Below are 88788 nucleotides of genomic sequence, written 5' to 3'. Positions count from 1 at the left end.
GTTTTTCAGCCGCTTCGTCGCGCACAAGGACCAGGGCCGGTTCTTTGCCCGGGTCCGCGAGCGTCTGAGCCGGATCACCTGGCAGCAGCGCGAACCGCTGGACATGGGGCCCTGGTGGCGGGAAACCGCGGTGGAGAACCCGAATGCCGAGCCGATTACCAACCGGCTGACGGGCGAGCTGTGGCCGCAGCTGTATCGGCTCAAGCGCGACAAGGCGCTTAGCGACGCGCGAGCGATTGCCGTCCCCACCGGCGATGAAGACGCCACCACGCGCTGGAAGCGCCTGAGCAGCTACCTGGACATCGGCTGGAACGTCTTCAACTTTGCCGCGATGCTGGTGCCGGGGCTGGGCGAAGCCATGCTGGCGCTGATGGTGGCGCAGATGGCCGCCGAGCTGCTGGAAGGCATCGAAGACTGGAGCAAGGGCGACCGCGACGAGGCGTCGGCACACATCAACGGGGTCATCATCAACTTTGCGCAACTGGCCCTGATGAGCGCCGGGCACGCCATCCCGCAGGCGGCGCGGATCCCGGTCACCTCCAGCACGCTGATCGACAACCTCAAACCGGTGGAACTGCCCACGGGCAAGACCCGCCTGTGGAAACCGGACCTGACGCCGTACGAGCACCCGCTGACGCTGCCGACCGAGGCCACACCCGATGACCTGGGGCTGTATCGACACAACGATCAGCAATGGCTGCGCCTGGAGCAAAAGCATTACCAGGTGCGCCAGGACCCGGCGACGGGCGAGCATCGCCTGCAACATCCGACCCGGCCCAACGCTTATCAACCTATGGTGGAGCATAACGGCGCCGGCGCCTGGAAAGCTGAAACCGAGCAACCGCTGGGCTGGGACACGACTCGCCTGATGCGTCGACTGGACGACTCTATGGAGGATTACTCGGCCGCCACCCTGGCCAAAATCCAGAAGGTGAGCGGCGTTGAAGAGGGCGTGTTGCGCCGGCTGCATGCCGAGCATGAAACACCGCCGGCGCTGCTGCGCGACACCCTCAAACGCTTCAATACCTATGCCGACGCGGAACGCTATCCCGAGCAAATCCTGGCGAATCAGGTGCCAGAGGAGATGTCCGGTTTTCTGCCGGCGACTCTGGTCGAGCTGCCACGCTGGCCGGAGTCCCGAGCCCTGGAGGTGTTCGAAGGCGATGATCGCACCGGGGCGTCCGTCAAACATGGCAACGCCATGGCCACTGGACCACAAAGCATCAAGATCAGCCGCTCGGAGGTGGTGGCCGGGAAACTGCCTGAGCGAGTGATTGAATCCCTGAACCCGACCGAACTGCGGGAAATGCTTGGCGCACAGGTCGCCAATGACACGCCCTCACGGATCGACGCGCTGCGCAGCCGATTGGCCATGCAGGCGCGCAAACAACACAAGCGCCTGTTCGACGCGCTATATAAGAGTCGAAATGTGTCCGACAGCGCGCAGGTGCGTTTGCTGGTGGACGATTCCCCGCAACTGCCCGCCAGCGTTGCGCAAGAATTACTCGATAGCGCCGAGCCCACCGACCTGCAACACCTGACCGAGAAACAGCGCCTGCCGCTGCGTTTGCGCCAGCAGACACGCCGGGCGCAGGAGCGCGTGCGCTTGAACCGGGCGTATGAAGGGCTCTACCTGGATGAACTGGAAAGTACCGACACTCGCCGGCTCGAACTGGCCACGCTGGCCAGCCTGCCCGGATGGTCGACGCAAGTCCGGATCGAAATTCGGCATTTGGGATTTTCCGGGGATCTGCTCGCAAGCGCAGGGGCGGCGGATGCGCCGATCCGCAAAGTGCTGGTGCTGGATGAGGATGGTCGTTATCAGGCGCGGGGCGCGGAGGATCAGCACCTGCACGGTACCGACGATCTTTACGCCTCGGTGTTGCATGCCCTGCCGGATACCGAACGCAACGCATTGGGTTATGACATTCACGAAAGTGCACGGCTCAAGGATGCGGTACGGCGTTCACCACTCAGCCACGAGCAATTCGAACCGATCCTGCTTGAGCAGCCGATTCGTAAACCGGTGTACGACTCGCAAGCCATGCGCTTGCCGGGCGGCATGTTGGGGTATTTGCGTGAGCTCGCTGGCGGGGGTGGGGAGCAAAGTTCGCAGGCGCGGATCAGAAAGCTCTACCCCGCTTTCACGGAGGAAGAATCCACTGCGTTGCTGGAGCGTTTCAACCAACAAGGGATTCCGGTCGACATGCAGCTCGAAGAGCTTGAACTTGAATTCGAACGGTTGAATACAACGCTGAAGCGGTGGGTGAATTCGCCGACCCGGGATTTTCGTTTGAGTCCCAGTGGCGTCGGGGAGTGGAATGCCAGGAATCAATTCGCCCGAAAAATCAGGCAGTGCTGGCAGCGTACCGGGCCAAAACAGTTTGACTCGTTCGGCAATGTGGTTGGGCAGAAGCTCGACCTGAGCAGCTTTCCGTTGAACCTGCATTTCAAAAAAATGCCGGCGCTGGAGGGCAATTTCGACCATGTCACGTACCTGAAACTATATAACGCCGGTATTACCGATGCGGAACAGTCCTTTCTAAAACCGTTTCGCAAGGTGCGTGCCCTGGACCTTGGTCGCAATAAACTGACCACTTTGCCGCGACACATCGCCGACATGCCGCACCTCAATTTCCTCGAACTCTCGGCGAACCGGATTGTATTGACGCCTGCCGATGTCGAAATGCTAAGCCGCTGCACGAAGCTGCAAACCCTGGGGCTGGCCGGCAATCCGTTGAGTCTGCTGCCGAACATCGGTCGCATGCCCGACCTGCACACACTGCTTCTGTACGACACCGCAGCGACCACCTGGCCACCAGGGCTGTTCGACCTTCCGCGCCCCCGGCATATCCATCTGGACCTGCAGCGCAACCTGCTCACACACATACCCGAAGTCACGCCAGGTTCGGCCGATGCGGAGTTGCTGGCACGTACGTTGCTCAGCCGCCAACCGCCCTTTATGTCACCGGAAAACCTGGAGCTGCTCAAGGATTACATCAGGTCAGCGGGGCTGGATCCTGAGCGCCCTTATCCTCCACGGGGCGTGCGTGACACCCTGAACTGGCAACAAGGTATTACCTTTGACGAGTGGGTAGAGAAACAAAAGCTCTGGGATGCGCTTGAAGACGAGTTCAACTCGGCCGGTTTCTTCGACGAGATCAGGCGACTGACCCAATCGGCGGACTTCACCGCTGGTGGCGCCTATCGAACCGATCTGACAGCCAAGATGTGGCGGATGATCGAGACCATGGCCAAGGACGCTGAACTGCGCACGAAGTTTTTCACCGAAGCCACGGCGCGCAGCCAATGCGTGGATGGCGCGACCCAGCTATTCAACGTTCTGGGGGTAGATGTGCTGGTCCAGGAAGCCCTTGAATTGGGCAACCCCAGTTTGACTGAAGCGCAGTTGATCGAGTTGGCCAGGGGTAAGAGCCGCCTGGATGAAGTCGAGCGAATCGCCCGTCGCCATATCATCGACCGCGAGGCCGCGGGTGAACGTTTTCGACGCGTCGACGCTGAAGGCAATGTCAGCGGGACCATTGACGAGGTCGAGGTTCACCTCGCGTTCATGACGGACCTGGCAGAACGGCTTGACCTGCCCTGGCAGGCGCGTGGAATGCAGTTTCGCCAGATCGCGGGCGTTACCGGCGAAATGATCGAAAACGCCTACCAGCGGATCTTGGGGCTGGAGGAGGGCGATCTGCTGCGTGATTCGATTGCCGAGCAGCCATTTTGGCGGACCTATGTGCAGCGTTCGAATCGCGCACGTTTCAGGGCGTTTGATCGCAAGACGGTAGCCACGACCGAGTTCAAGGTTGCTCTTGACGAACGAGCCTCCCGCACGGACCTGACCCTGGAAGAGCGAGAGAAGCTGAAGGAAGAAATAAGGATACTGGCCGCCGAACTCGGTAAACCTGAAAGTGCCTTTGCGCCGGGGCAAGTCGTGACCGATGAAGCGTTTGCCGCCGAGCTTGACCTGATCAAGGAGGCGCGTGAAACCCTTCTCAAACAACTGACCCAGCAAGCCATGGACCGGGCAAAACTGCAGCGGGTTGAACCTCCGCTCTTTACTGTGGACACCAATAGCTGACCTGGCTGAAACCCCGCTTCAAGGAACGGGTGATACAACAGAAGAACCCTGAGTGTGTGTTGACGCACTCAGGGTTTTTTCTTGTGCCTTGAACCTTCAGAACAGGAAATAGCGCTGCGCCATGGGCAGCACATCAGCCGGTTCACACCACAGCAGAACCCCGTCGGCCTTGACCTGATAAGTCTGCGGATCGACGTCGATGTTCGGCAGGTAATCGTTGTGGATCAGGTCGGTTTTCTGCACCTCGCGACAGCCTTTGACCACGGCGATTTTCTTCTTCAAACCCAGCGCTTCGGGCAATCCGGCGTCCTGTGCCGCCTGGCTGATGAAGGTCAGGCTGGTGGCATGCAAGGAGCCGCCGTAGCTGGCGAACATCGGGCGGTAGTGCACCGGTTGCGGTGTGGGGATCGACGCGTTCGCATCGCCCATCAGGCTGGCGGCGATGGCGCCACCCTTGAGGATCAGCGTCGGTTTGACGCCGAAAAATGCCGGACGCCAGAGCACCAGATCGGCCCATTTGCCCACTTCCACCGAGCCCACTTCATGGCTGATGCCGTGGGTGATTGCCGGGTTGATCGTGTACTTGGCGATGTAGCGTTTGGCGCGGAAGTTGTCGTTGCTTTCGCCATCACCGGGCAACGGGCCGCGCTGTTTTTTCATCTTGTCGGCGGTCTGCCAGGTGCGGGTGATCACTTCGCCAACGCGGCCCATGGCCTGGCTGTCGGAACTGATCATCGAGAACGCACCGAGGTCGTGGAGGATGTCTTCGGCGGCGATGGTTTCGCGACGGATGCGGCTTTCGGCGAAGGCCACGTCTTCGGCAATGCTTGGGTCCAGGTGATGGCAGACCATCAGCATGTCGAGGTGTTCGTCGATGGTGTTGCGGGTGAACGGCCGGGTCGGGTTGGTGGAACTCGGCAGCACGTTGGCAAAGCCGCAGGCCTTGATGATGTCCGGCGCATGACCGCCGCCCGCACCCTCGGTGTGATAGGTGTGGATGGTGCGGCCCTTGAACGCGGCGAGGGTGGTTTCGACGAAACCGGATTCGTTGAGGGTGTCGGTGTGAATCGCCACTTGTACATCGTACTGGTCAGCGACGGTCAGGCAGTTGTCGATGCTCGCCGGGGTGGTGCCCCAATCCTCGTGCAACTTCAGGCCGATGGCGCCGGCCTTGACCTGCTCGATCAACGGCTCCGGCAGGCTGGCGTTGCCCTTGCCGGTGAGACCGATGTTCATCGGGAACGCATCGGCGGCCTGGAGCATGCGCGCCAAGTGCCACGGTCCGGACGTGCAGGTGGTGGCGTTGGTGCCCGTGGCCGGGCCGGTGCCGCCGCCGATCATGGTGGTGACGCCGCTCATCAAGGCTTCTTCGATCTGCTGCGGGCAGATGAAGTGGATGTGCGTGTCGATGCCGCCCGCGGTGAGGATCATTCCTTCACCGGCGATGACTTCGGTGCTGGCACCGACTGCGATGGTCACGTTCGGCTGGATGTCCGGGTTGCCGGCCTTGCCGATGGCGGCGATGCGCCCGTCCTTGAGGCCGACATCGGCCTTGACGATGCCCCAGTGGTCGATGATCAGCGCGTTGGTGATCAGCGTGTCGACGACCTCTGCGGCGAGCAATTGGCTTTGACCCTGGCCGTCGCGGATGACTTTGCCGCCGCCGAACTTCACTTCTTCACCGTAGGTGGTGAAGTCTTTCTCGACTTCGATCCACAGCTCGGTATCGGCCAGACGGACCTTGTCGCCGACGGTGGGGCCGAACATGTCGGCGTAGGCCTGACGGGAAATCTTCATTGCAGTTCCTTCATTGATCGTTCCCACGCTCTGCGTGGGAATGCCGCCATGGACGCTCTGCGTCCGCCGTTATGTGACGCGGAGCGTCACGGGATGCATTCCCACGCGGAGCGTGGGAACGATCAGTCAGTCGAGATCACCCATGATCCTGCCGGCAAACCCGAACACCCGGCGATGCCCGGCCAGCTCTACCAACTCGACCTCCCGGCTCTGCCCCGGCTCGAAGCGCACGGCCGTGCCGGCGGGGATGTTCAGGCGCATGCCGCGGCTGGCGGCGCGGTCGAACGTCAGCGCATCGTTGGTTTCGAAAAAGTGGTAATGCGAGCCGACCTGGATCGGCCGGTCGCCGCTGTTGGCCACCTTCAGGCTGAGGGTGCGGCGGCCTACGTTGAGTTCGATGTCACCGGGCTGGATCTGGTACTCACCGGGAATCATCAATGGGCTCCTTGGAGAATCTTGTAGTAGAAGGCGGTCGGTTTATAGCGACCGCTCGGGTCGCAGGCATAGTCGGGGATTTCGCCGGCGCGGGTGTAACCCAGGGCTTTGTAGAAGTCTTCGGCAGGGGAGCCGGCCTCAGTGTCGAGGTAGAGCATGCCGCGCTTGTGCTGAAGGGCAGCTTGTTCCAAAGCACTCATCAACTGTTGGCCCAGACCGCGGCGACGCGCGTGTTCACGTACCAACAGTTTTTGCACTTCAGCGCGGTTCAGGCCGTTGGCTTTCTGGCACAGGGTCAGTTGCACACTGGCCTGTACTTGCTCGTCCTTGACCACCACCCACAGCAGCACGTTGCCCTTGTTCAGGTTCTCCTGGACCTCATCGAACCAGGCTCGGGCCTGGGTGGCGTCCAGATCGGCCATGAACCCGACGCTGGCGCCATAGCCGACGGCGTCGAGCAGCAGATCAATCAAACCCTGACGGTAGTGCGCAAAGCTTTCAACATTGACGCGGCGCAGTTGGGCGGCGTTCATGGCAAATTACTCCTTGTTGGCAGTCGGCGGCTCCGCGCCAGGATTGAGGGTCAGTTGCATAAAAGTCAGGTCCAGCCAGCGACCGAACTTGGTGCCCACCTGGGGCATCTGGCCGGTCGTCACGAAACCGGCTCGTTCATGCAGGCGAATAGAAGCGGCGTTACCGCTTTCGATGGCGGCGACCATCACATGTTTGTCGCAGCCTTTGGCGCGTTCGATCAACGCGGTCATCAATTGCGGGCCGAGACCATTGCCACGCTGGTCGTTGCGCACGTAAACCGAATGCTCGACGGTGTGGCGGAACCCGTCGAACGGCCGCCAGTCACCGAATGAAGCGTAGCCCAGCACCGTGTTATCGCCGTCGGCAATCACCAGAATCGGGTAGCCCTGGTCTTGGCGGGCGCTGAACCAGGCCTGACGGTTAGCCAAATCCACGGCCTGTTCGTTCCAGATGGCCGTGGTGTTGAGCACCGCGTCGTTGTAAATGTCGCGGATCGCCGGCAAGTCGGCGTGCGCTGCATCGCGGATGTGGTAAGTCATGGCGAGGCCTCAGGCGATCGGTTGGTGGACGGTGACCAGTTTGGTGCCGTCGGGAAAGGTCGCCTCGACCTGGATCTCCGGGATCATTTCCGGGATCCCTTCCATCACTTGTTCGCGGCTGAGCAGGGTGGTGCCGTAGTGCATCAGTTCGGCCACGGTCCGGCCGTCGCGCGCGCCTTCGAGCAGCGCAGCGGAAATGTAGGCCATGGCTTCCGGGTAGTTGAGTTTCACGCCGCGCGCCAAACGCCGCTCGGCCACGAGGCCGGCGGTGAAAATCAACAGCTTGTCTTTTTCGCGTGGGGTCAGGTCCATCGTTTGGAATCCATATCGGCAGATAAAAAAGGTATTCGGATCTGTAAACACAAAACCCCTGTGGGAGCGAGCCTGCTCGCGATGAGGTCGTCACATCCAGTGAAGATGTTGGCTTTGAGACCGCCATCGCGAGCAGGCTCGCTCCCACAGAAAAGCAATTCAGGTGCTCCATATTCTGGGGGGGACGGCTTCGCGGCCGAGCAATGCAGGCCTGAGCAATCGCCACAAATCGATCAGCCAACCCCTCGCCAACAACGCTTCACTGGCCAGGCAACGGGCGACTAAAAGCCCGGGCAACTGGGTCAGGTCTCCGCGCACGTCATGGGGCAGCGAGCGGCATTTCTCCAGCAAATCGCTATCGATGTCGCCAGTCACCAACAGGGTCGCAAACACCGGTTGTCCATCCAGGCCAATCGGCGAATCAAGCAAACCATCAGCCCCGACAATGCGCTGGCGTTCATGCCAGAGCAACTGACCGTCGCGGCGGATGTCCAGGTGCGCCTGAAAATGCCCGAGGTCGAAACGTTCGCCGCTGGCTGGCCGGCCCAGCGCCACGACGTCCCAGTAAAACAACCGCGCATCGCCTTCCAGATCAATCGAAGTGCTGAGTTCAGCCTGGGCGGCGCTGAAGATAATGGTTTCCTGGGGCAGCCACTCCAGTGTCGCGCCAGCGGCTACTTTCAAGTCGAGCTTCTGATAAGCGGGCCCCGCCGCGCGATACCACTTGGCCGCGCCGGGGCTGGTGATTTGCGCCCAGGCATCGCGGCCGACACTGGCCGAGATATCCAGCCGATCGCCGCCGGCAATCCCGCCCGGCGGGTGCACGATGATGTGCTGGCAAACCTCGGGCCCTTCGGCATACAGATGTTTCTGCACCCGCAGCGGGCCTTTGTGCCAGCGCTGAACCGGGCGCGTGCTGTCGCCGAATCGGGCGTAGCCGAGTTCCAGCTCAGCGTGCCAGCTGGGGGTGAACAGGGCAGTGGGGAGAGGTGAATTCATAGTTTCTATTTATCGTCAGGACGCTTCAGATTAGATCGTAACCAGGCCACGCACACCTTCGGCTTCCATGTTTTCGCCGCGACCTTGCTGCACGATCTCACCCCGGGACATCACCAGGTACTGATCGGCGAGTTCGGCGGCGAAATCGTAGAACTGTTCCACCAGCAAAATTGCCATGTCGCCACGGGCGGCGAGCTTCTTGATCACCGCGCCGATTTCCTTGATCACCGAGGGCTGGATGCCTTCGGTGGGCTCGTCGAGAATCAGTAGGCGAGGACGGCTGGCCAACGCTCGGCCGATCGCCAATTGCTGCTGCTGGCCACCGGACAAGTCACCGCCGCGACGCTGTTTCATCTGCAGCAGCACCGGAAACAGCTCGTAGATGAACGCCGGGACTTCCTTGGCTTCAGCACCGGGAAATCGCGACAGGCCCATCAACAGGTTTTCTTCCACGGTCAGCCGGCCGAATATTTCCCGGCCCTGCGGCACGTAAGCGATCCCGGCGTGAACCCGCTGGTGTGGCTTGAACGCGGTGATCGTTTTGCCTTCCCAGTTCACCGCGCCTTCTTTGGCCGGCAACAAACCCATCAGGCACTTGAGCAGGGTGGTCTTGCCCACACCGTTGCGTCCGAGCAGGCAAGTGACCTCACCGACTTTCACCTCAAACGTCAGACCCCGCAGGATGTGGCTACCGCCGTAAAACTGGTGCAGCTTGTCGACTTGCAGCATTTTCAAATTCCTCCCCCAGTGATCGTTCCCACGCTCTGCGTGGGAATGCATCCCGTGACGCTCCGCGTCACCCGTGCGCAGGACTTGAGCCCTGCATTGTCAGCGGGACGCGGAGCGTCCCCGGCGGCATTCCCACGCAGAGCGTGGGAACGATCATCTCCACAGCTCTCAGCGGCCGAGGTACACCTCGATCACGCGCTCGTTGTCCTGCACCTGCTCCAGCGACCCTTCGGCCAGCACGCTGCCCTGGTGCAACACGGTGACGTGGTCGGCGATGGAGCCGACGAAGCCCATGTCGTGTTCCACCACCATCAGCGAATGCTTGCCCGCCAGGCTCTTGAACAGTTCGGCGGTGAATTCGGTTTCGGCGTCGGTCATGCCCGCCACCGGTTCGTCGAGCAGCAGCAGTTGCGGGTCCTGCATCAGCAACATGCCGATTTCCAGAAACTGCTTCTGACCGTGGGACAACAAGCCCGCCGGGCGATTGACCGACGGGGTCAGGCGAATGGTGTCCAGCACTTCGCCGATGCGATCTTTCTGCTCGCCACTCAGGCGCGCCCGCAGGCTGGCCCACACCGATTTGTCGGTTTTCTGCGCCAGTTCCAGGTTTTCAAAAACGCTCAAGGCTTCGAACACCGTCGGTTTCTGGAACTTGCGACCGATGCCGGCCTGGGCGATTTGCACTTCGCTCATCTGCGTCAGGTCGAGGGTTTCGCCGAACCAGGCCTTGCCGTGACTGGGCCGGGTCTTGCCGGTGATCACGTCCATCAGCGTGGTCTTGCCCGCGCCGTTGGGGCCGATGATGCAGCGCAATTCGCCGACGCCGATGTACAGGTTCAGATTGTTCAGCGCCTTGAAGCCATCGAAGCTGACGCTGATGTCTTCCAGGGTCAGGATCGTGCCGTGGCGCGTGTTCAGGCCGGGGCCGGCGCGCTGGCCGAGGCCGATGGCGTCACGGCTGCTGCCGGCGTCCCGGTTGGGTTCCAGTGGTGGAAAAAACGCCGGCTCGAGCATGAATTCAGCCGTTGCAGTGACTCTCATTGTTCACCCCTTTTTTTCAGCAGACCGATCACGCCTTTAGGCAGGTACAAGGTCACGACGATGAACAATGCGCCAAGGAAGAACAGCCAGTATTCCGGGAACGCCACGGTGAACCAGCTCTTCATCCCGTTGACTACACCGGCGCCGAGCAGCGGGCCGATCAGCGTGCCGCGACCGCCCAGCGCCACCCACACGGCGGCCTCGATGGAGTTGGTCGGCGACATTTCACTCGGGTTGATGATCCCGACTTGCGGCACATACAGCGCGCCGGCCAGGCCGCACAGCACCGCGCTCAACACCCAGACAAACAACTTGAAACCGCGTGGATCGTAGCCGCAGAACATCAAGCGGTTTTCCGCATCGCGCAGGGCGGTCAACACCCGGCCGAACTTGCTCTGCGCCAGACGCCAGCCGATGAACAGGCTCGCCACCAGCAACACCACGGTGGCGAAAAACAGCACCGCGCGAGTCCCCGGTTCCGTGATGCCGAAGCCCAGAATGGTGCGGAAGTTGGTAAAGCCGTTGTTGCCGCCAAACCCGGTTTCGTTGCGGAAGAACAGGAGCATCCCGGCGAAGGTCAGGGCCTGGGTCATGATCGAGAAATACACGCCCTTGATCCGCGAACGGAAGGCGAAGAAACCGAACACCAGCGCCAGCAACCCCGGCGCCAGCACCACCAGGCACATCGACCAGAGGAAGCTGCTGGTGCCGGTCCAGTACCACGGCAATTCAGTCCACGACAGAAAGGTCATGAACGCTGGCAAGCCATCGCCCGAGGCCTGGCGCATCAGGTACATGCCCATCGCATAACCGCCGAGGGCAAAGAACAAACCGTGACCGAGGGACAACAGGCCGGCGTAACCCCAGACCAGGTCCAGCGCGAGGGCGACGATGGCGTAGCACAGAATCTTGCCCACCAGCGTCAGCGTGTAGGCCGAGACGTGAAACGTGCTGTCCGGCGACAACAACGACAGCAGCGGCAACGCCAGCAACAGAGCGAGGATCACCGCGCCAACGGCGATCGTGACTTTGGGGCCGGCTTTTTGTGTTGCGGTAACGAGCAGGGGCTGATTCATCAGTCGATCACCCGTCCTTTCAGTGCGAAGAGGCCTTGCGGACGTTTCTGTATGAACAGAATGATCAGCGCGAGGATCAGGATCTTGCCGAGTACGGCACCGATCTGCGGTTCGAGAATCTTGTTGGCGATGCCGAGGCCGAACGCCGCCAGCACGCTACCGGCCAATTGACCGACGCCACCGAGCACCACCACCAGGAACGAGTCGATGATGTAGCTCTGACCGAGGTCCGGGCCGACATTGCCGATCTGGCTGAGGGCTACGCCACCAAGGCCGGCGATGCCCGAACCGAGGCCGAAGGCGAGCATGTCCACGCGCCCGGTCGGCACGCCACAGCAGGCGGCCATGTTTCGGTTCTGGGTGACGGCGCGCACGTTCAAGCCCAGGCGCGTCTTGTTCAGCAGCAGCCAGGTCAGCACCACCACAAACAGCGCGAAGGCGATGATCACGATGCGGTTGTACGGCAGCACCAGATTCGGCAACACCTGAATCCCGCCTGACAACCAGGCCGGGTTCGCGACTTCAACGTTCTGCGCGCCGAACAGCAGTCGCACCAGCTGAATCAGCATCAGGCTGATGCCCCAGGTGGCCAGCAAAGTCTCCAATGGGCGGCCGTAGAGGTGACGAATCACCGTGCGCTCCAGCGCCATACCGATGGCGGCGGTGACGAAAAACGCCACCGGCAACGCGATCAACGGGTAGAACTCGATGGCTTGCGGGGCGAAGCGCTGGAACATCAACTGCACCACATACGTCGAGTACGCGCCGAGCATCAACATCTCGCCGTGGGCCATGTTGATCACGCCGAGCAGGCCGAAGGTGATTGCAAGACCTAACGCCGCCAGCAGCAGAATCGAACCCAGGGACATGCCACTGAAGGCCTGCCCAAGCATCTCGCCGATCAGCAGTTTGCGTTTGACCTGGGCCAGGCTGGTTTCGGCAGCGGTGCGCACATTGGCATCGGCTTCGACACCGGGCTGGAGCAAGCCTTCGAGGCGGGTGCGAGCCAGCGGATCGCCGGTTTCACCCAGCAGACGCACCGCGGCGAGGCGTACGGCCGGGTCGGTGTCCACCAGTTGCAGATTGGCCAGGGCCAGGCTCAACGCGGCGTGTACGGTTTCATCTTTTTCGCCAGCCAGTTGCTGGTCGAGGAATTTCAACTGCGCCGGTTTGGCGCTTTTCTGCAATTGCTGCGCGGCGGCCAGACGGATTTTGGCGTCGGCGGCGAGCAATTGATGGCTGGCCAGCGCGGTATCGATAAGACCCCGCAGGCGATTGTTCAGGCGCAGGGTTTTTGGTTGGCCATCGACCGTCAACTCGCCTTGTTGCAGGGCGTTGATCAGCTCGATACGGGCGGCATCGGGCTGCGCGGCCCAGGCTTCCAGAAGCCTGGCTTGCTGCATGGGATTGGCGACGACGAAGTCTTCGGCGTCGCCAGAATGCGCGGCCATCGGCAATAACAGCGCGATGGCGAGGATGAAACGGTAAAGGGCAGTGGGCATGTCATTGGCCTTGCGTATTGATCGTTCCCACGCTCCGCGTGGGAATGCCTCACCGGACGCTCCGCGTCCGCTTTTGGGACGCGGAGCGTCCCTGGCTGCATTCCCACGCAGAGCGTGGGAACGATCAGGCTGTGCGGGGTGGCTTAGTTGCTCTTCACCGCATAATCGGGCTTCTTGTCGTTACCCTGGATGAACGGGCTCCACGGTTGAGCACGGATCGGCCCTTCGGTTTGCCATACCACGTTGAACTGACCGTCGGCCTGAATCTCGCCGATCATCACCGGTTTGTGCAGGTGGTGGTTGGTCTTGTCCATGGTCAGCGTGTAACCCGACGGCGCGGCAAAGGTCTGGCCGGCGAGGGCTTCGCGGACTTTGTTGACGTCGGTGGACTTGGCTTTCTCGGCCGCTTGCGCCCACATGTGGATGCCCACGTACGTGGCTTCCATCGGGTCGTTGGTCACCGCTTTGTCGGCGCCCGGCAGGTTGTGTTTCTTGGCGTAGGCTTTCCAGTCGGCGACGAATTTCTTGTTCGTCGGGTTCTCGACCGACTCGAAGTAGTTCCAGGCCGCGAGGTTGCCCACCAGCGGTTTGGTGTCGATGCCGCGCAGTTCTTCTTCGCCGACCGAGAACGCTACAACCGGAACGTCAGTCGCTTTCAGGCCCTGGTTGGCCAACTCTTTATAGAACGGCACGTTGGAGTCGCCGTTGACGGTGGAGATGACCGCAGTCTTGCCACCGGCCGAGAATTTCTTGATGTTGGCCACGATGGTTTGATAGTCGCTGTGGCCGAACGGGGTGTAGACCTCTTCGATGTCCTTGTCGGCCACACCTTTGGAGTGCAGGAACGAGCGCAGGATTTTGTTGGTGGTGCGCGGGTAGACATAGTCGGTGCCCAACAGGAAGTAGCGCTTGGCGCTGCCGCCTTCTTCGCTCATCAGGTATTCCACCGCCGGGATCGCTTGCTGGTTCGGCGCGGCGCCGGTGTAGAACACGTTCGGCGACATCTCTTCACCTTCGTACTGCACCGGGTAGAACAGCAGGCCATTGAGCTCTTCGAACACCGGCAACACCGATTTGCGCGACACCGACGTCCAGCAGCCGAACACCACGGCGACTTTGTCCTGGGTCAGCAACTGCCGACCCTTCTCGGCGAACAGCGGCCAGTTCGATGCGGGGTCGACGACCACCGGTTCCAGCATCTTGCCGTTGACGCCGCCCTTGGCGTTGATTTCGTCGATGGTCATCAACGCCATGTCTTTGAGCGAGGTTTCGGAGATCGCCATGGTCCCGGACAACGAATGCAGAATACCGACCTTGATGGTCTCGGCAGCCTGGATGCTCCAGGTCATGCCCATCGCGGCAATGCTTGCCGAGAGTGTGAAAGCCTTGATCAAACTGCGACGCTTCATTGTGCGATCTCCATGAACTTATGAGTTTTCTTGGTTGGCAGATGCGGACTACTAAAGGGTCTTTAGCAAGGGCTGTGCCTAAGACCTGAAGTGCTTTTGCGCAAGGGCGAGAACGTTCGGTGCAGGTACTTGTTGCACCGTGAACGGGCATAAAAACGCTCGCGGGCACGGCGATGCGTCCAAGTGGTGCCGAGCGCACGAAGTAGTAACTATGTACCGCCTGGGCAATGCGTTGCGGTGCGAGAGTGGGGATCACCCTTGAATGACTCAATGGAGTTCCACTGCATGGACGAACAACCCCAACAACTCGCGCCGACCCAGTCGGCGGGATCGGCACTGAACATATTGGAAAGGGCGTTTCTTTCGGCGGACGATGCCGCTCGTTATGCCCATGAGCGAATCGGCCGCCACCGTAACCGCGGGTATTACGGCTATATCCTTCAGCGAAACGATCAGCGGTTTGTGCTCACCGACCTGACCGGGCACCCGGTCAGCATGACTTCCCATCACAAGGTGATCCCCGACAAGCATGTCTTGCACAGTCGTTTCTATTCGCATCCCGCGCTTTCGACGCTCGAAGTCGCCAAGGTTACGCAGCTGAAATGGACTGTCGAAGATGCCGCGACCAGCTTGTTGATGTTCAGCGTTGACGAACTGCGCAACAGCCTGCAGAGCGGTCTGCCGGCTTATCTTTCGGGGGCCGAAAACAGCCTGATCGGTTTCACTCCCGACAGGTCTCGTACAGCGAGCCTGGTGGCCAAACTGGGCACCGAGGCCGCCCCCGGGGTGTTTGCGCTGGGAATGAAGACGGGAGCCATCAAGCCGGAGCAATTCGTCGAGGAAGCCGCGGCGGCCGGCGATTTACAAGTCCTCGTCAGCAACGGTCGCTGGCGGCCCCAGGGACGAATAACCGGGCCTGTCGTCGCCGGTCCGTGGGAACGTAGCGTGCCGGAGCGGGTGTCGTTCGGCGCGGTTTCCCGGTCGGCCGATGAGGCGGCACTCGAGCGCTACGCCAAAGACACCGAGCTGCATGACGAAGAACGGACCTGGTTCGGATTCATCCTCAAACAACAAGGCAAGGAGGAGTACATCGCCACTGAGCTGGTCCCGGTCAGCGATGGGAGAGACAAACTTTACTCGTTGCGCAGCCTGTTTGGCATTTCCCGCAAGGCTGGGGACTATGACTATCCCGAGTCATTCAAGCTCCACGCTTTTTACTATTCGCGCCAACGGGTCAAGCATGCCCGCGACCCGGCCAGGCGCTGGCTGGCGCACCACTTCATTGTGCCCAGGGATCTGTTTGTGGTGGTTTATGACTCCAACAAACGTCCGGTGCTGGACCCGGACAGGGTCATTCCTCTCTACGTCTCGACTCAGGACGGAGCCCTGCTCAAATACGTCCCGCGCAAGGGCACCAAGCTGTTCGACAACGACACCCCCGGCATGGGGCTGGAAGAAATCCAGAAAAACCTGGCCAGTGGTGTGCTGACCCCGACGGGTTTTGTCCGAGTGGTCGCCAACAGCGGTGTGTTGCAGGTGATGCGCACCAATGTCTGCTGGGACAGTAAAGGGGTGGTCGACAAGCACTGGCAGTCGAGCATGAACCTGCAACGGCGAACCCTCGGCCCGGTATTTCTGACGGCTGACGATGCGGCTCTGCATGCGCGTTCGCAGATACCGAGCGGTAGCGCCAAGGCGTTTGGCGGTGTGATCCTGAAACGAGCCGATGGTTTTTTTGTGGCCACCGATCCGATCGCTATCCTGCGAGAAGACTTTGATATCCCGTGGGTCTTCCCGGACGAAGCCGTGACCCTTGGCCAGTTTCCGGCGGGGTGTTCGGTGGTGGCGCGCTATCGCTCCCGAGTGCCTCGCGAGTTGCCGGTGCTGCTGTCGAAAGTCGACAAGGAGGTGTATCTCAACATGCTCTCCGCCGATGTCGCGTACACCGCATTCACCCGCGAAGGGCAAACGTTCGATGAATACTTTCTGGCGCCGGACGGCGCGACCATTCGCTATCGGGCCGGGTTATGGGCACGATTCAAAGCCGACCTGGCCATTGCCCTGGGCACTTCGGGCAAGCCGGGGCGAGAGCTGGATGCCGCATCGATCAAGGAACAAATCTATCGGGGGCTGCTGTCACCGACAAACTGGGTAAAAAGCCTGGCAAAGTCCGGTTACCTGCAAGTGGTTTCAGGGAGCCCGCTATGGGGCCCGGCTCGTACCGTGACAGAATTCGAAGCCTATCCCCCGGCCGCAGCAGTAACTTCCGGCTATGCACGAGCGGTTGCCGAGCCGGCCTGTAGCCCGATGTACCTTCGAGAACAGGATGCGGCCTGTTTCGCTCATGAACGGGCACGCAATCGTTCAGCGACGGGGTTTGGATTCATTCTGAAAAATACCCGTACCGGCGTCTTCATTGCGACCCTGCCCATTGACGTGCAAGGCACATGGTTGGCGTATGAGCGAATCTTTCCCGGTGTACTCCCTTCTTCCCATGTCAGCAGCGCGATTCACCTGTGCGCGGGTCAAGCGCCGCAAAAGCTGTCGGACGATGATTACCGGCATTTCCTTTCCCCCGTGGACGTGAGTCTGGTCCGTGACGCTGCGCGAACGCCCCATGGCTTTAGGCCGATTTATTTCTCCTGCGCCGATGGTGCCTTGTTGCGATTGTTGCTCAGCCCCTTCGACCCGGACCTTTCGCGGGACAAATTCGGCCAGTACGAATTCAAGGACAATCCGTTTGCCGCGCTCGAGCACGCGCAACGTGACTGGAAGGACATCGGCGAGGGCAGGTTCAGGTTGAGCAGCTACATCCAGCGAATGGCCAAGTCCGGAGAACTGGAGGTCCTGGTGACCAGCGCCTATTGGTCTCAAAAAGGCAAAGTGAGCCAGAACTGGCGGCCCCGCATGCCTTCTGTTTCCGTCGATGAGCAGTGGGCAAACAGCCCTGCGCCAGCCTTGGGACCGATATTCCATCACCCTGACGACGCGGCCCTTTATGCGCAGTCGCGGCTGGGCAGTCACGAGAGTCAAACGACAGTGCACGCCAGCGGGATTTTGAGCAGCCCCGGCACTAATTCCTTTGTTGCGCTGGAGCCCATTGCAGACCCTGGGTATCCCAATGAAGCCATCAAGCGAATTTTCCGTATTGCGAGTGATCCCTTGACCTCACCGCGCAATAAAGCGCCACGTTTTCCCGACGGCTACACATTGGTGGCCGGCCATCAGCTTTTCCAGGCCGCAGGCTCGACACTGTCCGAACACTCCGATTCAACTGACGCAAACTTCGCCTCTCCGGCCCAGGTGCATGCGCACACCCATGCCTTGAAAGCCAAAGGGTTCGATATCAACGCCTACTACTATTCGACGCGTTATGGAGCATTGCTCAAATACACACCAACCTATTCGGCCTCGGAGCGAACATTGCTGCTGACCCAGCCAGTTCAGCTCGTCGAAGGAAAGTGGGCCACCGTGCTGTCGACCGATGTGTTTATTACCCGTCTGGCGGACATCGGCAATTTGCAGGTGCTCAAGCCTGCGTATTTCTGGAATCAGGCCAGGCGCCTGGGCTCCGACTGGAGCCTCAGACGCCAACAGATTCAGGATATCTTCCCCCACCCCACGCGGGATGAGCTGTAAGGGGGCGGGGTAGCGGTCACAGCCGTTGGCATCAGCGCCTGCGCATCAGACCGATGAAAAACAACCCGCCAATCGCCGCCGTGGCTATGCCGATCGGCAAATCCTCGGGGGCGATCAGGGTGCGGGCGGCGACGTCGACCCAGACCAGAAAGATGCTTCCCAACAACACGCACACCGGCAGCAACCGCCGATGCTCCGCCCCGACCAGACGCCGCGCAATGTGCGGCACCATCAGCCCGACAAACCCGATAGACCCGCTGATCGACACCAGCACCCCGGTCATCAACGACGCAATCAAAAACACCCGCAAGCGCACGGTGCGAGCATTCAGGCCGAGGGTGACCGCGGTCTGTTCGCCGGTCATCAACGCATTCAACGGTCGAGCCATGCCCAGCAGCAGCACCAGCCCCAGCAATACGCTGGCCGCCGGCACCGCGAGCAACTCCCAACGCGCCAACCCAAGCCCGCCGAGCATCCAGAACATCACCGCCGAACTCGCGCGATGGTCGCCAAGAAACAGCAGCAGATTGGCGATTGCCATCATCACGAAGGACACCGCCACGCCGCACAACAGCAGCCGGTCACTGTCGAGCCGTCCGTTGCGGTTGGCGATCATCAGCACGATCAACATGCTCAGCAATGCGCCGATAAACGCCGCGATCGGCAAGGTCAGCAAGCCAACGACTTCACCCACATGCAGCACCACGATCACCGCACCGAGGGTCGCGCCAGAGGTGACCCCGAGCAAGTGCGGGTCGGCCAGCGGATTGCGCGTCACCGCTTGCAGCACCGCACCGATCAGCGCGAGCCCGGCGCCCACCAACGCACCCAATAGCATGCGCGGCACGCGAATCAGCCAGACGATGTGTTGCTGCCCGGCGGCCCAGTCCGGCACGCCGACACCGAAAATCTTGTGCAACAGAATCCGCCACACCACGTCCACCGGCACCCGCGCCGGACCGAAGCCCAGCGACACCACACACGACACCAGCAACAACGCGCCAAGGGCCATCAGCAACAAGGCGTAGCGACGATTGATCATTCGCGGTGGAAACCCTTGGCCAGGGTTTCGACTGCCAGCACGTTGTCGATCCCCGGCGTGGCTTGCACATACGGAATCACGATGAAGCGTTGATGCTTGATCGCGTCCACCGATTGCAGCGCCTTGTTGTTGAGCAGGAACTGTTGCTTCTGCTCGGCAGTGATTTCGCCGTAATCAACGATCACGATCACCTGCGGATTGCGCTCGACCACGTTTTCCCAATTGACCCGGGTCCAGCTCGCTTCGACGTCATCGAGAATATTGCGCCCGCCAGCGGCGTCGATCAGCGCTTGCGGCATGCCGAGGCGACCGGACGTCATGGCGCGGTCTTCACCGCTGTCATAGAGGAAGACGCGAGGTTTGTCCGTCGGCAGATCCTTGCGCACCTCGGCGACTTGCGATTGCATCCGGGCGACCAAGGCGTTGGCGCGATCCTGCACGTCGAAGATTTTGCCGAGGTTGCGCAGGTCGTTGTAGGTGTCTTCCAGGCTGGCCGGTGGACGCTTCATCACGAACGCGCAGGACTCCGTCAGCTCGTAGACATCGATGCCCAACGGCTGCAACGTTTGCGGTGTGAGATCACCGCCGACGCGCATGCCGTAATCCCAACCGGCAAAGAAGAAATCAACGTTGGCGTTGAGCAGGGTTTCCACCGACGGGTACTTGGCCGCCAACTCCGGCAAGCCATCGAGGATGGTTTGCATCTGCGGTGTGACCGACTTCCAGCCGGTCACACCGCTATACCCGGCCATGCTGGGTTTCAGACCGAGGGCCAGCATCATCTGGGTCATGTTGATGTCGTGGCTGACCGCGTGTTTCGGCGCTTGCTTGAAGGTCACTTCGCGATTGCAGCTCTGCACGGTCAACGGGTAGTGAGTGGCCTCGGCAAATGCTTGGGCATTGCCCAGCAACAGAGCGGCGCAAAGCAGGGAACGCAAAGTCATGGTTGGGTGATCCAGGTAATTCGTGGGTAGCCGTGCAAGGGGTGTTGATCGATCAGCGCTTCGACGCCGAACACATCGCGCAGCAGTGGGGCGGTCAAGACTTCTTCGGGCGTGCCGCTGGCGACGATGCGGCCGTGATTGATCACATACAGCCGATCACAGAAAGCAGCCGCCAGATTGAGGTCGTGGATGCTCGCCAGGGTGCCGATCTTCAGGCGTTTGACCAGTTGCAGCAGTTCGAGCTGATAACGCGGGTCGAGATGATTGGTCGGCTCGTCGAGGATCAGCATTTGTGGTTGCTGAGCCAGGGCGCGGGCGAGGATCACACGCTGTTTTTCACCGCCGGAGAGGGTGGCGAAGTCATGGTCTTCGAAGCCTTTCAGACCGACTGATTCGAGGGCCTGGGTAGCGAGTTTCCTGTCCTCCGGGGTGTCGCTGTCGAACAAGCCTTTATGCGGTGTGCGGCCCATGGCGACGACTTCATCGACGGTGAGGCCGAAGGCGTCGGGGAATTCCTGCAGGACCACGGCGATGCGTTGCGCGCACCAGCGCGAGGATTGCTTCCAGACGTTGTGATGGTCGAGCTTGACCTCGCCGCACTCGGGTTTGCTGAAGCGCCAGGCACAGCGCAGCAGGCTGGTTTTGCCGCTGCCGTTGGGGCCGATCAGGCCGACGAACTCACCCGGGAGCACGCGCAAGGTCGCCTCACGCAGTTGGAACTGGTGATGGCAATGGCCGTGGCCCAAGGGTGTCCAGGCGAGGTTTGTGAGGTTCAGCGAGGTCATGCATCTACTCTGAAATTTTCGGTGTTGCTGATGGCCTCATCGCGAGCAAGCTCGCTCCCACAAGGACTGTGCAAAACCTGTGGGAGCGAGCTTGCTCGCGATGGGGGCGACACGGTTTAAAACTGATAATCAGCGGTGACGAAAAACGACTGCGGTTCGCCGAGGATCCACTGCTGCCCCTCATTGTATTGGCTTTGCGCATACTGCCGGTCAAACAGATTGTTCACCTGCAACCCCAGCGTCGTATTCCGCAGCGCCTTCCAGGACAGCGTGGCGTCCACCACGGTGTAGCTCGGCAGCTCATTCTGGTTGGCCATGTCCGCAAAACGCGCATCCACATAACGCACGCCGGCGCCGGCCTTCAAGTCATCATTGATCGCTTTGCTCAGCCACAGATTCGCCGTGCGCCGTGGCACGTCCGCCGGACGATTGCCGTTGCGCGACACCGGTATACCACTCACCACTTCTTCGAAATCGTCGAACCTGGCTTTGACGATGGCCGCATTGGCCTGCAGTTGCCAGGCGTGCGGCAGTTGCAGGTCGAGGCTGGCTTCGAGGCCGTTGGACGATTGCTGGCCGACCTGCTGTTTGAGCGTCGGATTGCCCGGGTCGTCAGTCAGCAGTTTCTTTTTGACGATGCGATACGCCGCCAGCGTCCACTCGCCGCGCTGATCCCAGAACAATTGCTTCACGCCGATCTCGGCCTGCTTCGCGGTGGACAAGTCATATTGCTGCTGGCTCGGGCTCAGGGAAATCAACCCGCCGACACCGTCGGTGCTGGTGGCGTACTGACCGTAGAACGAGGTGTCAGGCGTCACGGCAAACACCAGTCCAGCCTTCCAGTTATTACCGGTCAGGGTCTTGTCGCTTTGGCTGCCATCCACCAGATTGTCGCGGTCGACGTGCACGTAATCGCGGCGCACGCCGGTCACCAGCGACCAGCGTTCGCTCAACTGCGTGCGGTTTTCGGCGAAGGCCGACAGCTGTTTTGTCGTCGACTGGAACTGATCACGGTACGGGTCGGCGCTTTCAAAACTACCGCGCTGTGGGTGATGAAAATCGATCGGTTGGCCATTCGGTAACGCGTCATTGAACGGCGAGTTGCTGTCGAGCTGGAAGCGAATCCGGTTGTAATCGACACCCGTCACGGTCTGGCTTTCGAGGCCGAACAGGGTGTGTTTGAAGGTGAAGGTCTGGCGATCACCGATCTGCTCCTGCTTGTGGCCGATGCCGAAATACCCGCTGCGGCTGAGCTGTTGAGTGTCGCGGTCGAAGTTGTAGTTCTCGGCGTTCTGCCAGCGGCGTTGGGCCTTGAGGTAATACAGCTCGTTAGTCGAATTGACGCTCTCGGAGAGTTGCCAGTCGCTGGTCAGCCGCGTCCATTGATCGTTGTAGTGCTGCTTGTCGTTGCTGACGTTGTAGTTCTTGTCCCGCAGGCCTTCGTGAAAGCGCCCGTTTATCAGCGGCGTGCCGAAGGTGTTCATCGGCTTTTGATCGCCGTAATCGTGGGCTAGGGTAAACGCCAGATCGTCGGTCGCTTGCCAGCGCAGGGCGGCGCTGATGAAGTCGCTGGACGAATCGCCGCGATCAACCCAGCCGTTGCTGCGCAGGCGATTGAGGTTCAAGCGGTAGCTCAAGGTGTCACTCAATGAGCCGCCGCTGTCGAAGGCCTGTTGCTGACCGTCATAGGAACCGTAGCCGAGACGAACATGGTTTTCGATCTCGCCTTCAAACGGTTTTTTCGGGATCACATTGACCACCGCGCCGGTCGCGCCTTCGCCGTACAGCACCGATGCCGGGCCGCGCAGCACATCAACGCGCTCCACCGACCACGTGTCGACCGGGAAGGTCACGGTGCCCATGCCGGTGTACATGCGGTTGCCGTCATACAGCTGCATCAGCGAACCCTGCCCGGTAAAACCTCGTGCCGACAACGACGTGCCGCCATCGCCCGGCGTGCCGGTGCGGCTGATCCCGGTGCTGCGCGACACGGCGTCTTGCACACTGCGATCACCCCGCGCGCGGATCTGTTCGCCGGTCAGGCTTTCGACGCTGGCAGGGGTTTCCATCGCAGTGAGGTTCAGGCGCGAACCGGCAGTGGTCGGGGTGTTCAGGCTGACGGTTTCGTCGTCATTGACCTCGGCGGTAATGGTGCCGGTGGGCAGCGTCAACGGTTGCGCGTCGGCGCTGTGGTTCATGGCGAGCAGGCAGAGGCCGGACAAGAGGTACTTGTTCATCGGGGCGGTGAACCACTTATGCAAAGAAAACCCGCAGCGAGGGGTGCGGGTCAGGCGGTGCATTTAGAGTTATACAGTAACACTAAATGCACCGGGAGATAAGCGCGGGAAGTCTACAGATCCCTCTAAACCGCGCATCTCGCCTGTTTCATGATGAAGGTGAGGCCGATTCAGTTTGCTGGCCCGAGATTCTTTTAATCACAAGAAAACAGGCCTGACTGTCATTTGTGACAGTAGACCGTGGCCCTCACGAGCGTTAGCGTTAAATCTCGTCAACGGGCAGAGGAATACTGAACGTGCGGATATTCGCCATCACAACATTGTCCGGTTTGCTGGTTCTTTGGAGCGCTGCCACGGCCATTGCTGGGCAAGACTGCATCAGTGCCTGGAAGCAAAATCCTGTTAGCCAAAGCTGCAAGGCCTACTCAAGTGCCACCTCGCCGGATCAGGACATACCGGAGGTCATCGACTTGGAGAACGACCAGTGTCGAATGACGGTTACTTGCAAGAATCAGTACGGTGGCGGCACACCCAACCCATCCACGGACATCGATATGGCCGAATTAAAAAATGTCCACAATTGCAACGGCCTCCTGCAGGTTGATCCCTGTTGAGGCGGGAAACAAGATCGGGATCGGAGAGAGCACCGGCCCCTATTCTTGGCGTTTCTTACATTGTTCGGTATCAGTTCATTCTTCAGGCAGCCGGGCCAGATTCAGTTTGTCGATTCAGGCGTGTCAGCAGCACCCGATCGAGCAGCCAGACCACCACCAGCGAAGCCCCCACCAACGGGAACACCACCGCCAATGCAAACATGATGACCATCGCGATTTTCCATTTCGGCAAGTCGTGGCGCAGCGGCGGAACACCGAATTTTCCTTGTGGGCGGCGCTTCCACCAGATCACCACACCGCTGACGGCGCTGAGCAGAATCATCAGGCAGATCAGCAGGATGATGATCTGGTTGAGCGGGCCGAACATTTTGCCTTCGTGCAGCATCACGCCGATTTCTGTTGCCCGGGCGACGGTGCCGTACTGCTCGAAACGCACGTCGGCGAGGACATTGCCGGTGTACTGATCGATATGCAGGGTGGCGTCGTTGCGCGGGTCGTCGGCGAACACGGCGATGGTGAACACGCCAGTCGCGGTGGTCGGGAAAGTGATGCTGTAGCCCGGTTCGACTTTGCGTTGCACGGCGATGTCCTGCACGTCTTGCAGGCTGATGGTCGGTGCGGCGGGACCCGCTTGCGTGCCGCTGTGGGCCATGTGTTCGGCGTGGTCGCCGGACATTGGCATCGGTGTGTTTTCCATCGCCCAAGGCACGGTCTGGCGGGTGGCGGTGTTGAGACTGCGGGCCTCGACATCGGACTGGGGCACGTTGTCCCACATCGCGGCCGGAAAGACGTTCCACACTTGCGCGTATTGCTTGCCCCAGAACCCGGTCCAGGTCATGCCGCTGAGCAGCATCACCAGCAGCAGCGACGCGCCCCAGAACCCGGTCACCGCGTGCAGGTCACGCCAGAGCACTCGACCGCGACTGTTCAAGCGCGGCCACAAGATGCCGGCTGCCTGGCCGCGCGGCCACCACAGAAAGACCCCGGAGACCACCAACACCACGCCCCAGCCGGCGGCCAGCTCGATCAGTCGGTCGCCGACGGTGCCGATCATCAATTCGCCATGAATCGCTCGCGCGACGGCTTGCAGATTCTTTTTCGCGTCTTGCTCGCCGAGGATGTCGCCGTGGTAGGGATCGACGAAAACGTTGAGCTCGGTACCAGCATTGAGCACGACAAATTGCGCGCTGCGTTCGGCGTTGACCGGTGGCAAATACTGCTTGATCGTGGCTTGTGGGTAAGCCTCTTTGACTCGCTTGAGCAGGTCATCGGCCGGGACGCTGTGATGCCCGGCCGGGACGTTCAGCAAGCTGCCGTACATCAATGGGTCGAGTTGCGGCTTGAACAGGTAAATGATGCCAGTCAGAGCCAGCATCACCATGAAAGGCGCGACGAACAGACCGGCATAGAAGTGCCAGCGCCAGGCCAGGTTGTAGAAATTCGGTTTGGGCTGTTTCATCACGTGTGCTCCGCTAGGCTTGGGTCTTTTAGTTGTTTGTTTGCGGTTGCTGCGCAACCGATCGCGAGCAGGCTCGCTCCCACAGGTTCAACACGGTCCATGTGGGAGCGAGCTTGCTCCGGGCGGCGTTCCGACGATGCGTTTAGAAGCTCATGTCCACCTTGGTCCAGAGCGTGCGCCCCGGTTCTTTAATGGCTTGCGGGTCATTGGCCGGGTAGCCGAAACCGGCATTGCCGGCCAGGTTCAAGTGCTCGGCGTACGCCTTGCCGAACAGGTTGTCGACGCCGGTGCTGACCTTCCAGTTTTGGTTGATCCGGTACGCGCCATTGAGCGAGAACACGCCAAAGCCCGAGGTCTTGTCGAAGTCCTTGCCGACCACGTTGCCCTTGTTCTGGTCGATGCGGTTTTGCGCCGCCACCACTCGCCACAAAGCCCCGGCGCTCCAGTTGTCTTCGCTGTAGGTCAGGCCGAAACGGGCGTCCAGCGGCGGCATTTGCGGCAGTGCGTTACCGTCGCTGCTGTTCTTGCCCCAGGCGTAGGCCAGGGTCGCGTCGGCTTTCCAGTTGCTGGTCAGCTTGTAGGCCGCACCCAATTCGCCGCCCATGATTCGTGCGTCGATGTTCTGTGCTTGCGAGGTCGTGCCCATCATGGTTGGCGTGTAGTTGAACAGGATGTAGTCGCGCACCTGCCCGACGTAACCCGAGGCCCAGGCTTCGAGGTCTTCGGTCTTGTATTGCAGGCCGAAATCGAGCTGGGTGGTTTTTTCAGGCTTGATCGAATCGAAGGCATTCACCGAGCCTGCGGGGCCGGATTTGGGCGAAAACAGCTCCCAGTAATCCGGGAAACGCTGGGTGTGGCCGAGGCCGGCATACAGCGTGGTCGGGCTGTCGGCCAGGTCGTGCTCGTAACGGACGAAGCCGCTTGGCAGTGTGTCGGCACGGGTGTCGTCGGCGGTCGGATTAGGGCGCGCCATCATCCCGGAGCCCTTGGTCTGCCGGAAATCCTTGGCCGAAGCGCGGTCCAGGCGCGCGCCGGTAATCAGCCGGTCACGGTCGGCTGCGTACCAGGTCAATTCGCTGAACACGCCGTAGTTGTGGAAGTCGGCATCCTTGTTGCGCGGCAACTCCTTGTAGATGTCGATGCCCATGGCGCTGCGCTGGCGATGTTCGCTGGTCTGCGCATCGATGCCGCTGATCAATTGCACGTCGGCCCAGCGCCACGTGGCTTTGATCCGTGCGCCGAGGGTTCGACGGTCGACATTGGAGGCCATGGGGCCGGCCATCATCCCGGTGCCGGACGGCGTGCGCAGGGTGTAGTTGTCCATCACGTGGTCGGCGTAGTTGTAGTAGACCTGCGCCTCGACCTTGTCCAGCACATCGCCGATGTTCGACTGCTCGAAACGCAAACCCAGGCTTTCGCGTAAGAACTGCGAACCGTCCATGCCGCGACCGGCGTAACGCGCTTCGCCATCGCCCTTGCCGGCGGTGAGTTCCAGCAGGGTGTCGGCGTCCGGGGTCCAGCCCACCGCAACGTCGCCATTCCACTTGTCGTAGCGCGACGGCACGGTGTCGTTGTTGCCATCCCGGTAATCGTCGGCATGCGCGGTGTTGCCGATTACTCGCACGTAACCCAATGGCCCGCCGGCAGCAGCATCCACCACTTTATCGAAACGGCCGTTGGAGCCCGCCAGCACGCTGGCGTTCACCCGCGTGCCGAGTTCGCCGAAGCTTTCCGGCTCACGGTCGAAGAGGATGGTCCCGGCTGATGCGCCCGGTCCCCAGAGCACGGTTTGCGGGCCTTTGATCACGGTCAGCTTGTCGTAAGTTTCCGGCGAGATGTACGAAGTCGGTGCGTCCATTCGGCCGGGGCAGGCGCCGAGCAACTGGCCGCCGTTGGTGAGGATGTTCAATCGCGAGCCGAACATGCCGCGCAGCACCGGGTCACCGTTGGTGCCGCCGTTGCGCACGAGGGCGAAGCCGGGGATGGTTTTCAGGTAATCGCCACCGTCGCTGGCCGGCACCGGTTGGCGCGGGTCCTTGGGATTGGTGACGATGGTCAGTGGCGAACTCGGGGCGATGGCGGTGATCACCGTCGGGCTCAGTTCTTCACTGTGACCGGTGTGTTCATCGGCCAGCACCATGGGGGTCAGCAGTGCCCCGCAAAGGAAGGCGGTGGCGTGCCTGAAGCGAACGCGAGATTCGTTCAGGGCAAAAGAAGCCTGGGCAGCGCTCAAGCGTGTGTCAGCAGAAAACCTGGACATGACAATTTCCATCGAACAGTCGTAAACGACACGGCCGGCAGCCTGCGCATTCCTTGTGGGAGTGAGCCTGCTCGCGATGAGGGAGGGTCAGCCAACATCAATGTTGAATGACCCATCGCGATCGCGAGCAGGCTCGCTCCCACAGGTTGCTTTGGCTGCTTTTAAACCGTGTGAGATCGGGGTGGGTGTTTACGCGGCGATGGGCGGGGCGCGGGTGCGGGCGCCGGGGAAGAAGGTTTGCCGGGCGTGGCCCAGGCGCGGGGAGGGTGTGGTGAAAGTGGTGGCTTTTGGTGTGTCGAATGCGACGAAGGAATGGCCGCCAGTCAGCGCCGGGCAATTGAACAGCAGGCTGCAATAGCCACATTTTTCCCAGAGTGCATGGTGGTCGGCTTTTGGTGGACAGTGCTCGGCCGCGGCTTGCGCGCCGTGATCGGCGTGCTCCATTGCCGACATGTCCATCGACATCGACATCGAGGCGCGTTGATCCATCGGCATCGACTGAGAAATCAGCGGGCCGATAAAGATCATCAACATGGCGAACAAGCTGATCCAGCTGCCGCGCGTCAGGCTTAACGGCTGACGACGGTGTGCGGATGACCTGGCGCTAAGCGGGCGCATGGGCGTTTTTGCTCAGTCGGTTACTGGGCGTGGGCGTGCGTCTGCATGCTTTCCGGCGGCTTCTTCTGCACCGAGACGTCCACCGTTACGGCGCCGGACTTCTCGAAATGCATCGTCAGCGGGAAGCGTTTGCCGTCGCTCAGCAGGCTGCGGTCCTTCAGGTTTACCAGCATTACGTGGTAGGCCATCGGTGCAAAAGAGACGTTGCCACCGGCAGGAATGTCGACGCTCGGCACCTGCTGCATTTTCATCAGGTCGTTTTGCATGACGTGCTCGTGCAACTGGGCTTCGCCTGCAATGGGCGAGTCGACGCTGAGCAGTCGGTCGGCGGTTTTACCGCTGTTGTGAATCACGAAATACGCCGCCACCGTTGGCGCGTTGGGCGGCAACTCCTGCGACCACGGATGGGCGATCTCAAGCTCGCCAGCCTTGTATTCGTGAGCATTGGCAAAACAGGCAGGCAGCAGCAATACAGCCAGGACGATGAGTTTGTTCAACATGGCAGTTCTCCAGAACGATTCGAAACGCAGGTCAATTGCGAGAAGGAATCACACCAGAGGGGACGCGCGGGGGTTGAGGCTCGGCCATTGCTGGCGCGGTGTCGGTGTATCGAGAGAGGTATCAGGCAGGCTGCGATTGGCCTCGAAATGTGCGAAGTACAGTTGCGGCACATGCCCCGGCAGCGCCACCAGTGGCGCGGAACCTGAACAGCACCAGCAATGTTGCATGTTGGAGTGATCGTCACTCTGAGGAGCTTTCTGTTCGATATCGCCCAGGGAAATCGCCACCATCTTCGTGCCGCTGGACGAACAGAAACTGCCCCACAACAACTGCTCGGCAGGCGATTTCGCCGTCTGCGCCATCGCTCCCGTCATCGGCATGGCGAGCATGTTGAACAGCACTGCGAAGCAGGCGATCCAGGCAAATGCGAGCCGTTGTCGGGACATGGGGCAAATCCGGTTGGGTGGGGGATCAAGCGCGGCTATTTAGCCTGATCAGGGCCGATAAGTAAAAAAGCGGCGTGCGGTGTGGTGTCGCAGTGCAATCAGAGAGCGCTGGCATGCAGGCGCAGGCCTAATGCTTTCATCACTTTCATGATAGTCGCGAATTCCGGGTTGCCAGTGCTGCCCAATGCTTTGTACAGACTTTCACGACCCAGCCCCGCGTCACGGGCAATCTGTGTCATGCCCTTTGCTCGGGCTATGTCGTTAAGGGCTGCACGTATGAGCACTCCGTCGCCAGCATCTTCTTCAAAACAGGCGTCCAGGTAAGCCGCCATTTCTTCTGGTGTTTTTAGAAATTCGGCGGCATCGAAACGGGTGAATTGTTCGGCCATGATTTACTCCTCATTACCGATGTTTTGCGCCATTTGAATGGCGCGTTTGATGTCTCGTTTTTGAGTCGACTTGTCACCGCCCACCAACAGCAGATAAACCACTTCACCTCGGCGGGTGAAATACATCCTGTAGCCAGGACCGTAATGCACACGCATTTCATAAACAGCTCCACCCACCGGTTCGCAATCACCAAAATTTCCATGCTCGGCAGCTCGGAGCCTGGCAATGATGCGAGCTTTGCCAATGATGTCTTTCAGTGAGTCGAGCCAGTCAGCAAATGCTCGGGATCGTTCGAAGTCGATCATGTTTGATCGTATTCCTTGGGATACAGGTTGGCAAGTCGCACTTTACTCGGGGCGAATTTACTCGTCCTTAGAAAGTAAGGTCGGTGTGCTTGTTAGGATCAGAGGGCTCGGACTATAGGATCGAAGCCATGGAGTGGATAGCCGGCTCCGTCCGAGAGTGTTGCCGGCAAAGTGGCAAGGTTATGGGGATCTCAGGAATCGTCTTACACCGATAGGGCTTTCAGTACTTCACTCACCGACCCAAACTCCCGATCAACCCCCGGCAACTCTGGCCGCTGCAAAACAATCACCGGCACCCCACGCTGCCGTGCCACTTCAAGCTTCGGCTCGGTCGCGGTGCTGCCGCTGTTCTTGCTGATCAGTACATCAATCTGCCGACGTTCAAACAGTTCACGTTCATCCTCGATCAGAAACGGTCCACGCGCGCCGATCACTTCGCAGCGTCCGTTGCCGGGGTAAACGTCCAGTGCGCGCAAGGTCCAGAATTGTTCTGGCGGGATTTCATGCAGGTGCTGCAAGGGTTCGCGGCCGAGGGTGAATAGAGGACGGCGAAAAGGTTTGAGGGCTTCGATCAACCCGGCCCAGTCGCTGACATCCCGCCAGTCATCGCCGGCCTGTGGTTGCCAGGCCGGGCGCCGCAGGGCCCAGCAGGCAATACCGCTCAACCGCGCAGCGGTGGCGGCGTTCTGGCTGATTTGTGCGGCGTAGGGATGGGTTGCGTCCAGCAGCAGGTCGATCCCTTCATCCTGAATGAACTGCGCCAGCCCTTCGGCACCGCCGTAACCGCCAACGCGAACCTGGCAGGTCAGATCTGTCGGCACTCGCCCCACGCCGGCCAGGCTATAGATGTGTTCCGGTCCGAGGGTCCGGGCGATGGCCAAGGCTTCTGTCACGCCACCGAGCAACAACACGCGCTTCATTGAAAAGCTCCTGCATGGCCAACAATCCCGCCCTGGCGATCGATGGCGAACACTTCGACCTGAACCTGCGTCGGCACCACGCTGCGGGCAAAGTCCAGCGCGTGCTGACACACCGCGTCACCGAGCGCGATGCCCGCAGCGCTGGCCATCGCCAAGGCTTGCTGGCTGGTGTTGGCTTCGCGAATCCCTTGCTGCAACGCCTCATCGGCGCCAATCGCCGACGCCCACTCGGCCAGTTGCGGCAGGTCGATGCTGGAGTGTCGACTGTGCAAATCCATGTGCCCGGCCGCCAGTTTGCTGATCTTGCCGAAGCCGCCGCAGAGGCTGAGTTTATCCACAGGCACTTTGCGCAGGTGTTTGAGCACGGCGCCGACGAAGTCGCCCATTTCGATCAGGGCGATTTCCGGAAAATCGTAGACCCGGCGCATGGTGTCTTCACTGGCATTGCCAGTGCACGCGGCGATGTGCAGGTAACCGTTGGTTTTGGCGACGTCGATGCCTTGGTGGATCGAGGCGATGTAGGCCGCGCAGGAGAAGGGCCGGACGATGCCGCTGGTGCCGAGGATCGACAAACCGCCGAGAATCCCCAGGCGCGGGTTCATGGTTTTCAAGGCCAGCGCTTCACCGCCTTCGACATTCACCGTGACGTCGAAACCACCCATGTAATCAAGCTCCTCGGCCAACAGCGTCAGGTGCTCGCTGATCATCTTGCGCGGCACCGGGTTGATCGCCGGTTCGCCGACGTTCAGTACCAGACCGGGCCGGGTGACGGTGCCCACGCCACGGCCGGCACTGAAGCGGATGCCCGGCTCGCTGTGCAGGCGCACCTGGGAAAAGAGCAGGGCGCCGTGAGTCACGTCGGGGTCGTCGCCGGCGTCCTTGATCGTGCCGGCTTCGGCGCCGTCGTCCGTCAGCCGACAGAATTCCAGGCGCATCTGCACCCGCTTGCCTTTGGGCAGAATGATCTCGACGGCGTCTGCTTCTACGCCACTGAGCAGCAAGCGCGCCGCCGCAAGGCTGGTGGCGGTGGCGCAGCTGCCCGTGGTCAGGCCGCTGCGCAGCGGTGCGGGTTGTTCGGCGGTTTCGTCACGCATCGAGGGGTTTCGTCACGTCCAGCAAGGTAATCGGCAGCGCCTGACGCCAGGTGTCGAAATCGCCCAGCGGTTGCGCCTGAGCGATATGGACTCGTGTCAGCTCACCGCCGTGCTGCTCGCGCCAGGCCATCAATGTCATTTCACTTTGTAGCGTGACGGCGTTGGCGATCAGTCGACCGCCGGGTTTGAGTTGTGCCCAGCAAGTATCGAGTACGCCCTCGCGGGTGACGCCGCCGCCGATGAAAATTGCGTCCGGGCGTTCGAGTCCGTCCAGGGCTTGCGGTGCACTGCCGCGAATCAGTTGCAGGCCGGGCACGCCGAGCGCATCGCGGTTCTGTTCGATTAACAACTGCCGACTTTCATCGGCTTCGATGGCCAGCGTTCGGCAACTCGGATGGGCACGCATCCACTCGATGCCAATCGAACCGCTGCCGGCGCCGACGTCCCACATCAACTCACCAGGCACCGGAGCCAGGCGAGCGAGCGTGATCGCGCGCACATCGCGCTTGGTCAGTTGGCCGTCGTGCTTGAAGGCTGAGTCTGGCAGACCGGCCAATCGGGAGAGGCGCGGCGTATCGGGTTCGGCGATGCACTCGATGGCGATCAGGTTCAGGTCGGCGATCACAGGGTTGTTCCAGTCATTGGCGACACCCTCGATGCGTCGTTCGGCGGCACCGCCCAGATGTTCCAGCACCGTGAGGCGACTCGCCCCGAAACCGCGCTCACGCAATAACGTCGCGATCGCGGCCGGGCTCTTGCTGTCGTTGCTCAACACCAGCAAGCGAACACCGCTGAACAACTGCGCATTGAGTGCGGCGATGGGGCGAGCCACCACCGAAAGCGTGACCACATCCTGCAATGGCCAGCCCATTCGCGCCGCCGCCAGCGAGCAGGAGGAAGGCGCCGGCAGAATCAGCATTTCATCGTTGGGCAGTTTCCGGGCAAGGCTTGCGCCCACGCCAAAGAACATCGGATCGCCGCTGGCCAGCACGCAGACCGGCTCGCCGCGTAGCGCCAAAACCGGTTCAAGGGAGAAAGGGCTGGGCCACAACTGCCGCTCACCACGGATGCACACCGGCAGCAAATCCAATTGCCGCTGACCGCCAATGATCCGCGAAGCGCGCAGCAGAGCGTGCCGGGCGTTTTTGCCCAGGCCCTTGAAGCCGTCTTCGCCGATTCCTACTACTGTCAGCCACGGTGACATCTATAGCCCTCAAATATAGTCCTCAAACGGACTGTTCCGACGGGCAGGCTTTTCATGCCGTCGAACAAAGCAGGCATAATACCGCGCCTTCGCCCGCGAAGCGCCTTTCCCACACAGCCGGTCGCCCCCTTGAACGAACGCCCGATGTCCACCGCTTTGCGCCCCTCGGCTTGCCCGGGGTTGCTGCGTATCGTCCCGGCGCTGGATGGCGGCATCTGTCGGATCAAATTGAACGGCGGCTCGATCAGCGCTGCCCAGGCTGAAGCGGTGGCCAGCGCGGCTGAACGGTTTGCCGGGGGCGTGATCGAGGCGACCAATCGGGCCAACCTGCAGATTCGCGGGATCGGCAGCGAACAGGCAGCACTGATCGACAGCCTGCTCGCCGCTGGATTGGGGCCGCGTACCGCTGCGGGCGACGATGTGCGCAATCTGATGCTCAGCCCGAGCGCCGGGATTGATCGGCGCATGCTCTTTGATACGCGTCCGCTGGCGGAACAGACCCTTGTCACCCTGCAAAGCCACGAACGTTTCCACGAGCTCAGCGCCAAGTTTGCGGTGCAACTCGATGGCGGCGAGGCGTTGGCGATGCTCGAACACCCGCATGATCTGTGGTTGTCTGCGGTTGAGCGAGAGGGTGAGTGGTTGCTGGTGTTCGGTTTCGCGGGTTGCCCCACGGACAAACCCGCAGGCTCGGTGCCACTTGAGCAGGGGCATGCGCTGGTCGTTGCGGTGCTGGAGTTGTTTCTTGAACTGGCGCGTCCTGATCAAACGCGGATGCGTCATTTGCTGGCCGACTACCCGTTAGCAGAGTTCCTTGCTCACTTGGCCGAACGAGTGCCCTTGAAGTCGATCACCGATTGGCGGCGTTCGTTGAGCCCGGATGCTCTGCACATTGGCACTCATCTGCAACGTGAAGCGGAGCATGTCTACATCGGTGCCGTACCGCCTTTGGGGCGGCTCGATCCCGTCATGCTCAGGGGCGCGGCGCAATTGGCGCACGAGTTCGGCGACGCGAGCCTGCGTTTGACCCCATGGCAAAGCCTGTTGCTGCCCAATGTTCGAAAAGAACACGCGCCCGAAGTCATTCGGCGTCTGGAACAACTGGGCCTGCTGTGTGATGCCGATCAGCCGTTGTCACGGTTGATTGCCTGCACGGGTTCCGCTGGCTGCGGCAAAGGCCTGGCCGACACCAAGGGCGATGCCCGACAACTGGCGGCGCTGCTGCAACGTCACGGCCAAACACTGAACGTGCACCTGTCCGGTTGCCAGCGTTCCTGCGCGGCCGCACACATCGCGCCGGTCACATTGCTGGCCGTTTCTCCCGGTCACTACGACCTCTATTTCCGCGATGCAGCGCTGCCGGGTTTCGGCGCGCTGCACGCACGCAACCTTACTATTGAAGCGGTCGCAGCCTTGCTCGACGACCGCTCACGGAGCCCCCTTGATGCTTGATTACATCCGCGACGGTCAGGAGATCTATCGCAACTCCTTCGCGATCATTCGTGCCGAGGCCAACCTTGCGCGTATTCCCGCCGATCTGGAAAAACTCGCGGTCCGTGTGATCCACGCCTGCGGCATGGTCGACGCTATCGACGGCCTGCAATTTTCCGAAGGCGCGGGCAAGGCCGGGCGTGATGCGCTGACCGCCGGTGCGCCGATCCTGTGCGATGCGCGGATGGTCAGCGAAGGCGTGACCCGCACGCGTTTGCCTGCGAACAACCAAGTCATCTGCACCCTGCGTGATGAGAGTGTTCCGGAGCTTGCCCGTGAGTTGGGTAACACTCGCTCCGCCGCCGCGCTGGAGCTATGGCGCCCGCACCTGGAAGGCAGTGTGGTGGTGATCGGCAACGCGCCGACCGCGCTGTTTTATCTGTTGGAAATGCTCGACGCCGGCGCACCGAAACCGGCGCTGATCCTGGGTTTCCCGGTGGGCTTTGTCGGCGCAGCTGAATCCAAGGCAGCACTCGCGGCAGACAGCCGTGGCGTGCCTTTCGTCATCATGCAAGGCCGGCTGGGCGGTAGCGCCATGGCCGCCGCCGCCGTCAATGCCCTCGCCACGGAGATCGAATGATGCAGCAACCTGGACGTTTGATCGGCCTGGGCGTCGGCCCCGGTGATCCGGAGCTGATTACCGTTAAAGCCCTGCGCCTGCTGCGTGAGTCGCCGGTGGTGGCGTACTTCGTCGCCAAGGGCAAGAAGGGCAACGCGTTCGGCATCATCGAGGCGCATTTGCAGGACGCGCAAACGCTGCTGCCGCTGGTGTATCCGGTGACCACCGAGGCGCTTCCGGCACCGCTGTCGTATGAACAAGTGATCAGCGATTTCTACGATGCGGCCGGCGAAGAACTGGCCGCGCACCTGGACGCTGGCCGTGACGTGGCGGTGATCTGCGAAGGCGATCCGTTCTTCTACGGCTCCTACATGTACCTGCACGATCGACTGGCCGAGCGTTATGAAGCGGAAGTCGTGCCGGGCGTTTGCTCGATGCTCGGCGGTGCCTCGGTACTGGGTGCGCCGCTGGTGTATCGCAATCAGAGTTTGTCGGTGCTGTCGGGTGTTTTGCCTGCCGAAGATCTCAAGCGTCGTCTGGCCGATGCCGATGCCGCGGTGATCATGAAGCTGGGGCGCAACTTTCCCAAGGTCCGTCAGGTGCTCGAAGAACTCGGGCTGGCGGAGCGTGCGCTGTACGTCGAACGCGCGACCATGGCCAACCAGAAAATCGTCCCGCTGGATCAGGTCGAGCCGATGTCCTCGCCGTACTTCTCGCTGATCATTGTGCCCGGCGAACGGTGGCAAGGCTGATGGCCCGTCCAGTTCCGGCGATTGTCATTCTGGGCAATGGCAGCCTCGCGACTGCGCGCAAGATTGCGCAGCTTTACCCTGGCGCATTGATCCATGGTCTGGCCGAACGGGTGGAAGGCGCGGACCGCGTCTATCACGAGTTCGGCGCCACTTTGCGTGAGCTCTATCAGCAAGACACGCCGATTATCGCCTTGTGTGCGGCCGGCATTGTGATCCGCACCCTGGCGCCGTTACTGCTGGAAAAGGGCGCCGAGCCGCCAGTGCTGGCCGTGGCCGAAGACGGCAGCGCCGTGGTGCCGCTGCTCGGCGGTCTTGGTGGCGTGAACGTCATGGCGCGCGAGATTGCTGCCGGACTCGAGGTCGCTGCGGCGATCACCACCAGCGGTGAATTGCGCTTCGGCACCTGCCTGCTCAATCCTCCCAGCGGTTACGCCCTCGGCGATCTGGAACTGGGCAAGCGCTTCGTCTCGGATTTGCTCGCTGGCCAAAGCGTACGCGTCGAAGGGGCTGCGCCGTGGCTGGTGCAGGCGCAGCTGCCGCAAGATCCTCATGCGCAGTTGTCGATCCATGTCGGCCATGCCGAACGGGCACCGGCAGCCAATGAGTTGATGATTTATCCGCGCAATGTGTTGGTGGCAGTGAGCGACGAGGTCGCGGATCTGTCAGGCGCCATTCGCTCAGCCTTGCATCAGGCGAAAATCGCCGTGCAATCGGTGGCGTGCCTGTTGGCCAGCGATCTGCACATGGCCAATCCGGGGCTGCGCGAAGCGGCACTTGAACTGGGTGTGCCGCTGCGGTTTGCGTCGGTCAGCGGTGGCGTTAGCGAGTTGTCCCGCCACACTGTGCCGAACGCGACCATCGTGTCGGCGGATACCGGCATTGCCATCGCGGTGACCACTGAGCCGCTGGACGCTGCGCAGATCGGCCGGGCACGCGGTCGTTTGGCAGTCATTGGTCTGGGCCCTGGCGCCGCCGAACTGATGGTGCCAGCGGTCAAGGCCGAACTGGCCAGGGCCACCGACGTCCTCGGCTACGAAACCTACGTGCGCATGGCCGGACCGTTCCGCGAAGACCAGGTGCTGCATTGCACTGACAACCGCGAAGAGATGCAGCGTGCCCGCCACGCCTTCGAGCTGGCGGCGCAAGGCCGTTCGGTGATTGTGGTTTCGTCCGGTGACCCCGGCGTGTTCGCCATGGCGGCGGCGGTGCTTGAAGCGTTGCATGAGTCGAGCGAGCCGAGCTGGCACAGCGTCGACCTAGAAATCCTGCCGGGCGTCTCCGCTTCGCTGGCGACCGCTGCGCAGGCCGGTGCGCCGTTGGGGCATGACTTCTGCGTGATGTCGCTGTCGGACAACCTCAAACCCTGGGCGATCATCGAGAAGCGCCTGGACCTGGCCGCCGAAGCCGATCTGGCGCTGGCGTTCTACAACCCGATCTCCCGTGCGCGGCCGTGGCAACTGGGCCAGGCGCTGGAAATCGTCGGCCGGCATCGCACACCGGAAACGGTCGTGGTGCTGGGCCGCGATATTGGCCGTCCTGGCCAGACGTTGCGGGTTACCACGCTTGGCGAACTGACCCCCGACCAGGTCGATATGCGCACCATGGTGCTGATCGGTTCGTCTACCACTTGCGTGTTCCCTCGTGCCGAGGGTGGCGAGTGGGTGTATACGCCGCGTTGGTACGGCATCAAGCCTGCCTCCTGAGCAAAGCGGCCCCGCGTGGGCCGCTTCTCACTTCATACATTTCCGTCTGTTCGGCACTTTCCCTTTGGCGTTGATGCGTCGTTTATTTCACCTGTCGTTGTGGGATTTATGACTCTCGCCGCGAAGAATTAATACTGTTTTCTGTCGCTGTATTCTTTCGTTATCCAATGCTTTCTTTGCAGTCGAACACTTCGGCGTTGCGCATGAGTCACAATGCCGGCTGTTTGCTGATGGTCCGCGCGATGTTGTTTGTCTAAGTGCGCTTATTTATGTCTGCAATATAAGGTTTTATTTTTTTCAAATTTGATTGTATTGAAATTAATTGAATTTCTTCGGGTTTGAAGTGCCTGTTTTTACGATTTAGTTTTGTCTCATGTGAAGCAATTGCTTCGCGTATTGATCTGGTCTCGTTCAAAAATACAAAAGAGCTGACATTGTCGTCGAGCGGTATTTGCGCGGCTGGCTTTCGGAACTTAATTGCATGTATTGAAGCTGGAGAGTGTCTTGTCTAATAATTATTTGGATGTTTCATATGTCGGAGAGTATGTAAAATTTGCCAAGCTTTTCAATCTTGAAGATCTTCAACAGGCGTTGATTTCGCACAAAGGTACTGACGAGTATGACGCCATCTTCAGGTATTACTCTGGCTGCATCGATTTGCTCGATTCGCCCAGGATGCTGGAGCCGCTGGGCCTGTTGAAACAGGCTTTGGCATCTTTGGTCGGGCCTGAGGGTCGACAGCGACGAACGACTGAGTCGCTTCCTCCCCAGAGCCCTGCCCCCGATATGGTAGACATCTACGAACGGCTCGAAGGTTTCGAGGCTCGTTTGTCGAACGGTGCGCAGCAGTTGCAAACGCCCAAAACCAACGTTCCTGACAATCTGCACTTTGTCTGGCTCGGCGGCGGTTTGGGCGATATCCAGCGCGACTACATCAATATCTGGAAACAGACCCTGGCTGGGCAGGGTTACACCCTCAAGCTCTGGTACGACAGCGATGCATTGCTGGCTCACGAAACCAATCGGATTATTGTCGAGGCCGCCAAGGCTGACGCCATGCTTAATGGCGGGCAGACCACTAGTGACGCTTTTGAACTGGCCGACAAGTATGAAGAGCGGGCCATCGCTCTCAAGCAGCAAATGTTTGCGCACATTAATAAAGCGGTAGAGAGCGGTGAGAGCGCCGACAACGCCAGGATCGATCTGTTGGTGAGAGCCTATAGCCAAGATGAAGCACGGTTGAAGGTTCTAAGGGAAAAGAACCGTCAGAGTCTGTTGTCGTTGGGCGAGGGCGGTATTGTCCTTCGCGATCTCGCCACCGAGGCGACACCGTTGTACTTGCAGGACATCTACGCGCGAGAAATCAGCTTGCGTGGCAACTTTGCTGCCGCCTCCGATATTGTCCGCGTCGAGGCGTTGTTCGCCGACGGTGGCAGTTATGCCGATGTCGACAACCTGCCTCCACTGTTGGAAACGTTGGGCGGGGTGGACATCAGTCGGTTTGAGCTGGATGCACGCCTGGGTGTTTTGCAGTTGATACTTGACCACAGTCCTGAGTGGATGCCGGGGCGGCAGGTTATACGTAGCAAGTACAAAAACTATTTCGAGCGAATTCCCCTGGAGCACCGTGAGGCGCTGGAGCGTTTTGCCAAGAGCAAGCCCGATCTCGCCAGTGTTTTCCGGCGCCCGGTTGAACGTCAGGTACGACCGGATGGACTGCGTGCCGTCGCCGAGCGAAGTTCGTTTAGTAACGCGTTCCTGATGGCTCATCCCGGGTCAGCAATGCTCAAGGCCGTTCTTGACCGCTTCAGGTTGAACTATGAGGTGGTTGATGCCACCGCCCGGTTAGCTGTCGAAAGAAAGATCGCGCTTATCGATGTCCGGGCAGTCGCTGACGTTGCCAACGAAGTGGCCGAGAAAAGGTTCGGGCCCTTGCATGAACTGCCGAACATTGAACACATGACGGTCAGTTTTTTGGTTGACGCTGTCGCTGGTTACTACAGTGACGGAATCCGTCCACAGATCGAAATGACCATTTATCTGACCGGCCCGGCTGCGGTGCGCGATGGGCTGGCGGATTACGAGAAGATGCATTTCACCCCATGGGGCGCTGAAGCTTCGAGAGCTGAAGTCCTCATCCCCGCCATCGCCACCGTCAACCGGGCGACCGAGGAAGAGCAGGATCACTCCTGGAAGGAGAACGAGAGCGACACGGCTCAATGGCTGAATAGAGAAAAGCTGCATTGGGAGGCCGGAAAGTTCAAAACCCGCTATGCCGGCGATGTCGCACAACTGCTCAAGTACCAGAGCATTAGTTTCGATCAAGGCTGGCCGGTGATCGAAGGTCGTCATGTGTTGATCACTGATCTGTTGCAGCAACTGGCCGATGATCTCGGTGAGCCATTTCGCAAGGCAATGAGTGAGTACTACACAGGGCGCGTGACGTTCGAAAAGCCGTTGTCCCTGAGTTTCGATGACCGGCAAGCAATCATTGCTCAGGCTGGCAAAATCATCCCCACGGCTCCCATCCCGGACGCGGCGACACAAAACCTGTCGGTGGATGAATTGTTGAGCCAGATTCCCAAAGACCCGGTTCTTCTCACGAAACTAACTCCCCTGCAACGTCTGTTGCTCGGTGGGTTACTGGGAGTCGATGCTCTGAATAACGAGCATTTTGCTGCCGGCAGTGCAACGCTTGAAAACCTTGCCAACTCGATGTCGGACATGGGGGTCATCCACCGTTACGGAGCCATCGAACGGGAGCTGTTCAAGCAAAGTCATCCGGCTTTCCTTGCCGGATTGAAGGGGGCTTCCAATCCGTCCGTGGCCCTGTCGGAAACCAGTGTCGATCTCAAGAAGCAGGCGCTCGCACGCCCACTGACCCTGCTGGAGTGGGGACGCTCGGTCGCCAGAATTCAGCATGTGGCGAAACTCGAGTACCGCGACCGGGTCATCGAACGAACCGGTGAAGTGCTGGGGAGCTTCAAGGACAACACCTTCAAAATTGCGCCACAGGATTTGTTGCTCAAAGGTGCAGGCGACCGGGTTGCCGGGCGCTGTTACCCACTGGCGCTGGCTATGGCGGCGGCGCTCCACAAAAGCAACACGGCGGCAAATACCTTGAGGGCGCGCTTTTTTCTGACCGTCATCAATTCTGAGGACGCGGATTCAAAGGCATTTGTGAGCATGATCGAGGAGTTGCGTGACGCGCCTGTCAATGACATAGGCAATCCACTGATGCGCTCAGATCTCGCTCAGGTCGTGGCGATACTGGAAGAAAAAACAGCCAGCACAACCCTGATGCTCAATTCGGACAACCACTCGATGCTAGTGGCGAAAATCTTTGAAGGCGAACGCAGCAATTACCTGTTCTACGACCCGAATTTAGGGACCTACGAGATTGGTACGTCGTTGGCGTTCAGGGACGCATTGACGGACTTTTTCCTGCGCAAGGAAATGGCCATGCATTACGCAGCCTTTGGCGATGCGCAACGGCCGACCTTTGATCTGATCGAGCTCGATGGTGAAAAACTGAACAGTAGGGTACTTGCCTCCGGTATTGAGGTTTCAAGCCTTTCGGAGTCAGGCGCGCTGCCTGAGCAAACGGTGCCACGTGTAAGACAACGGCTGGCCAGTGCCCGGGGACGGTCGCTGGTCAACAATGCGGCGCTGGGCAGTTCATTGCTGGAACTGGACGCGCACTGGTGGGGTGGGCAGATCGCGCAGGCGACACGTCAATTGCAGGAGCAACACGGGCTGGCGTCGGATTCTGTTGCGCTGTTCGAGACGCTGGAGATAACCCCGACAGGGGGATTCGAAATCAGTGTGCTTAACCCCGTTTCCGAGAAGACCGTGCGTGTCACCACCAGCGATCACCGGTTCCTGAGAATTAAAGAATTCCTCTCCGACACCTTCCATTCATTGGCCGCACGCCCGCGTGCATCGGTCAGTCCGCTTGATCCGACTGAGGCTGGCAGCGTTCATACGCTCAATGCCGGGTTCACCGTACAAGCCCTGATGAATGCGCTGCGACATCACGAGGGCGCGGCCAGCGGTAGTGACAAGGCCCTGACCACCGCCATTCGCCTGCATGCCTACGTGAACTATGCCCAACTGGCCCACGGCAACATCGTGGATGTGCTCGGCGTAGTGAACCTGGTGCGTCAGGCCCTGAACGATGAAAAGCTGATCGCCCGTACCAGCGCACCGTTGGTGCAAAAGGCCTTGGGGCATATCGCCAATGAAGGCGTCGGGACTGTGCTGGGGCTGGTGAATGTCGGGTTTGATATTTATCAGTTAAGCCACGCCACCAATGACATTGAGAGGGCGCAGTTCGGCACGCAGTTGGCCTTTGATTCCGTGAGTGCGGTGGTCGGCGTAGCCGGTCTGGGTGCGGCACTGGCTGGCGCGGGTACGGTGGCTGCGGTGCTGGGAGGGGGCGGGGTGATTCTTGGCGGGCTGGCGGTAGGCATTACGGCGCTGGCCGAAGGTTTTGCCACCATTGCCGAGGAAGCCAAGGAGGTCGCGCTGTTTTTTGATGGGCTGGAAAAGGCGTACTTGCAAGGCGGCTATCACCTGGACAAGGCGTCGAATGCCTGGATAGCGCATCCCTTGCTGGTGTTTGCCGATCTTGATTTGCGCGCATCCATTGTCCATTTCGACAGTCCAAAACTGTTCCCGCTTCGGGACCATTTCGGAGTTCCGGATTTCGATGTGGATTACGACCGCGCCACCGATATTCGCCAGGGGCTTGGGTTGCCGGACTCGGCGCGTTTCTCTCCGCAGGCAGGACAGACAATCGTTCTGCCCTGCACCCCCAAGACCTGGTACGCCTACGAATACAAATTGCTGCCTTTTGTCACGTTTCGTCATGCCGACGGTTACGACACGGCACGTCGACTGGAAAAAAAGAACGAACAGGGGCAATGGCAGTTTCTGTTTTCGTTCTATTCCTTTCCCGGTGAATACGTGGTCAACCGGTTGAATCCGGTCTACAAGCCAACGGTATTCAATGTTCGTCTCGATAATGTCGAGCGTTCACTGGCAGTACCTGCGCTGCCGAAAATGTGGCACGGGCTGGTGTCCTACCGGGTAGAAGGCGCAGGGGCTCAATGTTCCGTGCTGCTTAATCCCGGGGTTCGCCTTGAACTCGCCGCACCCGGTCAGATTGCGATGCAATGGGTGCTGCTGACGCCATGGCTGGTGGAGGCAGATATCCGGATAGAGGCCGGGGGCCGCCTTGTCTCGGGGACATTGGATGTGACCTTCAGTGGCAGTGGCGTTCACCATGTATTGCTCAAGCTTGCGGATAACAAAATCCTGCGCGTGGATCTTGCCGCCCTGCGGCTGGAGGTGGTCGAAGAAGTGGCCGATCCGGCGCTTGGTGAGCAAGCGTTGCTGGATCACTTCAAGTCATTGGCCAGTGAACATCGCCTGGCCATGCCTTATACCCCGGTTCACAACTTTGTGGTGCCCTATGAAAAGCCGGACGAACCCAGGGCAGTAGTCGCGTATTACGACTCGGCTCAGGATCGTTTTCTGTACATCCGCGATCCGCAGGTGCTGTTGTCCGACGAGGTGGTATTGGGCGCAGTGTTGGAGGGTTCGGCTTACTTCTATCATCCCGATGATTTCTATGTCTGGCAGGTCAATGCGATCACCGGGACGCTGGTTCAGCGCTATCGATTGCTTTACAGAACTGGCGTGGCAATTGTCCGCTTTGAGGCCGTGGCCAATGGCGGCGTTCAGATCGTGCAGCGGCTCGCTGGAAAGGACGACCGGCAAGATGAACTGACCTATGTGATCCATGACCGGAGCGTGTTGCTCAGTTCGATCACCCGCGGTCAGGATCCTGCACTTCAGTCGCTTTTAGAGGCCGACACGCTGACGGACTGGAAGCACGTACTGGGCGACTATCACTTGCCGCTGGAGTCCACCAATACGGTGAACTGGCGTCCCGCTGCACTGGTTTCGATTTGTTGGCAGATCGATGCCGAGTTGCGGGATCTGGTCTGGGTGCGCAGCGGTGATGGGTTGATTATTCGTGCACCTGCCAGGCGTCACCGTGCGCGAGGATGGGCAGACTCGATCAAGGCCTTGAGTGATCTTGTGCTCATTGCTCCTGCTGGTGCCGAGGGCGAAGTGTTTGTTACCTACGACAAACTTCACCAAGGCCTCATGTGCCAGCAAAGGTTGATGGTGGATGGTCGTGCACAATGGTCGTCCAGCAACATCTCCCCCCCTGGACTGAAAAACGTTGTCGCCGTTGAGCGGGACTATCTCGTCCTGACCGACGCGGGTCTGTTCTTTGACATTGCGCCGCACGGGAACCTGAGATTTGGCGGGCTGACCGAGCATTGGCTGAAGGACAAAAGCCAATGGTGGTTGGCGCTGGCAACGGTTGCGTTGCACCACCCGGTGCCGAGTTTTGCCATTCTGGGTTTGACCGGTTTCAAGGGCGATGCCTTGTGCGCCTGGTACCTGGATGGTCGGCTGCTGCTCGCTGAAATGGGGCACGGCAAAGAAGTTCGGTTGCTGAGTATTACTCCAGACAATCAGGCCACCTGGCTGTTTGATCTATCAACCGGGAAGATTGTCCGTCAGGGTTTTATCGATCCAGAGCACTTGAGCACAGCATTTGCCCAGGGAACGAAACTGTTAACGCCTGCGGCATTGCCAGCCGCGACGCAGGAATGGGCGAGCTGGACATTTAGCGATGTAACAGTAGAAGGCGCTGGTCTGAGGGCCACGACGCTTGAAGGTGTGGAGGTGGATTTACAGTACAACGCACCGGCACGGATTACGGGCGTTGACAGCCATTGGGTCGCGGTACTGGAAGGTGAGTTGAGCGAGGGGTTGGCGGCGCTGGCGAATGAACATCGATGCGCCGATTTTCTGTCCGTCGAAGACCCTGACTACCAACAATGGTATGTGGTCCGGACCGGGCGGTTGATCCGCATTCCGAAGACCGCTGTCGCTGCGCAATTCACACTCGTCGGCACCCAGCATCAAACCAACGTGATGCTGCATGACCGCGGGGATGGTTTTTTGCACACCTATCCGCAAAACAGCAGGGTCGGGCCGCTCGACTATGTCCAGCGCAACGCCGAAGTACTGGTGGTCGATGGGCCAAAGACAGGTAGCGACCTGCTGCCGCTGATTGCCGATGATGTCAGCATCCTGGTGCTCAAAATGGGTGAGGGGTCAACGACCTGTCGGCTTACCAGGGCCGCGTGGTTGAAACTTCAATCGGTCATTGTCGATTGCCGCCATTCGCTCGACCACTCGCCCTCGGTTCCGGGAAAACTGATCTGGGATATCGTGGTTGTGGATCAGTTGTGGGCGAGCCGGGTCGATGAGCACTTGGTGATTGTGGATGCCGACAGCGGACACAGTTTGATCTTTCGCGACGTGTTCTCGACGGATGTCGTTTTGCAACGGAACGTATTTCTGACGATGAGCGGCTATCAGTCCTTCGCGGTGTCAACACTGGTGAGTGCCCTGGTCAGGAATGGCAGCACCAGCAGTGTGTTACTCAAAGACATTTTGCCCACCGCAATAATTGAAACGATAGAAGGTTGAGTTCTGACAGCCACTGACACATTGAGCCTGTTCGATGGGGGAGTGGCTGTCAGCTTTTTACATATGGATATGAAAATGAAAAGTACAACTGGCGAAACGCTAAATCAGACTGACACTTTCCCCACGCCGTTTGATCGCAGCGAACTGGAGTTCGCGTTGAGCGGTTTCAAAGATATGCCGGCGCATGCAGCGGCCTTGCGTTACTTCGACGGTGCTACCGAAGCGTCGACTCTTGACGCTCAACTGACGGCGATAAGTCTATTGAAGGAAACGCTCGAATCAACAAGCCCGAAAGGTTCGGCGGCCACACTGCCAAAAGTCCGGGATAAATTGACGGACTATTTCTTGCGTTTGAGTACAACGGTCGAACTACTGAATACCGGCAAACCCGTCCCTAAAAAGTTGCACTTTGTCTGGGTGGGCGGAGGCATTGGTGCTATTCAGGGAGACTACATCAATGTCTGGAGGCAAATGCTTGCCCCACAGGGTTACAGCCTCAACCTGTGGTATGACAGCGATGCTTTGCTGGCCCATGAGACCAATCGCATTATCGTCGAGTCAGCCAAAGCGCTGGGGGCGATATCTGCGCCACAAGGCGCCGTCGATACGTCTGCTGCGCTGGCTCGCCGTTACATCGAGCGAACTCGAGTGTTGCGACAGCAGATGTTCGAGCATATCCAGACGGTCACACGGGCGGGCGGTAGCGCCGATCAGGCGCGAATTGATCTTTTGGTCAGTGCCTATGGCCAGGATGAAGGTGCGCTCAAGGCGCTCAAAGCCCGCAACCTTCAATCTCTGCAACGCCTGGAAATGACTCATCGAGACATACACGTAGAGCTTATCGATCAACCGTTGTTCGATATTTATGAGCGCGAAATCTCGTTTCGCACCAACTTGGCGGCTGCATCCGATATCACACGTTTACAAGTTCTGAATAGCGAGAGTGGAACCTATCTTGATGCTGATTTGCTGCCGTCTCTGCATAAAGTGCTCGGTGGAGTGGACCTCGCCGCCTTCAGTGCCGAAGAACGTATAGGTGTGATGCAGGTATTGTTCGATTACAACCCGACACTACTTCCGAATCGGGGACAGGCCTATGCAGATTTTCGCCCCAAGGTGCCCGAACAACACCGAGAGGCGATAACTGCATTTGCCAAAAGCGCGCCGTCCCTCAGCGATATTTTTGCCCCGTTCAATGACGTCATGGTTGCGTCGAACGGCCTGCGTGTCGGTAATAAAAACGCGCCTGATTCGATGGCGAATCAAATCAAGACGCCGTTCAACGGATTATCCAATGCCCTGTTGAGTGGTCATGCAGGTTCTGCACAACTCGCCGCCGTTATGGAAAAAATTCGCAGCAACTATCAATTCCTGGATCGGGTAGTTGCGCAGGCCTTGAGCAGCAATGTATCGCTTCAGGATCGCCAGGCATTTCCCGATCTGATTATCCGGGAGATGGAGAAACAACACGGTCCGATTTCAAGCTGGAACTCGAATCTGCAAAGCCTCAACAGTTTTTTGCAGGCGATCAATGACTATGATGCCGACGGGATCAGATTCGGTGCCCAGTCGGCCATTGCAATGAGCGGGCCGACGGCGGTGTCCAGCGGGTTGAGTGACTTTGTCGACGACCATGCGGTGCTTGAAAGCCGCCAACAGATCAGTGACAAGGTTGACCTGTTCGACGGCTTTAACCTCGCCACCGAAGAAGAAACCCATCACAGCTGGAAAGACAATGCCAAAACTGAGGCGGCCTGGTTCGAGCTTGAGACAACAAAAGCGAGCCAGGGCGGCTATAAGGCCCATTTCAAAGGCAACATCACGGAGCTGCTGAAAGGTCAGCTCATGACGTTTGAAAAGGGTTGGCCTGTGATTGAGGGCCGCCCGGTTTTACAGACCGACATCCTGCAGCAATTGATGGATGACCTGGGAACCCCCTTTATCCGGGCCATGAACGAAAAACTTAGCGGCGACCTGAGCTTCGATAAGCCTTGGTCCCTGAGCTTCGATGAGCGTCAGCGGATCCTGGCGCAAGTCCCTGTCGAACTTCCGGTATCGCACGGTTTTGAGCCGATCGGCAATCTGAATGAAATGATCGTTCGCATTGGCCACGACTCTCTGCCGCTTGATCAGTTGAGCCCGGTGCATCGGGTGTTACTCGGCGGGCTGTTCGGTGCGCAGACGCTGGATAATGCCGGATTCGACGATGCCTGGCAGCACACCCGAGCCCTTGCGCAGAGCTCCACCGATCTGGGTTTCGCCCAGCGTTATCTGGCCATCGAGCAGGCTTTGCTCACACGCAGGCATCCCGCATTCGAAGCCGGTTTTGCAGCTGCCCAGGCAATGGGTGAGCCATCGAAGAACAGCGCTCAAGTGCTCAAGGCCCTCGCGTTCGAGAAACCGCTGACCTTGCGCCAATGGGGCGAGCACACGGCCCGTATCAGGTTTCAGGCCCAACATGAGCTGCGTCAACACATCTTCCAGCGCAGCGCCACGGTGCTGGAAACCTTCATCGAGCAAGGTGCTTCGACGGGGAGGTTGATGCCTCAGGGTTTACTGGTCAGGGGTGAAGGCGATCCTGGAAGGCGTTGTTATCCGCTGGTATTGGCCATGGCGGCGGCCATCGAAAAAGGCCCCTCGGCTGTGGACGCTTTGAGCGGCAGGTTGGCCAATGCCAACCTTGCGCCCGACGCCAATGAAACCCATGCTTTTCTGCGAACTCTCGATGAGCTGCGAACTGTGCCAATGGCGCGGTTGGGCGTTTTATCAGGAGAGTCCGGGTTGGATCAGGTCCTGCGGACCCTGCAAGCCAGTGCTTCCACCCGCACCTTGATGCTTAACACCGAAAGCCATTCCCTGTTGGTGGCAAAAGTCGTCACTGGCGAGTCGAGTGCCTACCACTTCTACGATCCGAATTTCGGTGTCTTCGGATTCGAACAGGCGCAGGACCTGCACCGTGGTCTTGAGCGGTTCCTGAGCAGCCCTGAGCTGGCCAAACTCTATGAGATCAATCACGTGATGGAAGCGACGTTCAACGTCGTCGACCTCAATGGTCCACGTGTCGCCGATCTGGAGCTTGCGTCGCAGATCAAGGTGTCAGGTTTGCTGAGTCATGATCCGATCAGCATCGGGATAACGGTGGCGCCATGGGAACACCATGCTGAGTTACGGGCCCGTTCATTGGTGGAAAATGCCCGGCTGGGGCGAGGGCTGAGTGAGCTGGACGCCCGCCACTGGGCGCAGCAGATTCAGCACAGCGCTGATCGCCTCCACGCGGAAAGTAGCCTTGGGCGAGACTTTGTTCCGGTGTTCGACAGTGTGCGAGAGGTGTCAGGTGGACACTATGAAATCAGCCTGGTCAATCTCAAGGATCCAACGCGCACCGTCAGGGTGCCAAGCACTGACGGGGTTCTTCCGCGGATCCGCTCCTACCTGACGGAGACTTTCCAGACACTGTCGGTCAAGCCGTCAGTGCCGGGCAGGGTTGACCCGAGCGATGTCAGCGCCGTGCATACCTTGAATGCGGCGTTTACGGTTCAGGCGCTGTTGGTAGCGCTCCAGTCTCATGAGCAAATCAGCGCCATCAATGAAGACCGCAGCCTGACGACAGCAGTGCGAATGCACGGTTACCTCAGTTACGCGCAACTGGCCCATGGCAATCTGCTCGACATCGTGGAACTGGTCAAACTGGTCAGGGTGGCGTTAAACGACGCACCGCTGGTGGCCCGAACCACCTCCTCGGTAGTGGTCAATGCGCTGGGACATATTGCCAGGGATGGTTTGGCCACGGTGATGCAACTGGCTACTCTGGGTTTCGATATCTATCTGCTGGCCAATGCCAAGGACGATCTGCAACAGGCGCAATACGGTACGCAGTTGGCGTTCGATTCCGCGGGGTTGGCACTGACCGCGGCCGGCATAGGCGCCGGCCTGGCAGGTGCCAGTACGGTCGCTGCGTTTCTTGGCGGAGCCGGTGTGATCCTGGGTGGGTTCGCCATTGGCGTCAGTGCGCTGGTTGAAGGGTTCAATGGCACGTTGGAACGAGGGCGGCGGATCGGTCAGTACCTGAACCGCGTCGATAAGGCGTATCGCTCGGGCGGTCACTCGATCAGGGAGGGTGTGTTTTATCCGAATCCTTACGCGGCCATCCGCGAGATTGATTTGCGCAACCAGCGGCTGACGTTTGACAGTCAGGAAATTTTGTCGGCCAACACCTATACGCTGAACCCGCCAGATCAGAATCCTGATCGTTCGAAAGCCATCAACATTCGTCAACACCTCGGGTTGCCGGAGCATGCGGCTATTGGCGATTTGACGACCTTTCAGGCCATTGTCCTGCCGTGCGTGGCCAAGACCTGGTTCGGTTTCGATTACTCGGCCCTGCCGTTTTCGACCACGCGTTCCGAGCATTTTGAAACCGCGCTGAAGCTGGAGTACGACACAGCAGGCAATCGCCAGTTCTGGTTTACCTTTTACAAGTTCCCCTCCGAGTACATCCTGCACAACTTGTATCCGATAGAGGTCGAGACGACGATCAGGGTCTTGCTGGATGAGGAACCGCGGTTGTTGCTGGTGCCCGAGCTGCCCAAGATGTTGCACGGCAAGCTGACCTACAGTGTTGAAGGGGTGGGTGGTCATTGCACGCTGACACTCGCCCCGGGCGTGCGCTCGATCAATCTGTCACAGGCAAAGGCGCGCCCCATGGCCTGGACGCTGCGTGCGCTCTGGTTGAGTGAAGCGGACATCGTTGTCAGCGACGGCTTTTTGAAGGTGGGGGCTATCGACGTTCATGTCATGGGTACACCCGTATTGGTTATCCAGACTTCGCATAACTCGTTTCGAGTTGACTGGGCGAAACGGCAACTGCTGCTCGAAGAGCTGGAGAACGATCCGACTGCCGACACCGCGATGATCCAGGCCCGAGTCAGGAACCTGGCCCGCGCCAATCGTTTAGCCAGCCCATTCACCGCGGTACAGAATTTCCCGGTTCCGTTCGCAGACCCACAAGAACCACAACTCACTACGGCTTTTTATGAGCAGGCCCGTGATCGTTTCATCTACGCTCGCGACCTCCCACCAGCCTTGGCGAACCAAGCCAGGCTGGGCGCGGTTATTGGTGGGCAGGCGTATTTCTATTGCTCCCGGGAAGCACTCATCTGGCGCACTGACGTGGTCACCGGGCAAGTCAATCGATTCTATAGGCTGATGGACCCGGTGCCCGGTTCGAGCATCTCGGTGTTCCAGGTCCTGGGGCAGGGGGTCATTCGGATTGTCCAGCAAGTGACCCAGCGCACCGGGCGTGAAGCCGAGGTGGTCTACCTGTTGGGTGAGGACGAAGTCTTGCTGCTGGCGATTGCAGGTCATTTGACCGAGCGTCAGCAAGACCTGCTGCTCAAGGGCGTGATGCGGGGGTGGTCGAACTTCCTGTGGGATTACGAATTGTTGGTCAAGGACTCCAAGCTTTGGCCTTTGACCCAAGTGAAAGTCGTGGATTATCAGCCAGCGGCGTTTGTCTCGATAACCCCTTTGACACAGGGCAAAAAGGAGTCGCTCAGCACGTGGGTCCGTGCTGCCGATGGCCTGTTGATTCGTCCCGATGTGCCGCAGATTGAGGGGCCGCGCGGCCCGGTCAGCCCGATGTTGCTGACTCCCGCGACCAGGAAGGGTGATACCGTCCTGTTCTTTGACAAGCTCAATCGGACCCTCTATCGCCAGAAGATCGGGATGACCGTCACCGGTGTGGATGCCCAGGCTGAGCGTATCGGGCCCTGGAATGTGATTGAGGTCATCGCTAATGAAAAACGCTACGTTGCGTTGACCAGGGAAGGGCTGTATTTCGATATCAACGAGCAAGGGCAGTCGCAGCTGGCCGGAGTTTCCGAAGACTGGCTAGAGGATGCCAGAGGGCCGTTGGGCATAGGCTTTGAGTTCTGGACCGACGTTAAGGCGCTTGCCACGGCGCATCAAGCGTCGAGCTTTTCGATTCTTGGTCTGGGGAGCGGCGTACGGGATGAAAAGCTGTGTGCCTGGTACGTCGACCATCGATGGCTGATGGCGGATATGGGCCCCGGCAAGGTAATGCAGTTGGTGGCAACGACGCCAGATGAGGAGACGGGCTGGCTGCTGGATGTTTCCGTTGGGCAACTTTACCGCCAAGCGTTCCTTGAGCCTGAAAAACTACCGACACTCTTTGACAATGGTCTGCAGCTTCTGCGGCAGGACCTGTTGCCTGTGCCACAAAAGGTTTGGCCCGAATGGTCTTTTGCACAGGTATGGACACATGGCTCCGGTCTGCGAGGGCGGACGCTTGAAGGGGTTGAACTCGAGATGATGTTCGGTGAACCGGCACGTATCGTCGGCGTCACGGGAGGCTGGGTGCTGGCGCAACAGGGGACGAAAGACCCATACGATGCAAGGGTGAGGCGAGCGTTGAGGGCGCTGGTGAGCAAGTATCCCCACGAAGCATTTGTATCGGTTGGCGGTTACTCGGGCTACCAATGGTATGTCGAGGGTATCGATCGTGTGGTGGGTGAGGTCGATACGAGACTGGAAACCCGACTGCTGGGTGTTCGAAACAAAACTATTGCCTTGTTACATGAAACGCCCACCCAACTGACATACAGCGCTTCGAAGGATGTGTGGCTGGAGAACAGCGTTGCTCGTCGTGAAGACGAGGTACTGATGCTGGAGTTTCAGGGCGAGCTCAATGACGTTATGCCGTTGATACCTGACGACATTACCCAATTGATCTTGAGTTATGGGCCGAAAGCGATCAGCTGCAGCCTATCGAGCACTGCCTGGCAGCGGCTTGAATGCATTATGGTTGATTGTCGTCGTTCGTTGAGCGCTGAGTCACAGATGCCAGGCACGTTGATTCTGGATACCGGGGCGCAGGATGCGTGGCGGGTCAGTCTGGTTGAAAATAAGTTGCTGTTTACCGACCCGAATACCGGACACAGCCTGATCCTGCTCAACCATTCCGACAGTTTGACTGAGCGCCGTGCGATGAGCCTGAGTCTTCAGGTTCATGGCACCACAATGACCGTAACCCTTGATGAGTTCGTGCAGGCACTGGCCAGCGATGGCAAGGACAGGCAGCTTGCCGCGCTAATGACGAAGGAGGGCATGACGTTGTTGATGACCCGGCAGAGTGAAGCAATCGTACAAGTCTGATTCCCGCGTTCGGCGTCGCCCCTTCACATGTTCAAACGTGTGAAGGGTTTTTTTATGTGTGCGAGGCGGTTTATGGATTTACCTTCCTCAAGGTAAATCGCTTCATGACTTGTTCACGGAGCTTGGTCTCCATAAGCGGTCTTTTTGTGTCGAGTATGGCTCTGTTCAATTTGAGAAAGGCACTCTGTTGAACGAGATTCGCCGATTGCTTTTCCCAGGACCAAAACAAGAAGCCGTTCTTTGTTTCATTGGCAACCAACTCGAGGTTGAAAACGGCTATATGGAGATTTCTACTTGAGTCATAACGCGCAGGAAGCACTTGAAATCGACGCCCTTTAAGGCTCTCGTCGTCCAATGAGCGCACGGCGCCAGTGTCTGGTCGCAAGGCGTCGAGGGTGTCAATCATGGCATTTGCTTGCTGGGAGTCGTTCAGGGCTTGAGCTTTGCGCACCAGAAAATCGGCAACGCTGCCAGAAACATCAAAACGTATTCGTGTCGTAATGGCACCTTCATGGAGCGACCAGCCGAGAAACATGAGAGTGCGAACATATTCATCCAGCCAGTATTGTGAGTTGGCAAAGCGATTATGGACGAGGTCGGCAGACCGTGTGGCAATGTGCGTACAATCGGTTAAATCGTCAAAGTCTTGCAGAGTAAGTTCGCCGATGCATGAAATAAGATTGGGGCCTGTCACCATGCCGGATGGTAGTGTGTTGTTCATAAGTAATGCCTGTTAAAAGAAATAATAGTTCCTGGTGAGGATATTGCACGGCTGTGCAATGTTCGCAGCTTACAATGACGAGTGTTAGTGCTGGCTTTATATGTGTGTGAAGTTTTCTCTCGGTCGTGGCGTCGTGCTTGTACATATATGGAAATTGATTGTGGTTTGTTTGTCTGCATAGGGTGCGTTAGATTCGTTTTGCCCTAATTGGGGTGCTTATTAACTTATTGAATGGAATGTTTGATATGGATGTTATTGAAAGTGCTGTTAATGTTGAAAAATGTACTGCTTTAGTTAAAGCGCGTATTAGTCGGCGGCTGTCTGAGCAACCTGTAATTCGTATGCGGTCTTTTGTGGCAGCAGACGCTTCGAGCCCGACCAAAGAGCTGGATGCGGTCGTGCTGGCCAATACGCTGGTGGGGTATGGCGAAAATATTACGCTGGAAAATATGGCGATCATTGAGAACCTGATCAAGTTTTCGAAGCTGGAAGCAAGTTACGAAGTTCCAGGCGACGACCCTGAAGCGTGGTATCTCGCTTTCCTGAAATGCATGGATGAAGCAGGGTGCTTCGTGGCGGATTCCGGCTACACCGTTTATCAGAAGAGTTCCCATCAATTGACCATGGATAACATCGTTACCGACATCGTCAAGGCCGGTATGGATGCAGCGAAAGCCGCGATTCCGGGGGCTGCCGTACTCAACGCAGTTGCCAATTCGACATTGAATGCCGTGAAGGAGGAACCGGAAGCGATCACTTTGTTCAATCGCGAAGTTACAGGCAGTAAAGGTGTCAGGCTGGCGGTGATGCCATGTGATCAATTGACCAATGGCATTATCGTAACTTCGTTGGCATCAATCGACAGCGTGGGCGGTAGTAACGAAACCACCCCCCTCTTTTTTAATTGGAGAACTTCGCATCTCGATATCTTTCGCGGAAGTTCTTTTATTACCTTTAACCCAATTCGTTATGCTGGACTGAAGAATGAGCTGGAAGCGTACTTGGGTCAGTATTACAAGCCGCTGCTGCAGAAACGCTTCAATCGCCGCAGAAATGCTCCGGAGTAAGTAATCAACACCAGACAACAACGTAATCTATCGAGTCGCCCGTGCGGACCCGTATGCCGGCTGGTGTGGCAGGGGAACGGCCTGGAAGGCCGCCCCTAAGCCGATTCAGGGAACCAGATAGCCCTTCACCCCGGTAAAGATGATCTGCGCCGCCAATGCGCAGACGAACAACCCCATCAACCGGCTGACGATCTGCAAACCCTGGTCACCGAGAATCCGCTCGATGCGGTTGGACAGGTAAAGCACCACGCCGACGGTAAAACTGGCCAGGGCAATGCTCAGAATGGCCGTGAGTTTGTCGTCCCAATGAGGCTGACTCACGCCCATCACCAGCAAGGCGCCGATGGTGCCGGGGCCGACTGTCAGGGGAATCGTCAGCGGGACGATGGTCACGTCCTGCTGCACGTTGTCGGTCTGCACTGCCGACTTGCCCTGCGCCATACCCAACGCCGAGATGAACAACACACTGCCGGCGCCGATGCGGAACGCGTCCACGGTGATGCCGAAGACACTGAAAATCACTCGTCCGAACAGGTACAGCAAGACGCTGGAGACCAGTGTGGCAGTCGCCACTTTCCAGGCCAGACGGCGTTGTTCCTTGCGCGAATATCCGCGGGTCAGACTGATGAAACAGGACAACACGAAGAACGGGCTGTAGAGCACCAGCATCTTCAGGTAAACGCTGAACAACACGTGGAGCATGGTGCAAGCTCACTGGCGAGGGAAGTCGAGGAGGAGTCTATCAGGCGCTGCGGGGTCTGTCGGCTCAGGACGTTTGAGTCGCTGCCCGGATTTGCTGATCACGCTGGGCAACCCAATGCTCGATCAATTCACGCAACTGCGACAGTTCCACCGGTTTGGCCATGTGCCCGTCCATGCCGGCCTGGCGCGCGCGCTCTTTGTGTTCGGCAAGAATGTGCGCAGTCAAAGCCACCACCGGCGTGCGAATCCGCTGATTGCCGACTTCCCAGGCACGCAGTTGCTGGGTGGCGGAGAAGCCGTCGAGGATCGGCATTTCACAGTCCATCAGCACCAGGTCATAGCGCTGGGCCTTCATCGCCATCAGCGCTTCCTCACCATTGCTGGCGGTGTCCGGTTGCAGGTTGAGCTTGCCCAGCATGCCGCGAATCACTTTGGTCGAGATGCTGTTGTCTTCGGCCACCAGGATGCGGAAATCGCTTGGCACCTTGACCGGCAAGGTCGGGCCGGTGGGCAGGTGCTGCGAGATGGAGAGGCCCTTGTTTCGCTGGTTCAGCTCGTCGGCCAATGTCGTCTTGAGGGTGTAACCGGCCACCGGTTTGGCGAGGATGCGTTTGATCCCCGAGTTGCGCGCGATGATCTTGCTCGGCGCATTGCTGATGCCGGTGAGCATGATCAGCAGGATGTCGTGGTTCAGGCTCGGATCTTCCTTGATCTTGGCCGCCAGTTGCATGCCGGTCATGCCGGGCATGTTCTGGTCCAGCAGGACCACGTCGAAGTAATCACGCAAGTGAGCCTTGGTGCGCAGCAGCGCCAGCGCTTCCTTGCCGGACGCTACGGAGCTGACATTAAGGCCCCAGGCGGTGCACTGTTGCATCAGCACTTTGCGACACGTGTCGTTATCGTCTACCACCAATACCCGTGCACCCTGCAACGGGCCATCAAGGTCAGACGTCGGGTGTTCGAGGCGGTCGGGGTCCAGCGGCAGGGTCAGCCACAAGGTGCTGCCCTGATTGGCGCCGCTCTTGATCCCGAACTCACCGTGCATCAAGCGAATCAGCTGACGGGCGATCACCAGCCCCAGGTTGCCTCCCAAGCGGTTGGCCGAGAGGAAGTGCTTGCTGTGCAGTTCGGCGTGCATCAATGCATCGCGCTCTTCGGCGTCCATCGGCTCACCGCTGTCCTGCACGGCAATGCGCAAGCGCGGTTTGGCGCTGCGCTCATCGAGCGCGACAACGATCAGGATTTCGCCTTCGTCGGTTTTCTTCAGGGCGTTTTCCAGCAGGCTCAGCAGGGTCTGGCGCAGGCGCGTCGGATCACCGCTGATGACGCGTGGCACTTGCGGCTGGATAAAACTGATCAGCTCGACGTTCTGCTGTTCGGCCTTGGCGCGAAAGATGCTCAGGCAATCTTCGATCAGCGCGTTGAGGTCGAATTGCACATCGTCCAGTTCGATCTGCCCGGATTCGAGCTTGGAGATGTCGAGAATTTCGTTGATCAGTGTCAGCAGTTCGTTGCCGGCACTGTGGATGGTCTGTACATAGTCGCGCTGCTTGACCGAGAGTGGCGTGCCCAACAGCAGCTCGGTCATGCCCAGCACGCCATTCATCGGGGTGCGGATTTCGTGGCTGATTTTTGCCAGGAATTCGGCCTTGGCGTTGATCTCGGCGTTGCTGGCGGCCAGGTCGCGGCTGATGCTGAAACGGGCTTCGGTGATGCTGCGCTGACGTTCGCTCAAGGCAATGCTCATCAATATGCCGCTGATGCAGATCAACCCCAGCAGCGTCATGATCAAGCCCTGCGGTGCGACCAGGGTCAATCCCAGCAGTGCCGGCAACATGATCAGAGTGCCAATGTTGAACACCACCATTGCCGCGACGAACAGGCGCGCCGGGCGATAGCCTTTTTGCCAGTGATAGGCGCTGACGAACAACATGCTCAGGCCTGCCAGGGCGACCAGGGCGTAGGTCATGATGTTCAGCGGCAGCGTGTTGACGAACAGCAGAAGCAAGCCGCAGACCACGATAAACAGAATGTCCCCCAGCAGCAGCTTGTTCAGCGGGTGCGGGCCGAGTGGGGTGAAGAAGCAATAGGCGAACATCAGGCCGCACGGCGCCGTCAGCAGCAGGGCGAGGTAGGCGCCGGGGGTCTGTACCGCGTGCCAGTTTGGCAGCCAGGGTCCTGCCAGGTTCAGCAACAGCAACAGGCTGAGCATCAACAAGGCTTCGCACCCGGCCAGCCAGAGACTGCTGCGTGAGCGGGTATAGGCATAGCGGACGAGGCTGTGCAGGATCAGCATCGCGATACAACCGAACAACATTCCGAAGATCAGCGTCTGATTCTGGTTGGCCGCGGTCATGACCGCCGACTGCAGGGTGATGTGAGGCCTCAACTGATGGTCGGAGACCAGTCGCAGGTAAACATCGAGAGGTTTTTCGTTTTGTGGCAGCGGCAACATGAAGTCGCTGCTGGGCAGTGGCCGTTCAGCCTGGGGCTGGCGGGTGCCGGTGTTCTGTTGCTCAATCAGCGTGTCGCCGTCCAGCACATACAGATTGAGGTGCGACAGGTCGGGCGCGAATACCCGCAGCAATTGCTCATGCTTGCCGGGAGCGAGCCTGAAGCGCAGCCATAACGCACCATCAGGCTCGGCGGCGGTGAGGCGGTCGAGTTCAATGGGGCTGAATTGATTGGTGTAGCGAGCGGAACGGATGTCGCTGAGCTGCAGGTCCCCCTGTTCGTCGAGCAATACCGCCCAGCCACTGCCTTGCGCGGCCTGGGCCGGGAGCATGCAGAGCAAGGTCAACAGAGTGACGGTGAATCCTATGGCGATCCTGAGCCAGCGCACGGCGAAATCCCTTCGTAGGTTAATGCCAAAGTATAACTATGCGCGGCGCCGGAATAGTCAGGCAAGGGCAGCAAGCCCTCGCCTGGCCGGATGGATGGCTTATTCCTGACTCTCGCCACGCTCGCGGGCAATGGCGCGATAGCCAATGTCCTTACGGTAGAAGCAGCCTTCCCAGTCGATTTTAGCCGCCAGTTTGTAAGCCTGCTGCTGGGCTGCATCGACGCTGGTGCCCATGGCGGTTGCGCACAGCACCCGACCACCGGCGGTCACTACTTGACCGTCCTTGAGCGCAGTACCGGCATGGAAGACTTTGCCTTCCAGTGTCGCGGCTGCGTCCAGGCCGTTGATGGCAACACCTTTGGCGTAGTCACCCGGGTAACCGCCAGCGGCCAATACAATACCAACGCTCGGACGTGGATCCCATTGTGCTTCGACCTTGTCCAGGGCTTGTGCCAGCGCCGCTTCGACCAGCAACACCAGGCTCGACTGCAAACGCAGCATCACCGGTTGGGTCTCAGGGTCGCCGAAACGGCAGTTGAATTCGATGACTTTTGGGTTACCAGCCTTGTCGATCATCAGGCCGGCGTAGAGGAAGCCCGTGTAAACATTGCCTTCCTCGGCCATGCCGCGCACGGTTGGCCAGATCACCAGGTCCATGACGCGCTGATGCACGTCAGCGGTCACGACCGGGGCAGGGGAGTAAGCACCCATGCCGCCAGTGTTCGGACCTGTGTCACCGTCGCCGACGCGTTTGTGGTCCTGGCTGGTGGCCATCGGCAATACGTTCTTGCCGTCGACCATGACAATGAAGCTGGCTTCTTCGCCGTCCAGGAACTCTTCGATCACCACGCGCGAACCGGCATCGCCGAATGCGTTGCCCGCGAGCATGTCGCGTACGGCGTCTTCGGCTTCGGTCAGCGTCATGGCAACGATCACGCCTTTACCGGCGGCCAGGCCGTCGGCCTTGATCACGATCGGTGCGCCTTTTTCACGCAGATAAGCCAGGGCAGGCTCGATCTCGGTGAAGTTCTGGTAGTCGGCGGTCGGAATCTTGTGGCGCGCCAGGAAATCCTTGGTGAAGGCTTTCGAACCTTCCAGCTGGGCAGCGCCAGCGGTTGGACCGAAGCAATCCAGGCCGCGGGCGCGGAACAGATCGACGACACCCGCGACCAGCGGCACTTCCGGACCGACGATGGTCAGGGAAACGTTTTTCTCGGCGAAGTCTGCAAGCTGCTCAAGGGCCAGCACGTCGATCGCGACGTTCTCGCACTTGGCTTCAATGGCGGTGCCGGCGTTGCCCGGGGCAACAAAAACCTTCTGCACGCGCGGATCCTGAGCCACTTTCCAGGCCAGGGCGTGTTCACGGCCACCGCTGCCAATGATCAAAACATTCATTTCAAAAACCTCGGATGACGCTAATTCTGTTGAGCGCCGCGGAGGCGCTTTTCTATGGGAGCTGGCCTGCCGGCGATGCAGACAACTCGGTTTATCAGCTAAACCGAGGGGATGCTATCGCTGGCAGGCCAGCTCCCACAGTTGATCGTGTAGTTAGTGACGGAAGTGGCGCATGCCGGTGAAGACCATGGCAATGCCGGCTTCATCGGCAGCGGCAATCACTTCCGCATCACGCATCGAGCCGCCCGGCTGGATCACCGCTGTGATACCGACCTTGGCCGCGTTGTCCAGGCCGTCGCGGAATGGGAAGAACGCGTCGGAGGCCATCACCGAACCTGCCACCTGCAAACCAGCGTGTTCAGCCTTGATCGCAGCAATGCGCGCGGAGTTCACGCGGCTCATCTGGCCAGCGCCGACACCGATGGTCTGGCGGTTCTTGGCGTAGACGATGGCGTTGGACTTAACGTATTTGGCGACTTTCCAGGCGAAGATCAGGTCATGGATCTCTTGCTCGGTCGGGGCGCGTTTGGTCACGACTTTCAGGTCGTCGGCCCCGATCATGCCGATGTCGCGGCTCTGTACCAGCAGGCCACCGTTGACGCGTTTGTAGTCCCAGGCAGCCGCGCGATCAGCCGACCACTCGCCGCAAGCCAGCAGGCGCACGTTGGCTTTGGCCGCCACGATAGCGCGAGCTTCTTCACTGACGGACGGGGCAATGATCACTTCGACGAACTGACGCTCGACGATGGCCTTGGCGGTTTCAGCATCCAGTTCGCGGTTGAACGCGATGATGCCGCCGAACGCCGATTCGGTGTCGGTGGCGTAGGCCAGTTCGTAAGCCTGGCGGATACCGCCCTCGGCATCCGGGCTCACGGCCACGCCGCACGGGTTGGCGTGCTTGACGATCACGCAGGCCGGTTTGACGAAGCTCTTCACGCATTCCAGCGCGGCATCGGTGTCGGCCACGTTGTTGTACGACAGCTCTTTGCCTTGCAGTTGGGTGGCGGTGGCGATACCGACTTCGGCTGGTTTGGCTTCCACATAGAACGCCGCGCTCTGGTGCGGGTTCTCGCCGTAGCGCATTTCCTGAGCCTTGACGAACTGGCTGTTGAAGGTGCGTGGGAACTCGCTGCGACCGGAGGTCGAGAGCGTTTCAGCAGCCTGGTTCACGGTGCCCATGTAGTTGGCGATCATGCCGTCATAGGCGGCAGTGTGTTCGAAGGCCTTGAGCATCAGGTCGAAACGCTGAGCGTAGGTCAGGCCGCCGGCCTTGAGGCTTTCAAGAACGTTGGCGTAGTCGCTGGCATTCACCACGATGGCCACGTCTTTGTGGTTTTTGGCAGCCGAACGGACCATGGTCGGGCCGCCGATATCGATGTTTTCGATGGCGGTCGGCAGGTCGCAGCCTGGTTTGTTGATGGTGGCTTCGAACGGGTACAGGTTGACCGCTACCAGATCGATCGGCTTGATGCCGTGCTCGTTCATGATGGCGTCGTCGATCCCGCGACGACCGAGGATCCCACCGTGGATTTTCGGGTGCAGGGTTTTCACCCGACCGTCCATCATTTCTGCGAAACCGGTGTAATCCGCGACTTCCACTGCGGCAACCCCGTTGTCGCGCAGCAGCTTGAACGTTCCGCCGGTGGAGAGGATCTCGACGCCCAGGGCTTCAAGCTCTTTGGCGAATTCGAGGATCCCGGTCTTGTCGGAAACGCTGATCAAGGCGCGGCGGATCGGCAGGCGGGTAGTCTGGTCGGTCATTTCAATTTCCATCAAAAGCAAGGGAAGTCAGCAAAAAAGGCGACCGTTTTTACGCGGGCGCCTTTCTGGTTTGATTGAATGCTTACAGCAAATCGTACTGCTTGAGTTTCTTGCGCAGCGTGCCTCGGTTCAGTCCGAGCAGCTCACTGGCCTTGGTCTGGTTGCCCTTGACGTAGTTCATCACGCACTCGAGCAGGGGAGCCTCGACTTCGGAAAGCACCAGGTTGTACACATCCGTGACGGCAGCGCCCTCAAGGTGGGCGAAATAATTGTGCAGCGCCTTCTCGACACTCCCGCGAAGGGTCTGACCTTCTTCGCTCGGGGTATTGAGGTGCTGTTTCAAATTCACGTTGTCGCTCACGGGTGTTGTTCCACTCACTAAAGTCTCGGTCATCATCGTCATGCGGCCACCTCGTCTCCGTCCCCTGTCAGGCTCTTGTAACGTTCGGCGAAGAAGCCCTGAACGTTGGCGCATTGTGCTTCCGTATCTTCCAAACGATTGAAGTGGGCGCGAAACTCCCTGGCGCCCGGCAAGGTTGCGAGATACCAGCCCACATGCTTTCGAGCAATGCGTACGCCCATGACGTCTCCATAGAAGACGTGCAGCGCGGCCAGATGCTCAAGCAGAATGCGTTCCACCTCGATCAGTTCCAGTGCCGGGAGTTTCTCGCCGGTACGCAGAAAATGATCGATCTCACGAAAAATCCACGGCCGCCCCTGGGCAGCCCGGCCTACCAGCAGGCCATCGGCACCGGTCGCATCGAGCACGTACCGGGCCTTCTCGGGTGAATCGATATCGCCATTGGCAAACACCGGAATCGACACGGCCTGCTTGATCGCGGCGATGGTGTCGTACTCGGCTTCGCCGGTGTACAGGTCGGCACGGGTTCGGCCATGAACCGCCAACGCCGTAATGCCTGCCTGCTCGGCGATCTTCGCCACGGTCAGGCCGTTCTTGTTGTCCCGGTCCCAGCCGGTGCGGATCTTCAGGGTGACCGGCACATCAACCGCGGCCACTACGGCCTGCAGGATCTCGGTCACCAGTGCCTCATCCTTCAACAGCGCGGACCCGGCGGCCTTGTTGCAGACCTTTTTCGCCGGACAGCCCATGTTGATATCAATAATCTGTGCGCCAAGCTCTACGTTGGCCCTGGCCGCATCCGCCAGCATCTGTGCATCACCACCGGCGATCTGTACCGAGCGGGGCTCGGGATCACCTTCGTGGATCATGCGCATCCGCGATTTGCGGGTGTTCCACAAGCTCATGTCGCTGGTGACCATTTCCGAGACTACAAGTCCTGCGCCCAGTCGCTTGCACAGCTGACGAAAGGGTTGGTCTGTGACCCCCGCCATCGGGGCGAGAATCAAGCCGTTGTGCAATGTGTAAGGACCGATGCGTACCGCCGACATAGGACTTCCCTGTTGTGGGGTCGGATCATGAGAGTTCGAAAAAGGGTTGGCATGATACCCGCTCTCGATGACTGGATAAAGGCTGAATTGAACAAATTCTGAACAGTTACTCTGTTATCGCCAGCGGTTTGATATGAGCGGTCAGAGTCGCAAATTGGCCGTCAATGCCGTAACACTGAACCGTTTCACTCGGGCGAATGGAAGCTCAGGCTGTAATTCACCGCTTTTGAGCCTGGATCGAGGATATCCAGCGCGATGTGGATCGGCGTTTGCGGGGGCATTTCCGCCATCCCTTCGAGATCACCATTGAGGTACTCGCCGGGCTTGAAGCGCCGGCTGGCGATCAGGTGGCCGTTGAGGTCGGCAAAACGCAGCTCCAGCAGCGGGAAAGGCTGGGAGAAGGGCGCGCGATTGTAGATGATCGCGTCAACTACCAGTGCGCCCTTGAAGTCCGGGTGGCTGCGGACCACCAGGTTGCTGCTTTTGATTTTGGCGATGTCGACTTTGGAAGGCACGGTGCAGCCGATGTGCGGGCACAGTTGCTGGAACCACGGACGGTACTGGTCCTGGCGTGCCAGCTCGTCAAAGTGGTAGGCGACGTATTGACCGGCGAGGCCGGCGACGCCGAGCAGAATCAGCAGCAGCCAGAAAAAGCGTCGACCCCAGGGCGAGCGGCGCTTTTGCCAGTCCAGTTGCAGTGGGTCATCGGTCAGGTCTTGCAGGGCTTCGGCGCGGGCCGCCGGCCCACGTTTTTTGCGCGCAGGCTCGATCGATGGCAGGTCATCGTTGATGTGGTCGGTCGCCGACAGGCGTTCGTGATGCAGTGGCGCATCGAGTGGATCGTGCAGGCGCAGCTGTGGCGGCACATGTTCATCGTCCAGCTCTACCGGTTCCAGGGACAGCGAAGGTTCGGTGCGCGAGTATTTGCCCGGATCGAGTTCCAGCTCTGGCAAGTCGGTTTCAGTGGTCTGCGCGCGATCGGCGGCCGATTCGCTGAACAGGCTGTCGGGCCACGGTTTTTCTTCGTGCTCGACGGTGTCCCGGCTGGCACTCAGGTTGTCTTCGCGCTGTCGGCCGAATTCGGTGGTCGGCTGGATTTCCCGTTGTTCGAGGCGGGCTAGCTCTTCGTCCAGGTCCAGGCTGTCCAGATCCAGTTCGGCTGCCGACCATTGCTTTTGGCTGATGGCCCGCGGCTCCGGCGGTTCGACGATGGCCGGGGCGGCCGGCGTGATCGCGTCCTTGTCGGTCCGTTGTTCAAGCAGCTGCTTGGCGGCGTTGAACACCTGCAAGCACGAGCCGCAACGAACCACTCCACGGGCCACGCTCAACTGAGCATGGCTGACGCGGAAGCTGGTTTGACAATGCGGGCACTGGGTGACGAAGCTGTCGGTCATGCGGCAATCCGGTATATGCAGGCGTTCATTCTAGCGCCGACGGCCAGTGATGCGCACCCAGCCATCGCGATTGGCGATCGGGTCCAGGTCGAAGTCCTCGGCGTAAGCCCTGGCGACTTCTTCACCTTGCTCGGCAAGGATCCCCGACAGCGCCAGGCGACCGCCGGGCTTGACCAGGCTGGACAGCTGCGGCGCCAGGGAAACCAGCGGGCCGGCAAGAATGTTGGCCACCAGCACATCGGCCTGAACCTGCGGCAAATCTTGCGGCAGATACAGCGGGAAGAGTGTTTCGGCAATGTTGTTGCGCCCGGCATTATCGCGGGAGGCTTCCAGGGCTTGCACGTCGATATCGGTACCGACGGCTTCCTTGGCGCCCAGCAGCAGGGCGGCAATCGCCAGAATCCCGGAGCCGCAGCCGAAGTCCAGAACATTGCAGTCTTTCAGGTCCTGGCCGTCGAGCCATTCCAGGCACAGCGCGGTGGTCGGGTGGGTGCCGGTGCCGAACGCGAGGCCCGGATCCAGCAGCAGATTTACCGCGTCAGGCTCTGGCGCGGCGTGCCAGCTTGGAACGATCCACAGGCGCTGGCCAAAGCGCATCGGCTGGAAACCGTCCATCCAGCTGCGTTCCCAGTCCTGGTCTTCGATGACTTCGCTGTGATGCTCGGGCAGCGGGCTGCCGGTCAGCAACTCAAGGTGGGCCAGTACGGTGGCGGCTTCGGTGCCACCTTCGAACAGGGCCAGCAGGTGCGTGTGTGACCACAGCGGGGTGGTATTGAGTTCCGGTTCGAAGATCGGCTGATCTTCAGCGTCCATGAAGGTCACCGATACGGCGCCGACTTCAAGGAAAGCATCTTCGTAGGTTTCGGCTTGTTCCGGGCTGATGGCCAGACGTACTTGCAGCCAAGGCATGGCGGGCACCTTTGAAAAAAATCCGTGGGGCAGCCCAAGGCTGCAAAGGGGCGCAGTTTACGCCAGGTCGCCAGCAAAGTGGACAAGCCAGTTTCCTGTTACAGATTCCATGCCTGGATATACATATGTAAGGCTTGCACGTGTTTGTCGGCGAATAGAGTGAAAGCTCATTTTGCAGGAACGATAGTGATGGATTACATGACGGATCAACAAGAGATCGTAAACGATGAGGCGCTGCCAGTTGTTCCTCCGGCGGGCACGGTACAAGCGGTTCTATTGAGGTTGACGCAATGGCAGGCACTGATCGACAGGCGCTTGCGCAGTCAGCTGACCTTGCTGGAAGCAATGGAACGGTTCGCGTTGGTTGAACTGCGTAGCCACTACCCGCAAGGCAACATCGATGCAAACTTCATGACCTCCCTGGTCAATGCGGTGCTGCAACAGATCATCGACCGCAAACCATTGGTTTTCCTGCCAATGCTGGATGCGCCGTACCGCTGGCCAGGCGGGGCGGACCTGGCGCTGCCGGCGGATCGCCGTGAGGTGGTGATCAAGACTGTGGCAGCGGTGGCTTCGTATTTTGTCGATCAATACAAGCAATACCTGCGCGAACACTGGGAAACCACGGGGCAGGGCACCGGCTTTGACCGCCTGCTGGCGCGAAAGCTCAAGCGCTGCATCATCGCAATTGATAAAACCTTCCGATCCGACCGACTGACTGGCCTGAAGGCCGATCAGTTGCGAGACAGGCTTGAAAAGCTTCAGGAGACCAACGTCCGAAGGTATCGTCTGACCGCGCTGGCAACATCCCGGGAGCGCAAGAATCTTGAGGCGATCTCATTCTCACAGTTGCCTCATTGGCTGCAGGTGCTGAGCGAACCTGACCGGGATCAGTTGGGCGACTATCAGGAACAGGCGACACAGGCCCAGGGATTGGTGGATGAATTGCTCGATGGTTACGGCTCGTTGCAGGCTTATGCACGGCAGCAAGCCATAGACTACATCCGGCTCAAACTGGATATGGAAGTTGAGCCGGACAGCATTCAGGTGCAGTTAATGTGGCGGTCGGCTGTAGGTCAGCCGATCCAGACCCGCAGCCTGAGCGAACTGTTGGCGGCAGGACCGATAAGAGAGGATTGCGCGTCGGTGCTCAAGGTGAGCGAAGATATTTCATTGCGCAACCAGTCCCTTGAGCCGGCGTTCATCAGCGAAATGTTGTCGGGTCAGGATTACCCGGCGCAATACCTTCAGGCGCTGGTGGAACAATACGGTCGTGAAGACTTGAAAAGCGCCATGGTCGACTGGTTCACGGTGCGACTCAGGCAAAGCGCATTTATTGCACGCTGCGCGGGTCATATGACCTTGGCCGAGCATGACCAGCTCGAAAAACTATGGCACAGCAATGCTTCCGCACAACCGTCGACAAGTCTGCATGTAGCCGGCCTGACCCTGCCAAACGCCATGAAGTGTGCCGACCTTTTGCTGTTCTACCGCGAAGGCGCAGGAGGTGAAGTTAGTGATTTTCTGCTGTATGCCCCCAACAAACCGGACGGTCAGGAGTGGATCCGGTTGGCTACGCCCAAAGCCCTGAGCTGGGAGGTTGGGGGGTGGACCCGGGACGAGGCCGGTCGCGAGTATCTGTTGCAGCAACTCTCACCGGACGACCGTCGCAGAGCACGCGAGTACTTTGTCGGCGTCTCGGCCAAGCCGGGCCTTTGGGATATCAGTCGCGATCTCAGGAGGCCGGCAGCGGCGTTTGTCGATTGCGTTGGGGATGCCGTATTGACGGGCCTGGCTAATAATCTGGCGCAGGTCGAACAGGACCATTCGCCTCGCTGGTATTCGACGCTCTCGCTTGATGCCCGGCGCAGTATCAGCAGCCTCAACCAGGAGTTTGTGGTGCATCAGCAGGTCTTCAACGATCTGCTGGCAGAATATGAGGTCTTCATTGATTTTGCCAAACGCACTGTCGCCCAGGGAGTCACACCTTATCTGCGCAGCAAGGGGGTGCTGGAACCGGTGGACCCGGCAACGGTGCTTGTCGATTACAACCCGGGACTCTTCGATGGCAGTTCACAGGTGGCCAGCCTGCTGGACCTTGCCATCCGCGGATACGATGACAACTGGGGAATAGACCATCCAAAAAGAGGTGTGCGCTCGTCGGTCGGTCAGGACTTGAGCCTGGTTCGCAGTGCCGATCTGGCGTTGTACATCCGCACAGCCTATCTGGGTGAGAAGTACGCCAGCGAGATTCGTGGCCGGTTTCTTGACTCGCGTGACTCTAAATACTATGAGCGCCGATATGCCTATCTAAACGTGCTGCTGTCGAAAATGGACCGTGACCTGCGTGTGGCCAGAAGCAAGGCTCAACTGAGCGACAAGGTGTTCTCATCACTCATTCGGCAAGTCACGCGGTTGAGCGCCCCGGTGGCCACCGTTGATGGATCTGTGTCGAGCGTAGTAACGAGCGATGGCGTGATCAAGTTCACCATCCGTGGTCATGTCGTGTTGGGCGTGTACGTGTTTGCCCTTTTCGATCCCGACGGTTCCTATTGGTTGTACACGCCGGACGCCCCCGACGGCGTTACATTCCGCGAGTATCAGGGGTTGCGCGGTGAGACCGCAGCACAATTGCATGACTACGTGATGGCGCGGGTGGCGAACTCCGCGCGGCAAACAGTCCAGCGATCCCTGCAGGCGCTGGCGGCGAACAACATGACTGTTGATACGCTGTACGAACATCAGCGTGTGGGCGACGCCAGGGCCGAGTTCAATGCTTACATCGAACGTTCCGTCACTGATGTGGAAGACATCACAACCAGTCGTGCCGAGATGATCAAAAACCAGGTGTTCAAGGGGCTGATGTTGGGGGCTGTGCCTTTTTGCATGGTTTTTTCTCCTTTTGCCTTGCTGATGGACATCGCGTTTATCGCCATCAGCACCGAACAGGCAATCAAGGCACATCGGGAAGGCGACACGCAGGGCGCACTCGGTCATTGGCTGGTCGCGTCCTGGGGCGCGCTGTTCGCCGTGGTCGGCGCCCGCAGTGCCGGCAAGTTGCTCGGGCGAGCGCTCACGAACCTGAAACACGCGACTCGGCCAGTCTCATTGCTGACTCAGCGCCTCAAAAGTACGGCGCCGCTGGCTGTCAGGGAAACGTTGCCTGTGAGTCGGACGCTGCGCCTCAAACCAAAGCAGGCGGTCAGCAGGGCGCCAGAGAGTCTGGAGAAGGTCACCGACGAAGGCATTTTTTACGGCACATGGCGCAGACCGGCCAGCGCAACACAACCGCAACCCGCTTACTACATACGCAGTAAGGGCAGGTACTACCAGGTTAAGAAAAGCCCTCACTTTGATGGCTTGTGCCTGGTCGACGCCAGTCGTCCTGCAGCGATCTACAATCCACCCGTACGTCTGACGGCGGCTGGCAAGTGGGTACATGACAAGGTCGGTCTGAGGGGAGGCAACGGTAGAGTCCGCAACCTCGGCAGCGTGGACAATCTGCGAAATGCTTTTCCCGGGCGCGTCGAACCGGTAGTCAACAGGGGGGCGATGCAGGGGGAAGCCGTTGTGGCGCGCTTCGCGGCAGGGGCGATGGATAACTATCTGTTTTCGCTAAATGCACAGACGTGCGTGATCGCATCGCTGTACAACCCGACCACGAAAATCGGTGCTGTCATTCATTTCGATCACAATATTCGCGCGTTGATCGAGCGCAGTCTCAAGGATGTGATGCAGCGTCTCGGCGGGACGGCGAAGGATATTCGCAGCACCTTGGTGGGCGGGGACTGGCTGACAGGAACCGACATCGGCGGTCAGGTCAGAAGCGTGATGAGGCAGCAAGGCTTGCAGCCGGCCTGGGATTACTGGTCGTATTCTTCTTGCCTGGGCAACAACTACGCGGTTTCGCTGAATTTGAGCAGTGGTGTCACCACCGTATTCAAGACATCCATCAGGCAGGTCGACCGTTATTACACCCCCATCCTGAGGCGCGCGGGACAAGGTACCGGCCCGGTATCAGGGCGGGCGGATATGTTCATGAGGCGTTTTCGTCAAAAGCCGCTGCACGAGAATGCATCCGGTGTTGTGGTCGATTCGAGTAACCGGCCGGCGAGTCCGGAAAGGGTCGAAGGGCAGGCCTTCGCTATGGTGTTGCTGAGCTGATCCGCTCATTTCCGTGGTGAAAAACCATAAAAAAACCCCGGTTCAAATGAACCGGGGTTTCTATTTGCATCGTTTGCTGCCTTACGACTGTTTGGCCAGCTTGTGTTCCAGGTAGTGGATGTTGATTCCACCTTTGCAGAAGCCTTCATCGCGGACCAGGTCACGGTGCAGCGGGATATTGGTCTTGATCCCGTCGACAACGATTTCGTCCAGCGCATTGCGCATGCGCGCCAGGGCTTCGTCACGGGTTGCGCCGTAGGTGATCAGCTTGCCGATCAACGAGTCGTAGTTCGGCGGAACGGCATAGCCACTGTACAGGTGCGAATCAACGCGAACGCCATTGCCGCCTGGTGCGTGGAAATGCTTGACCGTGCCTGGGCTCGGCATGAAGGTTTTCGGGTCTTCGGCGTTGATTCGGCATTCCAGTGCATGACCGCGGATAACCACGTCTTCCTGGGTGTACGACAGCTTGTTGCCAGCGGCGATGCTGAGCATCTCCTTGACGATGTCGATGCCGGTGACCATTTCCGAAACCGGATGCTCAACCTGAACGCGGGTGTTCATTTCGATGAAATAGAACGCGCCGTTCTCGTACAGGAACTCGAAAGTACCCGCACCACGGTAGTTGATGTCGATGCAAGCCTTGACGCAGCGTGCGAGGACTTCAGCCCGTGCCTTCTCGTCGATGCCCGGTGCCGGCGCTTCTTCGAGAACCTTCTGGTGACGACGTTGCAGCGAGCAATCGCGGTCGCCCAGATGGATGGCGTGGCCCTGGCCGTCGGAAAGTACCTGGACTTCCACGTGGCGTGGGTTGGTCAGGAATTTTTCCAGATAGACCATCGGGTTGCCGAACGCCGCGCCAGCTTCGGAGCGGGTCAGTTTCGCCGAGGAGATCAGGTCTTCTTCTTTATGCACAACGCGCATGCCGCGACCACCGCCGCCGCCAGCGGCCTTGATGATCACCGGATAACCGACTTCGCGACCGATGCGCAGGGCCGTTTCTTCGTCTTCCGGCAACGGGCCGTCGGAACCCGGAACGGTTGGAACGCCAGCCGCGATCATGGCGTGCTTGGCCGATACCTTGTCGCCCATCAGGCGAATGGTGTCGGCTTTCGGGCCAATGAAGGCGAAGCCGGAGTTCTCGACCTGTTCAGCGAAATCAGCGTTTTCCGCAAGGAAGCCGTAGCCAGGGTGAATGGCGGTAGCGCCAGTCACTTCAGCCGCGGCGATGATTGCCGGGATGTGCAGATAAGAATGCGCGGCCGAGGCCGGGCCGATGCAGACGGATTCGTCTGCCAGACCCAGGTGCATCAGCTCTTTGTCAGCCTTGGAGTAAACGGCGACAGTCTTGATGCCCATCTCTTTGCAGGCACGCAGGATCCGCAGGGCGATCTCACCGCGGTTGGCGATCAGAACTTTTTCCAACTTCGCAGTCATCAAAGTTTCTCCGCGGTTCAAACGATGGTGAACAGCGGTTGGTCGTACTCAACCGGCTGGCCGTCTTCGACGAGGATAGATTCGATCACACCGCTGGATTCAGCTTCGATGTGGTTCATCATCTTCATGGCTTCGACGATGCACAGGGTGTCGCCTTTCTTCACGGTCTGGCCGACTTCAACGAAGGACGGCGAGGATGGCGAAGATTTGCGATAGAAGGTACCGACCATAGGCGAACGGGCAACGTTGCCGTTCAGAACTGGCGCGGCCGGAGCAGCAGGTGCGGCGGCGGCAACCGGGGCAGCAGCAACAGGCGCCGGCGCCGGAGCATGCATTGGAGCCGGTGCGTAGTACTGCTGAGCCGGGGTCTTGCTGTGACGGCTGATGCGTACGGACTCTTCGCCTTCCTTGATCTCGAGCTCGTCGATGCCGGACTCTTCCAGCAGTTCGATCAGTTTCTTAACTTTACGGATATCCATGAATCATCAACTCCCAAGGGTCGGTCAGGGGCGTTTAACGCTTGTAGTTCAAGTCGTTGCCTGTGTTTCAAGCTGTTCTAGCGCAGCCTCCAGGGCCAGTCGATAACCGCTGGCGCCAAGGCCGCAGATCACTCCCACCGCTACGTCGGAGAAGTAAGAGTGATGGCGGAAAGGTTCGCGTTTGTGCACGTTAGACAAATGCACTTCGATGAATGGGATGCTCACCGCCAGCAGCGCGTCACGTAATGCGACACTTGTGTGTGTAAAAGCTGCTGGGTTGATCAGAATGAAGTCCACACCTTCGCTGCTGGCAGCGTGGATGCGGTCGATCAATTCGTACTCGGCGTTGCTTTGCAGGTGCAGCAAATGGTGGCCGGCTTCACGGGCACGGCGTTCCAGGTCCTGGTTGATCTGCGCCAGTGTCGTAGCGCCATAGGTGCCCGGTTCACGGGTGCCGAGCATGTTCAGGTTGGGTCCGTGCAGAACCAGTAGCGTCGCCATCTGCTGTTCCTCGTTGTCTGTGTGCAATTGTCAGAACCCGGCGACTATGCCGCAAAGCCTTTGTGACTGTCCAGTTCTATGCAATAGCCAGCACGATGGCCGATGTTTGCGCGAAATATGTGACCGGGTTATTAAATCCGGTCATTTACTTTCGCAACACGTTCGGCGAAGTCGGTGGCGCTGATCTCGCCGATCACTCGCACATCGGTGTGTTCGACGCCGTCCTTGCCGAAAAACATCAGCGCTGGCGGGCCGAACAGCTTGTAGCGGTCAAGCAGGGCGCGCTGCTCCGCATTGCTGGCGGTAATGTCGAAGCGGATCAGTCGATAGCCTTTGAGAAGCGCAACGACCCTGGCGTCGTTGAGCACTTTATGTTCGATGACTTTGCAACTGATGCACCAGTCGGCGTACCAGTCGAGCAGCAGCGGGGTGCCCGACGATTTGGCTTCGGCGAGGGCGCGGTCCAGGTCGGCCGGAGTGCTGACGGTTTGCCAGGTGCTGGTGTTTTGCGGCTGCTCATTGCCGGCAACCGTGCGCGGCTGGCCAATCGGATTGAGTGGATCGGTCTGGCCGCTGAACGCTCCGTACCAACACGCCAGCGCATAAAACAGCAGGAACATCCCCAGCAACTGGCCCAGGCGTTTTCTCGGCGGTTTGTAGACGAACTCCAGCGCGCCCATGAACAACCCGACGCCGCCAGCCAGCAAGCCGATCAGCAGCAACGTGATCTGGCCCGGCAGTACACGACTGAGCAGACCGATCGCCAGCCCCAGCAACAGAACGCCAATCGCGTTTTTCACATAGATCAGCCAGGGGCCGCTTTTCGGCAGCCAGGCGGCGCCGCCGGTGGCGACCAGCAATAGCGGGGCGCCCATGCCAAGGCCAAGCATGAACAATTTCAGACCACCGCCCACTGCATCGCCACTGGCGCTGATGTACAGCAGCGCGCCGGCCAGCGGTGCCGAGACGCAGGGCGACACCAACAGGCTGGAAACCACGCCCAGTACGGCAGCGCCCCACAACGAACCACCTTCGGTGCGACCGGCGATCCGGTCCAGCCGACTGCTGATAGCGTGAGGCAGCTTGAGTTCGAAGACGCCAAACATCGCCAAGGCAAACAGCGCAAAAAACAGCGCAAACGGCACCAGTACCCACGCCGATTGCAGCCGCGCCTGAAGATTGAGCTGTGCGCCGAACATCCCCATCAACGCCCCGAGCAGGGCAAAGCAGATGGCCATTGGCAGCACATAAGCGAGGGACAGAGTGAAACCGCGCAAACCACCCACCTGACCGCGTAACACCACGCCGGACAGAATCGGCAGCATCGGCAGCACACACGGTGTGAACGTCAGGCCTACGCCCGCGAGGAAGAACAGCGCCAGTTCGCGCCAGCTCCAGGCCGCAGCCCCGCCTGTATTACCATCAATACTCAGGCGCTCGGTCTCGGGTGGATAGCACAAGCCTTTGTCGGCGCACCCCTGGTACGTAACCGCCAGGGTAAAGGCGCGTTGATCGCTGCGCGGCAGTTCGATGTCGAGAATGCCGCGGTAGACCTCGACATCGCCGAAATACTCATCGTGCTTCTGTTCGCCCTTGGGCAGTTGTGCGGCGCCCAGGCCGGCATCGGGCGGGTCGGCGCGAAACTGAAAGCGGTGCCGGTAGAGGTAGTAGCCCTCGGTGGCGACGAAACGCAGTTTGATCGATTGCGGTGTGCTTTCTATCAGGCTCAGTTGAAACGCTTCACGCACCGGCAGAAAGTCGGCGCTGTTGTTGATCGAGCCCAACGTCGAACCGGGCCGACTGTCCAGCAAACCGGCGGCGGAGGCCGGCAGGGCGAGCACTAAAAACAACAGGCAGAGCAAACGGCGCATGACAATCTCGCGTATCGAAAGTGAGGGCATGATAGCGGACGGCGACGCGTGTTGCCTCGCTCCTACGGCAATGCGCTGGAGTGGTTGCACAGGTTGATAGTTACAGGGGTGTAGTGGGTGTTGTCGGTATGCCGAAACAGCGTGCTGCTGTGATACTCGTAGACTTCATGGTTGGTCGACACATTGATGACCGAGCCTTGGACATCGACCTTTATGGCTGGGTCTCGGGTGACGAGAAACGGACCAGCAGTCTTGAGTTCAGACACTATTTGTTCGTCGGATGTCAGTTCGCGATAGGCATAGTATCGATAGCTGAACGGCACGGTTGCTCCGCCTCGATCATCCTTGACACCGTAGATGAAGCCATTTTCGCCCAGGGGGAGTTTGAGTACGACATCGGTCAGCACCGGGGGGCTGGAAGACATAAGCCAAGTCCAGCCGATGTAAACCAGGCATGCCGCTAGCAAACAAGAGGTGACGATTGTGTATGCGGTTTTTTTAGTAGTTCCTGAACCGGGCATACCTGACTCCTTTTTTGATCCATTCCTGATCCGCTGGATCATCGCCAAAAGGAGCCTCGCTCCACCAGCTTCCAAATTCTACTTTTGTCGTTTTTGCCTGTGTCTGGGCAAGACCGGCTGCGCGTAACAGGACACTTTCGGAAAACCCCGCAGCAATCCCGGCCGCGCCGTAGTTGAAATTACCAAAAGCCTCATAGTCAGAAGACAGTTTTTTGTAATCCCAAGGGCCGCGATTTCTGACTTGGGTATAGAACCAGGAGTAAATGAATGCGGATCCCTCTTTCAAAATTTTTTTCTTATGGAAGGCAACTGCCATGTTTTCCTCCACAGATACGCCTGGGGGCGAAGGTGGAACTATCACGGGGCACTCCTGTTGCGCGCACGATTAATAGAAGCGCTAAACCCTAGCATCAACACGACGACTAAAAACCACTGCATGGCGAAATAGGAATTTTCATACGAGCGCTTAGACGGCGACGGTGCAGATCATCAGTTGGATCCGGGCCCGCAGCCTTTAGACCCGGAAGGCCTGGACGGCGGTATGCAAGCGTCCACCCAGCACCAACAAATTTTCCCCCTGCACGCGTCCCTCGCCGATGCGCAGCAAGTTATCCCCACCCAATTGGTGAATCCGCTCACTGTGATCGCGGATTTCGCTGACGGCGCCGCTCTGCTGGGCGGTGACATCGGCGATGCGTACGGCGGTGTCGGAAATGGTCTGGATCGCGCCGACGATTTTATCCAGTGCACCGTCGGCGGCCTGGGCCTGATTGGCGGTAGCTTCGGCGTGTTCGACCTGAGCGCGCATGCCTTCCACCGATTGACGCGCCGCGGTTTGCAAACCGGCGATCAATGTCTGGATCTCTGCCGTGGCGCCGGCGGTGCGTTGTGCCAGTGAACGAACTTCTTCGGCCACCACCGCAAACCCTCGGCCCATTTCCCCGGCCCGGGCGGCTTCGATGGCGGCGTTCAGGGCCAGCAGGTTGGTCTGGTCGGCAATCGAACGGATGACCGTCAGCACGCCGCCAATGGTGGCCGACTCCTCGGCCAGGTGTTCTATCATTTGCGCGTTGCCTTGCACTTCGCCGACCAGCGCGTGGAGCCCGGTGAGGCTCAAGCCGATGACTTTCTGGCCTTGCTCCACCGCCAGCCCGGCATGGCGGCTCGCGTCGGCCGCCTGGCTGGCATCGCCGGCAACCTGTTGAATGGTCGCTTCCAGCTCGCCGAGGGAATCACGGATCAGTGCCGTGTCGCCGGCCTGATGTTCGGCGCCGCTGTGCAGGTCATTGCTCAGTTCGGCCAGGGTTCGGCTACTGCCGGCGACCTGTTCGGCGTTGAGGCGAATGGTCCCGACCAGGTCCACGAGGTATGCGCGCAAGCGATTGAGCGACGCTTCGATGTCGTGCAACTCACGGTTGGTTTTACCCAATTGAATGTCGCGGCTGAAGTCGCCCTCGGCCCAGGTCGAAAGGGCCGGGGCGAGGTTGGTCAGGGTCCGGGCCAGTTTCCGTTGCAAGGTGTCGATCAGCAAAGCAATCAGCAGGATCAAGGCGATCATCACGCCTTGCATCAGCCGCACTTCGCCCTGGATCTGTCCGTGCTGGGCGCGAACCACCGGCTCCAGCCCGGCAATGGCCTGCTGCACGGCGGCGATTTTCAGGTGAGTGGCGGCGCTGAGGTCGGAGCGTTTCTGGATCTGGTCGCGAGTGCGCGCCAGTTCGGCCGGGTAGCGCGTGAGGAGGCTGTTCAGTTCACGCTTGAGGCCAACGCCTGCATCCTCGGCAACAGCTTTTTCGGTGTTCTCCAGGCCCATCATTGCCGCGAAATCATCGGTGCCGGATTCGCTGCTGCTGGCTACACCCAGCAGCGGCAAAGCACTCAACAATTCAGCCTGAGTGCGGATGTTGGCGAGTTCACGCTCGACATCGGCGGCCAATTCGCTGCGGCCGCTGCTGACCAGTTTGTCCCGGGCCAGAGACAATTTGCCCAAGTGCTGGGCAGCGGCGAGCAACGGCGTCAGATACGCCGCGTCAGCGCTGGCGTACCGGCTGAGCTGATCGAGGCTGGCGCCGAGTTCGCGTTCGGCCTGAAGCAGCAGCGCTTGCGGATCGCCGGCGAGTTTGCCAGCGGCCAGCAGGTCGGTTTTGCTGAATTCTTCGAGGTTCGACAGGCTCGGGCGCAAGGTGTCGGCCAAGGCCGGCGGCAACTCGCCGAGCTCCTTTTGCACGCCGTCGATGGCCTGACTGGCACTGCTCAGGCGCAGGGCATCGCCGCTGGCGAGGTAGTCGCCGATATTGCGCGCGACTTCATTTTGAAATTGCTGGGACAAGCCCAGGTAACGCTCCATCAAAAGATAGGGGCGCTCCAGGGCCTTTTGCGACCACCACAGTGTGGCGCCAAGGGCCACGCACACGGCGACTAAAAGAAGGGTATTGAGATTGGTCAGCAGCTTCAGGCGCATCGCGGGTCTACCAACGGCAGAATGTTAAGCGCCTGAAGTTATTGCGTTTGTATTACAGGGTTATGACCGAATGGGTCGATTCCGATGAAAAGGTGGCACTTTGCTTTGACGTTCGCGCAGCCTGCACGCGATTGCGTCCGGCGTCTTTTGCGCGATACAGCGCTTCGTCGGCCTGGCTGGCCATCATCAGGCTGTCGGAGTGTTCACACAGTTCCACCACGCCGGCGCTGAACGTGCACCAGAGGTCTTGCGGTTGAGCCGGGTAGTGAATCTCGGCAAAGCGCCGACGGATTTCGTCGAGCACTTTGTGGGCCGATTCGAGATCGGTGTCCGGCATGACAATCGCGAACTCTTCACCGCCGTAACGGCCGATGAAATCGGTCTTGCGCAAGCGTTGCTTGAGAAACAGCGCCAGGCTCTTGATCACCCGATCGCCCATGGGGTGGCCATGGCTGTCGTTGACTCGTTTGAAGTGGTCGATGTCGAGCATCGCAAAGCTCAGCGGTTTGCTCTCGCGACGGGCGCGGAACGAACAGTCTTCGAGCAATTGCAGAATGTGCGTGTGGTTGTACAGCCCTGTGAGGCTGTCGCGGACCATCCGCGCTTTCAGATTGCGTGCCCGCGCCGCGCGGTTGCGCACGGTGGTAATCAGGTGCCGGGGCTTGATCGGTTTGGTCAGGAAGTCGTCGCCGCCCTCGCTCATGGCGTCGAGCTGTTTGTCCAGATCGTCTTCGGCTGACAGGTAAATGATCGGTACGCTGACGTAACGGTCGTTGTGGCGGATCACCTTGGCCAGTTCAGTACCGGTGCAGGCCGGCATGTACATGTCGAGGATGATCAGGTCTGGCTGGAAATCCGCCAGCTCGGCCATGGCCTGGATCGGCTCGATCAAGGTCCGCGTAACGATCCCGGCACTGTTGAGCAGGCGCTCGGTGTGCAAGGCCTGGGCGCGTGAGTCGTCGATGATCAGCACTTTATAAGGTTCGTACTGGGCGACACAGGTCAGGACTTCGATTTTCTCCAGCAGGCTCGAGGCTTCGAGGGTGCCGGTCAGGAATTCCTGGCCTCCGGCCCGCACGGCGGCGAGACGAGTAGGGGTATCGGTTTCGTGCAGGCTGAAGAACAACAGCGGCAATTGATGGTCGAGGCCTTCCTGGGCTTCGGCAGCCAGTTTCAGACCGATGCCGGTGCCACTGAAGTCCACGTCCATGACGATCGCCGCGGGCAAGCGCTCGATCATCGAAGAGCGGAACGCCGCAACGCTGTCGAGGGCTTGCGCGCTGAGTCCGAAGAATTCCAGTTGTTTGGCCAGGCGCTCGCCACGGTCATGATCCTGCAGCATCACGTAAACCGGCTTGCGCAGGGGTGGCAGAAAGGTCTGGTCCAGCTGATCGCCATGGCGCAGGCCAGTGCGTGACAAGCGTTGCATCAAGCGATTGAGGTCAGTGATCAATCCGCTGCTCAGGCGTCCGCGATTGGCATCGACAGCCTCCAGCGACTGACCGATGTGGCGCGCCAGCTGGGTGTGTTCAGGTTGTTCGAAGCGCTCGGCGAAACGCAGCAGGCGCAGGTTGGCCTCGCTCAGTTCCGATAGGTCGGTGGTGGACCACTCGCTGCGTTGCAGGCGCTGCCATATCTCAAGAATTTGACGTGCCTGATGAATTACCCGCTGGGCAAAGTGGTGCTTGAGGCGCTCACGGCTGGGGTCTTCTGGCTCGGTCATATCCTGACAACTAGTTAGGGGGCATGCTGAGGTTGACTGGTGGCTCTATGCTAGCACCTCTTTTCCATCGCATGAGTGTCGTACGTCAATTAACTGTAAAGCGACCTGATTCAGTTAATGACCGACTGGTCGCATAGGATCGAAGCTGTGCTTCATTTATAGTGGCCGTCGATCGTGGCTATTGTGCGGGTAGTGTTGACGCAGGATTTAATGCGCGGCAAACGAGGCACGATGAGATAGGGTTGTGGTCGAACCGATGAACTCAAGTGATTGAAAGGATATCGCCATGCTGGACTGGAAGAACCGCGCGGGCAGCGCGCCTGAACGTGCCGCTGAACCGAAGTCGGCCACCCGTAGTTACCTGGGTGGCCTGTTGTTCAGTCGGGCGCTGGCCACTCTGATTGGCCTGTACTTGCTGGTGGCTATTGCGCTGGGCTGGTACTGGAGCCAGGAACCTGCGCTGTTTCCGGTTCAGCAGAATGCCCAGATGGCCGCCGAGAAAGAAGGCAAGCAAATGGTCATCGGCTACACCACGGTCGAAACCCTCAAGACCGTCGCCGGTACTTTGCTGACCAAACCGGGTGGCTATATTTCCAACGACCGTTTCCCGCCGGGCCTGTGGATGGATAACACGCCGAGCTGGGAATATGGCGTGCTGGTCCAGGTCCGCGACCTGACGCGAGCCTTGCGTAAAGACTTCGCCCGCTCGCAATCGCAATCTGCCGAAGACTCCGATCTGGCCAAGGCCGAGCCGCGTTTCAACTTCGACAATAAAAGCTGGGTACTGCCATCCAGTGAGTCCGAGTACCAGGAAGGCATGAATTCCCTGAGCCGTTATCAGGCACGCCTGTCCGATCCGTCGCAGAAAAACGCACTGTTCTACGCCCGCGCCGACAACCTGAACAACTGGCTGGGCGATGTCGGCACCCGTCTGGGTTCGCTGTCGCAACGCCTGTCGGCCAGCGTTGGCCGGGTCAAGCTCAATACCGCGTTGAAAACCGAAGTCGTCGCCCCGGGGCAGGTGCCGCAGGTTGACGAAGAAATCGTCGAAACCCCGTGGATGCAGATCGACAACGTGTTCTATGAAGCACGCGGTCAGGCCTGGGCCTTGTCCCATCTGCTGCGTGCCATCGAAGTCGACTTCGCCGATGTGCTGGCCAAGAAGAACGCCACGGTCAGCGTGCGCCAGATCATTCGTGAACTGGAAGCCTCGCAGGAACCGGTTTGGAGTCCTATGATCCTCAATGGCAGCGGCTTCGGGGTGCTGGCCAACCACTCGCTGGTGATGGCCAACTACATTTCCCGGGCCAACGCCGCAGTGATCGATTTGCGTCAATTGCTCAATCAGGGCTGAGTCATGGTCGATAGCGCCAGAGAGGTCGCGCACCGCGCGGCCTCGGATGCCGAACAGATCGCCTGGGTGGACGAGCAGGACAACCTGCTCGGTGCCCTGGTCCGCTCCGACCTGCGTGAACGCGGGCTGATCGGGCGCGGCACTTACATCATGCTGTTCAATTCCGCCGGTGAACTCTGCGTGCATCGACGCACGTTGAGCAAAGCCATTTATCCAGGATTCTGGGACGTGGCGGCGGGGGGCATGGTGCTGGCGACCGAAACCTACGCCGAATCGGCTGCCCGCGAGCTGGAAGAAGAGCTGGGCGTGAGCGGTGTGGAACTGACCGCCCATGATCACTTTTACTTCGAAGACACCGGTAATCGGCTCTGGTGTTCGGCGTTTTCGGCGGTGTGGGATGGTCCATTGATCCTGCAACCGGAAGAAGTCCTTGAAGCGCGCTTCATCCCTGTTGATCAAGTCCTGCTGGAAATCCAGCAAAAGCCTTATTGCCCGGACTCTCTGGCCGCCTTGAAGCGCTATCTTCAGGCCCGTGGGGCGGACGTCGCAAAAGAGGCATGAATTGGCGCCGATTGGCTCTTAGCAAGTCGGCTTTTTGCCGTTACACTGCGCGACCTTTTCAAGCTGAACCGGCATTGGCTGGCTCAGTAGCGCTGCCCCTGCCTGAGTGGGGCTTCGCGGTCGATGGCTCCCTCCCGGGTTGCCGCGACCAGTCTTTGTCCTCCCAAGAGGATTGCCGGTGGCCAAAAAAGCCGCATCCTTCGCCGCCCTTGGTGGGCTGGTGTTTTCCACCGACGCAGGTCGTCATTGCCCGGATTGCAGTAAACCGGTGGATGCCTGCATCTGCAAACAGACCGTTATCCCGGCCGGCGACGGCATTGCCCGCGTGCGTCGCGAAAGCAAGGGCCGTGGCGGCAAGACGGTGACCACTATCACCGGCGTGCCGTTGGCCGAAGAGGCGCTCAAGGACCTGGCCACGACGTTGAAAAAACGTTGCGGAACCGGTGGGGCGTTGAAAGACGGGATCATCGAAATCCAGGGCGATCATGTCGAGCTACTCTTGGCCGAGCTGATCAAACACGGTTTCAAAGCGAAGAAGTCCGGCGGCTAGCAGCCTCTGTGAAAACCACCCTCGGCTTGATCCAGTCCTGATCCGATTCAGGTTTGGCGTCGTCTACATGGTTTTCACAGAGCCTGTTCTGACCGGTTTCTAAACTCACTGCGGTCAGCGAGGTCTATCCCCTCGTTGACGAACCGTCATTTTCATTCTTTAGACTGCGCCGGCCTGAACCCAGGCGACGCTCTATGACTTCTTTATAGGGGACTTCAATGTCCGTACGACGCACACGCAAAGACGATGGCAGCCAATGGACAGTTGCGGACAGCCGCAGTGTTTACGGGATTCGCCATTGGGGGGCCGGGTACTTCGCGATCAATGACGCCGGTCGCGTCGAAGTTCGTCCGAACGGTCCGACCAGTTCGCCTATCGACCTGTTCGAGCAAGTCGACCAGCTGCGTAAAAGCGGTTTGTCCTTGCCGTTGCTGGTGCGTTTCCCTGACATTCTGCAAGACCGCGTGCGTCAGTTGACCGGCGCGTTCGACGCGAACATCGAGCGTCTGGAATACCAGAGCAAGTACACCGCGCTGTACCCGATCAAGGTTAACCAGCAAGAAGCGGTGATCGAGAACATCATTGCCACCCAGGACGTGTCCATTGGTCTTGAAGCCGGCTCCAAGCCTGAGCTGCTGGCCGTGCTGGCCCTGGCGCCGAAGGGCGGCACCATCGTCTGCAACGGCTATAAGGATCGCGAATTCATTCGTCTGGCGCTGATGGGCCAGAAGCTCGGCCACAACGTGTTCATCGTGATCGAGAAAGAATCCGAAGTCGGTCTGGTGATCGAAGAAGCCGCCTCGCTCAAGGTCAAGCCTCAGGTTGGCCTGCGCGTGCGTCTGTCGTCCCTGGCGTCGAGCAAGTGGGCTGACACCGGTGGCGAAAAATCCAAGTTCGGTCTGTCGGCGGCGCAATTGCTGTCGGTGGTCGAGCGTTTCCGCGCTGCTGGCCTGGACCAGGGCATTCGCCTGTTGCACTTCCACATGGGCTCGCAGATCGCCAACCTGGCGGACTACCAGCACGGCTTCAAGGAAGCGATTCGTTACTACGGCGAACTGCGCAACCTCGGCCTGCCGGTGGATCACATCGACGTCGGTGGCGGTTTGGGCGTGGACTACGACGGTACGCACTCGCGTAACGCCAGTTCGATCAACTACGACATGGACGATTACGCCGGTGTCGTGGTCGGGATGCTCAAGGAATTCTGCGACGCGCAGAACCTGCCGCACCCGAACATCTTCTCCGAAAGCGGCCGTTCCCTGACCGCTCACCACGCCATGCTGGTGGTTCAGGTCACCGACGTCGAGAAACACAACGACGACGTGCCGAAAATCGACAATAAGGAAGAACTGCCGGAAACCGTGCAGTGGCTGGTTGACCTGCTGGGCCCGACCGACATCGAGATGGTCACTGAAACCTACTGGCGCGCCACTCACTACATGAGCGATGTTGCGACCCAGTACGCCGATGGCAAGTTGACCCTGGCCGAGAAAGCCCTGGCCGAGCAATGCTACTTCGCCGTGTGCCGTCGCTTGCACAACTCGTTGAAGGCGCGTCAGCGTTCGCACCGTCAGGTGCTCGACGAACTCAACGACAAGCTGGCCGACAAGTACATCTGCAACTTCTCGGTATTCCAGAGCCTGCCGGACACCTGGGCCATCGGCCAGGTCCTGCCGATCCTGCCGCTGCACCGTCTCGACGAAGAGCCGCTGCGTCGTGCGGTGCTGCAAGACCTGACCTGCGACTCCGACGGCAAGATCAAGCAATACGTCGACGAGCAGAGCATCGAGACCAGCTTGCCGGTGCATGGCCTGAACGAAGGTGAAGACTACCTGCTGGGTATCTTCCTGGTCGGCGCCTACCAGGAAATTCTCGGCGACATGCACAACCTGTTCGGTGACACCGACTCGGTGAACATCTATCAGAACGCTGACGGCAGCGTGTACCACGCGGGTATCGAAACCCACGACACTATCGAAGACATGCTGCGTTACGTGCACTTGTCGCCGGAAGAGTTGATGACTCACTACCGCGACAAATGCGCCAGCGCCCGCATCACCGCCGCCGAGCGTACCCAGTTCCTCGACGCATTGCGTCTGGGGCTGACCCGTTCTTCTTACCTGTCTTCTTGAGGTAAGGCATTGCTCTCACCAGGTTGTCTGAAAATGTTCCGCACGTATCGGAAATTTCAGATGACCTGGTGGGATGCCTCCCGAATTTGACGCGAAATGACTTACATTCCTGGCCATCCAAGTGATGTGGTCTTCTTTTCGCGTAGGTCATTTCCTAAGTTGTACTTCGGCACTCTACTCGGCCAACTCTCTCGGAGAGAATCCCCGGCCGCCCCTCCTGTAGAGAATCGCCGATGTTCGATCCAGTCAACGAGCCGTCATTTCGTCTGGATGTAGAGGGTCTGCCCGACCCCTTTGAGGTCTTGGCCTTTACCGGTAGAGAAGCCATCAGCGAGCCTTTTGTGTTCGACGTGGATCTGCTGATCGATGACCCCACACTCGACCTTGCAAGCCTGCTGTACCGTCCGGCCTTTTTGCATGTCGGGCCAGCGGGAAATGGCTTCCACGGACAATTGCATGAACTCGTCCAGTGTGACCATGACCTGGTTGTCAGGCTCTGTCGCGTGCGTCTGGGGCCGAAGCTGGCATGCCTTTCCCTGCGCTTCAGTCAGCGAATTTTCAGCGCGCGCTCGGTGCCGCAAATCCTCAGTCAGGTGCTCAAGGAGCACGGTATCGTCGGCAAGAGTCGGCGCTTTGAGCTGAGTGGCGATTACCCGCCCCGTGAATTCTGTACGCAGTACCGGGAATCAGACCTGCAATTTATCCAGCGTTTGTGTGTCCAGGAACGGCTTCACTACCATTTCGAACACGACGCGCGCGGGCATTGCGTGGTTTTCGGTGATGGTCAGGGGCACTTTCGTTTCAGCGAGAGCGCGGTTTTCCAGGTCGAGAGCGAACAATCGGCCGTGCGGCAGTTCAAGCTTCTGGGGCGCGCTGGGCAGCCAGCCGCGCCGATTGCCGAAGGTCGAACGGACCTGGCGGCGCTGCGCAGCGGGCAGTTGATGCCACTGTCCGGTCATCCGATCGCCGACTGTAATCATCTCTGGCTGCTGACCCGGGTGGAGCATCAGGGCAGCCAGGATTTAACGCAGTCCTACAGCAACCAGATCCATGCGATTCACTGGCAGGTGCCTTTTGTCGCGCCTCATTGCGCAGTGAAACCCAGGATGCACAGCCTGCAACGGGCCTGGGTGGTCAACATCGATGAGGCATGCCCCGATCCGTCCAGACCGGTTGCCGTGCAATTTGACTGGCTTTATCAGGGCGAGGGCGCCGTGCCCAGTCACAGTTGGCTGCCGGTGGCCGCTGAACTGGGCGACGCGGCAGTCGAGCAGTTGGATGAGGGTGCAGAAGTGGTTGTGAGCTTTATCGAGGGGGATCCGGATCAGCCGCTGATTACCGGGGTTCTTCACCTTCCTTCGTCCGTTGACGACATTGATAACGACGGCCCGCTGCACACATCTGAGGTCGAGGAAATCGGGGGCTTGCTGGCGCTACTGCAATCGAGCGAACCATTGATGTTGCTATGCCTTCTGCCCGGTGGCGGCAGTTTCAACCATTGCACGCAGGTCCTCTGCACCTGCCGGGCCGCGAAGCGGTTTGGCCAGAGCGGTGCGGCATGATCGTCGCGCCCCCGCAATGGCTATTGCTGGATGTGCCGGGTTCGCCGCAGGCGGGGGTGGCGCTGCAACAGCAATTTGCGCATGCCCGGTGGTTCTGGTTGTTCGAAGGCACTGAGTGGCATGCGCTGCGTGAACACGGCCCGGCCCTAATCGACCTTCGGACATGCCCGGCGCTGGCCGGGTTGTGCCACAGCGAAGTGCCCCTCTGGCGCGGCTTGCTGATGGCCAGCGAGGTGTCGTCCTCGCAATTGCTGGAGCATTTGCGCCGCATGCTCACGGTCACAGTCGGTCTGCATCACCGAGCCTTGTTGAGTTACTACAACCCGCAAACGGCCAGTTACTTGTTCGATGCCTGCGATGCGCAGGAGCTGAGTCGCTGGCTGGGTCCTGTCAGCCATTTACGCTGGTTCGGCGGGACCTGGGCCGACCGCGCGATCGGCAGTCAGGGCTGGCAGCAACTGGTCAATCCGGGGCTTGCCGTCAGCCCTTTGGCGGTTGAAGAAAGCCTCAGTCCGCGTCAGCAGGAAAAACTGCAAACCTGCCTGCTGGAGCAACATGCCTGGCACTGGAGTCGATCCACCGGGACTGACTACAGCACGCTGTGGGTTCACCTGCAGGAAGGGTTGGCGCTGGGGTTTACCGAGCGCCCGGTACTTGATGACTGGTTATGGCTACGATTGCAGTACCCCGGCGCTTTGCCTGGGCATGCGTTGCCGGGACTCACCCAGCAGGAGCGTCTCGATAGCCTGCGCAACCGGTGGCAGAACGATCAATCCTGAACGCACCGGTGCTCTGGCGTGCCGTTGCAGGACCTGCATTTCCCGCACACCAGCCATGCCGAGTCAGTGAGCTTTGCCTGCGAACCAGCCGTCGTTTTTGTGCAGGTACCAGGCAAACGCGCCGAGGGTCAGGCTGCGCAGCACCATGAACAGCAGAAAGGTTATCCACAGTCCATGGTTGCCCAAACCTTGCAGCGCCCAGGCAAACGGCAGCAGCAGAATCACCGTCAGCAACATGCCGTTGCGCATTTCCCGGGCACGGGTGGCGCCGATAAACAATCCGTCGAGCAGGTAACTCCCGACCGCAATCAGCGGCAGCGCGGCAAGGTAGGGCAAGTAAATGAATGCCGTGTCGCGCACGCTCTGAATGTCGGTCTGCATCTCGATAAACAAATGCCCGGCGAACAGGAACAGCACGGCAAAACCCAGGCTCGCCAGCAATGACCAACCGCAGGCCACCACCAAGGAACGGCGCAGGGCTTCTCGATCGCGAGCACCAATGGCATGCCCGCAAAGGGCTTCCACCGCGTGGGCCAGGCCGTCCAGCGCATGGGCGGTCAGCAGCAAACCGTTGAGCAGCAGAGCGTTGGCGGCGACGGTGGCATCACCCAGTCGCGCGCCTTGCACGGTGATCAGGAAAAACACCGATTGCAGCGCCAGGCTGCGGATGAAAATGTCGCGGTTGACCGCCAATAGCGGCCGCCAGCTCCGCCACAGCGCCAGTGCTGCCCAGACGATGTGGCCGGGATAGGCGCGCAAGGCGTTGCGCGTCATCAGCAGGCCGATCAGCGCGCCAGTCCATTCGGCGATTACCGACGCACGGGCCGCACCGACCACGCCCCACTCCAGCCCGAGAACGAACCACAGGTTCAGCGCGATATTCACCAGGTTGGTGCTCAGCAAAATGGCCAGCGGCGCTCGGGCGTTCTGCGTGCCGAGGAACCAGCCGACCAGCGCATAACTGGCCAGCGCCGCCGGCAGACCGAACAGGCGCGTGTGGAAAAACTCGCGGGTCAACTGATCCAGCTCCGCCGACGGCTGCATGAAATGCAGCGCGACCCCGCTCAACGGCACGCCGAGTGTCCCCAGCACTATGGCCAGACCCATTGCCAGCAACAGACCCTGCAGCAAGATCTGCCGCAAAGCCGCGCCGTCCTCCCGCCCGGCGGCCTGTGCGGCGAACCCGGTGGTGCCCATGCGCAGAAAACCCATGGCCCAGGCGAGAAAGGTATACAGGCTGGCCCCGACCGCGACCGCGCCCAACTGATGGGCGTGGGGCAAGTGACCGACGACAGCGCTGTCGACCAGCGCCACCAGCGGTACGGAAATATTCGAGAGAATCATCGGCGCGGCGAGCGCCCAGACTCGACGATGGGTAGGGCGGTCGCGCCAGTCGGCGATCAGGTTGGACATGCAGGCTCCTTGGGGGAGCGGCATTGTAGCGACAGTTTGTGGTGATCGTTCCCATGCTCTGCGTGGGAATGACTCCTGTGACGCTCTGCGTCACGCCGTCAGGGACGCGGAGCGTCCCGGGCTGCATTCCCACGCAGAGCGTGGGAACGATCAATCGGGATCAATGGATTATCCAGCTCAGCAACCAAAGCCCCAGCAGCAACCAGATAATCCCCATGATGATCGACGCATTCATGAACGCCCGAATGGCCGACCACAACAGCATCAACCCCACGATCAGCGCAATGATGCTGATGATCGACGCATCCATGCCCAGTGCACTGGACAGCCCTTCGACAAAGTTGCTGCCGGCGTTGCTCAACAGGTTGAACAAGCCACTGAGGCCATCGACGATGAAACGGATAACCGAACCGAGAGCCTGGCCGAGCCATTCGAAAAAACTTTCTACCTGCATGTCGTGAGCGTCCTTGATGAAAGTGGTGGCGTGGTTGCCGGACTTGAGCCTTGGGCTGTCGAGCCGGGTGCCGAGTTCCCTCCAAGCATAGTGTTTTTGCAACGCTTGCCGCTTGCCTTCATTCCTTATCCCCCCGAAGCTATACGCCTTCAGGAGAGCCCGATGAACCTTGTTGAACTGACCGAACGCCTGCACGCCATCCGTGACCGCAATGACTGGCGGCAATTTCACAGCCCGAAAAACCTGGCCATGGCCGCGAGCGTGGAAATGTCCGAGCTGGTGGAAATTTTCCAGTGGCTGACCGAAGACCAGTCGCGCCAGTTACCGGCGGACAAGCTCGCCCATGCCGGGCAGGAAATCGGTGACATCGTGCTCTATCTGCTGCTGTTGTGCAGCGAGTTGGGATTGGACATGAATGAAGTGGTGCGCAGCAAACTCGCGGACAGCGAACGGAGGTTCAGCTGATGAGCGACCGTCATTTCGATCAACTGGCGACCCGTTTCGCCGAAAAAATCTACGGCGGTGCCAAAGGCGCGATCCGTCTGGCGGTGCTTCAGGCCGACCTGGCCGAAGTCTTGCCGGACCGTCCTTTGCGCGTACTGGATATCGGTGCCGGCCTGGGCCACATGTCATTGTGGCTGGCCCAGCGCGGTCATGAAGTCACGCTGGCCGAACCCGCCGAGCCGATGCTCGAAGGCGCCCGCCAACGCTTTGCCGATGCCGGGCAAACAGCGACGTTCATCCAGGCGCCGTGGCAGGATCTGCTCGGCCAACTCACCGAACCCTACGACCTGGTGCTGTGCCACGCCGTGCTGGAATGGCTGGCCGAACCCCATGCGATCCTGCCGGTGCTGCATCAATTGACCAAACCAGATGGCTGGTTATCCCTGGCCTTCTACAACCGCGATGCGTTGATCTATCGCAACCTGCTCAAAGGCCACTTCCGCAAGATGCGCAAGAACGACATGGCCGGCGAAAAACAAAGCCTGACCCCGCAGCAGCCGCTTGATCCGCGCGAACTGGCGGCGCAACTTGAAGGCCTGTGGCAGGTCGAAAGCCAGAGCGGGGTGCGGGTTTTTCACGATTACATGCCGGTGGAATTCCAGGCTCGGGTCGAACTGGCGGACTTGCTGGAAATGGAACTGGCCCACCGTCGTCACCCAAGCTTTGCCGGGCTTGGGCGCTACTTGCACTGGATCTGTCGGCCGGTCTGATCGGAGCGCGAAATGAACAGTCGTTCGGGGTTATTGGTGGTCTGTCTCGGCTTGGCGGCCTGTCAGGGCAGCAACCCTTATGTGGCGTCATCCAACCCCTTACCACCCGCGCCGCCTCAGGCGGCCAACACCTTCGACCGCAGCGCCTACCCGGCACCGCCGCGTGACTACGGGCGTTACCGCAGCTGGGCCTGGCTCAACGGGCAGTTGCCGCCGGGCACCGCCTGGGCGGATTCGGCGCAGGTCGCCGAAGCCGTCAGCAATGCGCTCGATCAACGTGGCTTGCGCCCGCTGCAGGATAACCGCCCGGCCGACCTGTTTGTCAGCGCCGAGCTGCACCTGGAAACCCGCCTGCGTCAGGTTCGCGACGACTATGGTTATTACGGTGGCGGCTATGGCGGTTACAACCGCTACGGCAGCGGTTACGGCCTATACAACACCGTGCCGATCGTGCGGACTTATCAGGAACAGGTCGTGGTGGTGCGGGTTGATCTGTTTGACGCTCAGAGCGGTCAGCCGGTATGGAGTGCCAGCGCCGAAACCAGCAATCGCGGCAGCGAGAGCGAGCGTGCCGATGCGATACGCAAGGCTGTAGAAAAGGCGATGTCGGCGTATCCTCCCAATTAGCTTCCGTAAGGAAACATTCCGCAGGTTCATGTCTTCAACCGGAGAATCATCATGTTCCGCCGTCTCGCTTTACTGGCTATGGTCGTGCTGCTCAGTGCCTGCGCCGGCAGCCAGGTCAATCATGACTTCGATGCCAGCCGCGACTTTGCCGCCTATCGCAGCTGGAACTGGAAAGAACCCGCCCTGCAATATCGCCCTGACGACCCACGGATCAAGAGCGACCTGACTGAACAACGCATTCGCCAGTCGGTAGCCGATCAGTTGGATCAACGTGGCCTGCGTCCGGCTGCCGGTGGCCAAAAGGGCGATTTGAACGTGCAGACCTATCTGATCGTCGAACAGCGCCAGCAACAAGTGACCACCAACTACGGCGGCGCTTGGGGTAATCCATGGAACGGCTACTGGGGCGGGCCGATGTACACCGAAACCCGTAACGTCAGTTACAACGTGGCGATCATCCAGATCGACCTGCTCGACGGCAAGGACGGCAAACTGGTATGGCGCGGCAGTGACGAGCAGATACTTAGCCGCACACCGAACCCGTCGGATCGCAGCACTGCCATCCAGGAAACGGTCGGGCGAATTCTCGCCAACTACCCAC

At 59.6% G+C, this 88788-nt stretch carries 63 protein-coding genes and 1 pseudogene; 20 read left to right on the top strand and 44 right to left on the bottom strand.

Translation table 11 applies throughout. The features are described from left to right. A partial coding sequence (locus ACQ4OB_RS23250; protein ID WP_430956524.1) for an NEL-type E3 ubiquitin ligase domain-containing protein occupies nt 1-4093 on the top strand: 4093 nt, incomplete at its 5' end. Between the two features lie 96 nt (nt 4094-4189). Here ACQ4OB_RS23250 and ureC read toward each other — a convergent pair. The 11 genes from ureC to urtA form a co-directional block, all read right to left on the bottom strand. Beyond that, nucleotides 4190-5890 carry an urease subunit alpha gene (gene ureC / locus ACQ4OB_RS23245; RefSeq protein WP_430956523.1) on the bottom strand — a complete coding sequence of 567 codons (1701 nt, stop codon included), beginning with the start codon at nt 5888-5890 and terminating at the stop codon, nt 4190-4192. Between the two features lie 126 nt (nt 5891-6016). Continuing rightward, complete coding sequence (locus ACQ4OB_RS23240) at nt 6017-6325, bottom strand: urease subunit beta (protein ID WP_074873342.1); 309 nt, start codon at nt 6323-6325, stop codon at nt 6017-6019. Next, entirely contained in the window at nt 6325-6858 is a 534-nt protein-coding gene (locus ACQ4OB_RS23235) for a GNAT family N-acetyltransferase (protein ID WP_074873345.1), read from the bottom strand. The genes ACQ4OB_RS23240 and ACQ4OB_RS23235 overlap by 1 nt, the downstream gene beginning before the upstream one ends. Nucleotides 6859-6864: 6 nt before the next feature. Next, nucleotides 6865-7398, bottom strand: a complete 534-nt coding sequence (locus tag ACQ4OB_RS23230) for a GNAT family N-acetyltransferase (protein WP_074873347.1) — start codon at nt 7396-7398, stop codon at nt 6865-6867. A 9-nt stretch (nt 7399-7407) separates the two neighbouring features. Then, nucleotides 7408-7710, bottom strand: a complete 303-nt coding sequence (ureA, locus tag ACQ4OB_RS23225; RefSeq protein WP_074873350.1) for an urease subunit gamma — start codon at nt 7708-7710, stop codon at nt 7408-7410. 159 nt (nt 7711-7869) lie between these two features. Further along, nucleotides 7870-8709 (bottom strand): urease accessory protein UreD, encoded by an 840-nt coding sequence (locus ACQ4OB_RS23220; RefSeq protein WP_430956522.1) that lies wholly within the window; start codon nt 8707-8709, stop codon nt 7870-7872. A 30-nt stretch (nt 8710-8739) separates the two neighbouring features. Continuing rightward, nucleotides 8740-9438, bottom strand: a complete 699-nt coding sequence (urtE, locus tag ACQ4OB_RS23215) for an urea ABC transporter ATP-binding subunit UrtE (protein WP_074873355.1) — start codon at nt 9436-9438, stop codon at nt 8740-8742. Nucleotides 9439-9606: 168 nt separating this feature from the next. Continuing rightward, the gene (gene urtD, locus ACQ4OB_RS23210; protein ID WP_074873357.1) at nt 9607-10479 is read right to left on the bottom strand and encodes an urea ABC transporter ATP-binding protein UrtD; all 873 of its coding nucleotides are present in this window, start codon (nt 10477-10479) and stop codon (nt 9607-9609) included. Continuing rightward, complete coding sequence (urtC, locus tag ACQ4OB_RS23205) at nt 10476-11555, bottom strand: urea ABC transporter permease subunit UrtC (protein ID WP_102615308.1); 1080 nt, start codon at nt 11553-11555, stop codon at nt 10476-10478. The genes urtD and urtC overlap by 4 nt, the downstream gene beginning before the upstream one ends. Further along, nucleotides 11555-13057: an urea ABC transporter permease subunit UrtB gene (gene urtB / locus ACQ4OB_RS23200; protein WP_430956521.1), complete on the bottom strand. Its 1503-nt coding sequence runs from the start codon at nt 13055-13057 to the stop codon at nt 11555-11557. The genes urtC and urtB overlap by 1 nt, the downstream gene beginning before the upstream one ends. Nucleotides 13058-13200: 143 nt before the next feature. Then, nucleotides 13201-14466: an urea ABC transporter substrate-binding protein gene (gene urtA, locus ACQ4OB_RS23195; RefSeq protein ID WP_074873368.1), complete on the bottom strand. Its 1266-nt coding sequence runs from the start codon at nt 14464-14466 to the stop codon at nt 13201-13203. A gap of 285 nt (nt 14467-14751) precedes the next feature. Between urtA and ACQ4OB_RS23190 the strand changes: the two genes are divergently transcribed. Further along, nucleotides 14752-18105: a hypothetical protein gene (locus ACQ4OB_RS23190; RefSeq protein WP_430956520.1), complete on the top strand. Its 3354-nt coding sequence runs from the start codon at nt 14752-14754 to the stop codon at nt 18103-18105. 31 nt (nt 18106-18136) lie between these two features. Here the strand turns inward: ACQ4OB_RS23190 and ACQ4OB_RS23185 are convergent, their stop codons facing one another. From ACQ4OB_RS23185 to cbiE, 14 genes are all read right to left on the bottom strand, one after another. Further along, complete coding sequence (locus ACQ4OB_RS23185) at nt 18137-19147, bottom strand: FecCD family ABC transporter permease (RefSeq protein WP_430956519.1); 1011 nt, start codon at nt 19145-19147, stop codon at nt 18137-18139. Further along, complete coding sequence (locus ACQ4OB_RS23180; protein WP_430956518.1) at nt 19144-20091, bottom strand: ABC transporter substrate-binding protein; 948 nt, start codon at nt 20089-20091, stop codon at nt 19144-19146. The genes ACQ4OB_RS23185 and ACQ4OB_RS23180 overlap by 4 nt, the downstream gene beginning before the upstream one ends. Further along, the gene (locus tag ACQ4OB_RS23175) at nt 20088-20876 is read right to left on the bottom strand and encodes an ABC transporter ATP-binding protein (protein WP_102615304.1); all 789 of its coding nucleotides are present in this window, start codon (nt 20874-20876) and stop codon (nt 20088-20090) included. Before ACQ4OB_RS23175 ends, ACQ4OB_RS23180 begins: the two co-directional genes overlap by 4 nt. 116 nt (nt 20877-20992) lie before the next feature. Next, the gene (locus ACQ4OB_RS23170) at nt 20993-23113 is read right to left on the bottom strand and encodes a TonB-dependent receptor (protein WP_430956517.1); all 2121 of its coding nucleotides are present in this window, start codon (nt 23111-23113) and stop codon (nt 20993-20995) included. Nucleotides 23114-23809: 696 nt separating this feature from the next. After that, the gene (locus ACQ4OB_RS23165; RefSeq protein ID WP_430956516.1) at nt 23810-25186 is read right to left on the bottom strand and encodes a PepSY-associated TM helix domain-containing protein; all 1377 of its coding nucleotides are present in this window, start codon (nt 25184-25186) and stop codon (nt 23810-23812) included. Nucleotides 25187-25328: 142 nt separating this feature from the next. Then, nucleotides 25329-27446: a TonB-dependent copper receptor gene (locus ACQ4OB_RS23160; RefSeq protein ID WP_430956515.1), complete on the bottom strand. Its 2118-nt coding sequence runs from the start codon at nt 27444-27446 to the stop codon at nt 25329-25331. A gap of 189 nt (nt 27447-27635) precedes the next feature. Then, entirely contained in the window at nt 27636-28064 is a 429-nt protein-coding gene (locus ACQ4OB_RS23155) for a DUF2946 domain-containing protein (RefSeq protein WP_102642435.1), read from the bottom strand. 20 nt (nt 28065-28084) lie between these two features. Continuing rightward, nucleotides 28085-28564 carry a copper chaperone PCu(A)C gene (locus ACQ4OB_RS23150; RefSeq protein WP_074873399.1) on the bottom strand — a complete coding sequence of 160 codons (480 nt, stop codon included), beginning with the start codon at nt 28562-28564 and terminating at the stop codon, nt 28085-28087. A gap of 48 nt (nt 28565-28612) precedes the next feature. Then, on the bottom strand, nt 28613-29011 hold the full coding sequence (locus ACQ4OB_RS23145; RefSeq protein WP_430956514.1) for a DUF2946 domain-containing protein: 399 nt from the start codon (nt 29009-29011) through the stop codon (nt 28613-28615). A gap of 98 nt (nt 29012-29109) precedes the next feature. Further along, nucleotides 29110-29400, bottom strand: coding sequence for an addiction module antidote protein (locus ACQ4OB_RS23140; protein WP_074873403.1), 291 nt, complete (start codon nt 29398-29400; stop codon nt 29110-29112). A 3-nt stretch (nt 29401-29403) separates the two neighbouring features. Continuing rightward, nucleotides 29404-29706 carry a type II toxin-antitoxin system RelE/ParE family toxin gene (locus tag ACQ4OB_RS23135; RefSeq protein WP_074873405.1) on the bottom strand — a complete coding sequence of 101 codons (303 nt, stop codon included), beginning with the start codon at nt 29704-29706 and terminating at the stop codon, nt 29404-29406. 203 nt (nt 29707-29909) lie between these two features. Beyond that, entirely contained in the window at nt 29910-30626 is a 717-nt protein-coding gene (locus ACQ4OB_RS23130; RefSeq protein ID WP_430956513.1) for a cobalt-precorrin-6A reductase, read from the bottom strand. Further along, complete coding sequence (locus ACQ4OB_RS23125) at nt 30623-31720, bottom strand: cobalt-precorrin-5B (C(1))-methyltransferase (RefSeq protein WP_430956512.1); 1098 nt, start codon at nt 31718-31720, stop codon at nt 30623-30625. Before ACQ4OB_RS23125 ends, ACQ4OB_RS23130 begins: the two co-directional genes overlap by 4 nt. Continuing rightward, on the bottom strand, nt 31713-32924 hold the full coding sequence (cbiE, locus tag ACQ4OB_RS23120; protein ID WP_430956511.1) for a precorrin-6y C5,15-methyltransferase (decarboxylating) subunit CbiE: 1212 nt from the start codon (nt 32922-32924) through the stop codon (nt 31713-31715). Before cbiE ends, ACQ4OB_RS23125 begins: the two co-directional genes overlap by 8 nt. Before the next feature lie 144 nt (nt 32925-33068). Between cbiE and cobG the strand changes: the two genes are divergently transcribed. From cobG to ACQ4OB_RS23090, 6 genes are all read left to right on the top strand, one after another. Then, nucleotides 33069-34376, top strand: a complete 1308-nt coding sequence (gene cobG, locus ACQ4OB_RS23115) for a precorrin-3B synthase (protein ID WP_430956510.1) — start codon at nt 33069-33071, stop codon at nt 34374-34376. Next, nucleotides 34369-34995, top strand: a complete 627-nt coding sequence (locus ACQ4OB_RS23110; RefSeq protein WP_430956509.1) for a precorrin-8X methylmutase — start codon at nt 34369-34371, stop codon at nt 34993-34995. The genes cobG and ACQ4OB_RS23110 overlap by 8 nt, the downstream gene beginning before the upstream one ends. Next, entirely contained in the window at nt 34995-35726 is a 732-nt protein-coding gene (locus ACQ4OB_RS23105) for a precorrin-2 C(20)-methyltransferase (protein ID WP_074880464.1), read from the top strand. The genes ACQ4OB_RS23110 and ACQ4OB_RS23105 overlap by 1 nt, the downstream gene beginning before the upstream one ends. After that, nucleotides 35726-37429 (top strand): precorrin-3B C(17)-methyltransferase, encoded by a 1704-nt coding sequence (gene cobJ / locus ACQ4OB_RS23100; protein WP_430956508.1) that lies wholly within the window; start codon nt 35726-35728, stop codon nt 37427-37429. The genes ACQ4OB_RS23105 and cobJ overlap by 1 nt, the downstream gene beginning before the upstream one ends. Before the next feature lie 675 nt (nt 37430-38104). Then, nucleotides 38105-45010 (top strand): TcdA/TcdB pore-forming domain-containing protein, encoded by a 6906-nt coding sequence (locus ACQ4OB_RS23095; RefSeq protein WP_430956525.1) that lies wholly within the window; start codon nt 38105-38107, stop codon nt 45008-45010. 21 nt (nt 45011-45031) lie between these two features. Beyond that, nucleotides 45032-52183, top strand: coding sequence for a TcdA/TcdB pore-forming domain-containing protein (locus tag ACQ4OB_RS23090; RefSeq protein WP_430956507.1), 7152 nt, complete (start codon nt 45032-45034; stop codon nt 52181-52183). Between the two features lie 70 nt (nt 52184-52253). Here ACQ4OB_RS23090 and ACQ4OB_RS23085 read toward each other — a convergent pair whose 3' ends face one another. Next, the gene (locus tag ACQ4OB_RS23085; protein ID WP_074873421.1) at nt 52254-52904 is read right to left on the bottom strand and encodes a hypothetical protein; all 651 of its coding nucleotides are present in this window, start codon (nt 52902-52904) and stop codon (nt 52254-52256) included. Between the two features lie 245 nt (nt 52905-53149). Between ACQ4OB_RS23085 and ACQ4OB_RS23080 the strand changes: the two genes are divergently transcribed. Beyond that, entirely contained in the window at nt 53150-53971 is an 822-nt protein-coding gene (locus ACQ4OB_RS23080; protein WP_430956506.1) for a hypothetical protein, read from the top strand. A gap of 105 nt (nt 53972-54076) precedes the next feature. Here ACQ4OB_RS23080 and ACQ4OB_RS23075 read toward each other — a convergent pair whose 3' ends face one another. The 8 genes from ACQ4OB_RS23075 to prmA form a co-directional block, all read right to left on the bottom strand. After that, nucleotides 54077-54673: a MarC family protein gene (locus ACQ4OB_RS23075; protein WP_007937197.1), complete on the bottom strand. Its 597-nt coding sequence runs from the start codon at nt 54671-54673 to the stop codon at nt 54077-54079. A 64-nt stretch (nt 54674-54737) separates the two neighbouring features. Then, nucleotides 54738-57515, bottom strand: coding sequence for a hybrid sensor histidine kinase/response regulator (locus ACQ4OB_RS23070; protein ID WP_102615691.1), 2778 nt, complete (start codon nt 57513-57515; stop codon nt 54738-54740). A gap of 99 nt (nt 57516-57614) precedes the next feature. Next, nucleotides 57615-58910, bottom strand: a complete 1296-nt coding sequence (gene purD, locus ACQ4OB_RS23065) for a phosphoribosylamine--glycine ligase (protein ID WP_076028797.1) — start codon at nt 58908-58910, stop codon at nt 57615-57617. Between the two features lie 153 nt (nt 58911-59063). After that, complete coding sequence (purH, locus tag ACQ4OB_RS23060; RefSeq protein ID WP_076028796.1) at nt 59064-60671, bottom strand: bifunctional phosphoribosylaminoimidazolecarboxamide formyltransferase/IMP cyclohydrolase; 1608 nt, start codon at nt 60669-60671, stop codon at nt 59064-59066. Nucleotides 60672-60753: 82 nt separating this feature from the next. After that, entirely contained in the window at nt 60754-61074 is a 321-nt protein-coding gene (gene fis, locus ACQ4OB_RS23055) for a DNA-binding transcriptional regulator Fis (protein WP_007907419.1), read from the bottom strand. After that, nucleotides 61071-62081, bottom strand: coding sequence for a tRNA dihydrouridine synthase DusB (gene dusB, locus ACQ4OB_RS23050; RefSeq protein ID WP_008153758.1), 1011 nt, complete (start codon nt 62079-62081; stop codon nt 61071-61073). Before dusB ends, fis begins: the two co-directional genes overlap by 4 nt. Nucleotides 62082-62266: 185 nt before the next feature. Further along, entirely contained in the window at nt 62267-63475 is a 1209-nt protein-coding gene (locus tag ACQ4OB_RS23045; protein ID WP_074873427.1) for a DUF3426 domain-containing protein, read from the bottom strand. 30 nt (nt 63476-63505) lie between these two features. Further along, a complete protein-coding gene (gene prmA / locus ACQ4OB_RS23040) occupies nt 63506-64384 on the bottom strand; it encodes a 50S ribosomal protein L11 methyltransferase (RefSeq protein ID WP_074873429.1) in 879 nt (292 codons plus the stop codon). A gap of 189 nt (nt 64385-64573) precedes the next feature. Here prmA and ACQ4OB_RS23035 point away from each other — a divergent pair, with 189 nt between their 5' ends. Further along, a complete protein-coding gene (locus ACQ4OB_RS23035) occupies nt 64574-68548 on the top strand; it encodes a dermonecrotic toxin domain-containing protein (protein WP_430956505.1) in 3975 nt (1324 codons plus the stop codon). A gap of 81 nt (nt 68549-68629) precedes the next feature. Here the strand turns inward: ACQ4OB_RS23035 and accC are convergent, their stop codons facing one another. The 8 genes and pseudogenes from accC to gcbA all read right to left on the bottom strand — a co-directional run bounded on the left by accC (nt 68630) and on the right by gcbA (nt 77541). Further along, on the bottom strand, nt 68630-69985 hold the full coding sequence (gene accC, locus ACQ4OB_RS23030; protein WP_074873432.1) for an acetyl-CoA carboxylase biotin carboxylase subunit: 1356 nt from the start codon (nt 69983-69985) through the stop codon (nt 68630-68632). 17 nt (nt 69986-70002) lie between these two features. Beyond that, nucleotides 70003-70464 carry an acetyl-CoA carboxylase biotin carboxyl carrier protein gene (gene accB, locus ACQ4OB_RS23025; RefSeq protein ID WP_008153753.1) on the bottom strand — a complete coding sequence of 154 codons (462 nt, stop codon included), beginning with the start codon at nt 70462-70464 and terminating at the stop codon, nt 70003-70005. A gap of 48 nt (nt 70465-70512) precedes the next feature. Continuing rightward, complete coding sequence (gene aroQ, locus ACQ4OB_RS23020; RefSeq protein ID WP_074873434.1) at nt 70513-70965, bottom strand: type II 3-dehydroquinate dehydratase; 453 nt, start codon at nt 70963-70965, stop codon at nt 70513-70515. A gap of 131 nt (nt 70966-71096) precedes the next feature. Then, nucleotides 71097-72836, bottom strand: a complete 1740-nt coding sequence (locus ACQ4OB_RS23015; protein ID WP_430956504.1) for a protein-disulfide reductase DsbD — start codon at nt 72834-72836, stop codon at nt 71097-71099. Nucleotides 72837-72898: 62 nt separating this feature from the next. Continuing rightward, nucleotides 72899-73261 carry a hypothetical protein gene (locus ACQ4OB_RS23010; protein WP_232252215.1) on the bottom strand — a complete coding sequence of 121 codons (363 nt, stop codon included), beginning with the start codon at nt 73259-73261 and terminating at the stop codon, nt 72899-72901. A 73-nt stretch (nt 73262-73334) separates the two neighbouring features. After that, nucleotides 73335-73673 (bottom strand): polymorphic toxin type 44 domain-containing protein, encoded by a 339-nt coding sequence (locus ACQ4OB_RS23005; protein WP_102615693.1) that lies wholly within the window; start codon nt 73671-73673, stop codon nt 73335-73337. A 198-nt stretch (nt 73674-73871) separates the two neighbouring features. Continuing rightward, nucleotides 73872-74378 (bottom strand): annotated as a pseudogene (locus tag ACQ4OB_RS23000) (methyl-accepting chemotaxis protein); the annotation flags it as partial. 1492 nt (nt 74379-75870) lie between these two features. After that, nucleotides 75871-77541, bottom strand: a complete 1671-nt coding sequence (gcbA, locus tag ACQ4OB_RS22995) for a diguanylate cyclase GcbA (protein ID WP_430956503.1) — start codon at nt 77539-77541, stop codon at nt 75871-75873. A 286-nt stretch (nt 77542-77827) separates the two neighbouring features. Between gcbA and ACQ4OB_RS22990 the strand changes: the two genes are divergently transcribed. The 6 genes from ACQ4OB_RS22990 to ACQ4OB_RS22965 all read left to right on the top strand — a co-directional run bounded on the left by ACQ4OB_RS22990 (nt 77828) and on the right by ACQ4OB_RS22965 (nt 84479). Further along, nucleotides 77828-78895 (top strand): DUF2333 family protein, encoded by a 1068-nt coding sequence (locus ACQ4OB_RS22990; RefSeq protein ID WP_074873450.1) that lies wholly within the window; start codon nt 77828-77830, stop codon nt 78893-78895. A gap of 3 nt (nt 78896-78898) precedes the next feature. Next, the gene (locus tag ACQ4OB_RS22985) at nt 78899-79456 is read left to right on the top strand and encodes an NUDIX hydrolase (protein WP_074873452.1); all 558 of its coding nucleotides are present in this window, start codon (nt 78899-78901) and stop codon (nt 79454-79456) included. A 178-nt stretch (nt 79457-79634) separates the two neighbouring features. Continuing rightward, nucleotides 79635-80006 carry a translation initiation factor Sui1 gene (locus ACQ4OB_RS22980; RefSeq protein WP_074873454.1) on the top strand — a complete coding sequence of 124 codons (372 nt, stop codon included), beginning with the start codon at nt 79635-79637 and terminating at the stop codon, nt 80004-80006. 218 nt (nt 80007-80224) lie between these two features. Beyond that, a complete protein-coding gene (gene speA / locus ACQ4OB_RS22975) occupies nt 80225-82138 on the top strand; it encodes an arginine decarboxylase (RefSeq protein ID WP_076028786.1) in 1914 nt (637 codons plus the stop codon). Nucleotides 82139-82371: 233 nt separating this feature from the next. After that, nucleotides 82372-83700 carry a type VI secretion system Vgr family protein gene (locus ACQ4OB_RS22970; protein WP_074873458.1) on the top strand — a complete coding sequence of 443 codons (1329 nt, stop codon included), beginning with the start codon at nt 82372-82374 and terminating at the stop codon, nt 83698-83700. Further along, nucleotides 83697-84479 (top strand): DUF4123 domain-containing protein, encoded by a 783-nt coding sequence (locus tag ACQ4OB_RS22965; protein WP_430956502.1) that lies wholly within the window; start codon nt 83697-83699, stop codon nt 84477-84479. Before ACQ4OB_RS22970 ends, ACQ4OB_RS22965 begins: the two co-directional genes overlap by 4 nt. A gap of 63 nt (nt 84480-84542) precedes the next feature. On the opposite strand, the gene ACQ4OB_RS22960 is transcribed toward ACQ4OB_RS22965, so the two are convergent. After that, nucleotides 84543-85892: an MATE family efflux transporter gene (locus ACQ4OB_RS22960; protein ID WP_430956501.1), complete on the bottom strand. Its 1350-nt coding sequence runs from the start codon at nt 85890-85892 to the stop codon at nt 84543-84545. A 160-nt stretch (nt 85893-86052) separates the two neighbouring features. Beyond that, nucleotides 86053-86346 carry a hypothetical protein gene (locus ACQ4OB_RS22955; protein WP_074880469.1) on the bottom strand — a complete coding sequence of 98 codons (294 nt, stop codon included), beginning with the start codon at nt 86344-86346 and terminating at the stop codon, nt 86053-86055. A gap of 162 nt (nt 86347-86508) precedes the next feature. On the opposite strand from ACQ4OB_RS22955, the gene ACQ4OB_RS22950 reads away from it, so the two are divergent. The 4 genes from ACQ4OB_RS22950 to ACQ4OB_RS22935 form a co-directional block, all read left to right on the top strand. Beyond that, nucleotides 86509-86811, top strand: coding sequence for a MazG-like family protein (locus tag ACQ4OB_RS22950; RefSeq protein ID WP_008011269.1), 303 nt, complete (start codon nt 86509-86511; stop codon nt 86809-86811). Continuing rightward, nucleotides 86811-87560 carry a methyltransferase gene (locus ACQ4OB_RS22945; protein WP_430956500.1) on the top strand — a complete coding sequence of 250 codons (750 nt, stop codon included), beginning with the start codon at nt 86811-86813 and terminating at the stop codon, nt 87558-87560. The genes ACQ4OB_RS22950 and ACQ4OB_RS22945 overlap by 1 nt, the downstream gene beginning before the upstream one ends. Before the next feature lie 12 nt (nt 87561-87572). Next, nucleotides 87573-88187, top strand: a complete 615-nt coding sequence (locus tag ACQ4OB_RS22940; protein ID WP_074873466.1) for a DUF4136 domain-containing protein — start codon at nt 87573-87575, stop codon at nt 88185-88187. Nucleotides 88188-88238: 51 nt separating this feature from the next. Continuing rightward, on the top strand, nt 88239-88788 hold a 550-nt coding region (locus ACQ4OB_RS22935; RefSeq protein ID WP_430956499.1), incomplete at its 3' end, for a DUF4136 domain-containing protein.

The sequence above is a fragment of the Pseudomonas sp. ES4 genome (assembly GCF_050586665.1).
Classification (GTDB): Bacteria; Pseudomonadota; Gammaproteobacteria; order Pseudomonadales; family Pseudomonadaceae; genus Aquipseudomonas; species Aquipseudomonas frederiksbergensis.
Note: the sequence above shows the minus strand (reverse complement) of the source record. Positions and strands in the feature narration are given on the sequence as shown.

Excerpts from the sequence above, each read along its gene's own strand:
- purD (WP_076028797.1), bottom strand. The coding sequence starts at position 58,910 with ATGAATGTTTTGATCATTGGCAGCGGTGGCCGTGAACACGCCCTGGCC.
- ACQ4OB_RS22990 (WP_074873450.1), top strand. The coding sequence starts at position 77,828 with ATGCTGGACTGGAAGAACCGCGCGGGCAGCGCGCCTGAACGTGCCGCT.
- accB (WP_008153753.1), bottom strand. The coding sequence starts at position 70,464 with ATGGATATCCGTAAAGTTAAGAAACTGATCGAACTGCTGGAAGAGTCC.
- cobJ (WP_430956508.1), top strand. The coding sequence starts at position 35,726 with ATGGCCCGTCCAGTTCCGGCGATTGTCATTCTGGGCAATGGCAGCCTC.
- ACQ4OB_RS23190 (WP_430956520.1), top strand. The coding sequence starts at position 14,752 with ATGGACGAACAACCCCAACAACTCGCGCCGACCCAGTCGGCGGGATCG.
- ACQ4OB_RS23150 (WP_074873399.1), bottom strand. The coding sequence starts at position 28,564 with ATGTTGAACAAACTCATCGTCCTGGCTGTATTGCTGCTGCCTGCCTGT.
- urtB (WP_430956521.1), bottom strand. The coding sequence starts at position 13,057 with ATGCCCACTGCCCTTTACCGTTTCATCCTCGCCATCGCGCTGTTATTG.
- ACQ4OB_RS23110 (WP_430956509.1), top strand. The coding sequence starts at position 34,369 with ATGCTTGATTACATCCGCGACGGTCAGGAGATCTATCGCAACTCCTTC.
- ureC (WP_430956523.1), bottom strand. The coding sequence starts at position 5,890 with ATGAAGATTTCCCGTCAGGCCTACGCCGACATGTTCGGCCCCACCGTC.
- ACQ4OB_RS23075 (WP_007937197.1), bottom strand. The coding sequence starts at position 54,673 with ATGCTCCACGTGTTGTTCAGCGTTTACCTGAAGATGCTGGTGCTCTAC.
- ACQ4OB_RS23130 (WP_430956513.1), bottom strand. The coding sequence starts at position 30,626 with ATGAAGCGCGTGTTGTTGCTCGGTGGCGTGACAGAAGCCTTGGCCATC.
- ACQ4OB_RS23220 (WP_430956522.1), bottom strand. The coding sequence starts at position 8,709 with ATGAATTCACCTCTCCCCACTGCCCTGTTCACCCCCAGCTGGCACGCT.
- ACQ4OB_RS22965 (WP_430956502.1), top strand. The coding sequence starts at position 83,697 with ATGATCGTCGCGCCCCCGCAATGGCTATTGCTGGATGTGCCGGGTTCG.
- ACQ4OB_RS23230 (WP_074873347.1), bottom strand. The coding sequence starts at position 7,398 with ATGACTTACCACATCCGCGATGCAGCGCACGCCGACTTGCCGGCGATC.
- purH (WP_076028796.1), bottom strand. The coding sequence starts at position 60,671 with ATGACCGACCAGACTACCCGCCTGCCGATCCGCCGCGCCTTGATCAGC.
- speA (WP_076028786.1), top strand. The coding sequence starts at position 80,225 with ATGTCCGTACGACGCACACGCAAAGACGATGGCAGCCAATGGACAGTT.
- ACQ4OB_RS22955 (WP_074880469.1), bottom strand. The coding sequence starts at position 86,346 with ATGCAGGTAGAAAGTTTTTTCGAATGGCTCGGCCAGGCTCTCGGTTCG.
- ACQ4OB_RS23095 (WP_430956525.1), top strand. The coding sequence starts at position 38,105 with ATGCTGGAGCCGCTGGGCCTGTTGAAACAGGCTTTGGCATCTTTGGTC.
- ACQ4OB_RS23085 (WP_074873421.1), bottom strand. The coding sequence starts at position 52,904 with ATGAACAACACACTACCATCCGGCATGGTGACAGGCCCCAATCTTATT.
- ACQ4OB_RS23105 (WP_074880464.1), top strand. The coding sequence starts at position 34,995 with ATGCAGCAACCTGGACGTTTGATCGGCCTGGGCGTCGGCCCCGGTGAT.
- ACQ4OB_RS23170 (WP_430956517.1), bottom strand. The coding sequence starts at position 23,113 with ATGAACAAGTACCTCTTGTCCGGCCTCTGCCTGCTCGCCATGAACCAC.
- dusB (WP_008153758.1), bottom strand. The coding sequence starts at position 62,081 with ATGTCGGCGGTACGCATCGGTCCTTACACATTGCACAACGGCTTGATT.
- ACQ4OB_RS22940 (WP_074873466.1), top strand. The coding sequence starts at position 87,573 with ATGAACAGTCGTTCGGGGTTATTGGTGGTCTGTCTCGGCTTGGCGGCC.
- ACQ4OB_RS22950 (WP_008011269.1), top strand. The coding sequence starts at position 86,509 with ATGAACCTTGTTGAACTGACCGAACGCCTGCACGCCATCCGTGACCGC.
- urtE (WP_074873355.1), bottom strand. The coding sequence starts at position 9,438 with ATGCTGCAAGTCGACAAGCTGCACCAGTTTTACGGCGGTAGCCACATC.
- ACQ4OB_RS23175 (WP_102615304.1), bottom strand. The coding sequence starts at position 20,876 with ATGACCTCGCTGAACCTCACAAACCTCGCCTGGACACCCTTGGGCCAC.
- ACQ4OB_RS23140 (WP_074873403.1), bottom strand. The coding sequence starts at position 29,400 with ATGGCCGAACAATTCACCCGTTTCGATGCCGCCGAATTTCTAAAAACA.
- ACQ4OB_RS23045 (WP_074873427.1), bottom strand. The coding sequence starts at position 63,475 with ATGACCGACAGCTTCGTCACCCAGTGCCCGCATTGTCAAACCAGCTTC.
- fis (WP_007907419.1), bottom strand. The coding sequence starts at position 61,074 with ATGACGATGATGACCGAGACTTTAGTGAGTGGAACAACACCCGTGAGC.
- ACQ4OB_RS23180 (WP_430956518.1), bottom strand. The coding sequence starts at position 20,091 with ATGACTTTGCGTTCCCTGCTTTGCGCCGCTCTGTTGCTGGGCAATGCC.
- ACQ4OB_RS23010 (WP_232252215.1), bottom strand. The coding sequence starts at position 73,261 with ATGTCTTCCAGCCCCCCGGTGCTGACCGATGTCGTACTCAAACTCCCC.
- ACQ4OB_RS23005 (WP_102615693.1), bottom strand. The coding sequence starts at position 73,673 with ATGGCAGTTGCCTTCCATAAGAAAAAAATTTTGAAAGAGGGATCCGCA.
- ACQ4OB_RS23235 (WP_074873345.1), bottom strand. The coding sequence starts at position 6,858 with ATGAACGCCGCCCAACTGCGCCGCGTCAATGTTGAAAGCTTTGCGCAC.
- ACQ4OB_RS23165 (WP_430956516.1), bottom strand. The coding sequence starts at position 25,186 with ATGAAACAGCCCAAACCGAATTTCTACAACCTGGCCTGGCGCTGGCAC.
- cbiE (WP_430956511.1), bottom strand. The coding sequence starts at position 32,924 with ATGTCACCGTGGCTGACAGTAGTAGGAATCGGCGAAGACGGCTTCAAG.
- ACQ4OB_RS22960 (WP_430956501.1), bottom strand. The coding sequence starts at position 85,892 with ATGTCCAACCTGATCGCCGACTGGCGCGACCGCCCTACCCATCGTCGA.
- gcbA (WP_430956503.1), bottom strand. The coding sequence starts at position 77,541 with ATGACCGAGCCAGAAGACCCCAGCCGTGAGCGCCTCAAGCACCACTTT.
- ACQ4OB_RS22985 (WP_074873452.1), top strand. The coding sequence starts at position 78,899 with ATGGTCGATAGCGCCAGAGAGGTCGCGCACCGCGCGGCCTCGGATGCC.
- ACQ4OB_RS23155 (WP_102642435.1), bottom strand. The coding sequence starts at position 28,064 with ATGCGCCCGCTTAGCGCCAGGTCATCCGCACACCGTCGTCAGCCGTTA.
- urtA (WP_074873368.1), bottom strand. The coding sequence starts at position 14,466 with ATGAAGCGTCGCAGTTTGATCAAGGCTTTCACACTCTCGGCAAGCATT.
- ACQ4OB_RS23240 (WP_074873342.1), bottom strand. The coding sequence starts at position 6,325 with ATGATTCCCGGTGAGTACCAGATCCAGCCCGGTGACATCGAACTCAAC.
- ACQ4OB_RS23160 (WP_430956515.1), bottom strand. The coding sequence starts at position 27,446 with ATGTCCAGGTTTTCTGCTGACACACGCTTGAGCGCTGCCCAGGCTTCT.
- ureA (WP_074873350.1), bottom strand. The coding sequence starts at position 7,710 with ATGGACCTGACCCCACGCGAAAAAGACAAGCTGTTGATTTTCACCGCC.
- ACQ4OB_RS23015 (WP_430956504.1), bottom strand. The coding sequence starts at position 72,836 with ATGCGCCGTTTGCTCTGCCTGTTGTTTTTAGTGCTCGCCCTGCCGGCC.
- ACQ4OB_RS23145 (WP_430956514.1), bottom strand. The coding sequence starts at position 29,011 with ATGTCCCGACAACGGCTCGCATTTGCCTGGATCGCCTGCTTCGCAGTG.
- urtD (WP_074873357.1), bottom strand. The coding sequence starts at position 10,479 with ATGAGAGTCACTGCAACGGCTGAATTCATGCTCGAGCCGGCGTTTTTT.
- ACQ4OB_RS23185 (WP_430956519.1), bottom strand. The coding sequence starts at position 19,147 with ATGATCAATCGTCGCTACGCCTTGTTGCTGATGGCCCTTGGCGCGTTG.
- ACQ4OB_RS23135 (WP_074873405.1), bottom strand. The coding sequence starts at position 29,706 with ATGATCGACTTCGAACGATCCCGAGCATTTGCTGACTGGCTCGACTCA.
- accC (WP_074873432.1), bottom strand. The coding sequence starts at position 69,985 with ATGACTGCGAAGTTGGAAAAAGTTCTGATCGCCAACCGCGGTGAGATC.
- ACQ4OB_RS23125 (WP_430956512.1), bottom strand. The coding sequence starts at position 31,720 with ATGCGTGACGAAACCGCCGAACAACCCGCACCGCTGCGCAGCGGCCTG.
- aroQ (WP_074873434.1), bottom strand. The coding sequence starts at position 70,965 with ATGGCGACGCTACTGGTTCTGCACGGACCCAACCTGAACATGCTCGGC.
- ACQ4OB_RS23080 (WP_430956506.1), top strand. The coding sequence starts at position 53,150 with ATGGATGTTATTGAAAGTGCTGTTAATGTTGAAAAATGTACTGCTTTA.
- ACQ4OB_RS22945 (WP_430956500.1), top strand. The coding sequence starts at position 86,811 with ATGAGCGACCGTCATTTCGATCAACTGGCGACCCGTTTCGCCGAAAAA.
- prmA (WP_074873429.1), bottom strand. The coding sequence starts at position 64,384 with ATGCCTTGGCTGCAAGTACGTCTGGCCATCAGCCCGGAACAAGCCGAA.
- ACQ4OB_RS22970 (WP_074873458.1), top strand. The coding sequence starts at position 82,372 with ATGTTCGATCCAGTCAACGAGCCGTCATTTCGTCTGGATGTAGAGGGT.
- ACQ4OB_RS23035 (WP_430956505.1), top strand. The coding sequence starts at position 64,574 with ATGGATTACATGACGGATCAACAAGAGATCGTAAACGATGAGGCGCTG.
- cobG (WP_430956510.1), top strand. The coding sequence starts at position 33,069 with ATGTCCACCGCTTTGCGCCCCTCGGCTTGCCCGGGGTTGCTGCGTATC.
- urtC (WP_102615308.1), bottom strand. The coding sequence starts at position 11,555 with ATGAATCAGCCCCTGCTCGTTACCGCAACACAAAAAGCCGGCCCCAAA.